Origin of the sequence: Gulosibacter chungangensis, assembly GCF_008831155.1 — a bacterium.
GTDB lineage: Bacteria > Actinomycetota > Actinomycetes > Actinomycetales > Microbacteriaceae > Gulosibacter > Gulosibacter chungangensis.
On the sequence record NZ_WBKB01000002.1, the window covers coordinates 229,540 to 344,882 of the forward strand.

At 59.6% G+C, this 115,343-nt stretch carries 105 protein-coding genes and 1 tRNA gene (2 of these 106 only partly in view); 81 read left to right on the forward strand and 25 right to left on the reverse strand.

The genetic code is table 11. The annotated features are described in order from the left end of the window. The 11 genes from thrS to F8O05_RS04510 all read left to right on the forward strand — a co-directional run. Positions 1-1,725 carry the 3' portion of a threonine--tRNA ligase gene (gene thrS, locus F8O05_RS04460; RefSeq protein ID WP_225735756.1) on the forward strand. 195 nt of this gene lie to the left of the window's left edge, so 1,725 of the gene's 1,920 nt are visible here — the last part of the coding sequence; the start codon falls outside the window, past its left edge; it ends in the stop codon at positions 1,723-1,725. Further along, complete coding sequence (locus F8O05_RS04465; RefSeq protein ID WP_158051551.1) at positions 1,725-2,354, forward strand: HIT family protein; 630 nt, start codon at positions 1,725-1,727, stop codon at positions 2,352-2,354. Before thrS ends, F8O05_RS04465 begins: the two co-directional genes overlap by 1 nt. A gap of 8 nt (positions 2,355-2,362) precedes the next feature. After that, complete coding sequence (locus tag F8O05_RS04470) at positions 2,363-3,631, forward strand: M18 family aminopeptidase (protein ID WP_158051552.1); 1,269 nt, start codon at positions 2,363-2,365, stop codon at positions 3,629-3,631. Positions 3,632-3,692: 61 nt separating this feature from the next. After that, the gene (locus tag F8O05_RS04475) at positions 3,693-4,448 is read left to right on the forward strand and encodes a YebC/PmpR family DNA-binding transcriptional regulator (protein ID WP_158051553.1); all 756 of its coding nucleotides are present in this window, start codon (positions 3,693-3,695) and stop codon (positions 4,446-4,448) included. 9 nt (positions 4,449-4,457) lie between these two features. Next, entirely contained in the window at positions 4,458-5,072 is a 615-nt protein-coding gene (ruvC, locus tag F8O05_RS04480; protein ID WP_158051554.1) for a crossover junction endodeoxyribonuclease RuvC, read from the forward strand. Between the two features lie 4 nt (positions 5,073-5,076). Then, positions 5,077-5,700 (forward strand): Holliday junction branch migration protein RuvA, encoded by a 624-nt coding sequence (gene ruvA / locus F8O05_RS04485; protein WP_158051555.1) that lies wholly within the window; start codon positions 5,077-5,079, stop codon positions 5,698-5,700. Then, positions 5,697-6,701 (forward strand): Holliday junction branch migration DNA helicase RuvB, encoded by a 1,005-nt coding sequence (gene ruvB, locus F8O05_RS04490; protein WP_158051556.1) that lies wholly within the window; start codon positions 5,697-5,699, stop codon positions 6,699-6,701. The genes ruvA and ruvB overlap by 4 nt, the downstream gene beginning before the upstream one ends. Before the next feature lie 51 nt (positions 6,702-6,752). Then, positions 6,753-7,166 (forward strand): preprotein translocase subunit YajC, encoded by a 414-nt coding sequence (yajC, locus tag F8O05_RS04495; RefSeq protein WP_158051557.1) that lies wholly within the window; start codon positions 6,753-6,755, stop codon positions 7,164-7,166. 53 nt (positions 7,167-7,219) lie between these two features. Continuing rightward, the gene (gene secD, locus F8O05_RS04500) at positions 7,220-8,962 is read left to right on the forward strand and encodes a protein translocase subunit SecD (RefSeq protein ID WP_158051558.1); all 1,743 of its coding nucleotides are present in this window, start codon (positions 7,220-7,222) and stop codon (positions 8,960-8,962) included. Then, positions 8,959-9,972, forward strand: coding sequence for a protein translocase subunit SecF (gene secF, locus F8O05_RS04505; protein ID WP_158051559.1), 1,014 nt, complete (start codon positions 8,959-8,961; stop codon positions 9,970-9,972). The genes secD and secF overlap by 4 nt, the downstream gene beginning before the upstream one ends. An 81-nt stretch (positions 9,973-10,053) precedes the next feature. Beyond that, positions 10,054-12,303 (forward strand): RelA/SpoT family protein, encoded by a 2,250-nt coding sequence (locus F8O05_RS04510; RefSeq protein ID WP_158051560.1) that lies wholly within the window; start codon positions 10,054-10,056, stop codon positions 12,301-12,303. Positions 12,304-12,328: 25 nt separating this feature from the next. Here the strand turns inward: F8O05_RS04510 and F8O05_RS04515 are convergent, their stop codons facing one another. From F8O05_RS04515 to F8O05_RS04525, 3 genes are all read right to left on the reverse strand, one after another. Further along, positions 12,329-12,775: a hypothetical protein gene (locus tag F8O05_RS04515; RefSeq protein WP_158051561.1), complete on the reverse strand. Its 447-nt coding sequence runs from the start codon at positions 12,773-12,775 to the stop codon at positions 12,329-12,331. A gap of 109 nt (positions 12,776-12,884) precedes the next feature. Beyond that, positions 12,885-14,117, reverse strand: coding sequence for a DUF349 domain-containing protein (locus tag F8O05_RS04520; RefSeq protein WP_158051562.1), 1,233 nt, complete (start codon positions 14,115-14,117; stop codon positions 12,885-12,887). 147 nt (positions 14,118-14,264) lie between these two features. After that, the gene (locus F8O05_RS04525; RefSeq protein WP_225735729.1) at positions 14,265-15,056 is read right to left on the reverse strand and encodes a peptidylprolyl isomerase; all 792 of its coding nucleotides are present in this window, start codon (positions 15,054-15,056) and stop codon (positions 14,265-14,267) included. A gap of 78 nt (positions 15,057-15,134) precedes the next feature. Here F8O05_RS04525 and F8O05_RS04530 point away from each other — a divergent pair, with 78 nt between their 5' ends. From F8O05_RS04530 to pyk, 39 genes are all read left to right on the forward strand, one after another. Beyond that, the gene (locus F8O05_RS04530; RefSeq protein ID WP_158051563.1) at positions 15,135-16,457 is read left to right on the forward strand and encodes a replication-associated recombination protein A; all 1,323 of its coding nucleotides are present in this window, start codon (positions 15,135-15,137) and stop codon (positions 16,455-16,457) included. 202 nt (positions 16,458-16,659) lie between these two features. Next, the gene (gene rpsD / locus F8O05_RS04535; protein WP_158051564.1) at positions 16,660-17,289 is read left to right on the forward strand and encodes a 30S ribosomal protein S4; all 630 of its coding nucleotides are present in this window, start codon (positions 16,660-16,662) and stop codon (positions 17,287-17,289) included. A gap of 110 nt (positions 17,290-17,399) precedes the next feature. Further along, positions 17,400-17,768, forward strand: a complete 369-nt coding sequence (locus tag F8O05_RS04540; RefSeq protein ID WP_158051565.1) for a DUF948 domain-containing protein — start codon at positions 17,400-17,402, stop codon at positions 17,766-17,768. Positions 17,769-17,821: 53 nt separating this feature from the next. Beyond that, positions 17,822-18,031, forward strand: a complete 210-nt coding sequence (locus F8O05_RS04545) for a Na+ dependent nucleoside transporter N-terminal domain-containing protein (RefSeq protein ID WP_158051566.1) — start codon at positions 17,822-17,824, stop codon at positions 18,029-18,031. Positions 18,032-18,100: 69 nt separating this feature from the next. Continuing rightward, positions 18,101-20,770 (forward strand): alanine--tRNA ligase, encoded by a 2,670-nt coding sequence (alaS, locus tag F8O05_RS04550; protein WP_158051567.1) that lies wholly within the window; start codon positions 18,101-18,103, stop codon positions 20,768-20,770. After that, positions 20,770-21,231, forward strand: coding sequence for a Holliday junction resolvase RuvX (gene ruvX / locus F8O05_RS04555; RefSeq protein ID WP_158051568.1), 462 nt, complete (start codon positions 20,770-20,772; stop codon positions 21,229-21,231). Before alaS ends, ruvX begins: the two co-directional genes overlap by 1 nt. 15 nt (positions 21,232-21,246) lie before the next feature. Continuing rightward, positions 21,247-22,590, forward strand: a complete 1,344-nt coding sequence (mltG, locus tag F8O05_RS04560) for an endolytic transglycosylase MltG (RefSeq protein WP_225735730.1) — start codon at positions 21,247-21,249, stop codon at positions 22,588-22,590. Beyond that, on the forward strand, positions 22,583-23,500 hold the full coding sequence (locus F8O05_RS04565; protein ID WP_158051569.1) for a shikimate dehydrogenase family protein: 918 nt from the start codon (positions 22,583-22,585) through the stop codon (positions 23,498-23,500). Before mltG ends, F8O05_RS04565 begins: the two co-directional genes overlap by 8 nt. A 12-nt stretch (positions 23,501-23,512) precedes the next feature. Continuing rightward, positions 23,513-24,784 carry a chorismate synthase gene (gene aroC, locus F8O05_RS04570; protein WP_158051570.1) on the forward strand — a complete coding sequence of 424 codons (1,272 nt, stop codon included), beginning with the start codon at positions 23,513-23,515 and terminating at the stop codon, positions 24,782-24,784. Beyond that, on the forward strand, positions 24,781-25,350 hold the full coding sequence (locus F8O05_RS04575; protein ID WP_158051571.1) for a shikimate kinase: 570 nt from the start codon (positions 24,781-24,783) through the stop codon (positions 25,348-25,350). Before aroC ends, F8O05_RS04575 begins: the two co-directional genes overlap by 4 nt. Next, a complete protein-coding gene (gene aroB / locus F8O05_RS04580; protein WP_158051572.1) occupies positions 25,343-26,431 on the forward strand; it encodes a 3-dehydroquinate synthase in 1,089 nt (362 codons plus the stop codon). The genes F8O05_RS04575 and aroB overlap by 8 nt, the downstream gene beginning before the upstream one ends. Before the next feature lie 58 nt (positions 26,432-26,489). Continuing rightward, the gene (efp, locus tag F8O05_RS04585; RefSeq protein WP_158051573.1) at positions 26,490-27,053 is read left to right on the forward strand and encodes an elongation factor P; all 564 of its coding nucleotides are present in this window, start codon (positions 26,490-26,492) and stop codon (positions 27,051-27,053) included. Then, positions 27,053-27,469: a transcription antitermination factor NusB gene (gene nusB, locus F8O05_RS04590; RefSeq protein WP_158051574.1), complete on the forward strand. Its 417-nt coding sequence runs from the start codon at positions 27,053-27,055 to the stop codon at positions 27,467-27,469. Before efp ends, nusB begins: the two co-directional genes overlap by 1 nt. Positions 27,470-27,556: 87 nt before the next feature. Further along, complete coding sequence (gene pyrR / locus F8O05_RS04595; RefSeq protein ID WP_225735731.1) at positions 27,557-28,153, forward strand: bifunctional pyr operon transcriptional regulator/uracil phosphoribosyltransferase PyrR; 597 nt, start codon at positions 27,557-27,559, stop codon at positions 28,151-28,153. Next, complete coding sequence (locus F8O05_RS04600) at positions 28,150-29,103, forward strand: aspartate carbamoyltransferase catalytic subunit (RefSeq protein ID WP_158051576.1); 954 nt, start codon at positions 28,150-28,152, stop codon at positions 29,101-29,103. Before pyrR ends, F8O05_RS04600 begins: the two co-directional genes overlap by 4 nt. Next, entirely contained in the window at positions 29,100-30,449 is a 1,350-nt protein-coding gene (locus tag F8O05_RS04605; protein WP_158051577.1) for a dihydroorotase, read from the forward strand. The genes F8O05_RS04600 and F8O05_RS04605 overlap by 4 nt, the downstream gene beginning before the upstream one ends. 3 nt (positions 30,450-30,452) lie before the next feature. After that, the gene (locus F8O05_RS04610) at positions 30,453-30,974 is read left to right on the forward strand and encodes a PH-like domain-containing protein (RefSeq protein ID WP_158051578.1); all 522 of its coding nucleotides are present in this window, start codon (positions 30,453-30,455) and stop codon (positions 30,972-30,974) included. Continuing rightward, entirely contained in the window at positions 30,971-32,125 is a 1,155-nt protein-coding gene (gene carA, locus F8O05_RS04615) for a glutamine-hydrolyzing carbamoyl-phosphate synthase small subunit (RefSeq protein ID WP_158051579.1), read from the forward strand. The genes F8O05_RS04610 and carA overlap by 4 nt, the downstream gene beginning before the upstream one ends. Before the next feature lie 17 nt (positions 32,126-32,142). Continuing rightward, a complete protein-coding gene (gene carB, locus F8O05_RS04620; RefSeq protein WP_158051580.1) occupies positions 32,143-35,451 on the forward strand; it encodes a carbamoyl-phosphate synthase large subunit in 3,309 nt (1,102 codons plus the stop codon). Next, positions 35,448-36,338, forward strand: a complete 891-nt coding sequence (gene pyrF, locus F8O05_RS04625; RefSeq protein ID WP_225735732.1) for an orotidine-5'-phosphate decarboxylase — start codon at positions 35,448-35,450, stop codon at positions 36,336-36,338. The genes carB and pyrF overlap by 4 nt, the downstream gene beginning before the upstream one ends. Next, a complete protein-coding gene (gene gmk / locus F8O05_RS04630; protein WP_158051581.1) occupies positions 36,335-37,231 on the forward strand; it encodes a guanylate kinase in 897 nt (298 codons plus the stop codon). Before pyrF ends, gmk begins: the two co-directional genes overlap by 4 nt. Positions 37,232-37,245: 14 nt before the next feature. After that, positions 37,246-37,584: a DNA-directed RNA polymerase subunit omega gene (rpoZ, locus tag F8O05_RS04635; RefSeq protein ID WP_158051582.1), complete on the forward strand. Its 339-nt coding sequence runs from the start codon at positions 37,246-37,248 to the stop codon at positions 37,582-37,584. A gap of 6 nt (positions 37,585-37,590) precedes the next feature. Further along, on the forward strand, positions 37,591-38,838 hold the full coding sequence (coaBC, locus tag F8O05_RS04640; RefSeq protein ID WP_158051583.1) for a bifunctional phosphopantothenoylcysteine decarboxylase/phosphopantothenate--cysteine ligase CoaBC: 1,248 nt from the start codon (positions 37,591-37,593) through the stop codon (positions 38,836-38,838). Positions 38,839-38,950: 112 nt separating this feature from the next. Then, entirely contained in the window at positions 38,951-40,141 is a 1,191-nt protein-coding gene (gene metK, locus F8O05_RS04645; RefSeq protein WP_158051584.1) for a methionine adenosyltransferase, read from the forward strand. Continuing rightward, positions 40,142-42,163, forward strand: a complete 2,022-nt coding sequence (locus F8O05_RS04650; RefSeq protein ID WP_158051585.1) for a primosomal protein N' family DNA-binding protein — start codon at positions 40,142-40,144, stop codon at positions 42,161-42,163. Between the two features lie 35 nt (positions 42,164-42,198). Further along, positions 42,199-43,113 (forward strand): methionyl-tRNA formyltransferase, encoded by a 915-nt coding sequence (fmt, locus tag F8O05_RS04655; RefSeq protein ID WP_158051586.1) that lies wholly within the window; start codon positions 42,199-42,201, stop codon positions 43,111-43,113. Then, on the forward strand, positions 43,110-44,669 hold the full coding sequence (locus tag F8O05_RS04660; RefSeq protein ID WP_158051587.1) for an RsmB/NOP family class I SAM-dependent RNA methyltransferase: 1,560 nt from the start codon (positions 43,110-43,112) through the stop codon (positions 44,667-44,669). The genes fmt and F8O05_RS04660 overlap by 4 nt, the downstream gene beginning before the upstream one ends. Beyond that, positions 44,666-45,328, forward strand: a complete 663-nt coding sequence (gene rpe, locus F8O05_RS04665; RefSeq protein ID WP_158051588.1) for a ribulose-phosphate 3-epimerase — start codon at positions 44,666-44,668, stop codon at positions 45,326-45,328. The genes F8O05_RS04660 and rpe overlap by 4 nt, the downstream gene beginning before the upstream one ends. Positions 45,329-45,348: 20 nt before the next feature. After that, entirely contained in the window at positions 45,349-45,612 is a 264-nt protein-coding gene (locus F8O05_RS04670) for a phosphoribosyl-ATP diphosphatase (RefSeq protein WP_158051589.1), read from the forward strand. Between the two features lie 36 nt (positions 45,613-45,648). Then, complete coding sequence (gene hisG, locus F8O05_RS04675) at positions 45,649-46,488, forward strand: ATP phosphoribosyltransferase (RefSeq protein WP_158051590.1); 840 nt, start codon at positions 45,649-45,651, stop codon at positions 46,486-46,488. A gap of 5 nt (positions 46,489-46,493) precedes the next feature. Continuing rightward, on the forward strand, positions 46,494-47,285 hold the full coding sequence (gene hisF, locus F8O05_RS04680; protein WP_225735733.1) for an imidazole glycerol phosphate synthase subunit HisF: 792 nt from the start codon (positions 46,494-46,496) through the stop codon (positions 47,283-47,285). Next, positions 47,278-47,706, forward strand: a complete 429-nt coding sequence (hisI, locus tag F8O05_RS04685) for a phosphoribosyl-AMP cyclohydrolase (RefSeq protein WP_158051592.1) — start codon at positions 47,278-47,280, stop codon at positions 47,704-47,706. The genes hisF and hisI overlap by 8 nt, the downstream gene beginning before the upstream one ends. A gap of 2 nt (positions 47,707-47,708) precedes the next feature. Continuing rightward, positions 47,709-48,341: a Trp biosynthesis-associated membrane protein gene (locus F8O05_RS04690; RefSeq protein WP_158051593.1), complete on the forward strand. Its 633-nt coding sequence runs from the start codon at positions 47,709-47,711 to the stop codon at positions 48,339-48,341. Between the two features lie 37 nt (positions 48,342-48,378). Continuing rightward, positions 48,379-48,612: an HGxxPAAW family protein gene (locus tag F8O05_RS04695; RefSeq protein ID WP_158051594.1), complete on the forward strand. Its 234-nt coding sequence runs from the start codon at positions 48,379-48,381 to the stop codon at positions 48,610-48,612. A gap of 2 nt (positions 48,613-48,614) precedes the next feature. Beyond that, positions 48,615-49,388, forward strand: coding sequence for an indole-3-glycerol phosphate synthase TrpC (gene trpC / locus F8O05_RS04700; protein ID WP_158051595.1), 774 nt, complete (start codon positions 48,615-48,617; stop codon positions 49,386-49,388). Between the two features lies 1 nt (position 49,389). Continuing rightward, positions 49,390-50,613, forward strand: coding sequence for a tryptophan synthase subunit beta (gene trpB / locus F8O05_RS04705; RefSeq protein WP_158051596.1), 1,224 nt, complete (start codon positions 49,390-49,392; stop codon positions 50,611-50,613). Continuing rightward, positions 50,610-51,404, forward strand: a complete 795-nt coding sequence (gene trpA, locus F8O05_RS04710; protein WP_158051597.1) for a tryptophan synthase subunit alpha — start codon at positions 50,610-50,612, stop codon at positions 51,402-51,404. Before trpB ends, trpA begins: the two co-directional genes overlap by 4 nt. 3 nt (positions 51,405-51,407) lie before the next feature. Beyond that, positions 51,408-52,496: a prolipoprotein diacylglyceryl transferase gene (gene lgt / locus F8O05_RS04715; RefSeq protein ID WP_158051598.1), complete on the forward strand. Its 1,089-nt coding sequence runs from the start codon at positions 51,408-51,410 to the stop codon at positions 52,494-52,496. Positions 52,497-52,610: 114 nt separating this feature from the next. Next, entirely contained in the window at positions 52,611-54,071 is a 1,461-nt protein-coding gene (gene pyk / locus F8O05_RS04720; protein WP_225735734.1) for a pyruvate kinase, read from the forward strand. A gap of 82 nt (positions 54,072-54,153) precedes the next feature. Here the strand turns inward: pyk and F8O05_RS04725 are convergent, their stop codons facing one another. From F8O05_RS04725 to F8O05_RS04735, 3 genes are all read right to left on the reverse strand, one after another. Next, positions 54,154-55,200, reverse strand: a complete 1,047-nt coding sequence (locus F8O05_RS04725) for an iron chelate uptake ABC transporter family permease subunit (RefSeq protein ID WP_158051600.1) — start codon at positions 55,198-55,200, stop codon at positions 54,154-54,156. Then, complete coding sequence (locus tag F8O05_RS04730) at positions 55,193-56,185, reverse strand: ABC transporter permease (protein WP_158051601.1); 993 nt, start codon at positions 56,183-56,185, stop codon at positions 55,193-55,195. Before F8O05_RS04730 ends, F8O05_RS04725 begins: the two co-directional genes overlap by 8 nt. A gap of 92 nt (positions 56,186-56,277) precedes the next feature. After that, the gene (locus F8O05_RS04735; RefSeq protein ID WP_158051602.1) at positions 56,278-57,282 is read right to left on the reverse strand and encodes a siderophore ABC transporter substrate-binding protein; all 1,005 of its coding nucleotides are present in this window, start codon (positions 57,280-57,282) and stop codon (positions 56,278-56,280) included. Positions 57,283-57,517: 235 nt separating this feature from the next. Between F8O05_RS04735 and F8O05_RS04740 the strand changes: the two genes are divergently transcribed. Next, on the forward strand, positions 57,518-58,414 hold the full coding sequence (locus F8O05_RS04740; RefSeq protein ID WP_318655808.1) for an iron ABC transporter ATP-binding protein: 897 nt from the start codon (positions 57,518-57,520) through the stop codon (positions 58,412-58,414). Between the two features lie 45 nt (positions 58,415-58,459). On the opposite strand, the gene F8O05_RS04745 is transcribed toward F8O05_RS04740, so the two are convergent. Further along, a tRNA-Leu gene (locus F8O05_RS04745) sits at positions 58,460-58,545 on the reverse strand. Between the two features lie 36 nt (positions 58,546-58,581). Here F8O05_RS04745 and F8O05_RS04750 point away from each other — a divergent pair. Next, a complete protein-coding gene (locus F8O05_RS04750; RefSeq protein WP_158051604.1) occupies positions 58,582-59,208 on the forward strand; it encodes an ANTAR domain-containing response regulator in 627 nt (208 codons plus the stop codon). A 12-nt stretch (positions 59,209-59,220) separates the two neighbouring features. Here F8O05_RS04750 and F8O05_RS04755 read toward each other — a convergent pair whose 3' ends face one another. Continuing rightward, positions 59,221-59,568: a PaaI family thioesterase gene (locus tag F8O05_RS04755; RefSeq protein ID WP_225735757.1), complete on the reverse strand. Its 348-nt coding sequence runs from the start codon at positions 59,566-59,568 to the stop codon at positions 59,221-59,223. A gap of 206 nt (positions 59,569-59,774) precedes the next feature. On the opposite strand from F8O05_RS04755, the gene polA reads away from it, so the two are divergent. The 5 genes from polA (at position 59,775) to coaE (ending at position 67,260) form a co-directional block, all read left to right on the forward strand. Beyond that, positions 59,775-62,411, forward strand: coding sequence for a DNA polymerase I (polA, locus tag F8O05_RS04760; protein ID WP_158051756.1), 2,637 nt, complete (start codon positions 59,775-59,777; stop codon positions 62,409-62,411). 243 nt (positions 62,412-62,654) lie between these two features. Continuing rightward, a complete protein-coding gene (exaC, locus tag F8O05_RS04765; RefSeq protein WP_158051606.1) occupies positions 62,655-64,181 on the forward strand; it encodes an acetaldehyde dehydrogenase ExaC in 1,527 nt (508 codons plus the stop codon). Positions 64,182-64,270: 89 nt separating this feature from the next. After that, positions 64,271-64,711, forward strand: coding sequence for a DUF779 domain-containing protein (locus F8O05_RS04770; protein WP_158051607.1), 441 nt, complete (start codon positions 64,271-64,273; stop codon positions 64,709-64,711). 195 nt (positions 64,712-64,906) lie between these two features. Continuing rightward, positions 64,907-66,373: a 30S ribosomal protein S1 gene (rpsA, locus tag F8O05_RS04775; RefSeq protein WP_158051608.1), complete on the forward strand. Its 1,467-nt coding sequence runs from the start codon at positions 64,907-64,909 to the stop codon at positions 66,371-66,373. 209 nt (positions 66,374-66,582) lie between these two features. Then, complete coding sequence (gene coaE, locus F8O05_RS04780) at positions 66,583-67,260, forward strand: dephospho-CoA kinase (protein WP_158051609.1); 678 nt, start codon at positions 66,583-66,585, stop codon at positions 67,258-67,260. Here coaE and F8O05_RS04785 read toward each other — a convergent pair. Continuing rightward, positions 67,257-67,937, reverse strand: coding sequence for a YigZ family protein (locus tag F8O05_RS04785; RefSeq protein ID WP_158051610.1), 681 nt, complete (start codon positions 67,935-67,937; stop codon positions 67,257-67,259). The two genes, coaE and F8O05_RS04785, sit on opposite strands and share 4 nt — an antisense overlap. Before the next feature lie 174 nt (positions 67,938-68,111). Between F8O05_RS04785 and F8O05_RS04790 the strand changes: the two genes are divergently transcribed. The 10 genes from F8O05_RS04790 to secG all read left to right on the forward strand — a co-directional run bounded on the left by F8O05_RS04790 (position 68,112) and on the right by secG (position 81,346). Continuing rightward, complete coding sequence (locus tag F8O05_RS04790; protein ID WP_158051611.1) at positions 68,112-68,627, forward strand: Dps family protein; 516 nt, start codon at positions 68,112-68,114, stop codon at positions 68,625-68,627. A gap of 109 nt (positions 68,628-68,736) precedes the next feature. Beyond that, on the forward strand, positions 68,737-70,809 hold the full coding sequence (gene uvrB, locus F8O05_RS04795) for an excinuclease ABC subunit UvrB (protein ID WP_158051612.1): 2,073 nt from the start codon (positions 68,737-68,739) through the stop codon (positions 70,807-70,809). 89 nt (positions 70,810-70,898) lie between these two features. After that, positions 70,899-73,898 (forward strand): excinuclease ABC subunit UvrA, encoded by a 3,000-nt coding sequence (gene uvrA, locus F8O05_RS04800; RefSeq protein WP_158051613.1) that lies wholly within the window; start codon positions 70,899-70,901, stop codon positions 73,896-73,898. Further along, a complete protein-coding gene (uvrC, locus tag F8O05_RS04805) occupies positions 73,895-75,826 on the forward strand; it encodes an excinuclease ABC subunit UvrC (protein ID WP_158051614.1) in 1,932 nt (643 codons plus the stop codon). Before uvrA ends, uvrC begins: the two co-directional genes overlap by 4 nt. 50 nt (positions 75,827-75,876) lie before the next feature. Then, positions 75,877-76,761, forward strand: a complete 885-nt coding sequence (gene rapZ / locus F8O05_RS04810; RefSeq protein ID WP_158051615.1) for an RNase adapter RapZ — start codon at positions 75,877-75,879, stop codon at positions 76,759-76,761. 77 nt (positions 76,762-76,838) lie between these two features. Beyond that, on the forward strand, positions 76,839-77,816 hold the full coding sequence (gene whiA, locus F8O05_RS04815) for a DNA-binding protein WhiA (protein WP_158051616.1): 978 nt from the start codon (positions 76,839-76,841) through the stop codon (positions 77,814-77,816). A gap of 128 nt (positions 77,817-77,944) precedes the next feature. Further along, entirely contained in the window at positions 77,945-78,949 is a 1,005-nt protein-coding gene (gap, locus tag F8O05_RS04820) for a type I glyceraldehyde-3-phosphate dehydrogenase (RefSeq protein ID WP_158051617.1), read from the forward strand. 69 nt (positions 78,950-79,018) lie between these two features. Continuing rightward, entirely contained in the window at positions 79,019-80,230 is a 1,212-nt protein-coding gene (locus F8O05_RS04825) for a phosphoglycerate kinase (RefSeq protein WP_158051618.1), read from the forward strand. Further along, entirely contained in the window at positions 80,224-81,015 is a 792-nt protein-coding gene (tpiA, locus tag F8O05_RS04830) for a triose-phosphate isomerase (RefSeq protein ID WP_158051619.1), read from the forward strand. Before F8O05_RS04825 ends, tpiA begins: the two co-directional genes overlap by 7 nt. Positions 81,016-81,088: 73 nt before the next feature. Then, complete coding sequence (gene secG / locus F8O05_RS04835) at positions 81,089-81,346, forward strand: preprotein translocase subunit SecG (protein WP_158051620.1); 258 nt, start codon at positions 81,089-81,091, stop codon at positions 81,344-81,346. Between the two features lie 65 nt (positions 81,347-81,411). Here secG and pgl read toward each other — a convergent pair whose 3' ends face one another. From pgl to tkt, 6 genes are all read right to left on the reverse strand, one after another. Continuing rightward, positions 81,412-82,164 carry a 6-phosphogluconolactonase gene (gene pgl / locus F8O05_RS04840; RefSeq protein ID WP_158051621.1) on the reverse strand — a complete coding sequence of 251 codons (753 nt, stop codon included), beginning with the start codon at positions 82,162-82,164 and terminating at the stop codon, positions 81,412-81,414. Positions 82,165-82,178: 14 nt separating this feature from the next. Continuing rightward, a complete protein-coding gene (locus F8O05_RS04845) occupies positions 82,179-83,114 on the reverse strand; it encodes a glucose-6-phosphate dehydrogenase assembly protein OpcA (RefSeq protein ID WP_158051622.1) in 936 nt (311 codons plus the stop codon). After that, entirely contained in the window at positions 83,111-84,625 is a 1,515-nt protein-coding gene (gene zwf, locus F8O05_RS04850; protein ID WP_158051757.1) for a glucose-6-phosphate dehydrogenase, read from the reverse strand. Before zwf ends, F8O05_RS04845 begins: the two co-directional genes overlap by 4 nt. Before the next feature lie 93 nt (positions 84,626-84,718). After that, on the reverse strand, positions 84,719-86,320 hold the full coding sequence (locus F8O05_RS04855) for a glucose-6-phosphate isomerase (RefSeq protein ID WP_158051623.1): 1,602 nt from the start codon (positions 86,318-86,320) through the stop codon (positions 84,719-84,721). 44 nt (positions 86,321-86,364) lie between these two features. Beyond that, positions 86,365-87,474 (reverse strand): transaldolase, encoded by a 1,110-nt coding sequence (tal, locus tag F8O05_RS04860; protein WP_158051624.1) that lies wholly within the window; start codon positions 87,472-87,474, stop codon positions 86,365-86,367. A 61-nt stretch (positions 87,475-87,535) separates the two neighbouring features. Continuing rightward, a complete protein-coding gene (tkt, locus tag F8O05_RS04865) occupies positions 87,536-89,629 on the reverse strand; it encodes a transketolase (RefSeq protein WP_158051625.1) in 2,094 nt (697 codons plus the stop codon). Positions 89,630-89,792: 163 nt separating this feature from the next. On the opposite strand from tkt, the gene F8O05_RS04870 reads away from it, so the two are divergent. Beyond that, a complete protein-coding gene (locus F8O05_RS04870) occupies positions 89,793-90,749 on the forward strand; it encodes a heme o synthase (protein ID WP_158051758.1) in 957 nt (318 codons plus the stop codon). A gap of 79 nt (positions 90,750-90,828) precedes the next feature. Here the strand turns inward: F8O05_RS04870 and F8O05_RS04875 are convergent, their stop codons facing one another. Both F8O05_RS04875 and F8O05_RS04880 read right to left on the reverse strand, forming a co-directional pair. Next, the gene (locus F8O05_RS04875; protein ID WP_225735735.1) at positions 90,829-92,661 is read right to left on the reverse strand and encodes a pyruvate kinase; all 1,833 of its coding nucleotides are present in this window, start codon (positions 92,659-92,661) and stop codon (positions 90,829-90,831) included. A gap of 14 nt (positions 92,662-92,675) precedes the next feature. Next, a complete protein-coding gene (locus F8O05_RS04880) occupies positions 92,676-93,647 on the reverse strand; it encodes a COX15/CtaA family protein (RefSeq protein WP_225735736.1) in 972 nt (323 codons plus the stop codon). A 204-nt stretch (positions 93,648-93,851) separates the two neighbouring features. Here F8O05_RS04880 and sufB point away from each other — a divergent pair, with 204 nt between their 5' ends. Genes sufB through F8O05_RS04905 form a run of 5 tightly spaced genes read left to right on the forward strand, consistent with a single transcriptional unit; the run spans position 93,852 to position 97,908 of the window. Further along, positions 93,852-95,270: a Fe-S cluster assembly protein SufB gene (gene sufB, locus F8O05_RS04885; protein WP_158051626.1), complete on the forward strand. Its 1,419-nt coding sequence runs from the start codon at positions 93,852-93,854 to the stop codon at positions 95,268-95,270. A gap of 4 nt (positions 95,271-95,274) precedes the next feature. Continuing rightward, complete coding sequence (gene sufD, locus F8O05_RS04890) at positions 95,275-96,462, forward strand: Fe-S cluster assembly protein SufD (RefSeq protein ID WP_158051627.1); 1,188 nt, start codon at positions 95,275-95,277, stop codon at positions 96,460-96,462. Continuing rightward, positions 96,462-96,794 (forward strand): non-heme iron oxygenase ferredoxin subunit, encoded by a 333-nt coding sequence (locus tag F8O05_RS04895; protein ID WP_158051628.1) that lies wholly within the window; start codon positions 96,462-96,464, stop codon positions 96,792-96,794. Before sufD ends, F8O05_RS04895 begins: the two co-directional genes overlap by 1 nt. Positions 96,795-96,796: 2 nt before the next feature. Beyond that, positions 96,797-97,558: a Fe-S cluster assembly ATPase SufC gene (sufC, locus tag F8O05_RS04900; protein WP_158051629.1), complete on the forward strand. Its 762-nt coding sequence runs from the start codon at positions 96,797-96,799 to the stop codon at positions 97,556-97,558. Positions 97,559-97,575: 17 nt separating this feature from the next. Continuing rightward, positions 97,576-97,908, forward strand: coding sequence for a metal-sulfur cluster assembly factor (locus tag F8O05_RS04905; RefSeq protein WP_158051630.1), 333 nt, complete (start codon positions 97,576-97,578; stop codon positions 97,906-97,908). A 151-nt stretch (positions 97,909-98,059) separates the two neighbouring features. On the opposite strand, the gene F8O05_RS04910 is transcribed toward F8O05_RS04905, so the two are convergent. The 3 genes from F8O05_RS04910 to F8O05_RS04920 all read right to left on the reverse strand — a co-directional run bounded on the left by F8O05_RS04910 (position 98,060) and on the right by F8O05_RS04920 (position 100,092). After that, on the reverse strand, positions 98,060-98,656 hold the full coding sequence (locus F8O05_RS04910; RefSeq protein WP_158051631.1) for an energy-coupling factor transporter transmembrane component T family protein: 597 nt from the start codon (positions 98,654-98,656) through the stop codon (positions 98,060-98,062). 50 nt (positions 98,657-98,706) lie between these two features. Beyond that, entirely contained in the window at positions 98,707-99,399 is a 693-nt protein-coding gene (locus tag F8O05_RS04915) for an energy-coupling factor ABC transporter ATP-binding protein (protein WP_158051632.1), read from the reverse strand. Between the two features lie 84 nt (positions 99,400-99,483). After that, positions 99,484-100,092 (reverse strand): biotin transporter BioY, encoded by a 609-nt coding sequence (locus tag F8O05_RS04920; RefSeq protein WP_158051633.1) that lies wholly within the window; start codon positions 100,090-100,092, stop codon positions 99,484-99,486. A gap of 99 nt (positions 100,093-100,191) precedes the next feature. Here F8O05_RS04920 and F8O05_RS04925 point away from each other — a divergent pair, with 99 nt between their 5' ends. Beyond that, on the forward strand, positions 100,192-100,749 hold the full coding sequence (locus F8O05_RS04925) for a TetR family transcriptional regulator (protein WP_158051634.1): 558 nt from the start codon (positions 100,192-100,194) through the stop codon (positions 100,747-100,749). On the opposite strand, the gene F8O05_RS04930 is transcribed toward F8O05_RS04925, so the two are convergent. Then, positions 100,746-101,909 carry a PucR family transcriptional regulator gene (locus F8O05_RS04930; protein WP_192497035.1) on the reverse strand — a complete coding sequence of 388 codons (1,164 nt, stop codon included), beginning with the start codon at positions 101,907-101,909 and terminating at the stop codon, positions 100,746-100,748. The genes F8O05_RS04925 and F8O05_RS04930 overlap by 4 nt on opposite strands. Before the next feature lie 251 nt (positions 101,910-102,160). Here F8O05_RS04930 and F8O05_RS04935 point away from each other — a divergent pair, with 251 nt between their 5' ends. The 4 genes from F8O05_RS04935 to abc-f all read left to right on the forward strand — a co-directional run bounded on the left by F8O05_RS04935 (position 102,161) and on the right by abc-f (position 109,435). Then, positions 102,161-104,200 carry a hydantoinase/oxoprolinase family protein gene (locus tag F8O05_RS04935; protein WP_158051636.1) on the forward strand — a complete coding sequence of 680 codons (2,040 nt, stop codon included), beginning with the start codon at positions 102,161-102,163 and terminating at the stop codon, positions 104,198-104,200. Continuing rightward, entirely contained in the window at positions 104,197-106,179 is a 1,983-nt protein-coding gene (locus F8O05_RS04940) for a hydantoinase B/oxoprolinase family protein (protein WP_158051637.1), read from the forward strand. The genes F8O05_RS04935 and F8O05_RS04940 overlap by 4 nt, the downstream gene beginning before the upstream one ends. A 95-nt stretch (positions 106,180-106,274) precedes the next feature. Further along, on the forward strand, positions 106,275-107,681 hold the full coding sequence (locus F8O05_RS04945) for a purine-cytosine permease family protein (RefSeq protein WP_225735737.1): 1,407 nt from the start codon (positions 106,275-106,277) through the stop codon (positions 107,679-107,681). Between the two features lie 152 nt (positions 107,682-107,833). Then, positions 107,834-109,435 carry a ribosomal protection-like ABC-F family protein gene (abc-f, locus tag F8O05_RS04950; protein ID WP_158051638.1) on the forward strand — a complete coding sequence of 534 codons (1,602 nt, stop codon included), beginning with the start codon at positions 107,834-107,836 and terminating at the stop codon, positions 109,433-109,435. A 46-nt stretch (positions 109,436-109,481) separates the two neighbouring features. On the opposite strand, the gene F8O05_RS04955 is transcribed toward abc-f, so the two are convergent. Both F8O05_RS04955 and F8O05_RS04965 read right to left on the reverse strand, forming a co-directional pair. Continuing rightward, positions 109,482-110,357, reverse strand: a complete 876-nt coding sequence (locus F8O05_RS04955) for an SURF1 family cytochrome oxidase biogenesis protein (protein ID WP_225735738.1) — start codon at positions 110,355-110,357, stop codon at positions 109,482-109,484. Positions 110,358-110,622: 265 nt separating this feature from the next. Continuing rightward, positions 110,623-110,982, reverse strand: a complete 360-nt coding sequence (locus F8O05_RS04965; protein ID WP_192497036.1) for a DUF3099 domain-containing protein — start codon at positions 110,980-110,982, stop codon at positions 110,623-110,625. A gap of 113 nt (positions 110,983-111,095) precedes the next feature. On the opposite strand from F8O05_RS04965, the gene F8O05_RS04970 reads away from it, so the two are divergent. Further along, on the forward strand, positions 111,096-111,809 hold the full coding sequence (locus F8O05_RS04970; protein ID WP_158051640.1) for a beta-ketoacyl-ACP reductase: 714 nt from the start codon (positions 111,096-111,098) through the stop codon (positions 111,807-111,809). An 86-nt stretch (positions 111,810-111,895) separates the two neighbouring features. On the opposite strand, the gene serB is transcribed toward F8O05_RS04970, so the two are convergent. Continuing rightward, complete coding sequence (gene serB, locus F8O05_RS04975) at positions 111,896-112,594, reverse strand: phosphoserine phosphatase SerB (protein WP_404811357.1); 699 nt, start codon at positions 112,592-112,594, stop codon at positions 111,896-111,898. Continuing rightward, entirely contained in the window at positions 112,591-113,838 is a 1,248-nt protein-coding gene (gene glgC / locus F8O05_RS04980; protein WP_158051641.1) for a glucose-1-phosphate adenylyltransferase, read from the reverse strand. The genes serB and glgC overlap by 4 nt, the downstream gene beginning before the upstream one ends. A 61-nt stretch (positions 113,839-113,899) precedes the next feature. Here glgC and glgA point away from each other — a divergent pair, with 61 nt between their 5' ends. Then, positions 113,900-115,087 (forward strand): glycogen synthase, encoded by a 1,188-nt coding sequence (gene glgA, locus F8O05_RS04985; protein WP_158051642.1) that lies wholly within the window; start codon positions 113,900-113,902, stop codon positions 115,085-115,087. 103 nt (positions 115,088-115,190) lie between these two features. Continuing rightward, a protein-coding gene (locus F8O05_RS04990) for an ABC transporter ATP-binding protein (RefSeq protein WP_158051643.1) crosses the window boundary here: on the forward strand, positions 115,191-115,343 show its 5' end (the start). The gene runs 633 nt beyond the window's last position; 153 of the gene's 786 nt are visible here — the first part of the coding sequence; its start codon is at positions 115,191-115,193; its stop codon lies beyond the right edge, outside the window.

Below are 115,343 nucleotides of genomic sequence, written 5' to 3' on the forward strand. Positions count from 1 at the left end.
TACTACGACTTCGACGTCGACAACCCCTTCACTCCGGAAGATCTCAAGGCGATCGAAAAGGAAATGAAGAACATCGTCAAGCAGGGCCAGCGGTTCTCGCGTCGGTCGGTGAGTGACGATGACGCGCGAGAAGAACTCGCAAACGAGCCGTACAAACTCGAGCTCGTGTCGCTCAAGGGCGGTGCCGGTTCTGCGGACAACGAAAACGTCGAAGTTGGCGAAGGCGAATTGACGATCTACGACAATGTCGACGCTAAATCGGGCGAGACTTGCTGGTCAGACCTCTGCCGCGGCCCGCACCTGCCATCTACTCGACTGCTTGGCAACGGTTGGTCGTTGCTGCGCAGCTCCGGTGCCTACTGGCGCGGTAGCGAAAAGAACCCAATGCTGCAGCGCATCTACGGCACCGCGTGGCCCACGAAGGATGAACTCGTGGCCTACAAGACTCGCCTCGAGGAAGCCGCGAAGCGCGACCACCGCAAGCTCGGTGTGGAACTCGACCTGTTCTCCTTCCCCGACGAAATTGGCTCGGGCCTCGCGGTATTCCACCCCAAGGGCGGGATCATCCGGCATGAGATCGAGTCGTACATGCGCGAGCAGCTGCTCGCACACGACTACGAACTCGTGAACACCCCGCACATCACCAAGGGCACTCTCTTCGAGACCAGTCAGCACCTCAATTGGTACAAGGACGGCATGTTCCCGGCCATGCACCTTGACGAGGTCACCGACGACGAGGGCAATGTCACTAAGCCCGGCCAGGACTACTACCTGAAGCCGATGAACTGCCCGTTCCACAACCTCATCTTCCGCGCCCGCGCCCGCAGCTACCGCGAGCTGCCACTGCGCCTGGCGGAGTTCGGAACGGTCTACCGCTATGAAAAGAGCGGTACGCTCTCAGGCCTGACCCGAGTGCGCGGCCTGACGCAGGATGACGCCCACATCTACGTGACGGACGAGCAGGTCAAAGACGAGATCAAGCGACAACTCGACTTCGTCTTCGACACCCTGCGCGCCTACGGCCTGAATGACTTCTATCTCGAGCTGTCAACCCGCGACCCGGAAAAGTCGGTGGGTACGGATGCGCAGTGGCAGGTCGCCGAGGACACCCTCCGTGAGGTTGGCGAAGAGTCAGGGCTCGAACTCGTTGATGACCCGGCCGGTGCCGCCTTCTATGGACCGAAGATCTCGGTACAGGCACGCGACGCGATCGGCCGCACCTGGCAGCTTTCCACCGTGCAGCTCGACTTCAACCAGCCTGAACTCTTCGAACTCGAATACGCCGCGGCTGACGGCACTCGCAAGCAGCCGATCATGATTCACCGAGCACTGCTCGGTTCGATCGAACGCTTCTTCGCGATTCTGCTCGAGCACTACGCTGGCGCCTTCCCGGTGTGGCTCTCGCCAGAGCAGGTTGTCGGCATCCCCGTGGCCGAGGAATACGCTGAGTACCTCGGCGGCGTGATCAAGCAGTTGAAGAGCAAGGGCGTGCGCGCGAAGCTCGACGACTCCGACGATCGGATGCCGAAGAAGATCCGCACTCACACCAAGGCGAAGATCCCATTCCAGCTCATTGCCGGGGAAGAGGACCGTTCGCAGAACGCCGTCTCCTTCCGCTTCCGGGACGGCTCGCAGCGAAACGGCGTTCCGGTGGATGAGGCGCTCACCCTGATCATGAACGCCATCGCTGAGCGCAAGAACATTAACACCGCTGAGGACCTGTAATGACAGGCTTCCTCGGGTTTCCAGAGGGAGAACTTGACGGCGTTGAGGTGACCCCCGCGGAGGAATTCGCGGGGGTCCCCGACGAGATCCAACGCACCTGGGTCCCGCATCGGATGACTTACATCAATGACGGTGGGGAACGGGCCAAGCCTGAAGCCGCCTGCGCCTTCTGCGAGGTCCCGAAGAAGACGGATGAAGATGGGCTCGTGGTCTACCGGGGCGAACTCGCCTACGTGGTGATGAACCTGTACCCCTATAACTCCGGACATCTGCTGGTCTGCCCTTATCGTCACGTTGCGATGTACGACGAGCTCACTGATGAGGAGCTCTTCGAGATTGGGAAGCTCACGCAGCACGCAATGGGTGTGCTGCGCCGCTCGACCAACGCCGGTGGCTTCAATATCGGGATGAACCAGGGCTCGGTCGCAGGTGCGGGCATTGCCGAACACTTCCACCAGCACATCGTGCCGCGATGGTTCGGAGACGCGAACTTCATGCCGATTATCGGGAAGACGAAACCTGTGCCGCAGCTCCTCGGTGATTTGCGGGCGCTGCTCGCCAAGAACTGGGATGCACCGGTGGCGACAGAGGTTTCGGGAACCAACACGGAAAACACGACGCAGGAGTAGTGACCTCAATGAGTTCGATCGACACCACGTTCGCGCAGATCTCGGCGCTGGTAACCGCCTCGCCGACCTCGTACCACGCGGTACGAGAGGTCGCGTATCAGCTCACTGAAGCGGGTTTCGTAGAACTTGATGAGGCACAGGCCTGGCCGAGCGGACCGGGTTCCTATGTCGTGGTGCGTGACGGCGCAGTAATCGCCTGGCGTGTCCCCGAGCAGGTGGATGCACTGACGCCCTTTGGGGTGGTTGCTGGCCACACCGACTCACCGGGGTTCCGGCTCAAGCCGATGCCGAGTACCGCTCGTTCTGGCTGGCAAAGCCTGAACGCTGAAGTGTACGGCGGGCCGCTCCTCAACTCTTGGCTTGACCGAGACCTCCGTATCGGGGCCCGACTCCTGCTCAAGGACGGCAGCGAAGCGCTCGCTGTCACCGGGGGAGTCGCGCGGATTCCGCAGCTGGCGGTGCACCTGGACCGCAAGGTCAACGCCGAAGGCCTCAAGCTGGATGCCCAGCAGCACACCCACGCCGTGCTTGGCCTCGCCGACGGGCCAAGCATCATCGACCTGCTCGCACAGGACGCGGCAGTGGCTGCCGAAGAGGTGCTCGCCTTTGACGCGTTCTTCACCGACGCCCAAGCGCCGAGCCGACTCGGTGCGAATAACGAACTCATCGCCTCGGGGCGCCTCGACAACCTGGTGAGCATCCACGCGGGTCTTCGTGCGCTCATCGCGGCGGAACCCCTCGGCGTGATTCCGGTCCTCGCGGGCTTTGATCACGAGGAGGTCGGCTCGAATACCCGTACAGGGGCGGGTGGGCCGTTCCTCGAGGACGTGCTTGCACGCATCCGAGAATCACTTACGGCCAGCGGCAGTGAAGCCCGACGAGCCGCGAGCCAGAGCTGGGTGATTTCCAGCGATGTTGGCCACGCCGTGCATCCGAACTATCCGGAGCGACACGATGATGACGTGCGGCCGATCGCAGGGCAAGGGCCGATCATTAAAATTAACGCGGACCAGCGGTACGTCACCGACGGTGCGGGCGAAGCGCTTTGGCGGGGGCTCTCGGAAGACGCCGAGGTGCCGGCACAGGTTTTCGTGTCGAAGAACACGATGCCCTGTGGCTCGACGGTGGGGCCGATTATGGCGACCCGACTGGGGATGCGCACTGTGGATGTGGGCATCCCGATGCTCTCCATGCACTCGGCCCGCGAGCTTGCGGCGCTCAGCGATATCAGCGGTCTGCAGCAGGTCCTTACCGAGTTCTACAGTCGCGCGCACTAAGATGGAACGCCGCGGTATCTTCGCGAATCAATAGTTCGACACGAAAGGGTGAAAGGGACTCATGGCCGGACACTCCAAATGGGCGACTACCAAGCACAAGAAGGCTGTCATCGACGCCAAGCGTGCTAAGTCGTTCGCCAAGCTCATCAAGGTCATCGAGGTGGCAGCGCGTGCAGGAGGCCCTGACCCAGACGGCAACCCGGCTCTCGCGGACGCGATTCAGAAGGCGAAGAAGACCTCCGTACCGAACGACAATATTGATCGCGCCGTAAAGCGCGGTGCCGGTATTGGCGGCGACGCAGTCAGCTACGACCAGATTATGTACGAGGCATACGCACCGGGTGGGGTCGCAATGCTCATCGAGTGCCTTACCGACAACAAGAACCGCGCTGCTGCCGAAACCCGTCTGGCAATCAGCCGCTCGGGTGGCAACATGGCCGACCCCGGTTCGGTGGCGTTCAACTTCGAGCGCAAGGGTGTCATTGCGGTACCCAAGGCGAACACCTCCGAGGACGACGTCCTCCTCGCGGGTCTTGACGCGGGTCTGCAGGAAGTACTCGAGCACGACGAAGTCTTTGAGTTGCGCACTGAGGCGAGCGACATGGTCGCGGTTCGCACCGCGCTGCAGGAAGCCGAAATCGACTACGACTCGGCCGAAGCAGAATTCGTCGCCAACGTGCTTGTCCCGGTTGATCTGGAGACCGCAAAGAAGGTTCTCTCGATGATCGACAATCTCGAAGATCTCGACGACGTGCAGGAGATCTACACCAACATGGAGATTCCCGACGACGTGCAAGCCAAGCTCGACGCCGAATAGGTCGACTGCTTGTCCCGCCGAATCATCGGAATTGATCCCGGCCTCACTCGATGTGGGGTCGGGATCATTGACGTGGCTCCCGGCCGCAAACTCTCTTTTGTGCACGTGTCAGTGATTCAAACCCATGCCGACCAGGAACTCGACCAACGTCTTCGCGTTATCGGTGACGGCATCGAAGCACTCCTGAACACCTACCAGCCAGATGCACTCTCGCTCGAGCGAGTCTTCGCCGAGCAGCGCAACCTCAACACGGTGATGGGTGTCGCACAGATCTCTGGGATCGCACTGCGCGAGGCGGCACTGCGCGATATCCCGACGCAGCTGCACACACCTTCCGAGGTAAAAGCGGCAGTCACCGGTTACGGTCGTGCCGAAAAGGCGCAAGTGGGGGAGATGGTTCGCAAGCTGCTCGGACTCAAGGCGGCACCCAAACCTGCCGACGCCGCCGACGCCCTCGCGCTTGCGATCTGTGCCGCCTGGCACAACACAGTTCCGAGCGTCAAAGTGACCAATCGGATGCACGGCTCAGCTCGGGCCGAAAAGGTCGCGGCCCCCACCCGGGCCCAGGAAGCATGGCTCGCCGCCGAGCGTGCGGCCAAGACCCGCGGCCGGCGCCTAGGCTAGTCGAGTGATTGCCTCGTTAACTGGAAAACTGACGCACCTCGGCGCGAACTACGCCATTGTCGATGTTGGTGGCGTTGGCTATCGGGTGCAGCTCACCCCCACGCACGCTCTGGAACTTCGACAGGGTAGCGAGATCACCCTGGTCACCGCATTGATTGTTCGTGAGGATGCGCTGACGCTATTCGGCTTCCGTTCCTTTGACGAGCGAGAGATTTTCGATCAGCTCACCAGCGTGAGTGGTGTCGGGCCCAAATCAGCGCTTGCCGTGATCACGCACCTTTCACCGAGTGAACTTGCCCGAGCGGTGGAGAGCGAAGACGTAAACGCTTTCAAACCGGTCTCTGGCGTCGGACCAAAAACTGCGAAACTCATCATTCTGCAGCTCAAGGGCAAATTGCTTGCGGCAGTAGACGTTACTGCCGCGGAAGCCTCGTCGCCGCAGCTCCCCGCATCCGTGGTCAAGACCGTCGACCAGGTTGTGGAAGCGCTCGTCGAACTCGGCACAAAACAGGTCCAGGCGCAGGCAGCGGTGGAGGCAGCCGCGGCCGAACTAGGCGAGGATGCAGATGTGCCGACGCTACTGCGCACCGCACTGCGTGAGCTCGGCCGTGGAGGCGTTCGTCGATGACCGATCAGCCACGCCTGCCGGAGATGGCCGAGAGCGAGTCGGAGCTCGAATTCGAATCAACACTGCGACCGAATCGGCTCGATGACTTCATCGGCCAAGAAAAGGTTCGCAAGCAGCTCGATCTGCTCCTTCGCGCGGCCGAGATTCAGAACCGCACACCGGATCACATCCTGCTTGCCGGGCCCCCAGGCCTTGGCAAGACGACGCTGGCGATGATTGTCGCCGAAGAGACCGGTCAGGCGCTGCGTCTGACCTCCGGCCCCGCCTTGCAAAATGCGGCTGACTTAGCTGCCGTGCTTTCCAGCATGGTGCCGGGCGAAGTGCTGTTCATCGATGAGATCCACCGGATGGCGCGCACCGCGGAAGAAATGCTCTATCTTGCGATGGAGGATTTTCGGATCGACATCATGGTCGGAAAAGGTGCCGGTGCTCAATCGGTGCCGCTGGAACTTTCCCCCTTCACCGTCGTGGGTGCAACGACCCGGTCGGGCCTGTTACCGGCGCCGCTGCGCGACCGCTTCGGGTTCACCGCGCACCTGGAGTTCTATCAGGATGAAGAACTCGAACGCGTCCTCACGCGCACGGCGACGCTGCTGGAATTGGTTTCCGAACCCGGCTCGCTTGCCGAGATTGCCAGTCGCTCACGCGGTACTCCGCGAATTGCCAACCGTTTGCTTCGACGGGTTCGTGACTACGCGTTAGTTCACGGCACTGACATTAGCCACGAGGCGGTTGCGGCGGCACTGCAGCTCTACGACGTGGACGAACGGGGACTCGATCGCCTCGACCGCGCCGTTTTGGACACGTTGATTCGCCGCTTCCGCGGCGGGCCGGTGGGTGTTCGGACACTCGCAGTGACCGTGGGGGAGGAACCCGATACTGTAGAGGCTGTTGTGGAACCATTCCTCGTGCGCATCGGCATGATGGCTCGTACCCAGCAGGGTCGCATCGCGACCCCAGAGGCTTATGAGCACCTTTCCATTCCACTTCCTCCCCTATAATCAAGCCTTTGTTACCGTTTGGTGACCCTCACCTAAGTTTTGGAGCCACTTTTGGACCTCACTCTTCTCCTTCCTCTCGCTCTGCTTGTGCTCATGATGGTGTTCATGTGGCGCAGCAATAAGAAGCGCACCGCACAGCAGCAGGAGCTGCGTGCCAAGATTCAGCCGGGAGTGGAAGTGATGACTCAGTCCGGCATCTTTGGCACGCTCATTTCGGTCGATGAGGACTCGAACGTCGCCACGGTCGAGACTTCGCCCGGCGTGGTGCTGCGCGTGCACAAGGCCACCATCGCGAACGTGGTCGAGCCCGCAGTCGAGGTTCCGAATGACGCATCGGCGCTCACGGGTGACGCTGTCGAGGACAGCACAATTGCTGATTCGAAGGACGTTGACACGAACGCGACTGACGCACATGAGTCCAACGCCGACGACGACAACTCGAACGAAGACCGTCCCAAGGCCTAATTGCCCGTAGGGGTGTACTTAAGCTCCCGTCGGGGCGAAAGGCAGTACAAGTTTTGGCGAAATCATCTCGCGTCTCCGCGGCCGTGAAATCGGCGCGCAATACCCTCATTTGGTTGGTCATCATCGTGGCCGCGCTGGCTGGGCTGAACTGGGTAGCAGTGGCCTTCCAAGGCGGGGTCTGGACCCCGAAGCTTGCCCTCGACCTTGAGGGTGGCACGCAGGTCGTGCTTGAAGCACAGCTGGAAGAAGGCGCCACACCAAGCGGTGACCAGATGAGCCAGGCAGTGCAGATCATTCGCCAACGCGTGGATGCTTCGGGTGTTTCTGAGGCCGAAATTACCACCCAGGGCGGCAAGAACGTTGTCGTTTCAGTCCCGGGCGAGATGGACGAAGAGACGCGCGCACGCATCGAATCGAGCGCCATGCTCGAATTCCGTCCGGTGCTGTTCGCGGAGGGATCTGAGGTCATCCAGGAGATCACTCCCGAGATGATGGGCATGGAGCCGACCGAGACATTTAGTTCGGAACCGTCCGGTGAGGCCGCGGATGCCTCGGATACCGTGCAGGTGTCGGAGCAGATGATGGCCGATTTCTATGCGTTCAATTGCGCGGATCTCGGTAACCGCACCGAGCCGTCCGCTTCTGACCAGCCGATGATTACCTGCGACTCGACGGGGACCGAGAAGTTCATCCTCGGCCCGGTGGAAATCACCGGAAGCAACATTAAGGACGCCACCAACGGTGTGGTCACCACCTCGCAAGGTGCCACGACCGGCCAGTGGGCTGTTAACCTCGAATTCGACGCAACCGGCACCGAGCAGTTCCGTGCCGTCACCGAACGTCTCTATGCCATTGGCAACACTGTCGACCAGAACACCGGAACAGTGGATACCAACCGCTCACGCTTTGCGGTGACCATGGACGACATCGTGATCGTGGCGCCGACTGCGAATGCGGTGATCACGGACGGTAAGGCACAAATCACCAACTCTTCCGGGACCTTCACCGAGGCATCCACGAAGGCCCTTGCCGACCAGCTGAAGTTCGGTGCGCTGCCGTTCAGCTTCGAAACGCAGTCCACTCAGACCATCTCCGCCACTCTCGGTACCTGGCAGCTGCAGGCCGGTCTCATCGCCGGAGCCATCGGTATGGGGCTCGTGCTCATCTATTCGCTCTTCCAGTACCGAACTCTGGGCTTGGTCACCATGACATCCCTCGGCATTCTGGGAGGTGTGACGTACCTCGTCGTGACCTTCCTCTCAAACCAAGAGGGTTACCGGCTTTCGCTCGCCGGTGTAGCGGGTCTGATTGTGGCGATTGGTATTACCGCCGACTCCTTCATCGTGTACTTCGAACGCATTAAGGATGAACTTCGCGAAGGTAAGAGCCTGGCCACCGCCGTCGAGCACGGCTGGTCCCGAGCTATTCGCACAATCCTCGCTTCGGACACGGTCAACCTGCTGGTCGCGATCGTACTCGCGATGGTTGCTGTGGGTAACGTCCGCGGTTTCGCGATTACGCTCGGAATTACCACCCTGATCGACCTCTTCGTGGTCGTGATGTTTACGCATCCGCTCATGCGGCTGCTTGCCACGACCAAATTCTTCGGCGGCGGTCACCCCGCATCCGGGCTCAACCCCGAATCGCTCGGTGCGGTCTATCGAGGCCGTGGCGAATTCCGGACTTCGACAACGAAACGCAAGTCGGGAGCCTCGCATGAGGCGCAGCGACGACAGACGATTGCCGAACGCAAGGCTGCCGAACTGTCGGCCGCCGGAAAGAATGACGAATCGTGAAAAGCTTTACTCAACTCGGCAATGACCTCTACACCGGTGAACGCTCCATTGGGTTCGTCAAGAAGCGGAAAGTCTGGTTCTCGATCGCGATTGTATTGATCATCGCGTCCGTCCTGGTGCCGGTGATTCGTGGCGGCTTCAACCTCGGTATCGAATTTACCGGTGGCTCAGAGTTCCAAATCTCCGACCCGCAGAGCACTGAACAGCCCCTGGCTACCGAGGCAGTCGCGGCCTACACCGATGCGGCTCCGCGCGTGCAACAGCTCGGCGACGGCTCGATTCGGGTGCAGACTGATGCGCTGTCTTCGGAAGACAATGTTGCATTGCGTGCTGATCTGGCCGAGGCCTATGGCACGAGCCTCGAAGACGTCACGGTCTCGACGATTGGTCCTTCCTGGGGCGCGGATATCACCCGGCAGATGCTGATTGGTCTGGGCGTGTTCTTGGTCCTTGCGTCGGCATTTATGGCGTTCTATTTCCGTACTTGGAAGATGGCGCTGGCAGCAATCTTGACGCTCTTCCACGACCTCATCGTCACCGCAGGCATCTATGCGCTCACCGGGGTGGAGGTTACCCCCGCTGCGGTGATCGGCTTCCTGACGATCCTCGGCTACTCGCTCTATGACACGGTGGTGGTCTTCGACAAGATTCGCGAGAACACTGCGGAATACTCGCCCACTTCAAGCCGCACTTTTGGTGAGCAGGTCAACCTCGCGATCAACCAGACGCTGGTGCGTTCGATCAACACATCCGTGGTGGCATTGCTGCCGGTGGCTGCGATCTTGTTCATCGGTGCCTTTGTAATGGGCGCTGGAACCCTGCGTGATATCTCCCTTGCACTGTTCATCGGTATCATCGTCGGTGCCTTGTCTACGGTGTTTATTGCGGGGCCGCTGTACGCGCAATTGCGGGTCACGGAGATCGGCATTAAGGACATCGACGAAGAAATTATCGAGGCACGAGAAAGTGCCGAGCAGCAGGATTCCGCGACCGCGGCATCCGCGGTATAGACTCCTTTTTCTAGGCCGCAACCTGAGGCCTAGAAGGGTATTTCTGAGGCCGTTGTCGGCTTGCGAGGAGGTGATGCCGGAATGAGCGATCAGAGTTTCATCTCCATGCGCAGCCTGGTGCCGCGTATTTTCACGAAGTCGCCCGCAAACCCCGAGATTTCGCCACTGATTCGAATCATTCGGCGGCAGGATCCAAAGGCCGATACGGATCTGGTTCAGCGTGCCTACGCGACGGCGAGAAAATGGCACAAGGGCCAATATCGCAAGTCCGGTGAGGAATACATCACCCACCCGGTTGCGGTGGCGACGATCCTCGCGGAGCTTGGCATCGGTCCGATTACAATCGCGGCTGCGCTCCTGCACGACACCGTTGAAGACACGGATTATTCGCTCGCTGATTTACGCAGCGATTTTGGCGATGAAATCGCCATGCTGGTTGACGGGGTCACGAAGCTCGACAAAGTTACCTACGGGGATGCGGCCCAGGCAGAAACCGTTCGCAAGATGATCGTCGCGATGTCGAAAGACATCCGGGTGCTTGTGATCAAGCTTGCCGACCGTCTCCACAATGCCCGTACCTGGGGCTTCATGCCGCCGGCGAAAGCCAAGAAGAAGGCGCGCGAGACGCTCGAGATCTACGCCCCCTTGGCACACCGCATGGGTATCCAGGCGATGAAGAATGAGCTCGAAGAGTTATCCTTCGCCGTGCTGCAGCCAAAGATCTACTCGGAAATTGAGCACCTCGTGAGCGAGCGCCAGCCGCAGCGCGAACGCTACCTCAACCGGGTAATGGGGGAGATCCGCGAGGACCTGCGCGATATGCGGGTCAAGGGCGAGGTGGTGGGACGCCCCAAGGAGCTCTATTCGATCTATCAGAAGATGGTCGTCCGCGGTCGCGAATTTGACGAGATCTATGACCTGATTGCGATCCGGGTAATCGTCGACACGGTTCGCGATTGCTATGCGGTGCTCGGTGCAATTCACGCTCGATGGACGCCTATGCCGGGACGCTTCAAGGACTACATCGCGACCCCGAAGTTCAACCTCTACCAATCCCTGCACACCACGGTGATTGGACCGGACGGTAAAGCGGTCGAAATTCAGATTCGTACCTATGACATGCATCAGCGGGCCGAATACGGTGTGGCGGCGCACTGGATGTACAAGCAGAACATGAGTTCTGGCCGACAGGATGTGGCTCGCAACGGTACGAGCGAGATGGCCTGGCTCAAACGTATCAATGACTGGCAGCAGGAAACGAGTGACTCGGACGAGTTCCTCGACTCGCTGCGCTTTGAAATCGGTGCCAAAGAGGTCTACGTATTCACGCCTCAAGGCAAGGTGATTGGTCTCCCGCAGTCGGCTACGCCGGTCGACTTCGCGTACGCCATCCACACGGATGTGGGCCACCGAACGATGGGCGCGAAGGTGAATCAGCGCCTGGTCTCCCTTGACACGAAGCTCAATACCGGCGACACCGTAGAAATCTTTACCTCGAAGAACCCGGATGCCGGTCCCAAGCAAGACTGGCTCTCCTTTGTCTCCTCGCCGCGCGCGCGAAATAAGATTCGTCAGTGGTTCACCAAGGAACGTCGCGATGAAGCGATCGAGATCGGCAAGGATCAGATCGCGAAGGCCATGCGGAAGCAGCAGTGGCGATATTCAGCGGATGCGATCCAGGAGGCATTCTCGACGGTCGCCTCACGCTTGCGTTACGTGGATGTCTCCGGATTGTACGCAGCGGTTGGCGATGGCAATGTGTCGGTGCAATCGGTTATGGAGAAGCTCAGCGATGAGCTCACCGTGGACATCGACAGCGTTGAAGAATTTACCGACTCGCAGCACTTCACTGGTACCGAGGTAGAACAACCAGCGGTCAGCGATTCGGGTGTCCTGGTGCGTGGCGCGCCCGACATCCTCGTGAAGATTGCCAAGTGCTGTACACCGGTGCCCGGCGACGAGATTGTGGGATTTATCACTCGTGGTCAGGGCGTCTCGGTACACCGCAGTGACTGCCGAAATGTCACCGAGCTCGAGCGACAGCCCGAACGCATGATTGACGTGGAGTGGGCGGAACGTTCCAAAGCTCTTTTCCTCGTGAATATTCAGGTCGAAGCGCTCGACCGTGCCGGGCTGCTGAGCGATATCACTCGGGTGCTCTCCGAGTACCACGTCAACATTCTGTCGGCCTCCGTACACACCTCGAAGGCAAGAGTCGCGATTTCGAAGTTCTCATTCCAAATGGGCGACACTGTGCACCTGGACCGATTGCTCGCTGCGGTTCGGCACATCGACGGAATTTACGATGTCTACCGGGTGCACAACACCTAGCATCGGGCAGCTCGTGATCTCGGGCCTAGATCGGTGCCTCGACGAGCGCCCGTAGTGCCTCAGCCTCCGTGTCATGCCCTTCGCGTCGCAGGTCACGCAGCGTACGCTCGGGCGTGGTGAGCACGAGTCCCGCGATCTCCGTGAGGTCAAGGGATTTCAGGCGCCGAAAACGGCAATCTACGAGATCATCGATCAATAGCGGCCTACCGCTGCGACGGGAGAGTTCTGCTCGCTTCGGTGCTGCGCCACCGACGTGTACCCAGCGGGCAGTTCGGCCAGTGATGGTTCTTCCCGGCCGCATCAACGGAAGCAGGCTCTGGGCCCGCTGGTTCCGGGTGGGCACACACCCCAGTGGCAGATAGAACTCAAAGCCGGGAATTCCGAACCGAGACACCTCACCGGCAAGATGCATCGCGTGGAGTTCGGGCTCACGGAACGGTTCGAGCTCGAAGGCAAGAGAGTGCAGAGTCATATCCGCATCCTCACCCATCGACTCCTCGCGCGGACGGAAAAAGCGTGGGGGTTGGGGATAACTCAGTTATCCCCAACCCCCACGCTTGCAGTCGGCGTGAAGCGGCCTGTTAGCCGCCGATCACCTTGAGCCACGCACGGCGCGCGTCGAGCGCCTCCTGTGCGTCCTTAATTTGCTTCTCATTGCCGCCGGCCTTGGCGGCGTTCAGTTCTTCCTCAAGCTTCGAAATGGCATCCTCGAGCTGCGAAGCCATGCCGTCCTGCCGCGCCTGCTTCTCCGGGTCCGTCTTTTGCCAGTGGTCCTCGTCGAGCTGGCGAACGTGTTGCTCGACCTTGCGGAGACGATCCTCGATCTGACGGAAGTTATCGCGGGGAACCTTGCCGATTTCATCCCAGCGTTCCTGGATGCTCCGAAGCTTTTCACGCGCCGACTGACGATCGGTTACCTTGAGCAGTGGCTCAGCTTCCTCGAGAAGAGCCTGCTTTGCCACGAGGTTCTCGGCGAACTCCTCGTTATCCTTCGCATCAATCTCGGCCTTTGCCTGGAAGAGCACGTCTCCGGCTGCCTTGAACTTCTCCCAGAGAGCGTCATCGTGTTTGCGACCGGCGCGACCTACCGACTTCCACTCGTCAAGGAGGGCGCGGTATTCCGGCACGCCGTCAGCCCCCTGCGAGGAGAGTGCCTCGGCGCGCTCGATGATGCGCTGCTTCGCGTCCCGGGCAACCTTGTGCCTCGAGTCGAGATCAGCAAAGAACTTGCGGCGCTCGGTGTCGAGGTGCGTGCGCGCGGTGCGGAATCGCTTCCACAGGGCATTGGCGTCGTTCTTCGGCAACCGCGGGCCATCTTTCTGGTGCTGCTGCCACTTGCTAAAGAGCTCTTCCACCTGGGCGGAGGTTTTCTTCCACTGGATGGAGGCGGAGTTCTGGGCGGCCAGCTTCTCCGCCTCGATCACAATCGATTCGCGGTAGGCCATGGCGTCAGCCAGAGCTGCCTGTTGGGCTTCTTTCTGCTGATCGCTGAGCTCCTCAACCTCCGTGTCAAGGGCCGACAGTCTCGTGCGCAGAGCTTCGAGGTCACCGACAGCGTTCGCATCCGAAAGCTGCTCGCGCAGATGACGAACCGACTTCGCAACGTCCGCGGCATTCGCGCCAGCGCGGGCGCGCTGCTCCAGCAGGGTTACCTGACCGGCGAGATCATCGAATTTGCGAACGAAGTAGGCAAGCGCCTCTTCCGGAGTGCCGTCGGGGTACTGACCAACGGATCGTTCCTTATCGCCCTCCGTGACGTAGACGGTCCCGTCTTCGTCGACGCGGCCAAAAGGATGTACGGGGAGACCAGACATGCGTGTTCCTCAGTGCTCATCAAGGGGTGAAGCGTGGGCGAGCCCACACTGGCAGACGTACCATCATGCTATTGCATTGCGAAGACGCTGCCCGCCAGAAACCAATCCCGCGCGTCAAATCATGACGCGCGGGATTGGTTGGGGCGGCTATTCCAACGTAATTCCGGTGATGTTTACGGGCACGAGCGGTTCCCCATCACTCGAGCCATCGGCGACACCACCATCAATAATTGCCGCCTGCAATTGGTCGAGGCCGCTGGTGACTTGGCCAAAGACGGTATACCCGGGGGCGGGGAGCTCGGTGTCCTCATAGACGATGAAGAACTGTGAGCCCTGCGAGTCTTCCGCACTGGCGCGAGCCATGGCGATGGTGCCGGCTGGGTAGACACCGTCTTCCGGAGTGTTTTCCAACGGACCGAACTGGTAACCGGGACCGCCGGTGCCGGTGGCGGTGGGGTCGCCGCACTGCAGCACGTAGAGTCCCTCGGTGGTCAGGCGGTGGCAGGGCACATCCGAGTAGAAGCCCTCTTGCGCGAGGCTGATGAAGTTCGCGGCGGCCTGCGGGGCGTTCACCCCGTCGATGGTGATGCCGAGGTTGACCTCATTGAGGGTCATGAGTCCCGTCCATTCGCGATCCTCAGCGATGGCAGCGTCGGGCACGGTGCCAGTTTCTTCCATTGCCGCCGGGTCGTCAGTCGCCCCACCGTCAGTGGTCGCTTCGGTGCCGGTGGGCGTGGGGTCTGCAATTGTGGTCTGACCGCCGGTGAAGTAGAACGTCAATTGGGCGCCGAGCGCCAGGACCGCGACCAACACGATGACGATGATGGCCGTGCGATTGTCGCTGCGGCGGCGATCCTGCTGGACGTCGTGCACCACCATGCGCGCCTCGTACTGGCGCGCGCGACGGCGCTCTTCTCGCGTCTTGGCTGAATCGGCCACATCGTTCCTCTCGGAGATTCCCCTTTGCCCCAAACGATGCGGGGCGATCAACCAGGGCAGTTTACTAACATCTGTCTGATGACTGATCAGGCGACACTCGGCGGGGGAGGCACGGCCCCACTTGCCGCGCGAATGCGACCGCGGAATCTTGACGAGGTCGTGGGGCAGCAGCATCTGCTGCGGCCGGGTTCACCCCTAAGACGGCTAGCGGATGCGAATGCAAAGAACACCGCGGGCACCTCGGTGATCCTCTGGGGGCCACCCGGATGCGGAAAGACTACGATCGCTCAGGCGCTGGCGGGCTCTGGAAAGCGTCGCTTTGTGCAGCTCTCGGCAATCTCCGCTGGGGTGAAGGACGTTCGCAAGGTCATGGATGATGCCTTGCGGGAGCGCGACTTTTACGAAGAGCAAACGGTGCTCTTTCTTGATGAAATTCACCGCTTCACGAAGGCCCAGCAGGATGCGCTGCTGCCGGGGGTCGAGCAAGGCTGGGTGACGCTGGTGGCTGCGACCACCGAGAATCCATCATTTTCGGTGATCTCGCCGTTGCTGAGCCGTTCCCTGCTGCTGACGCTCAGGCCACTCGAGGATCAGGATCTTGGCGAGCTCATCGACCGCTCCATCACCGCGTCGCAGGGGCTCGACGGTGCCGTGCGGATCGAACCGGAAGCGCGCGCGGCGATTATTCGCCTGGCAAGCGGTGACGCGCGCCGCGCACTCACGACGCTCGAAGCATCCGCTTCGGGAGCGCAAGCGGATAGTCGCGAGGTCATCACGGCAGAGGACGTCGAAGGCGCAAGTGACCAGGCATTGCTTCGCTACGACCAAAACGGTGACGAACACTACGATGTTGTCTCGGCGTTTATTAAGTCAATTCGCGGTTCTGACCCGGATGCGGCGATTCACTATCTGGCGCGGATGATTGTGGCGGGGGAGGACCCGAGGTTCATCGCCCGGCGATTGGTGGTGCACGCTGCAGAAGATATCGGCATGGCCGATCCGCAGGCACTGCTAATTGCGGAAGCGGCGGCCAGCGCTGTGCAATTTATTGGGATGCCGGAGGGGCGAATCCCTTTGGCCGAAGCCACTATCTATCTCGCGACGGCACCGAAGTCGAACTCGACGATTGCCGCCATCGATACGGCGATTGCCGAGGTGAAGGCAGGCGGGATCGGTCGGGTGCCACCGCCGCTTCGGGATGCGCACTACGCCGGCGCCAAGCAGCTGGGTCACGGCAAGGGATACCGATATCCACACGACTACCCCAGTGGAGTCGTCGGGCAACAGTATCTTCCTGACCCGCTCATTGGGCGGGAGTACTACCAGCCGACCGAGCTCGGTTGGGAACGGGAAATCAGCCCGCGGCTTGAGAAGCTCCGTCGGATCACCCGCGACCGGTAATGAGATACGTGCTAAACTGACCCGGTCCTGTGACCAGTCGTGTGCGGCTGCCGCCTGGAAGCAGAAGATGCCACTCCTTTAGCCGGACGCATCGGACGTACATCGCGTTTGACGCCCTGAATCCAAGACAGGGGCGGAGAGCACAACTCATCTGCGCGCTCACGCGCGCCAATTGCGAATACTACTGAAAGGATGTCTTCTCTTGTCTAAGAAGACTCGTACCCGCTCGAAGGTGCGCCTGTCGCGTGCCCTCGGCGTTGCACTGACCCCGAAGGCGGCTCGCGCCCTCGAAAAGCGCCCCTACGCACCCGGTCAGCACGGCCGTACCCGTCGTCGCACTGAGAGTGACTACGCCGTTCGTCTGCGGGAGAAGCAGCGTCTGCGGGCACAGTACGGTCTGCGCGAGAAGCAGCTCCGTATTGCGTTCGAAGAGGCTCGCAAGACCCCGGGTCTGACCGGTGAGAACCTCGTTGAGCTGCTCGAGATGCGCCTCGACTCGCTCGTGCTGCGTGCCGGTTTCGCCCGCACCACCGCACAGGCTCGTCAGCTCGTCGTGCACCGTCACATCCTCGTTGACGGCAAGATCGTTGACCGCCCGTCCTTCCGCGTAAAGCCGGGTCAGCTCATCCACGTGAAGCCGCGCTCGGAAGAGCTCGAGATCTTCCAGGTTGCTGCTGCTGGTGGCCACGCCGAGGTTCTGCCGACGGTTCCCGGCTACCTCAACGTTGAACTCGACAAGCTGCAGGCGACGCTTGACCGTCGTCCGAAGCGCGAAGAGGTACCCATCCAGTGTGAGGTACAGCTCGTGGTCGAGTACTACGCTGCACGCTAGGTCGACAGACCGCTAGCATTGGGGGCGGGTTGCCAGCAGGCGATCCGCCCCCAAACGCATTAATGCCCCAAACCTATTCGGGGTCACCGACGCAATTCCAGGAGTCTTATATGTCAGGTGGTGACATCGCCGGCCTCATCGCGGCGGGTGTGTTCCTCGTTCTCGTTGCCCTGCTTGCGGTACCGATCATCAAACTCGGCGGAGTCTTCGATGAATTGCGTCGCGGTATTCGCGAGTCCGTCGACGAAATTACCCCGACCCTCGCGGAGACCCAGGTCACCCTGCAAGAAACCAACAGGCAACTCGCCAAGGTTGACTCCATCACCACAAACGTGCATGAAGTAACTGAGAACGTGAATTCCCTCGTCGCACTCACCGCTGCGACAGTGGGCGGGCCTCTCATCAAACTGGCGGGTTTTTCGGCTGCGGCGGTGGCCGGTTTTCGAGCGCTACGCCCCACTCGGGGCAAGCGTCGCTAAGCGCAGGCCTTGCTCCGCGTTTGTTTTTGACCTCATCTTTCTTGAAGGAATCTATGCGTACTTTCATCCGTTCGGCCGCGCTCATTGGCGGCGGAATCGTTGCGGGCTTCGTGCTCGCTCACTTCATCAACTCCACGCAGAAGGGCCAAGCGTTCTTCGCTCAGGTCAACGACCGCATTGATGAGGTCAAGGGCGCTGTGCAGCAGGGTTACCGCGCACGCACCGACGCGATCTACGCGGCACTCGAGGCCGAGCGCAACTAGTCGCGATTCACCTCTGGCATCACCAGACACTTCCACCTTCCAGTACAACGAAACCGGTATCACCTCGCCATGCAGACCGCAGAAATCAAGCGTCGTTTCCTGAAGTTCTTTGAAGAGCGCAATCACACGGTTGTGCCCTCCGCTTCACTCGTGTCGGATGACCCAACCGTGATGTTTACGATCGCGGGGATGGTGCCATTCATCCCATATATGACCGGCGTTGTGCCCGCTCCGTACCCGCGTGCCACGAGCGTGCAAAAGTGCATCCGGACCAATGACATCGAAGAGGTTGGTCGCACGCCGCGACACGGCACCTTCTTCCAAATGTGCGGCAACTTCTCCTTCGGGGACTACTTCAAGCGGGAAGCTATCGAGTTTGCGTGGACCTTCCTCACCAGCGCTCAAGATGAAGGTGGCCTCGGGTTCAACCCGAAGGACCTTTGGGTTACCGTGTACCGCCACGATGACGAGGCCTACCGCTTCTGGCGTGAGATTGCGAACATTCCCGAGGAACGCATCCAGCGGCTGGGCGAAGACACAAACTACTGGTCGGCAGGGAAACCCGGAGGCCCCGCCGGTCCCGACTCGGAGATCTTCTTTGACCGGGGTCCCGAGTACGGCATTGACGGGGGACCGGCCACCGATGACGACCGCTATGTCGAAATCTGGAACCTCGTGTTCATGCAGTACGAACGCGGCGTCGATAACGGCGATGGCACCTTCGAGATCCTTGGCGAACTGCCGAAGAAGAACATCGATACCGGCATGGGACTCGAGCGCATCGCATTCTTGCTGCAGGGCGTCGAAAACATGTATGAGACCGACCAGGTCCGCCCCGTGCTTGATCTGGCAGCCAGCCTCTCCGGGAAGAAATACGGTGACAAGGACGACGATGACGTGCGGATGCGCGTGATCGCCGACCACGTTCGTTCGGCGCTGATGCTCATTTCCGACGGAGTGCAGCCCGGCAACGAAGGCCGCGGCTATATCCTCCGCCGTCTATTGCGTCGCGTGGTGCGCAATATGCGCCTCCTCGGGGTCGAGACTGCCACTTTCCCGCAGCTTTTCCCCGCCTCGATGCGGGCAATGAAGGATGCGTACCCCGAAGTGGAGCGCGACTTTGATCGCATCGCACGCACCGCCTACGCGGAAGAAGAGGCGTTCCTGCGCACGCTCGCGCAGGGTACGACCATCTTTGAAGAGGCGGTCTCAGGCGCAAAGGGCTCGGGGCTCGCACAGCTGTCGGGTGATATCGCGTTCAAGCTTCACGACACCTATGGCTTCCCGATCGATCTCACCATGGAAATGGCCGAGGAGGCGGGGCTCAGAGTCAACCGGGATAAGTTCAATGAGCTCATGACCGAGCAGCGCGAGCGTGCCAAGGCAGATGCCAAGTCGCGCCGTTCAGCCCTGGCAGACCTCTCGATCTACAGTGATTTTCGTGCCAAGGGCGAGACGCAGTTCATCGGCTACGAGGACCTGCGCGCCGAGTCGGAAGTGCTCGGCATCATTGTTGAAGGCTCGAGCGTGCCGGTGGCTCGCAGCGGCCAGGTTGCCGAGATTATCCTCGCTGAGACGACGCTCTACGCCGAGTCCGGTGGTCAGGATGCCGACCAGGGTTGGTTGATTGCGCCTTCCGGTGGTTTTGAGGCCCGCGTTGATGACGTCCAGAAGCCCGTGGCGGGTTTGATCGCGCACACGGTCACCGTGACTGAAGGCGAAATCGCTGTCGGTGAGCGCGTGGAGTCGGTGGTTGATGAGGTCTACCGTCGACAGGCGAGCGAGGCACACACCGCAACCCACCTCATCCACGCTGCGCTGCGGGATGCCCTCGGCCCGGATGCCCACCAGTCGGGTTCGTACAATAAGGCTGGCTACATGCGCCTGGACTTCTCTTGGAACCAGCCGTTGAGCAAGGAAACGCGTATCGAACTCGAGGAAATCTCGAACGCCGCGGTCCGCGCCGACTACGAGGTCATCACCAAGGAGATGTCGCTCGACGATGCCAAGGCGCTGGGAGCGCGGGCACTCTTTGGGGAGAAGTACGGTTCCGTCGTTCGGATGGTCGAAATCGGAGGCCCCTGGTCTCGTGAACTGTGCGGTGGCACGCATGTTTCGGGTACCTCGGAAGTTGGGCTCGTGAACCTCATTGGCGAGTCGAGCGTTGGTTCGCAAAACCGTCGTGTGGAGGCACTCGTGGGCCGCAACGCCTTTGCTGACTTCGCGACCGAGCGCGCCATCGTTCGTGAACTCTCGAGCGGGCTCAAGGTTCCGCGCGAGCAGGTTACCGAGCGGGTCGAGGATCTCCTCGCGAGCCTCAAGCGCGCCGAAAAGAAGATTGCCGATCTCGAAGCAGCAGCTCTGCTCGGACGGGTCCCCGAACTGCTCGCCGGCGCAGAACAGGTTGGCTCAATCAACTTTGTCGGCGGCTCGCTCGGCACAGTTGGTTCGGCTGACGATATTCGTCACGTCGTGTTGGACATTCGTGAGCGACTCGGCAGTGAAGCATCCGTTGTTGCCATCGGTGGCGAGTCGAACGGTAAGCCAATCATCGTGATTGCTACGAACGAAGCTTCGCGTGATCTCGGCGTTAAGGCAGGGGCCCTTGTCAAGCTCGCCGCGGGTGTCCTCGGCGGTGGCGGTGGCGGGAAGCCTGATGTTGCCCAGGGTGGCGGCCAGGATGCAGCCAAGCTGCCCGAGGCGGTTACCGCAGTTCGTCGCGAACTTCAGAGCGTCTAATGCGTCGCGGGGTTCGATTTGGCGTGGATGTCGGCAAAGCTCGAATTGGAATCGCGCGCTCGGATCCGGACGGCATGCTTGCGGTTCCCCTCGAGACCGTCAAACGCGATCTCGAGGGAGATAGCCATCTCAAACGCATCGCGGAACTCGTTGCTGAATATGAAGTTATCGAGTTGGTTGTGGGCCATCCATTGAATATGCGCGGTGAATCCACGCCATCAACTGAGGATGCGGTGGGAGTTGCCCAAGCTTTGGCGGCTATTGTCGAGGCGCCCGTGCGGCTCTTGGACGAGCGACTTACGACGGTGAGCGCCGCCAAGCAATTTCGCGCTGCGGGCAAACAGGCATCTCGCTCGCGTCAGGTGATTGATCAGGCGGCAGCGGTGGTGCTCTTGCAGGATGCACTGGACCGTGAGCGACAGCATGATCAGCCTCCCGGCATCGAACTTCCGAAACTCTAGGAGCCCCCTTAGCCAATGGATTCCACATCCAACGGAAATAGTCCCGAACGTCCGCTGACGCGTCGAGAGCGCCGCGAACTCGAACGTCAGCGTGAACGCGAACAAGCGCAGGCGCAGCGCCTCGAGGCAGAGCGTGAAACGGCTGCGCGTGAAGATAACGCGCGCCGCGAAGCCCCGCGCCAAGAGCAGTCTGACCATGCGACGGTCGAAGACACATTTGCGGCCATTTTGGGAGATGCCGCGCCCGCAAATGAACCGGTGACGAACGGCACCCTCCTTCCCGAGCCCGAGAAACCCCGGCGGAAGCGAAAATGGGGCTGCCTCATCCTGGTCTTTGTACTGGTCGCGGCCATGGTCGCCGGTGGCGTTGTGCTGTGGAACCAATACGGCGACCGAATCAGCGATTTCTTTAGCGTTGAAGAAACTGATTATGAGGGCACGGGGAACGGGGTGGAAGTGAACTTCACGATCCTGCCCGGTGACACCGGTACCACGATTGGTCAACGTCTCGCGGACGAAGGCGTCGTGCTCACGAGTGAGGCCTTCGTGAAGTCGATTTTGGCGATGCCTGAGGAACCGGTGTTCATGCCCGGAACCTACAAACTCCAGGAAGAAATGAGTGCGGCTGCAGCGCTTGTGGCACTGACGGATGAAGAGAACCGCGTGGAAAACGCGGTGACCATTCCGGAAGGCACGATCATGCGAGATGTGTTTACGCTCGTGGAAGGTGCCACCGGGATTACCGTTGCGGAGCTGGAATCGGCGGCCGCCGATCCGCAGAGCTTTGGTCTCCCTGAAGAAGCGCAGACACTCGAGGGCTTCCTCTTCCCCGCAACCTACGCCTTCTCGCCGGATGACACCGCGGAATCGATCCTCACCACGATGGTGGATCGGACCTACGAGTCACTCAACGCACACGGCGTACCGGAAGATCAAGTGTGGGACGTCATCCGCCTCGCCTCCTTGATCGAAAAGGAAGCCCGCTTTGAAGAGGACTTCTATAAGGTCTCGCGCGTATTTCTCAACCGTATCGACGAGAACATGCCGCTGCAGTCGGATGCGACCGTCACCTATGGCACGGGGGCATACGATCGGGCGTCAACCACCGACACCGAACGCGGCGATGCCTCGAATGAGTACAACACCTATGCACACTCGGGGATGGTGATTCGCCCGATCTCAAACCCGGGTGACCTGGCGATTGACGCGGCCATGCATCCCGCGGATGGGCCCTGGTTGTACTTCGTCACGGTAAACCTCGAGACCGGTGAAACGGTCTTCTCAGAAACCTACGATCAGCACCTTGCCGCGGTGGACGAGTGGCTCAAGTGGCTGGAGGAGAACCCCGACTATGAGTAGTCCGCACCGCAATAGTCCATACGAGGTCCCGACCGGTTTTCACACCGCCCAGCCGCCTCAAGGTGCCGCCGAGCGAAGGCTGGCTGTCCTCGGCAGCCCGATTGAGCACTCCCGGTCACCGCAACTGCACCTTGCGGCCTATCAACAGTTGGGGCTGGACTGGGAGTATTCGCGCTGGGAGATTCCTAAGGGCGGGCTGCGGGATGCTCTTCGCTCGCGCGGGCAGGGCTGGGGCGGGTTCTCGGTCACCGCACCGCACAAGGCCGAAGCACTCGAATTTGTTCGCGAAGCAAGTCCGGATGCGATCAAGTCCGGTGCTGTCAACACCATCGTGTTCGATTCCCTCGACGCGCAAAGCGGTGCAATTGGTGAGAACACCGATATTCCCGGCGCCCTCGATGCCTTTGCGGAGCGTGGCATCACATCGCTACGCGGTCGGGTGGATGTCCTCGGGAGCGGTGGGACCGCATCTTCACTCGGGATAGCCGCACAGCGGCTCGGGGCCGAGGAAGTGCGTATCTGGGGTCGGCGTCCCGAGGCGGCCGCGGCGCTTGCCGGGCAACTGGGGGATGGGGCCACTTCTGGCGATCTGGCGCAATGGGAATTGACTGCCGGAGTGAGCGCCGTGATCGACACCGTACCGGGCGGCTTTGCTGCCGAAGGTATTGAAATCGAACCCGGTCGCATCCCAGGCGTGGCACTCTTTTCCGCAGCGTATTCACCGTGGCCGACACCGCTCGCGAGTCACTGGCTGGCGGTAGAAGGTCGGATTGTCACGGGGCTGGACCTCTTACTCCATCAGGCTGTCCGGCAGGTGCGATTGTTTACCGGTCTTGGGGTGGATCAGCCCTTGCCAGATGAAGCCGCGGTGATCGCCGCGATGCGGGCCTCCCTGTCGCAGGGTTCATGAGAGAATGAGCGAATGCTTCGTTGGCTTACTGCGGGGGAATCACATGGCCCCGAACTACTCGCGCTCCTAGAAGGCGTTCCCGCCGGTGTTCCGATCTCAATTTCGGATATCCAGGCAGACCTCGCTCGACGCAAGCTCGGCTATGGCCGAGGCGGTCGAATGAAGTTTGAACAGGACGAAATCACGCTCTCGAGCGGTATCCGGCACGGGTATACGATCGGTTCGCCCGTCGGTATCCGCATCCAGAACACCGAGTGGCCCAAGTGGACCGAAGTGATGAGCCCCGAACCGGTTGGCGAGGAGGTCTTCGAAACCGGCCGCGGTCGTCGACTCACGCGTCCTCGTCCCGGTCACGCCGACCTTGTCGGCATGCAGAAGTACGGCTTTGATGAGGCTCGTCCAGCTCTCGAACGGGCCAGCGCCCGCGAGACCGCAGCCCGCGTCGCACTCGGTGCGGTGGCGAAGAAATTCTTGGCTGAACTCGGCATCCGCACCGTGAGCCACACTCTGGCAATTGGTGACGTGCGCGCACCCGAAGACGCCGCCTGGCCGGTGCCTGATGACGTGGACTACTTGGACAAAGATCCGGTTCGCTGCCTCGATGCGGAAACCTCGGCTGCCATGGTGACCAAAATCGACGAAACCCGCCACAGCGGCGACACCATCGGCGGTGTCACGGAAGTACTCGTCTACGGACTTCCTCCCGGAATCGGCTCCTATGTGCACTGGGACCGCCGACTCGACTCCCGGTTGGCCGGCGCGCTCATGAGCATCCAGGCGATCAAGTCCGTTGAGATCGGCGACGGTCTCGAGACCACCCGCCGACCCGGTTCGCAGGCACACGACCCGCTCTACGCCGTGGACGGCAAAATTCACCGCTCCGCCGACCGCGCTGGCGGAATCGAAGGCGGCATGACCACCGGCACCGTGCTGCGCGCGCGAGTGGGAATGAAGCCCATCGCGACCGTTCCGCATGCCCTACACACCGTGGACGTCGCCACCGGGGAGAATGCTACCGCTTTCCACCAGCGCTCCGACGTCTGCGCCGTACCGGCATCCGGGGTGGTGGCAGAGGCCATGGTCGCACTCGTGCTCGCCAACTCACTCCTGGAAAAATTCGGCGGTGACTCACTCGCTGAAGTGCAGCGCAATATCGACAGCTTCCTCGCAGCCATCCCCTCGACGCTGCAAACGAGCGAAGAGCTCGTCGACCCGAGCAGCCTCGAGTTGGACACGATCGAGGACACCAGCATGGGTGACTCGCGAAGTGAGTGGAAGGTATGAGTCTCGTCTTCATCGGGCCGCCCGCGGCCGGGAAATCCCGCGCCGGGAAACGGATTGCCCGTCGGCTTGACGCAACCTTCGCTGACACCGACAAACTGTTTTCACGCGAGCACGGTGCCATTCACGAATTCATGCCGCGTGAAGGGGAAGCGGAATTCCGACGCCTGGAACGGGAAGTTGTCGCGTCCGCACTGCGCGAGTTTGAAGTGGTCTCACTCGGCGGTGGGGCGATCCTGAACGAGGACACGCAGGCTGAACTGTCTTCCTCCGAGCACGACGTAGTTCTGCTGGTGGCCAATCCGAAAGCCATTGAGGAACGCATCAGCGGAAAGACCAATCGTCCGTTGTTGAACGGGATCGATTCCTGGGTTGCGACCTATAACTCGCGCAAGGAAATCTACGAGCGACTTGCAGACATCACGATCGACACAAGTTTCCGCCCGATGTGGCAAGTGGTCAACGATGTCCGTCGCTTCCTCAAAGAGATCGACTCGCCATTGATTGCCAAGGCCACTGACGAAGAAATGACCGCAGAAGATACGGAACCGGGAGAGTTTGTTGACTGACTACCTAACGCTGGAAACCGAAGGAGACCACGGGCCGGTGCTCGTCGGTCGCGGGCTCATCACCAAGCTCGACGAAATCCTTCCGGAACTGCTCGGGGACAAGGTTGAACAGCTCCTGATCGTCCACCAACCGACGCTCGGCGCCATTTCTGAGGACGTTCGGGCGTTGCTCGCCCCGAAGTACCGTCGCGTGCTGATGGCCGAGGTTCCGGATGCCGAAAGCGCGAAGCGGGTGCAGGTCGCCGAATTCCTCTGGCAGATCATGGGCCAGTCGGATTTCACGCGGTCGGATGCCATTCTCGCGATTGGCGGGGGAGCGGTCACCGACCTTGCGGGCTGGACTGCCGCATCCTGGCTGCGCGGCGTGAAAGTCGTCCACGTGCCCACCACGGTGCTCGCCATGGTGGACGCCTCGATTGGTGGCAAGACCGGGGTAAACACCAACGAGGGTAAGAACCTCGTCGGCGCCTTCTACCCGCCTGCCGGTGTGGTGGTGGACCTCGACTCGCTCGCGGCATTGCCACGCAATGAGCTCGTCACCGGCTTCACCGAGGCGCTCAAGGTTGGCTTCATTCACGATCACGAGATTCTCGACCTCATTGAAGCCGACCCGCAGAAGGCCACCGACCCGAACTCGGAAGAGTTTCGCCGCATCCTCGAGATTGCCATTCGCTACAAACTGCAGGTGACCAGCGACGACCTTACCGAGCAGGGCGGGCGTGAAATGCTCAACTATGGGCACACGCTGGGCCATGCCATCGAACATTCCGAGCGATACCAGTGGCGCCACGGGGCGGCCGTCGCGGTCGGGATGCGGTTCGTCGCCGAACTCGCGCGGCTGTCGGGCAGGCTGACGGATGAGGAAGCGGACCGACACACTCGCATCCTTGAGCTCCTCGGATTGCCGACGCAGTACCCCGCCGGACGCTGGCCGACGCTCCTGTCGACCATGAAGCGTGACAAGAAGGCCCGCGGAGCCATGCTGCGATTTGTGGTGCTCGATGCTATCGGTAAGCCCGCCATCATGCAGGCCCCCGACGAGTCGCTACTGTTTGCTGCCTACCAAGAAATCGCTTCCTAAGCGACGGCCGACCGCGCCGCGCTAAGCTAAAACGTCTTAAATCGAAAGGACATATCACATGGCAACCACCGCCGACATCAAAAACGGCATCGTCATGATCATCGACGGCCAGCTCTGGCAGGTAGTTGAGTTCCAGCACGTCAAGCCCGGCAAGGGTGGCGCATTCGTCCGCACGAAGCTGAAGAACGTCGTGCAGGGCAAGACCGTGGACCGTACCTTCAACGCGGGCGCGAAGATTGAGACGGCCACCGTTGATCGCCGCGACTTCCAGTACCTGTACCAGGACGGCGAAGACTTCGTGTTCATGGACGTGAAGGACTATGACCAGCTCACGGTCCCCGCTGCCACGGTCGGTGACGCCGCGAACTACATGCTCGAGCAGCAGCAAGTGCAGATTGCAATGTACGAGGGCAACCCCCTCTATGTAGAAATGCCGCCCTCGGTCGTACTCGAAATCACCTACACGGAGCCGGGCCTGCAGGGCGACCGTTCGAACGCCGGCACGAAGCCCGCGACCCTCGAGACCGGTGCTGAGATTCAGGTGCCGTTGTTCGTGAACCAGGGCACCCGAGTGAAGGTCGACACTCGTACCGGTGACTACCTCGGTCGTGTGAACGACTAGTGAGCGCACGTACTAAGGCGCGCAAGCGCGCGCTGGATATGCTGTTTCAGGCGGACCTCGTCGAGCGAGAACTCGCCGAGGTGCTTGCGGACGAACAGGTTCGCGCAGCCAATGAACCCGAACGAGAAGCGTCCTGGCGCTACGCCCGGCAAATCGTTGCCGGGGTGGCAGAGCACCTCGATGACATTGACGCCGAGCTCGAATCCACTTCCCGCGACTGGCGCCTCGAACGCATGCCGCGAGTCGATCGTGCAATTCTGCGCATCGGCGTGTGGGAGATCCGATATAACGCGGATGTTCCGAATGCCGTTGCCATCGCGGAGGCGGTCTCCAGCGCCACGGAATATTCCACGGAGGATTCCAGTCGATTCATTAACGGCGTGCTCGGCCGCATTGCGGACCGACACGTTGGCTGAGCCGGAGATCTCCGGCGCAGTGCTAGGCTAAAACCCGTACAGACTCATCCTTTAATGCCGTCCAGAGAGGCGGGGAAGGGGGTCACTGTGGTTGAGCGTATCGTGCTCCAACCCGGCGACATTTCGCGCGCACTCATGCGCATTGCCCACCAAATCATCGAAGCGAACCAGGGTACCGAGAACGTCGTATTGCTCGGAATCCCGACTCGCGGTGTGCCACTCGCGAAGCGACTCGGCGAAAACCTTCGCGCCATTGGCTCGCTTGAAGGCAGCGGCTTCGACACGCAGGGCTCGGTCGGGATGCTTGACATCACGATGTACCGGGACGACCTGCGTCGTCGACCGCTCACCGAATCTCACCCCACGTCGATCCCCACGGATGGTATTGACGACAAGACGGTGGTGCTCGTCGACGACGTGCTCTACTCGGGGCGAACCATTCGTGCGGCGCTCGACGCGATCAGCGACATTGGCCGACCCCGGAAGGTTCAGCTCGCGGTTCTCGTCGACCGTGGTCACCGAGAGCTCCCAATCCGAGCTGATTTCGTGGGGAAGAATCTGCCTTCGGCACGCAGCGAACGCATCGCCGTGGAACTTGTCGAAGTTGATGGCGGAGAGGACCGCGTCATCATCCGTGACCAGCAGGGTGAGAGTGACGATTCGACACCGCGAGGGGCACAATGAAACACCTGATTTCGACCGCTGAACTCACTCGCGAAGAGGCACTCCTGCTGTTGGACACGGCCGAGGATATGGCCGCCACCCAGGAACGTGCGGTCAAGAAGCTTCCCGCGCTGCGCGGCATCACCGTGGTCAACCTCTTCTATGAGGATTCAACTCGCACGCGGATCTCGTTCGAAGCCGCCGAAAAGCGGCTGAGCGCGGACGTGATTAACTTCGCCGCGAAGGGTTCCTCGGTCTCCAAGGGTGAATCCCTGAAAGACACGGCTCAGACACTGCACGCAATTGGTGCCGATGCCGTCGTGATTCGGCATCCTTCTTCGGGTGCACCGCAAATGCTCGCGGAGCGCGGCTGGATTAACACGCCGATTCTCAATGCCGGTGACGGCCAGCACGAGCATCCCACCCAGGCGCTCCTCGATGCCTTCACCCTGCGTCGACGACTGCACGGCAACGCATCCCGTGGGAAAGACCTGAACGGCGCGCACGTGGTGATTGTCGGCGACATCCTTCACTCGCGGGTCGCGCGATCGAACGTCTGGCTGCTCAATACCCTCGGTGCGAAAGTGACCCTGGTCGGCCCACCGACGCTCATCCCTTCGACGACCGCACACTGGCCCGCCGAAACGAGCTATGACCTCGATGCGGTGCTGCGCGAGCAGCCCGACGCGGTCATGCTATTGCGCATCCAGGCCGAAAGAATGCAAGACGCCTTCTTCCCTCACACCCGGGAGTATGCCCGCCGTTGGGGCCTGAGCGAAGCGCGACTGCGTCGACTCCCGGAGAACTCGGTGGTAATGCACCCAGGACCCATGAACCGAGGCCTCGAGATTTCGAGTGCGGCGGCTGATTCCCCCCAATCCACTGTGTTAGAACAGGTCGCAAACGGTGTGAGTGTGCGTATGGCAGCGCTCTACCTGCTCTGTTCGAACGAGAACGAAGGACGAGCATGAGCACGATTCTGATTCGTGGTGCCCAGCCCTATGGCGAAGAACCGCGCGACATTCTGATCGAGGGCGAGCGCATCGCGAAGATCGCTGCGACTGGCACGATCGAGGCGCCGGAGGGTGCCGAGGTGATCGAAGGGCAGGGGCTTATCGCACTGCCCGGTCTCGTCGACCTGCACGTGCACCTGCGCGAACCCGGCTTTGAGTCCTCCGAGACCGTCCTCAGCGGTAGCCGTGCCGCCGCCAAGGGTGGCTTCACGACCATCTTCGCGATGCCGAACACGAGCCCGGTACAGGACACCGCTGGGGTTGTAGAAACGGTGTGGGCCCTCGGCCGGGAAGCCGGTTATGCGGATGTCCAGCCGATCGGTGCGGTCACCGTCGGACAAGCGGGGGAGCACCTTGCCGAACTCGGCTCGATGGCAGACTCGCGCGCACAGGTGCGCGTGTTCTCCGATGACGGCCACTGCGTATTCGACCCGCTCATCATGCGCCGGGCACTCGAATACGTCAAAGCCTTCGGCGGCGTCGTAGCCCAACACGCACAGGACCCAAAGCTCACCGTCGGTGCGCAAATGAACGAGGGTTCGTTGTCTGCCGAACTTGGCCTGGGCGGCTGGCCCGAGGTTGCCGAGACTTCAATCATCGCGCGGGATGCGCTGCTCGCGGAGCAGGTCGATTCGCGGGTGCACGTGTGCCACCTCTCGACCGCAACGGCAGTGGACATCGTGCGCTTCGCCAAGGCTCGCGGGATCAAAATCACCGCCGAGGTCACGCCGCACCACCTGCTGCTCACCGAAGAAAAGGTGCGCGGCTTCGACGCGCGCTTCAAGGTAAACCCACCCCTGCGGACCGAAGCCGACGTCATCTCGCTGCGAGAAGCACTCGCCGACGGCACGATTGACGTGGTGGGCACCGACCACGCACCCCACCCAATTGACAGCAAACAAAAAGAGTGGGACCACGCCGCGATGGGCATGGTTGGCCTCGAATCAGCGCTGCGCATCGTGCACGCGACGATGGTGAACACGGGTCTGTTGGATTGGCGCGGTGTTGCGCGGGTGATGAGCGAAACACCTGCGAGAATTGGTGTTGCCCCGGAAGCCGGTCGTCCGCTTGCCGAAGGGGAACTCGCCAATATCGTGCTCTACGACGCCGAAACCTCGAGTGTGTTTACCGAACAGGATCTTGCCGGGAAATCGATTAATTCGCCCTACCTTGGCCTGGAACTTCCCGGATCGGTGGAATACACCGTGTACCGGGGAACCCCAACCCTTCGAGCCGGCACCCCGGTATCCGAAGAAGAAGTGGCGCGCGCGAACCGCAACCGCCTCGCTGAAAGAGAGCTCTAATACATGGGACCCATTGTGTGGACCGTTGGCATCATCCTTGGCATCGCCATCATCGTTGGCGCAATGTGGCTGGGATGGAACCGACGACGCCGCCGTCAGGTGAGCATCCCACCAGCCCCCGAGCTTCCAGAGCACCTTAGCGAGCCGAGCTTCGCCGTGGACGACGCACACTACGTCGCCACTTCCGTAACGGGCAATGCACTCAACCGCATCGCCGTGCGACCACTGGCATACCGAGGCCGTGCCGTGATCGAAGTTCACCCCAGTGGTGTTGCGATTGGGGTGACCGGCGAGCGCCCATTCTTCATCCCCAGCGATGCCATCACACTCGTTGCGCGCACCCAGGCAACAATCGACCGTGCTGTTGAGCCGAATGGACTCATCGCAGTGCAATGGAATATCGGCCCGGAACACTCAGTCGAGACCTTCATCCGAGTCGTGAACCCCAGTGCTCGAGCAGAACTCCTCGAAGCCATCACCAATATTTCTGATCTTTCCAACGCAACCCGTGAGGAGCACAAATGATCCGCACCGAACCCGCCGTACTCGTTCTTGAAGACGGTACCCGTTACGAAGGCTTCGCCTACGGTGCCACCGGTGAGCGTCTTGGCGAAGTCGTGTTCACCACCGGCATGACCGGCTACCAAGAGACACTTTCTGACCCCAGCTACGCGGGCCAGATCGTCGTCCAGACTGCGCCGCACATCGGCAACACCGGTGTAAACCAGCAAGACATGGAATCCGACAAGTTCTGGGTTGCCGGTTATGTCGTCCGTGACGCCAGCCGAGTGGTGTCGAACTTCCGCGCCGAGGGAGACCTCGAAAGCGCCCTACAGGCCGAAGGTATCGTCGGTATCTGCGATGTGGACACGCGTGCGCTGACCCGTCGAATTCGTAACGCTGGTGCGATGCGCGGTGGCGTTTTCTCGGGCGAGGCATACGGGCAGGACGCGGATGCGCAACTCGAGAAGGTCAAGGCACAGCCCTCGATGGCGGGCCAATACCTCTCGGATGTCGTGACCACGAAAGAGGCGTACCTCCTCGAACACACCACCGAGGGCGAGGCGATCGGTTCGGTCGCGTTGATCGACCTCGGCGTGAAGCGTGCCACCCCGTGGAACCTCACCACCCGCGGCTTTGATGTTCACGTACTGCCGGCTGATGTCACCGCAGAGCAAGTGCGCGCACTCGACGTCGACGCCGTCTTCTACTCGAATGGTCCGGGCGACCCTCAGGCGAATGACGCCCAGGTGACGCTATTGCAGGAGCTGCTGCGCGAGGGCTACCCGTTCATGGGCATCTGCTTCGGCAATCAGCTGCTTGGTCGTGCCCTTGGTTTCGGAACCTACAAGCTGCCCTTCGGCCACCGCGGGGTCAACCAGCCGGTACGTGACACCGCCACGAACCGCGTAGAGATCACCTCGCAGAACCACGGTTTCGCGGTGGATGTACCACTTGACGAAACCGTGGACTCACCCACGGGCTTCGGCCGCGTAGAGGTCAGCCACATCGGTCTGAACGACCAGGTTGTTGAAGGCATCCGCTGCCTCGACATCCCCGCATTCTCCGTGCAGTTCCACCCCGAGGCCGCATCCGGCCCGCACGACGCCGCACCGCTATTCGATCGCTTCCGCGACATGGTGCTCGAAGCGTCCGCAAAGAAGTCCGAGAAGTAGTAGGAGCCCACACACTTATGCCTAAGCGCTCAGATATCAACAGTGTTCTCGTGATCGGCTCCGGTCCGATCGTGATCGGCCAGGCCGCCGAGTTTGACTACTCCGGAACCCAAGCCTGCCGCGTGCTCCGCGAAGACGGCGTCCGGGTCATCCTGGTGAACTCCAACCCGGCCACCATCATGACCGACCCAGACTTCGCGGATGCCACCTACGTGGAACCGATCACTCCCGAAGCGATCGAAGCGATCATCATCAAGGAAAAGCCGGATGCAATTCTGCCTACCCTTGGTGGCCAGACCGCGCTCAACGCGGCGATGAAACTCGATGAACTCGGCATCCTCGCGAAATACGATGTCGAGCTCATCGGTGCGAAGGTGGATGCGATTCGCCGAGGCGAAGACCGTCAGGAATTCAAGGAAGTTGTCGAAAAGTGCGGTGCCGAATCGGCTCGCTCTTTCATCGCGAAGACTCCGGAAGAGGCCAAGCAGTACGCCGCCGAACTCGGCTATCCCTTGGTTGTGCGCCCCTCGTTCACTATGGGTGGGCTCGGCTCGGGCTTCGCCTACACCGAGGCAGAACTCATGCGCATCGTCGAGGATGGTCTGCTGTCTTCGCCGACCTCCGAGGTGCTGCTGGAAGAATCCATCCTGGGTTGGAAAGAGTATGAGCTCGAGCTCATGCGCGATAACTCGGACAACACGGTCGTAATCTGCTCGATTGAGAATGTCGACCCCGTGGGCGTTCACACCGGTGACTCGATCACGGTTGCCCCGGCACTGACGCTCACCGATGTTGAATACCAGCACCTGCGTGACGTGGGAATCGCGATCATTCGCGAAGTGGGTGTAGACACCGGTGGCTGCAATATTCAGTTTGCTGTGAACCCGGTCGACGGTCGTGTGATCGTGATCGAAATGAACCCGCGTGTATCCCGCTCCTCTGCGCTTGCTTCGAAGGCCACCGGCTTCCCGATTGCCAAGATGGCGGCCAAGCTCGCACTGGGCTACCGCCTCGATGAAATCGCGAACGACATCACCAAGGTCACCCCGGCAAGCTTTGAACCCTCGATCGACTACACCGTCGTGAAGGTGCCGCGCTTCAACTTCGAGAAGTTCCCGGCTGCAGACCCCGTCCTCACCACCACCATGAAGTCGGTGGGTGAGGCAATGTCGCTGGGTCGTAACTTCACCACGGCGCTGCAGAAGGCGCTGCGTTCGCTCGAAAAGCGTGGCTCCTCCTTCACCTGGGTGGAAGACTCGCGCTCCGTGGAGGAGCTCCTCGAGTCGATGAAGATCCCGACCGATGGTCGCATCGTGGATGTCCAGAAGGCACTCGCCAAGGGCGCCACGGTTGAGCAGGTCTTCGAATCGACGAAGATCGATCCCTGGTTCCTTGACCAGATCGTGCTGATCAACGAGGTCGCCGAGTTGATCAAGGCCGCCGAGGGGCTGGATGCGCCGACCCTGCGGATCGCGAAGGGCCACGGTTTCTCGGATGCGCAGATCGCGGAACTGCGTGGGCTCGAGGAAGGCGAAGTGCGTGCGATTCGTCGCAACGCCGGCGTGCGTCCCGTCTACAAGACGGTGGACACCTGCGCGGGCGAATTCCCGGCCTTTACGCCGTACCACTACTCGAGCTATGACCAGGAGACCGAGGTGGAAGCCTCGGACCGTCAGAAGATCATCATCCTCGGTGCCGGCCCCAACCGCATCGGACAGGGTATTGAATTCGACTACTCGTGTGTGCACGCATCCTTTGCCCTTTCGGAAGCAGGCTTCGAGACCATCATGGTCAACTGCAACCCCGAGACGGTCTCGACCGACTATGACACCTCGGATCGTCTCTACTTCGAACCGCTGACGCTCGAAGACGTGCTGGAAATCGTGGATGTCGAGCGCGCGAACGGTGAGCTGCTCGGTGTAATCGTGCAGCTCGGTGGCCAGACCGCACTCGGTCTCGCGAAGGGGCTAGAGGCTGCGGGCGTGCCGATTCTCGGCACCAGCCCCAGCGCCATCGATCTTGCCGAAGAGCGTGGCCTGTTCTCAAAGATTCTTGATGACGCTGGACTCGCCGCGCCTGCCAATGGCACCGCCACCGATCGTGCGAGTGCACACGAGGTAGCCGAGCGTATCGGCTTCCCAGTACTCGTGCGCCCCAGTTTCGTGCTCGGGGGACGCGGCATGGAGATTGTCTATGACTCGGCGCAGCTCGACGATTACTTCGTTCGCAGTGAGGGCGAAGTGATCATTAGCGCCTCGCACCCGCTGCTGGTGGACCGTTTCCTCGACGACGCGACCGAAATCGACGTGGACGCGCTCTACGACGGCACCGATCTCTACATCGGCGGCATCATGGAGCACATCGAGGAAGCCGGTATTCACTCCGGTGACTCGGCATGTACGCTTCCCGCCATCACCCTGTCGAATAAGGTGCTCGGTGAGGTCCGCGAGGCTACCCGCAAGATTGCGCAGGGAATCGGCGTCAAGGGGCTGCTCAACGTACAGTTCGCGATTGGTGCTGGTCGACTCTACGTGCTCGAGGCGAACCCCCGAGCCTCGCGTACCGTCCCGTTCGTCTCGAAGGCCCTTGGTGTGCAACTCGCGAAGGCTGCCAGCCGGGTCATGGCCGGTGCGAGCATTGCCGATCTGCGGAGCGAGGGGATCCTGCCAACCACCGGTGACGGCACCTTCCAGCCGCTGGACACCCCCGTCGCGGTGAAGGAAGCAGTGCTTCCCTTCAAGCGCTTCCGCACCCTCGAAGGTTCGATTGTGGACACGCTGCTCTCCCCGGAGATGCGTTCCACCGGTGAAGTTATGGGTATCGACAGTGACTTCCCGCGGGCGTTCGCGAAGAGCCAGCTTGCCGCATACGGGGGCTTGCCGACGTCCGGCAACGTGTTCGTCTCGGTCAACGACCGCGACAAGCGCGTCATTGTGGCGCCGGTGATGCGCTTGGTGGAGCTGGGCTTCAAGATTTTCGCAACCGAAGGCACCGCGCTGGTGCTTGGCCGCCACGGCGTGCAGGCTGAACTCGTGGGTAAGTTCACCCAGGAGGGGGAGCCTGCTACCGACGCGGCTGGTCAGCGCAATATCGTTGACATGATCCACACTGGCGAGATCGACATGGTGATTAACACCCCGTCGTCCGGCGGCTCCTCACGCGGTGACGGTTACGAGATTCGTACCGCGGCAGTGTCTGCCGACCTGCCGATCTTTACGACGATGTCGGAACTGCAGGCAGCGGTGGCCTCCTTCGAGGTAATGCAGAATGGCTTCACAGTTACTTCGCTCCAGGACTACCACGCCCAACGAAAGGCAAGCGCGTGACTACTGCAGAAGCTCCCATCGGCGAGCGCTCATTCGGTGAGCGACTCTCGGACACCATGGATCGATACGGTCACCTCTGCGTAGGGATTGACCCGCACACCTACTTGCTCGAAAAATGGAATCTGCCGGTATCGGCCGTCGGCGCCCACGAATTCGGGCTGCGGATCATCGAAAAGCTCGAGAACCGTGTCGGCATCGTGAAGCCTCAGGTGGCGTTCTATGAGCGCTTTGGGGCCTCGGGGTTCAAGGTATTGGAAGACGTCTTTGAAGCCGCTCGTGCGGCGGGCCTGATCGTCATCGCAGATGTTAAGCGCGGAGACGTCGGGTCCACGCTGGAAGCGTATTCAGAGGCTTGGTTGACCCCGGGCATGCCGCTAGAAGCTGATGCGATGACGATCAACCCGTACCAGGGTTTCGATACCTTCCGGCCGCCGTTGGAAATGACCGAAAAGTACCACAAGGGCCTTTTCGTGCTGGCTGCCACCTCGAACCCTGAATCGGCGTCGGTGCAAACCGCACGCCGGGTTCGCGGTTCGCAGGAAGGTCGTACGGTGGCGGGCGGAATTGCCGCCCGCGCCGCGCGCTGGAACCGGGAACACTCGGACGGGCGCACGAAGGGCTCCGTCGGTGTCGTGATCGGTGCCACGGTCGACCTGGAAATGCTCGATATCGATGTGGATGACCTCGCGACCGAGCCGGATACGCCAATTTTGGCTCCGGGCTTTGGTCACCAGGGAGCAAATTTTGCTGATGTTAGGCGTATTTTCGGCAAGTCAGCAGACAATGTCATTGTGACTTCTTCACGTGCCATGGTCGAAGATGGACACGATGGTCTTGATCGAGCAATCGATACCCAATTAGCCACCCTAGAGACAGCATTTGCATGAACCAGAAACCGCCTCCCGTCGACCGCGTCGCCGCATCCCGTGCGGCGGTCGCGGCTCGGCGAGCGCGGGCCGCAGTGAAAGCGAGAATCGCGAGCGGCGCCGCTAGGCCTCTCGATGTTCTCGCCGCCTCAGAGGACCGTGATAGCGCGGCGTCCTCATTGCGCGTAACTCAGTTTTTGCGATCGATTCCGCATATCGGGGTTACCAAAACCGATCGCATCCTGAACGATCTGGGCATCGCACCGGTCAAACGCCTCGGCGGACTGGGCCGAAATCAGCGCACCAAACTTGCGGAGTTTCTCGACCAGTGGGAGAAATCCTCACCCGATTCGCCACGAGTGGTGGTGCTCGCCGGGCCTACTGCCGTGGGTAAAGGTACCGTCTCGCAGTACATTCGCGATAACTACCCGCAGGTTCATATTTCGGTTTCCGCAACCACCCGCAAGCCCCGCCCCGGCGAGGTGGAAGGCAAGGATTACTACTTCGTCGATGACAGCGAGTTTGATCGCCTGATTGCCGAAGACGAGTTGCTCGAACACGCCACCGTTCACAACTCCTATCGCTACGGCACGCCCCGCGGGCCAATCTTGGAAAGGCTTTCTGAGCAGCAACCTGTGCTGCTGGAAATCGATCTCCAGGGTGCGCGACAGGTGAAGGAACAAATGCCAGAGGCTAGAATGGTGTTTCTATTGCCTCCGAGCTGGGAAGAGCTAGTAAATAGACTCGTCGGCCGGGGTACCGAATCTCCCGAAGAACAGGAACGACGGCTCCAAACCGCCAAGGTGGAACTTGCCGCACAGGATGAGTTTGACGCTCGTGTTGTGAACGATTCCGTTCCGCAGGCCGCGCAACAGATTGTGCGCCTGATGGGCTTTAGAGAAGACTTGAGATAGTGAGAGGAATCCACATGATTGACAAGCCCAAGGGCATTATTGACCCACCTTTGGACGACCTTCTCGAGCGGGTTGACAATAAATACCAGCTCGTCATTTTTGCGTCCAAGCGGGCACGTCAGATCAATGACTACTACACCGACCTCCAGGACGGTGCGATTTACAATAACGTCGGTCCGCTCGTGGATTCGAACGTTGACGACAAGCCGCTTTCCATCGCGCTGCGTGAGATCAACGAAGGCAAGCTCTCGATGCACGAACCGCGCGAAGAGGCGATCATCCTTGAAGACGATGACGCTGAAGACTTGCTCGACTTTGGTGAGGACACCGTCAGCCCTGCAGAAGCTGAATAGCAGGAAATGACGGAAACAGCGCAGGCGCCCGCATGGCGCATTGTTGTTGGTGTCACCGGAGGAATCGCGGCCTACAAGGCTGTCTCGGTTATCCGTTCCTTGGTGCTACTCGGTCACCACGTGGACGTGATCGCCACGCAAGAGGCCCTGCGCTTTGTCGGTGCGCCCACATTTGAGGCGATTAGCCGCAATCCGATTCGTACCGATCTCTTCGAGAACGTTTCGAAGGTGCAGCATGTCGCTTTCGGCCAGGCCGCGGACGTGATCGCCGTGGTGCCGGCCACCGCGAACACCCTCGCGAAGCTTTCCATCGGTATGGCCGATGACCTGCTGACGAACACGATTCTTGCGTCGCTCGCGCCAGTGGTCGTGGCGCCCGCCATGCACACAGAAATGTGGCAGCACCCCGCCACACAGACCAATGTCCGTCGGCTCGATGAGCGCGGCGTGACAGTGGTGGGGCCCGATTCGGGTCGGTTGACCGGCACCGATGAGGGGCCCGGACGATTGGCGGAGACCGATGAAATCGTGAACGCCATTCTTGCTGCGGCCCGCCGCGGCGCGCGAGAGCGACAGGATGCGGAACTCGAGCGTGACTTGGTGGGGCGCGACATTCTCGTGACGGCCGGTGGCACCCGCGAACCCATTGACCCGGTTCGCTTCCTTGGAAATCGTTCTTCTGGGCGTCAGGGTGTCGCGCTGGCGGCGCGTGCGGCCGAGCGCGGTGCGGATGTCACCTTGCTTGCCGCGAATATTGAGGTGCCCGCCCCCGCGAACGTCAACGTGGTGCGTGTGTCGAGCGCGGAACAGCTGGCTGCTGCCTGTGCCGAGCTGGCACCGCGGCACGACACCATTATCATGGCGGCGGCTGTCGCAGACTTTCGGCCCGAGCATGTGCAGACCGGCAAAATCAAGAAGGAAGCCACGGGGGAAGAGCTCACCCTGACCTTCAAGAAGAATCCGGACATCCTCCGCAATATGGTTGCGGCGAGGGTTGACGGGCAAACCATTATTGGGTTTGCGGCCGAGACCGAAGAAGACGATCAGGCTCGCTTGGAGCTCGCCCGCGCGAAGGTCAAGCGCAAGGGATGCGATTTTCTTGTGCTCAACCGGGTCGGGTGGAACCACGGATTTGGCCGGGAAGAGACCGAAGTACAGGTCCTCAAACTTTCCGGTGAAGTTGTCAAGGAAGCGGTCGGCGACAAAATGTCGGTGGCCGATGCAATCCTTGATGTCGCGCGCGAACGCGCGTAGTTCGACCCGGTGGAAGCAAATCCGCCGAACCGGACACCGATTATCACAACAGTCCTCCCACGCCTCGTCGGCTTCGGCCGATGCGGCGCACTCCTAGGGAAAGTGAAACGCAATGACCGAACTACGACTCTTTACTTCCGAGTCAGTGACCGAAGGCCACCCGGATAAGATCTGCGATCAGATTTCCGATGGCATTCTCGATAATCTCCTCGAGCAGGACCCCAATGCCCGCGTCGCAGTTGAAACGCTCGTGACGACCGGACAGGTTCACGTGGCGGGTGAAATCCGCACCGAAGGCTACGCCGACATTCCGGGCATTGTCCGCAAGGTGATTACCGATATTGGGTACATCTCCAGCGACTTTGGGTTTGACGGTAACCTTTGCGGGGTTTCTGTCTCGGTTGGGGAACAGTCGGCCGAAATCGCTTCGGGTGTCGAAACTTCGCTGCAGCACCGTGACGAACTCGACTCCGACGAAATTGCCAAGCTCGGCGCCGGCGACCAGGGCATCATGTTCGGGTACGCGAGCGACGAAACCGCAGAGCTTATGCCGCTGCCAATTTGGCTGGCCCACCGCCTTTCGGAACGACTCACAGAGGTCCGCAAGCAGGGCATCCTTGGCTACCTTCGCCCCGACGGGAAGACCCAGGTCACGATCGGGTACGAAGGTGATGTGCCGCGCACGGTGGAGACCATTGTGGTGTCCACACAGCACGGTCCCGAAGTGTCCCGGGAACAGCTTGAAACCGAGATCAAGCGTGAGGTAATTGACGTGGTTCTCGAACGAATTTCGCTGGATGCGAGCGGGCTCAAGATCTTCATTAATCCTGCCGGCCCCTTTGTCCTCGGTGGCCCCGCGGCAGACGCCGGCCTGACGGGCCGGAAAATCATTGTGGACACTTACGGCGGTATGGCACGCCACGGTGGCGGTGCATTCTCCGGTAAGGACCCGTCCAAGGTTGACCGCTCGGCTGCCTATGCAATGCGCTGGGTAGCGAAAAATGTCGTGGCTGCCGGGTTTGCCAAGCGTGTCGAGTTCCAAGTTGCGTATGCAATTGGGTCTGCGGAGCCCGTCGGCCTGTACTGCGAAACCTTTGGTACGCACAGCATTGAGCCCGAGAAGATTGTGGCGGCCGTGAAGGAGGTCTTTGACCTGCGTCCTGGCGCGATTATCCGCGATTTGGACCTCAACCGACCGATCTATTCCTTGACCTCCGCATACGGTCATTTCGGCCGGGAACTGCCCGAGTTCACCTGGGAGCGCACTGACCGGGTCTCTGCACTGCGCGCGGCCGTGAGCTAAATGTCGAGCGAGTCGGCAGCGGCTGAGCGCGAGCACGGAGACGAGCCGCGCATCGCTAAGGTGGTGCTGGACTCACCGCTGCCGCAGCTCGACCGGATTTTTGAGTACGAGATCCCACCCGCACTCCGCAGCGAGATCGCTCCGGGGATGCGTGTCAAAGCGCCGCTTCGAAGCGGTGGCCGCATAGTGCGGGGTTTCGTGCTTGGAACCAGTCATACGCCGGAATATTCCGGTCGCCTCGCGGTGCTCGATTCGCTGGAATCCACGGCGCGGGTACTCACCCCGGCAATCGCACAGCTGGCGCGCGCGGTGGCAGACCGACAAGCGGGAACGGTGTCCGATGTGTTGCGGCTCGCGATCCCCGCTCGCTCGGTAAAGCTCGAGGGTGAGTGGCTGCTTGACGAAGATGGTGTCCGCGCCGAGCGCATTGCGAATCCCGAGCCCGTCGCACCAAATCTCGAAACCTTGACCGCCGCCTACGGGGACGCCGCCGAGCAGCTGTGCGCAGGAACACCCGAAAACCGGGTCGCCATTCGCGTCGCAACTGGGATGACCCACGGCGTACCGCGTCAGTTGGTGACGATCGCCGACATTGCGGCCGGTTGCCTCGCATCCGGAAAATCAGTCTTGGTGCTGCTACCAGACTTTCGAGATCTTGACCTCGCGCTTCGACCCCTGCGCGAACGGGTGCCGGAGTCACGCATCCGACTCTTCGACGGGCGCCTGAAACCAAAACCTCGTTATGAAGAGTTCTTGCGGGCACTCGAACCCATTCCGCAGATCATCATCGGCAACCGAGCGGCGGTTTATGCACCGGCGTATGATCTCGGCCTGATTGTCATGTGGGACGACGGGGATGAGTCGTACCGGGAACCACACGCGCCGTACGCGCATGCGCGTGAGGTTGCGTTGATGCGCAGCCAACTTGAAGGCACCGGAGTGATTCTCGCGAGTCATTCGCCGTCGCTCGAGGCCAGACGACTGGTGAGAACCGGCTGGCTGCGAGAAGTTCAACTGCGTATTCCGCATCGGCCAAAGATCATCCCCGCGGTCGCGACAATGACTGACGACCCGCACGCTCAGGCTGCGCGTATCCCGGAGGCAGCCTGGCGAGCCGCACGTGCAGGGACTGAAACCGGCCCCGTGCTGATTCAAGTCGGGCGGGCCGGGTATCGACCGGGTCTTGCTTGCGCGCGCTGTCGCACTTTGGCTCGTTGTGCCAACTGCCAAGGGCCACTCGGTCAACGCAGCGCCAATGCGGTGCCGAACTGTACCGTGTGCGGGCAACTGCACGCGGCTTGGCACTGCCCGGAATGCGGCTCCGAACAACTGCGGGGTGCAAGCGTCGGGCACGAGCGCACAGCGGAAGAACTCGGCCGAGCGTTTCCGGGAATTAAGGTGCTCACCGCCGACGGGGAAAAGCGACTGGTCGAAGTACCCGATGAACCGGCGCTCGTGATTTCGACCAGGGGAGCGGAGCCCGTGACAGAACACGGCTACCGTGCGGTGCTGCTACTGGACACCGAAGGCGCCCTTGCGCGCGAATCTCTTGATGCCGTGCTGGCTGCCTTACAATCGTGGTCGAATGCGGCGGCGCTGGCGGCGGACGGAGCACCGGTAATTGTCACCGGCGCGGCCTCGGCACCCTTGGAAGCCCTGCGGGACTGGCAGCAACAGCGATTTGTAGATTATGAGCTCGACGAACGGCTCGCGCTGGAGTTCCCACCGGCCGTGCGTATCGGCACGATACGTGGCACCGAGGAGGAAGTGGACAGTGCCCTGCGGCGGCTGCGGGATCTCGCAGTGAACGGACTGCACGTGCTCGGGCCGGTGCCGGACGAAGAAGACGCCAACCTGCAGCGCGCGGTGATCCGATTCCCTTATAAGGCCGGTGCTGACATCGCCGCTAGCCTCAAGAGTGAACTTGTGGCTCGAGCCGCGGCGTCGAGACGGAAGAGTGCGGGGCGGCCCAGTCCCGCATCCACCTTGCGCGTCAAACTCGACGCGACCGATGTCTTCTAGACGCCGCGTACGATCAAATCAACCCAGGAGGTTTCATGCGAATTGCCTTTGCCGGTACTCCGGACGCGGCAGTGCCCACGCTCGATGGGCTGGTGGCAGCGGGCCACGAGATTGTGGCGGTGATTACCCGGGAGGATGCGCCCACGGGCCGCAAGCGTCGTCTCACCCCGTCACCCGTTGCGGCACGAGCGGCGGCTCTCGAACTGCCGATTATCAAGGCAAACCGAATCGATGCCGAGGCGAGCGCGCAAATCCTCGCACTCGAGCCGGAACTGGGCGTCGTCGTGGCCTATGGCGGACTGATTCGCGAGCCGCTACTGACCGGCCCGACGCACGGCTGGATTAATCTGCACTTTTCTCAACTGCCCAAGTGGCGTGGGGCTGCGCCCGTGCAGCGAGCAATCATGTCGGGCGAACCGGACAGTGGCATTGCGGTATTTCAGCTCGAAGCTGGGCTCGACACCGGCCCCACCTTCGTCAACCGCGCGGTAGCGATCGAAGCGGACGAAACGGCCGGCGAATTGCTCGCGCGGCTTGCCGAAGCGGGGGTCAAGGATGTCCTCAATACCGTGACAGCGATTGCCGATGGGAGCGCCACAGCGACCCCGCAGACTGGCGAACCGACGCACGCGGCAAAGCTCGAAACTGCTGACGGGAAAATTAGCTGGCAGGATACGGCCGCAGCATTGCACGCACAAATCCGCGGGGTCACGCCCGATCCCGGAGCCGCCACCACTTGGAACGGAGAACGGTTTAAGATTCACCGCGTCACCCTCGCCGAAGCGAACGACCTGGCACCCGGTGAAGTGGCACTGCGTGAGCGCGCCGTGCTCGTCGGATGCGGCAGCGGTTCTTTGCAACTCATCGAGGTACAACCCGCCGGAAAGCGGGCCATGGCGGCAGTCGACTGGCTGCGCGGGGTGCAGGACGAGAAAGTGACCCTGGGATGAGCGATCGGGAACAGCGGCATGGAAGCGCTGGGAATGGCCAACGAGGTCGCCGACGGCCTGCGCAAGTCAAATCCGGCAGCAATCGTTCCGGAGCTAATCGGTCGGGAGCTAATCGCTCCGGTGGCAACAAAACTGGCGGCGCAAAGGGTCGGAACGCACAGCCCGGAGCCCGCGATGTTGCGCTCGATGTGCTCATAGCAGTCGCCGTCGATGATGCCTATGCGAACCTGCTACTGCCGCATCGCCTCCGCGAGGCCAATCTCAGTCGGGAAGACGCGGGACTTGCCACCGAACTGACATACGGCACCCTGCGCAGCTCGGGCTATTACGACGCGATTGTTGAATTAGTCGCAAAGCGCCCCATCGCAGAAGTGGATGCATTGGCACGGACAGCGCTGCAGCTTGGCGCACACCAGTTGCTCGCGACCCGGGTGGCCAGCCACGCGGCGGTCAACGAAACGGTCAACGCGGTTCGGCGACGCGGCGGGGTTGGTCCCAGCGGTTTTGTGAATGCGAACCTCCGACGGATCTCCGAAGCCGATGCCGGCACTTGGCAGGCACGGGTGGCCGAAAGCATTCCAGACGAGCTGGCGCGACTTGCGGTGCTGGAATCGCATCCATTGTGGATTGCCCGAGCGCTTCGCGAGGCACTCAGCTTGGAACACCGCGAAGACGAACTGACGGCAGCGCTCGCCGCAAATAATGCCTCGCCGCAAATCCAGTTGGCCGCGTTGCCTGGGAAAACCGCGCGCGAAGCGGTCCTGGCCGCGCATCCGTCACTGTTGACAGACGATCCGGCGTCACCGGTTGCGATGAAACTCGCTGGCGGTGACCCGAGCGACCTCGAAGAAGTGCGCGAGGGTGTCGTGCGCGTGCAAGACGCCGGTTCGCAATTAGTGGCGCTCGCGCTTACTCGCGCGGAGCCGCTCAAAGCCGGTGAACGAGTGCTGGACTTGTGTGCCGGTCCAGGTGGTAAATCTGCCCTGTTGGCGGCGGAAGTGCTCGCCGCGGGCGGAGACTTCAGCGCGAATGAAGTTGTACCGGCAAGGGCAAAGCTGGTGCGCCAAGCCCTCGCGGTGCTGGGGGACGAGCAGTCGCTGCCGGTGACCGAGCTGGATGGCCGTGAATACGGCAAGGGCAGAGAGCAGTTTGACCGGATTTTGGTGGATGCACCCTGCACCGGGCTTGGCGCCCTTCGCCGTCGACCGGAAGCGCGCTGGCGTAAACAACCGAGCGATGTCGCCGAACTCAGCGCGCTGCAGGAAGAACTCCTCGCGGCAGCCGTCAACGCTGTCGTCCCGGGCGGCCTGGTGGCCTATGTGACCTGTTCCCCGCATCCCGCCGAAACAGTTGGCATTGTGCGTCGCGCATATCGTCACGGTGGCCTTGAGGTGGTTGACGCGCCCGCCATCTGCCGCCAGCTCGCACCCGAACTCGAATTGAGCGGGATTGCCGTTGGGGATGGCCACGCACTGCAGCTCTGGCCCCACCGTCACGGGACTGACGCCATGTTCCTCGCCCTGCTACGAAAGACCGATAAGAAGGAACCCGAATGACCGCCGCCCGCATTAATCCCTCGATTCTCGCCGCCGACTTCGCAAACTTTGAACGCGAACTCGATCGCATCAAGACGGCGGATGCCGCCCACGTGGACATCATGGACAACCATTTTGTGCCGAACCTCACGTTCGGCCAGCCCATGGTTGAGCGGCTGCAGGAAGTCTCACCAATTCCGCTAGACCTGCACCTGATGATTCAAGACCCTGACCGGTGGGCACCGGAATTCGCCGAACTGGGCGTTTTTTCGGTCACCTTCCACCTCGAGGCGGCGACGGCACCCGCCACACTCGCGCGCAGCATCCGCGCGCGAGGCGCGCGAGCCGGTGTGGCACTGCGCCCGGGCACGCCGTTCAACCAGATCGAGGAACTGCTCGAACACTTTGATCAATTGCTGATCATGACCGTTGAGCCGGGCTTTGGCGGGCAAAAATTCATGCCCGAGACGATGCCAAAACTGCGACAAGCGCGCGAGTGGGCTCGCAAGCACGACTCCGAAATCTGGCTTCAGGTGGATGGCGGGGTCTCCGAAGACACAATTGGCATGGCTCTCGAGGCCGGAGCAGACACGTTCGTGGCGGGTTCCGCGGTATTCAAGGGTGAGCCAGCCGAGGAAATTGCGAAGCTGCGTGCAATTGCCGCGCAACACGCACACTGAACACGCACTAGGCTGGCAGGGTGAAGACCTTCGAATCACTTTTTGCAGAACTCTCCGAAAAGGCAGCCACCCGTCCCGCTGGCTCCGGCACCGTCGAGGAACTCGATCGCGGCGTCCATTTCATCGGCAAAAAGCTCGTCGAAGAGGCCGCTGAAACCTGGATGGCCGCCGAATATGAGTCGGATGCCGAGTGCCAGGAAGAGATGGCACAGCTGCTCTACCATCTGCAGGTCATGATGATCGCCAAGGGCTATCAGCTCGAAGACGTCTACAAGTTTCTCTAATCAATCTTCCATCCCAGTACATCACTAAGGGGATCAATGCTTCGCATCGCAGTGCCGAATAAAGGCATGCTTTCTTCGACGGCCAATGAAATGTTGGTCGAGGCGGGCTACCGTGGCCGCCGCAATGACCGAGAACTCGTTGCTCTCGACCCCGAGAACGGCGTCGAGTTCTTCTACATCCGTCCACGCGATATCGCCACCTACGTTGGTGAGGGTGTGCTGGATATTGGTATCACCGGCCGCGACATGCTGCTCGACTCTGAGTCGAAGGCGCAGGAAATCCGCGCGCTTGAGTTCGGCGACTCAACCTTCCGCTTTGCGGGCCCTCCGGGCGACTTCAACACCGTCGAGGACCTCGCGGGGAAGCGGGTAGCAACAAGCTACACGGGGCTGCTCGAGCAGTACTTCCGCGAACGCGGCATCGATGCTGAACTGGTCAAGCTCGATGGGGCAGTTGAGTCCTCCATCCAGCTCGGTGTGGCGGATGCGGTGGCCGATGTGGTGTCCACCGGGAATACGCTGCGACAAGCCGGCCTAGAGATTTTCGGCCCGGTGATTCTTGATTCCACTGCGATCCTGATTTCCACACCGGAAAAGGTCGGTGCAGCCGAGACCCTGATTAAGCGTCTCGAGGGTGTCTTGGTGGCTCGTCGCTACAGCATCATGGACTACGACATTCCATCTTCCCGACTCGAAGACGCCATGGCCATCACGCCCGGTTTCCAGTCGCCCACGGTGTCGCCGCTGCACGACGAGGAATGGGTAGCGGTGCGTTCACTTGTCCCACAGAGCGACCTCAACGGCACGATGGACAAGCTCTCAGCAATCGGTGCCCGGGCGATCCTCGTGACCGCGCTACAGGCAGCTCGGATGTGATTGACGTGAACGATACGACTTCTCTTGCAGTTCGCGTTATTCCCTGCCTCGACGTGGCCGATGGCCGCGTTGTCAAGGGCGTGAACTTCCTCAACCTTCGCGACGCCGGTGACCCGGTCGAGCTCGCTGCGAAATACGCGGCCGACGGTGCCGATGAAATTACCTTTCTTGACGTAACGGCGACCAGCGACAACCGTGCAACGACCTACGACCTCGTTACCCGAACCGCCGAACAGGTCTTCGTGCCGCTCACGGTCGGCGGGGGAGTGCGTTCCGTAGAGAACGTCACCAAACTCCTCGCCTCGGGGGCCGACAAGGTCGGGGTGAACTCGGCGGCGATTGCCAGACCCGAGCTAATCGATGAAATTGCCCAGAAGTTCGGTGCCCAGGTACTTGTCTTGTCGCTCGACGTTAAGCGTTCGGAGCGGATGCCCTCCGGGTTTGTGGTGACCACCCACGGTGGCCGCAAGGAATCTGATCTTGATGCGATTGTTTGGGCTCGTGAAGTGGGCGAACGGGGTGCCGGTGAGCTACTCGTGAACTCGATGGACGCCGATGGCACTAAGGACGGTTACGACCTCGAATTGATCTCGCTCGTACGTGAGGTGGCGAGCGTTCCGGTGATTGCATCCGGTGGTGCCGGGAAGGTTGCCGACTTTGCGCCCGCGATTCGAGCCGGAGCGGATGCCGTGCTCGCGGCGAGTGTTTTCCACTACGGCGAAATGACGGTTTCGGATGTGAAGCAGGCGCTTCACGAGGCTGGCCTACCAGTTCGATTGGGCGCCAAGAATGCGTAATGCGACCGCACTGACGGGAAGCGAAATCGAAGCCATTGTCGCGGCCCTCACGTTTGATGAGCAGGGACTGATTCCAGCGATTGCAAAACAGTGGGACACCGGCGAGGTGCTCATGATGGCGTGGATGAATGCGGAATCGATCCGACAGACTCTGGAGTCACGCCGTGCCGTGTACTGGTCGCGTTCCCGCGGTGAGCTGTGGCGCAAGGGGGACACTTCGGGACACTCCCAGCGGGTGATGAGCTTCCAAGTGGACTGCGATGCCGATACGATCCTCTTGGGCGTCGACCAGGTCGGTGCCGCATGCCATCTCAATACGCGCACCTGCTGGGATGCTGATCCGCTCGGTGTCACATTTGCCATCGGCGAAAACTCAGATACCGAATCGCCCAGCGACGAGTTGAACCAAGACGAAAGCTAGCCGTGAGTCCAAAGCGTCTCAAACAGCTTGCCATTCTTGCGATTCTGCTTGCCGCTGGGCTCGCGATGCTGACGCTCACGCAACCCTGGGCCGCACTCGGGCTTCACACCCAAGAGTTTGAACGCGACTTCACCCACTCGGGTGGGGATGCCGGTACCGCGATCATGGGGTTCGGTATAGCGGCCCTCGCGGCGGCGGGTGCACTGGCGATTGCAGGGAGGTTCTTCCGCTATGTGATCGGCACCCTGACGTTCGTGCTCGGTGTGGGGATAACGGTTGCGGCAAGCATTGGTATCGGCGATCCGGCAGCTGGATTCGGTGCTGAAGTGCGTCAGTTCAGCGGGATTACGGATGATGCCGGAGTCCGGGAGATTATCGCGCAGGGTGCGATTAGCACGAGCGCTTGGCCGCTGGTCGCACTGATCGCAGGAATTCTGCTCTCACTTGCTGCGGTCTGGACAATTATCACCGCGCATCGATGGCCGCAAGGCAGCCGGAAGTTCAACCGGACTCGCTTCGAGTCCGTGTCCGAACATCCCGAAATCGAAGAAAACGATCGCATCTCTCAGTGGGACGCGCTCTCCGCGGGCGACGACCCGACTGATAGCGACAACGAGAACACAATCCGCCGGTAGACTAGAGCGGTACATTCGTCGAATAAGGAGTCATGACATGTCAGACAAGCAGGTTGCTCTGTCGCGTTACCACGTCGAGGATGAGGGCAACTCCGTTGCCGGTTGGATCGGTGTGACGATCATGATCCTCGGTACCATCGTCGGCACCGTTGGTATGTTCATCGAAATGGACGTCGTGACCTACGTGGGTGTCGGGCTTGTCGCACTCGGAGCCATCGCCTGGCCAATTCTTAAGGCGGCCGGTCTCGGTCCGAAGGGTCACGGTCACTAGGGATGCTCGACGACCTTCTTAAGGGGTCGCTGGAGGATGCTGCGCGTCGTCGCGCTGAGGTGCCGACCGCTGAGGTTGAGCGGCAGGCACTGTCACAAGCGCCAGCGTTGGACGCTGTTGCAGCATTGTCTCGCGGCGAGCAAATTCACATCATCGCGGAGGTGAAGCGCGCGAGCCCTTCGCGCGGTCGCCTTGCGAACATCCCCGATCCCGCTGCCCTCGCGAAGCTCTATGAGCGCGGTGGAGCCGCGGCGATCAGCGTGCTTACGGAAGAGCGAAAGTTCCTCGGCTCCCTGGATGACTTGCGTGCAGTGCGCAATAGCGTCTCGATTCCGGTGCTCCGCAAGGAATTTATCGGTGAGGAATACCAGATCCTCGAGGCACGTGCTGCCGGTGCAGACATGATCCTGCTCATCGTGGCGAGCCTGGAGCAACCGCTCCTGGAGCGATTGAAGGGCTTCGCGGAAGAGCTCGGGATGACGGCCCTCATCGAGGCGCACACTCGCGAGGAATTCCAGCGGGGGCTTGACGCCGGTGCAAAGGTCCTCGGTGTGAATGCCCGGGATCTGAAGACCTTTGAAATGCATCCTGAACTGTTTAGTGAACTTGCGCCGGAATACCCAGCGGGTGTGGTAAAGGTTGCTGAATCTGCCGTCCTCAAGCCCGAACACGTGCGTCGCTACCGGGATGCCGGGGCGGACGCGGTTCTGGTTGGCGAGGCATTGGTAACTGGTAACGACCCCGAAGCAACGATCAAAGAATTTTTACAGGCATAACGTGACCCATTTACGCAACGCACAGGGCCCTTACTTTGGGGAATTCGGGGGACGATTCGTTCCCGAGAGCCTCATTGCCGCACTCGATGAACTCGACACCGAGTGGGAAGCCGCGAAAAAGGACCCTGCATTCATCGCGGAACTTGATGACCTGCTCAAGAACTACGCCGGTCGTCCTTCGCTACTGACCGAAGCACCGAGGTTCTCGCAATACGCGGGTGGCGCGAAGATCTATCTGAAGCGCGAGGACTTGAACCACACCGGTTCGCACAAGATCAATAATGTGCTTGGTCAGGCGCTGCTCACTAAGCGGCTGGGCAAAAGCCGCGTGATCGCCGAAACGGGTGCGGGGCAGCACGGTGTCGCCACCGCGACGGCTGCCGCCATGTTCGGTCTTGAGTGCACCATCTATATGGGTGCGGTTGACATCGAGCGGCAGGCATTGAACGTGGCCCGGATGCGACTGCTCGGTGCCGAGGTGATTTCGGTTGCCGCGGGCTCCCGCACGCTCAAGGACGCCATTAACGAAGCATTCCGTGACTGGGTCGCCAACGTGAGCGAAACGAACTACATCTTCGGGACCGCCGCGGGCCCGCATCCGTTCCCTGGGATGGTGCGCGACTTGCAGCAGGTGATCGGTGAGGAATCCCGGGAACAAATCTTCGAGCAGACCGGCAAACTGCCGGATGCGGTGGTTGCCTGTGTCGGCGGTGGGTCGAACGCGATCGGTATGTTCGAAGCCTTTCTCGACGACGAGTCCGTTGCGCTCTACGGAATTGAAGCCTATGGCGAAGGCCTACAGACCGATAAGCACGCGGCGACAATGAACCGCGGGCGTCTCGGTGTACTCCACGGTGCCAAGACGAAACTGCTTCAGGATGCCGATGGCCAGACCATCGAATCGCACTCGATTTCGGCCGGACTGGACTACTCGGGCATCGGCCCGGCGCATTCATGGCTGCAGTCGATTGGTCGAGTCGAATACCGCGGTGCGACGGACGCTGAAACGATGACAGCGATGCGACTTCTTTCGCAGTCGGAAGGCATTATCCCGGCGATCGAATCCGCTCATGCGCTTGCCGGAGCAATTGAACTCGGCCGCGAGCTCGGCCCCGATGCGACGATCATCGTGTCGCTTTCTGGTCGCGGTGACAAGGACATGGAGACTGCGATGAACTATTTCAAGCTCGGAGACGCCTCGCGCGTCGTAGGCGGTGAACTGTGACGAACTCCGCTTCGCAGGTCGAGAGCACACTCGACCGAATTCGTAGCGAGCGCCGCGGCGCGTTGATCGGCTACTTGCCGGTTGGCTTCCCGGATCTCGACACTTCTGTTGAAGCTGCCATCACGCTGGCTCGCAATGGGGTCGACATCATCGAGTTCGGTGTGCCGTATTCCGACCCGGTTATGGATGGGCCAGTTATTCAGGCTGCCTGTCAGCAGGCCCTATCGGCAGGTTTCCACACCGCACAGATCTTCGACGCAGTTCGCCGGGTTCGCGCGGAAGTCGATGTTCCGATCTTGATTATGGGGTACTACAACCTCATTCTGCAGCACGGTGTCGAGCAGTTTGCCGCTGATCTCGCGGCCGCTGGGGGAGCAGGGTGTATTACTCCCGATCTCATCCCCGATGAAGCTGGGGAATGGATCGCGGCTGCCGAAAAGCACAATCTCGACCGGGTGTTCCTCGCTGCGCCAACTTCCAGTGATGAACGACTCGAGTCGATTATCAAGTCGTCACGCGGTTTTGTGTACACGGTATCGACCATGGGTGTTACCGGTGCCCGGCGAGACCTCGACCGTGCAGCGCGCGTACTTACCGACCGACTCCACAATCTGGGGTGCGAGCACGCCTGCGTGGGGATTGGCATTTCCACAGGCGAGCAGGTCGCCGCGGTGTTGGAATACGCAGAAGGTGCGATCGTGGGTTCGGCGCTGGTTCGAGCACTTGCCGAAGGTGGCCTCGAATCACTCGCAGAAGTAACCCGTTCACTCGCAGAAGGAACCAGGAACTAAGTCGTGACTCTCGCCCCCGCGTCCATCCCGTCGCCACCGATCGAATGGTCTTCATTTACCGTCGGACCGTTTACGTTCCACGTATACGCGCTCATCATCGTGGTGGGCATGATCGTCGCGATGTTCTGGACCAATCGACGGATGGTGGCGCGGGGTGCCGAGCCCTGGGTGTTGATTGACATTGCAATCCCCGCAGTAATTCTCGGACTCTTGGGTGCCCGGCTCTACCACGTCGCCACGCACCCGGCGGATTACTTCTACGAGGGCGCCGAATGGTGGCGAGTATTCGCGATCTGGGAGGGCGGGAACGCCATCATCGGTGCCCTGATCGGCGGTGCCATCGGCGCGTATATTGCGTGTCGGATCAAAGGTATTCGATTCCTGAGTTTCGCTGATGCTTTGGTTCCCGGACTCCTGCTCGCCCAGGCCATTGGTCGGTTGGGCAACTGGTTCAATCAAGAACTCTTTGGCTGGCCCACCGATCTGCCATGGGGTCTCGAGGTTCTGTCGACTAATAGCGCAATTCCAGAAGGCCTTCCGGCAGGTACGCTGTTCCACCCAACCTTCCTCTACGAACTGCTCTGGAACCTCATTGGCGTTGCAGTCATCCTGCTACTGGAACGGGTGTTCCGACTTCGTTGGGGCAAGGCCCTGGCTGTCTACCTGATCTGGTACGGCCTTGGTCGAATGGTCATCGAGTCGATTCGCCTCGACTATTCCGAAGTCATTTTCGGGATGCGTTCGAATGTGTTTGGCGCGCTGCTGATGGTGATCCTCGGCGTCGTTGTGTTTGCAGTGCAAACTCGGAAACACAAGGATCCAGAGACTTCCGTATACGTAGACGGGCATATTTGGACGGAAGAGGAGCCTGACGTGGCATCCAAGGAAGCTGCCGCGGATGAAGCTTCCAATGCTGCAGAGTCGGACTCTGAAAAGGATGCTGCAGAGCCGGATTCCGAAGAATCTGAAGCCGACGAGTCTGATGCCGAGAAGGCTGACACTGATGACTCGGACGCCGACGACCCTGATGTCGAAGATTCGGATGCTGAAGACTCTGATGCGGAAGAGTCATCCGCTCAATCAAAAAACTAGTCTCGTCTAGCTTCCGGTAACCCGCAATCGGCAGAATACCGTTGTGGGTCAGGAATGGACCCGAGGACCGCAGGTCTCGTCGAACGAGGACTTGCAGAGAACGGAGAACTGAACTTGTCGCGACGCGCAAAAATTGTGGCCACACTTGGCCCAGCAGTCTCGAGCCTCGAAGGCATTCGCGGAATTATTCAAGCGGGGGTAAACGTCACCCGCTTCAATATGAGCCACGGTGACCACGAGGTGCACTCGTCTAACTACCAACTCGTTCGCCAGGTCTCCGAAGATCTCGGCCTGCCAGTTGCGGTGCTCTGCGATCTGCAGGGACCAAAAATCCGGCTGGGCCGATTTGAAGACGGCCCGTATGAACTTGCCGAGGGTGATATTTTCAAGATCACCACCGAGGACATCATTGGTAACCGGGAGATCGTCGGTACCACGTTCAAAGGCCTGCCTGCGGATGTCCGCCCGGGCGACCCGTTGCTGGTGGACGACGGGCGCGTCGCGCTTCGTGCCATTGAGGTGACCGATAACACGGTCACGACGCGCGTTGAAGTCGGCGGCCCGGTGTCGAATAATAAGGGCATCAACCTTCCCGGAGTGGCAGTGAACGTGCCGGCGCTCAGTGAGAAGGACGAAGAGGATTTGCGCTGGGCGATTCGCATTGGCGCCGACAGCATCGCGCTGTCCTTTGTGCGGAATGCGGAAGACATCCACCGGGTCCACCAGATCATGGACGAAGAGGGTGTGCGCCTACCGGTAATCGCAAAGATTGAGAAGCCGCAGGCGGTGGACAATCTGGCGGAAATCGTTGATGCTTTTGATGGCATTATGGTGGCTCGTGGCGACCTTGGCGTGGAGCTGCCGCTTGAGGCGGTGCCGATCGTGCAGAAGCGTGCCATTGAGCTCGCGCGTCGACGGGCAAAGCCGGTGATCGTGGCGACCCAGATGTTGGAATCGATGATCTCGAACCCGCGACCCACTCGAGCGGAAGCGTCTGACTGCGCTAACGCGGTTCTTGACGGCGCGGACGCAGTGATGCTGTCCGGCGAGACGAGCGTTGGTCAGTACCCGATCGTGACCGTGGAAACCATGGCGCGCATCGTTGAAGCGACCGAAGAACACGGACTGGAGCGGATTCCACCGCTCGGTACGAAGCCTTTCACTCAGGGCGGCGTGATTACGCTGGCTGCCACCGAGGTCGGAGACTTTCTCGGTGCGAAGTACTTCTGCGTCTTCACCGAGTCCGGTGACTCAGTGCGGCGAATGTCACGCCTGCGCCCGAAGATTCCGATGCTCGGTTTTACCCCGCGCGAGTCAATCCGTCGTCGGATGAACCTGTATTGGGGAGTCCGGTCTATTCTCGTGGAGCGAGTAACGCACACCGATGAAATGTTCTTGCAGGTCGATGAGTATCTGCTTTCCACCGGTCGCGCCAAGCGCGGCGACAAGGTCGTGATTGTGGCCGGGACGCCACCAGGGGTTCCGGGCTCCACGAACGACCTTCGTGTGCACCGTGTGGGCGATGCTGTGGATGCGCTGGCACCGGCCTACGAGGGACGACACATGCGCAAGTAACCATCACCGTCGCAATACAATTCTGGCCCGAACAGCATTCGCTGTTCGGGCCAGAATTGTATTGCAGGGCGCGAGCCGGGTACTAGAGACGACCTCGTTTGAGGATCACCGCGAGGAATACCGAACCGCCAACCAACTCGATAATGATCGATACCACGCCCTGGGCGTAGAAGATGTGGTTCATGATGAAGTAGGCGCCAGTAAGTACGAGCAAACCGATGCCGACTGCCATTGGGAGCACATACCGGTGGTCGTAGGTGTTCGAGAACTGATAAGCGAGTGTCGCAGTCAGGAAGCCAAGGAAGGTAATCGGGCCGACGAGTGCTGTCGAAGTAGCCATGAGTATGGTGATCAGTACCAGGTTCGCCATCACCTGACGCTTGTGATTCAAGCCCAACCCAACGGAAATGTCATGCCCGAGCGCGAGGATATTGAGGCGTCGCGAGTTCAGGTAGAGGAGGCCTCCCGCGACCACTACGAGCGGGATTGCGATTGGGAAATAGTCCGGATCGGCATTGTTTACCGAACCGAATAGGCGTGCGGTGAGCAGATCAAATTCACTCGGCGTGAGTAGGCGCTGCATGAAGGTTGAGAGTGAACCGAGCCCACCACCAATAATGATGCCGACAAGCAGCATGATCTGCATATTCCCGAACCGCCCCGAAAGCAGCCATCCGTAGAGGATGCTCGCCAGCAAGATCATGAGCACCATCAGCAGCAGGAAGCGGGGGATGCCATCAAACGCGAGGAGACCCGCGGCACCGAAAAGGTAGATGACTCCGGTATTGATCGCGGTGTAGAGCGACTCAAACCCGAGGAGCGAGGGCGTGATGATGCGGTTATTGGTGATTGTCTGGAACGCGACCGTCGCGAGGGCGTGGCAGCAGGCCACGATGATCATGGTGATGACGCTGTTGAACCGGCGTTCGGCGATGAGCCAAAATTCACGTGTACCCACTGGCATTGGGTTGTTCCACGCAAGCAGCAAGAACGCGAAGGCGAGTGCCACTCCGTAGATGATGAGCAGCGTGATCCAATAGCGGCGCTTTGCTTTGGCGTCCTTGAACGGCCCCAGTACTGGGGATTCTCGGATGGGATCGGTTGTGGTGAGTGTTGTAGTGCTAGCCATAACGGCGCTGCCTAAGGAGCAAGAAGACGAATACCGCGGCTCCGACGACGCCAAGAATCAGCGACACCGGAATCTCAAACGGCATGATGATGACGCGGCCGATGATGTCGCAGATCGTTACGATGGCGATGCCGAGGAGGCAAACCCAGGGCAAGTTGCTGCGCAGGTTGTCGCCGCGGAACATGGACACGATATTCGGCACGATGAGGCCAAGGAAAGGAAGGTTTCCGACGATCACGGTGACGACGCCGGTTGCGATGGCAACGAGGCCGGTGCCGATAAGGATAATGCGGTTGTAGTTGATTCCCACGTTGGTGGCAACGTCCTCGCCGAGTCCGGCCACGGTGAGGCGGTCGGCCAGGATGAAGACCGCGAGCACGACGAGGGCCACGATCCAGAGCGCCTCGTACTGGCCTCGGAGTACCGAGGTGAAGCTGCCCGCGAACCAGATGCCCAAGTTTTGTAGGAGCTCAGTTTGCAGCGCGATGAAGGTCGATACGGAACTCACGACAGCACCGAGCATGATGCCGACGATTGGCACAATGAGCGAGGAACGAAGGGAAACCCGTCGAAGGAACGCGAAGAAGATCATCGTGCCGACGAACGCGAAGATGATTGCGCCGAGCGTGCGTGCCAGCAATGTAGGTTGCGGCATCACGATCATTACCAAGAGCAATCCCAATCCGGCCCATTCGGTGGTGCCGGTGGTGGTGGGTTCGACAAACTTATTTTGCGTGAGTAGCTGCATTACTAGGCCACACATCGCCATTGCGGCGCCCGATAGGACGAGCCCAAGGGTACGGGGGATGCGCGTGATCGCAAACATTTCAGCACCGTCGTCTTTGCCCACAACGTCATAGACGCCGACAAAGAGTGACAGCACTAGCAATCCGAAGACCGCGAGCACAGCGAGCGGGAGCTTCCAGTCGAGTAACTGCAGCGAACGAGCTTCTCGACTGGGTTGTTTTGTTTTGACTGAGGTCATAACACCGTTGCAATAGTGGGTGGGACACACTGAGTGGTGGGTGCCAAAATAAAGTTTGGCACCCACCACTCAGTGATTTTGTGTCGGAGCGATTAGTTTGCGCCCTCGAATGCGTCGGCCATGCCGTTGTAGATCTCGGTGTACGTCTGGATCGACTCGTTGGTGTACGTGTCGGCGGGAACGTAGTAGATGTTGCCTTCCTGAACGGCGGTCACGTTCTGGAGGGCCTCAGCGCCCGCGATGATCTCTTCGGCGGGCTGGTAGCCCTCTTCCTCTGAGGAGCTGGTACCGGCGTCACGGTCCATGACGAGGATCCAGTCGGGGTTGGAGTCGGCGATCGCCTCTACCGAGATGTCATCACCCTGGTGGTCGGTCGATGCGTCATCAACTTCGAGTGAGGGAGTGAAGTTAAAGATGTTGTAGAGAGGCCCGAAGGTGCGTCCTTCACCCGGTGCCGAGTATCCGATTTCGCCACCCGAAACGATGACGGACATTACGGTCTGCTCAGGGTTGTACGCGGCGGTGACGCGGTCACGTGCGGTCTGGAAATCGGTAACCAGCTGCTCAGCTTCGGTCTGCTTGCCGAAGAGCTCGCCGAGGGCGAGCGTCTGGCGCTCAAGCTCAGCGCCGAAGTCTTCGCCGTCGCGCGGGTCAAGGTTGATGATGACTGCGTCCGGCACGAGCTTTGCGATCTCCTCGTCGTACTGCGAGAAGCGCTGTCCGCTGATGATTACGTCTGGCTGTGCGGCAACGATGAGCTCGAGGTTCGGCTCGCGGTGGTTACCGATGTTGACGATGCTTTCGTCCGACGCGTAGGGGATGGTTTCCGGCATGAGGTCGACCGGAGCGGCCGCGAGCTCAATGCCCCAGTCGCTGAGGGTTTCAAAGGTGCGGTTGTCCAAGGCGACAACGGTCTCAACTGGAGTCTGGATTTCGTGTGTGCCGGTGTTGTCCTCAATAGTGACGGTGCCAGCAGCGGCAGCAGCTTCGGTCGAGGCTGCATCGGTTGGGGCCGTGTCACCGGAGGTCGCGCATCCTGCGAGGGCGAATGCGGAAATTGCGGCAATTGCGAGAAGCCGGAACTTGGGAGACTTCATGACGCCTTTCTTGGTTGGTGGAGGGGACACAGTTGTGGCCCCCGGATTCGTTAAGGGTATCCTTACCTTAGAGCATTCTTGGAATTCTTTATACTTTCGAGTGTCAGACTCGACGGATTTGACTGGACTTCGGGGTTTCCGTCGCGGACTCGCAAGTGGTCGTTGCTCGATTAGGTGTTTTGCTGGCAAAAGTAGCCAGGTTTTGGAGGCAAATTTCGTGATCACAGTTCAATCAGTGGCGAAACGCTACGGCGACACGGTCGTGGTGGATGACGTGTCACTGACTATCCCCGCTGGCGGTATCACGTCAATTATTGGGCCGAACGGTGCGGGTAAATCAACCTTGCTCTCGCTCGTGAGTCGTCTGGAACCGATGAGCGCTGGCGTCGTGACGGTGGACGGTCTGGACGTTTCGACGACAAAATCGCCTGTGCTTGCGAAGCGAATGGCGATCTTGCGCCAGGAAAACCACCTCACGGTGCGATTGTCGGTCAGAGATCTCGTGGCGTTCGGCCGTTTCCCGCACAGTCAGGGCAGGCTAACCAAAACGGACGTGGAGCATGTAGACAAGGCTCTCGACTACATGGGGCTTACGGACCTGCAAGATCGCTATATCGATCAACTCTCGGGTGGCCAGCGGCAGCGCGCCTATGTTGCGATGGTGATCTGTCAGGACACCGACTACGTGTTGCTTGACGAGCCACTGAACAACCTTGATATGAAGCATTCGGTGCACATGATGCAGCACCTGCGTCGAATTGCGAACGAACTCGGGAAGACCATTGTCTTCGTCGTGCACGACATCAACTTCGCATCCGTCTACTCGGATCACATGATCGCCATGCGTGACGGGCGTGTCATCGTGCAGGGGAGCCCCCGAGACGTGATGGATCCGCGCAAGCTCGCGGAGATCTATGACCTCTACATTCCGATTCAAGAAGTTGAGGGTGAGCGGGTGGGAATTTACTACTGGTCGCCAGCGCTCCCCACGGCTGTGCCGCTCCCCGACACCTATTCAACCGAGGTGCAGGTGCACCAAGAACCGCAGCCCAAAGCTCCAGCTGCCCCCGAAGCCGCGGCCGAACCGGTGAAAGTTATCGAGCCAGCAACTTCGGACGCCTCCGAGAACTAGAGAAAAGTGAGCGCCCCGCTGAGAGTTCAGCGGGGCGCTTTGCAATGGTGCCGGCTGTGGGACTCGAACCCACACGCCCTCACGGACAACGCATTTTGAGTGCGTCGCGTCTACCATTCCGCCAAGCCGGCCAACATATGAAGATTACAGTACAGTAATCTTCTATCGTGACTGAAAACGAATCATCTACTGCACCCCGTAGGGTCGTCGTTGCTGAAGACGAATCCCTCATCCGCATCGACATTGTCGAGACACTCCGTGACAACGGATTCGAAGTTGTCGGCGAGGCCGGCGACGGCGAGACTGCTGTCGCCTTGGCTCGAGAACTGCGGCCGGACCTCGTGGTGATGGACGTCAAGATGCCGAAGCTTGACGGCATCTCCGCTGCCGCGCAGCTCACCGAGGAGAACATTGCTCCGGTCGTGCTGCTTACTGCCTTTAGTCAGAAGGAGCTCGTGGAGCGAGCGACGGAGGCCGGTGCGCTTGCCTACGTCGTGAAGCCGTTCACGCAGAATGATCTCCTGCCGGCGATCGAGATCGCGCTCGCTCGTCACCAGCAGATCATCGCCCTCGAAAATGAAGTTGCCGACCTGAGCCAGCGGTTCGAGACGCGGAAGTTGGTGGACCGGGCCAAGGGTCTTTTGACTGACAAGATGGGGCTGAGCGAGCCGGAGGCTTTCCGGTGGATTCAGAAAGCATCGATGAACCGTCGTCTTACCATGCACGAGGTGGCCCAGGCAGTTATTGACCAGCTGGCTCCTCCCAAGAAGAAGCCAGCCAAGTCGGAAGACTAAGTTGATTCGTTGCTAACGACGGGTGCGGATCATATTGGTGATCCGCACCGTCGAGCATCGACGTCCGGCCTCATTGGTGATCACGATTTCGTGTACTGTGAGGCTCCCGCCGAGGTGAATTGCTCGGCATTCGGCCGTTACCCAGCCGCTTGTGGCTGACGCCGTGTGGGTCGCGTTGATATCGATCCCCACGGCATAGTTGTTTTCCCCCGCGTGAATTGCGGCTGATACGGAGCCGAGGCTTTCGCCAAGTACGCAATAGGCACCGCCGTGGAGCAGCCCGTACGGCTGTTCATTGTCGGCGACCGGCATCACGGCGACGGACCGTTCAGCCGACACCTCAACAAAGAGAATGCCCATCTTCGCACCGAGATTTCCGGGACCGATGCCGTGGGTGATGGTTTCTTGGTCTGGAATGCTCAGGCCGTTGACCTCAGTTGGGATGGACGTCTTCGTCAATTTCTTCCTCCGAGTTGAATCGCGGGCGTGTTGAGTGGCTTCACGCATCGATGAGTCACCCGGCGTAGGCTGTCGGGGTGACTGAGAATCAGCCAAAGCCTACCCTCATGGTCATTGATGGCCACTCGCTTGCGTTTCGAGCTTTTTTCGCACTGCCCACGGACAGTTTCGTGAACTCAGAAGGTCAGCACACGAATGCGATCCACGGATTCATTTCCATGCTGCTGAGCCTGCTGCGTGACCACAATCCCAGCCACATCGCGGTGGCGTTTGATGCGGGATCGAAGTCCTTCCGAAATCGGGAGTTCGAAGACTACAAGGGTGGGCGTGACGAGACGCCTCCCGAATTTAAGGGTCAGATCGAACTCCTGCAGGAATCCCTCTCGGCGATGGGCATTACCTGGATGCAGAAGGACGACTTCGAGGCCGACGACATTCTTGCCACCCTCGCTTCGCAGGGCGAACACGCTGGTTACGATGTGCTGGTGGTTTCGGGGGACCGGGATGCGATTCAGCTCGTGAACGAAGAGACCACGCTCCTCTATCCTTCGGTGCAAGGCGTATCAAAGCTCACTCGCTACACGCCCGAAGCGGTCTTTGAGAAATACGGTGTTTACCCACAGCAGTATCCAGAACTTGCGGCAATGGTGGGAGAAAAAGCCGATAACCTGCCCGGCATCCCGAAAGTCGGTCCGAAGACCGCCGCGAAGTGGATCGCCCAGTTCGGTTCCCTCGATGAGATCTTGGCGCGGCAAGACGAGCTCACCGGCAAGGTGGGAGAGTCCTTCCGTGAACACCGCGAGAATGCGGTCCGCAATCGCAAGCTCAACCGGTTGCTCACGGATGTGGAACTCCCACACGGCCCGAACGACCTCACGATTCGACCGATCGACGTGGATGCCGTTCGGGATATCTTCACCCGCCTGCAGTTCCGCACGCTGCAAGATCGTGTGCTGAAGCTCGCCACCGAGCGCGATGGTGCGGTTGTCACTGCGGATACCTCGAGCGTGCTCGATGAAGTGACGTTGCTGGATGCGCTCGAGGGGGATGCACTGGCGGCCTGGCTCGAACAGGCTGAAAAGTCTGCACCAGAGGGTCTCGGCATCACGATTGATTTCGTGGACGGCCAGTTCACGGAAGCCGGTATCGCGAGTGCCACGGAAGCGGCGCGCATCGTTGCCGGGGCGGACAATACTGCGTTCTTCGATTGGCTAAAGTCGGATGCGCCGAAGCTCACGTTCGAGGGGAAGGACCTTTATAAGCAGGCGCTGACCGCGGGGATCGACATCGGTGGCGCCATCATCGATGGCAAGGTTGCTGCGTTCTTGGTGAATCCCACCGGGGTCCCCAAGCGGCTTGCGGAACTCGTGCAGCAGTACCTGGGGGAGACGCTGCCAGAAACCGACCCGAACCAGCTCATTTCGCTCGAGGAAGAAGCAACTAACTTCACCGCATCCGATGCCTGGTTCACCAAGCGAGCAACCCAAGCCGCGATCGACCGACTCCCCGAGGTTACCAAGCCCGTATTCTTCGATATTGAGTCGCCACTGGTGACGATTCTCGGTGACATGGAACACACGGGAATTGCGATCGATAGCGAACTGCTGAGCGAACTCTCCGCCGCACAGGGAGAGCAAATCGCGAAATACGAGGCAGAAGCGTTTTCGGCTGTTGGCGGGGAACGGTTCAACCTTGGTTCGCCGAAGCAACTCCAAACGGTGCTGTTTGAGCAGTTGAACATGCCGAAGACTCGTCGCACGAAGACTGGCTACTCCACTGATGCACAGGCCTTGGAAGAACTCGAGCAGAAAAACCCACACCCCTTCCTCGGTGCTCTGCGGCATCACCGTGATGCCACGAAGCTCAAGCAGATTATGGACTCGCTGATCAAAGCGGTGGCCGATGACGGGCGCATCCACACCACATATCAGCAGACCGCAGCAGCCACCGGACGACTGGCCTCCACCGATCCGAACCTGCAGAACATTCCGATTCGTTCGCTCGAAGGGCAGCGTATCCGCGAGGCCTTCGTTACGAGTGGTGACTACGTCGAGCTGCTGACCGCTGACTATTCGCAGATTGAAATGCGCATCATGGCGCATCTCTCCGGCGATGAGTCGCTTATCGACGCGTTTAATCGACATGAGGACACGCACCGCTACGTCGGTTCGCAGGTGTTCGGGGTCGCTCCGGACGCGGTCACTCCGGAAATGCGCACCAAGGTGAAGGCAATGTCGTATGGATTGGTATACGGCCTGTCTGCCTTTGGCCTCTCGAAACAGCTGGGCATCTCGCAGGGCGAGGCCAAAGATTTGATGACCGAGTACTTCGGTCGATTTGGCAAGGTGCGTGACTACCTGCGCGATTCCGTTGCCAAGGCTAAGGAAGACGGCTACACGGAAACAATTTTCGGTCGTCGCCGCCCCTTCCCGGACCTCAACTCGAATAACCGAGTGGCGAGGCAGAACGCCGAACGTGCCGCGCTCAACGCGCCCATCCAAGGGTCAGCTGCCGACATCATCAAGCTTGCGATGATCAAAGTCGACGAACGGATGCGTGCGGAGGGCTTGCGCTCTCGGATGCTCCTGCAGGTCCACGACGAACTCGTGTTTGAAGTTGTCGACGGTGAATTCGATGCGCTCGAGCAGCTTGTGCGAGACGCCATGGCGAATGCTGCAGAACTCTCGGTACCGCTTGATGTCTCAGTGGGCCGAGGTAAGAACTGGCAGACTGCCGGACATTAGTAGGGCCGGGTAGTAGGCGAACTACGGCCTGTTGGATACGGAAGGGCACTGCCAGGTTGATGGCAGTGCCCTTCCGTATGCGCGCTGCAGGGAACAGTGATGGCCGAGGCGGGACTGAGATCGCAGGAAATTTGCAAGCTCGATGACGTTGAATGTGGCTACGCGATTGTTCGCGTGACCGCTTCGCTGGCTCAGAACTACGAGCCCAGGCGGTAGCCAAGACAACGAAGTCAAGGGAGCACAATGACTGTGTACGCCAACCCCGGTACCGAAGGTGCCGTCATGAACTATCGCAGCCGCTACGACCACTACATTGGTGGCGAGTGGGTTGCGCCGGTTAAGGGCCAGTATTTCGAAAATGTGACGCCGATCACCGGCCAGGTCTTTTGTGAGGTGGGCCGCGGTACGGCCGAGGATATTGAGGTCGCACTCGACGCGGCCCACGCTGCGAAGGATGCGTGGGGGAAGACTTCGGTCGCTGAGCGCTCCGTGATTCTCAATCGGATCGCTGACCGGATCGAGGAAAATCTCGAAAAAATTGCGGTCGCTGAGACTTGGGATAACGGAAAGGCTGTCCGCGAAACACTTGCAGCTGACATTCCGCTCGCGGTCGACCATTTTCGCTACTTTGCCGGTGTGATTCGTGCCCAAGAGGGCACGCTCTCACAACTGGACGACAATACGACCGCATATCACTTCCACGAGCCCCTGGGTGTGGTTGGGCAGATCATTCCCTGGAACTTTCCGATATTGATGGCGACCTGGAAGCTGGCGCCGGCGCTGGCTGCAGGAAACTGCGTTGTGCTCAAGCCTGCCGAGCAGACGCCCGCGTCGATTCTGTACCTCTTTGAACTGATCGGCGATTTGCTGCCACCGGGGGTGGTCAATATCGTGAACGGCTTCGGCGTCGAATGCGGCAAACCGTTGGCATCGAACCCTCGTATCGCGAAAGTCGCGTTTACAGGTGAGACCACTACCGGCAGACTCATCATGCAGTATGCCTCGCAGAACATCATTCCGGTCACCCTTGAACTCGGCGGCAAATCACCGAATCTCTTCTTTGAGGACGTCATGCAGCACGATGACGCCTATTGGAATAAGACCCAAGAGGGCTTCGCGATGTTTGCGCTCAACCAGGGTGAGGTCTGCACCTGTCCTTCTCGCGCGCTCATTCAGGAATCGATTTATGACGACTTCCTTGATGCGGTCACCGAGCGCACCAAGCGAGTGACGCAGGGCAATCCGCTAGACACCGACACCATGATTGGTGCGCAAGCTTCGAACGATCAGCTCGAGAAAATTCTCAGCTATATCGATATCGGTAAGCAGGAGGGCGCGAAGGTGCGCCTGGGTGGCAGTCGAGCGGAGCTCGGTGGCGAACTGGAAGGTGGCTACTACGTTAACCCCACGATTTTTGAGGGGCAGAATAAGATGCGCATCTTCCAGGAGGAGATTTTCGGACCGGTGGTCTCGGTTGCCAAGTTCACCGACTTTGATGACGCCATCAGCCAGGCCAACGACACACTCTATGGTCTCGGTGCCGGTGTCTGGTCGCGACTACAGAATACCGCCTACCGTGCGGGTCGAGCCATTCAAGCGGGCCGTGTGTGGGTAAACCAATACCACGTATATCCGGCCCACTCCGCGTTTGGCGGGTACAAATCATCGGGTATCGGACGTGAAAACCACCTCATGATGCTCGAGCACTATCAGCAGACCAAGAACCTGCTGGTGAGCTACGACGAGAACCCTGCCGGGTTCTATCTGTAGCAAACGCTGCAGCTGGGGGTGCGCTGGGTCGTGCGAAAACTTCGCTCGGCCCAGCGCACCCACTACCGCAATTACGAAGGATATGGATCATGACCGATGTAGATGAGGCGCTTCCGGGCGCTGCTCTTGAGTCCCGTCCAGCAATCGAAGGCGAAACAAAATCTCGGGTGTCATTGACAGCCGCGGCAATTGAACTTCTGCAGGAACTTGCCGAACGCAATGGTCCACTAATGTTTCACCAGTCGGGTGGATGCTGCGATGGCTCTTCACCGATGTGCTATCCGGCGGGGGAGTTCCTGACCGGTGGTGCGGATGTGCTGCTGGGCACATTTGACTTGCCAGGAAGCGGTGAGACTCCCGCGAGTGAACTTGAATTTTGGATGTCGAAGGAACAATTCGAATACTGGCGGCACACGCGACTGCTCGTGGATGTCGTAAAGGGAAGGGGTTCTGGGTTTTCCTTGGAAGGTCCCACCGGGAAGAGATTCCTCATCCGTTCCACGCTCATGACCGATAGTGAGAGCCTTTAGCGTTGAGTGCGCCTGATCACAATTAAAGAGCTCATAAATGACCAGGCCCGGTGGCGTTTTGATAACAGCTCGGGTACGCTGGGACAGCACTTTTGTGCGTTTTACCTATCCGTATTCCCGGAATGTGTGCTCCGTCGTTAATCGCTTCGAGCCATTGCCCGGGCCGATTATCCATCCAGCTGGAGCACTACCTACATGACGAACATCACGACCGATTCGGCAGCAAAGCAGATCGCCGTCAACGACATCGGCACTGCAGAGGACTTCCTCGCCGCGGTCGAAGAGACGATGAAGTATTTCAACGACGGTGACCTCATCACCGGTACCGTCGTTCGCATTGACCGCGACGAGGTGCTCCTCGACGTCGGTTACAAGACTGAGGGTGTTGTTCCCTCACGCGAACTTTCCATCAAGCACGACGTTGACCCCAACGAAGTTGTTGAGCTCGGCGACGAGGTTGAAGCACTTGTCATCCAGAAGGAAGACAAGGAAGGCCGCCTGCTTCTTTCGAAGAAGCGTGCGCAGTACGAGCGCGCCTGGGGCGATGTCGAGAAGATCAAGGAAGAGGACGGCGTCGTTACCGGTACCGTCATCGAGGTCGTCAAGGGTGGTCTCATCGTTGACATCGGTCTTCGTGGCTTCCTCCCCGCATCGCTCATCGAGCTGCGTCGCGTTCGCGACCTGACCCCGTACCTGGGCCAGGAAATCGAGGCGAAGATCCTCGAGCTCGACAAGAACCGCAACAACGTAGTTCTCTCGCGCCGTGCACTCCTCGAGCAGACGCAGTCTGAGACTCGCGCCAACTTCCTCGCTGATCTGCAGAAGGGTCAGGTCCGCAAGGGTGTCGTTTCCTCGATCGTTAACTTCGGTGCGTTCGTTGATCTCGGCGGTGTTGACGGTCTCGTTCACGTTTCTGAGCTCAGCTGGAAGCACATTGACCACGCCTCTGAGGTTGTCGAGGTTGGTCAGGAAGTTACCGTTGAGGTACTCGAGGTAGACCTCGACCGTGAGCGCGTTTCGCTCTCGCTCAAGGCAACCCAGGAAGACCCCTGGCAGGTACTGGCACGTACCCACGCGATCGGTCAGATCGTCCTGGGCAAGGTCACCAAGCTCGTTCCGTTCGGTGCGTTCGTTCGCGTCGTCGACGGCATCGAGGGCCTCGTGCACATTTCGGAGCTTTCGCACCAGCACATCGAGACCGCAGACCAGGTTGTCTCGGTTGGTCAGGAACTCTTCGTCAAGATCATCGACATCGACCTCGAACGTCGTCGCATCTCTCTCTCGCTCAAGCAGGGCAACGAGGGTGTCGACCCCGACGGTACCGACTTCGACCCGGCTACCTACGGCATGCTCGCCGAGTACGACGAGCAGGGCAACTACAAGTACCCCGAAGGCTTCAACCCGGACACCAACGAGTGGATGGAAGGCTTCGAAGCACAGCGCGAAGCTTGGGAGCAGGAATACGCTCAGGCTCAGACTCGTTGGGAAGCCCACAAGGAGCAGGTCCGCACCATCCTTGAAGCGGAAGCAAACGCTCCCGTCGAAGAGGCTTCGGCCGCATCGGGCTCCTCGAGCTTCTCGAGCGACTCGCGTGACTCCAGCGGTACCCTTGCCGACGACGAGGCACTCGCTGCACTGCGCGAGAAGCTGTCGGGCAACTAAGGTCCGGCTGCTTCGACTAGTTCGCTAGTCAACGCAAGCAAATAGGTGGTTGTGGCACCGAGCAAATTCGGTGTCACAACCACCTTTCGCATTTTCCATGACGATGCTGCACGTCTTCCAGGCAACCGTGCGTGCAAACTGAGTACTCTGACAGAAGATGCAAATGTACTTTCGCGCAGACGCGGGAGTCTCGGATTGGAGGTACCGAAGTGATTACCATTGCACTGACCGGAGGTATCGCCTCGGGCAAGACGACCATTTCGAATCGCCTTCGCGAACTTGGTGCGGTGATTATCGATGCGGATGACATTGCTCGCCAGGTCGTAAAACCAGACCAACCGGCCCTCGCGAAAATTGCCAAGCATTTCGGCCAGCAGGTGATTGCCGCAGACGGCACTCTCGACCGCAAGGCCCTCGCGGACATCGTGTTCAATGATGACGAAGCGCTGAAGGCACTCAACGACATTACGCATCCGGAAATTCGCAAAGTTACCGAGCGCATCATCACAGAGGTGAGCGCGGAAGAGCCGAACACGATCTTCGTGCATGACATTCCACTGCTTGCCGAAAATCGTTCCAACTACGACTACGACTTCATTTGGGTGGCAGATTCACCGGCAGACGTTCGTAAGGAACGACTGATAGAAGACCGGGGCATGACAGAAGAAGAAGCACAGGCCAGAATTGATGCGCAGGTCAGCGATGAAGAACGACGAATGATTGCTGACATCGTCATTGATACGACCCGCACCATTCCCGAAACGCTCGATCAGGTCGATGAGTTGTTTGCGCGGCTCGACCTAACTCACAGCAGCAACGAAGATGAGATCCGTTACGACACGGCACCGATCACGGTACCGGTCGAAGAGAGAAGCACCGATAGCTAACGCGAGACATCAACCCAGGACACTCCGGAATCCGTCAAAGCCGCGGTGCCCTGGGTCAGGGAAGCGATCCGCTGCTCGAGCAGCGAAATGGTTTCTTCGGCATCGGTCACCGCGAGCCGGATGCTCGCATTATGGGTCTCGTAGTCGGTGCCAAGCACCTCAATGCCACTCGATCGAAGTTCATTTTCCCAGCGACCAGCCTCGGCATGCGGTGCTGCGAGGGAGAACAAACGCATGCGCTGCCGTGTGTAGAATTTCGCGAGCGCGAGAGCCTGGGAGACTGAATCAGAATAGGCGCGCACGAGTCCACCCGCGCCCAAGAGCACTCCGCCGAAATAGCGGACGACCACCGCAATGGTGTCGGAGAGATCAGGTGTCGGTTCTTGGGGTCGGGTAAACAACGTGAGCGCCTCGAGCATTGGCAAGCCCGCGGTGCCGGAAGGCTCACCGTCGTCATTTGAGCGCTGAATCATGCGATCGGCGCCGATCACAAAAGCGGTGCAGTGATGACGCGCCAGGCGGTGCTCGGCGCGAATTAGTTCGACAAACTCGCGGGCCTCGGTCTGCGACTCCACGCGACTCAAGTAGCAAATGAACCGGGATCGCTTAATTTCAATTTCATGTTCGATATCTCCGCGGAGAACCCCATAGCGGGTGGCACGGGTGAGATCAGACATGCAGAAGAGTCTAAGCAATTTCACCGACTTTTCAGTTTCGGGCATAAATCGGCCGTCAGAGGCGTTATCCCTGGTGACGAAGCAGGTAGACGGTTTTCCTCTCAGTCAGGGGACCCACATCGACCGCCGTCACAGTGAGAGATGAGAGAGAACACCGACGAAAGGACTATCGCAATGAGCGTTACTCATAACGTGAACTTCCGAGCTGGTCAGGATGCGAAGGACTACACCGTTCCTGGCATTGATGTTGCAACTGGACACAAGCTTGCGAAGCAGATCCAGCAGCAGCTTTTCGACCTCAATGAATTGCACCTCACCCTGAAGCACGCTCACTGGAATGTAGAGGGCCCAAACTTCATCGGTGTGCACGAAATGCTCGACCCTCAAATTGAGCTTGTTCGTGCCTATGCGGACGAGGTCGCCGAACGAATCGTGGCACTGGGTGTTGCTGCGAACGGTGTACCGGGTGCGCTCGTGAAGAACCGTGACCACGAGGACTACTCGCTAGGATTCGCGTCCACGATTGACCACCTTGCCGCTTTGGACGAGGTCTACACTCGCGTGATCGAAAACTACCGAGCGTCGATCGCGGTTGCTGGTGAAGAGCCACTGACCGAGGACCTCCTCATCGGTCAGGCACGCGAACTCGAAAAGTTCCAGTGGTTCATGCGCGCTCACCTGCAGCGCTAATGTTCGACTGAACAATCTCACGGCGGCGAATGTCAGTGCATTCGCCGCCGTTTGGTTTTCCTGAAGCCTTCGAAAGCCAGTCGTCAGCATCCCTGCATAGGGTAGAGGGATGGAACCCACCAGAATCGTCCGTCCCTTCGAAGTGATCAGCGAGTACCAGCCAGCCGGCGATCAGCCTCAGGCCATTGCCGAACTTGCGAAGCGTATTAATGCGGGCGAAACCGATGTCGTGCTGCTCGGGGCAACCGGTACCGGTAAATCGGCGACGACGGCGTGGTTGATTGAACAGGTGCAGCGGCCGACACTGATCATGGCGCACAACAAGACGCTCGCAGCGCAGTTGGCGAATGAGTTCCGGCAACTGATGCCGAACAACGCAGTTGAGTATTTCGTTTCGTACTATGACTATTACCAACCCGAGGCATATGTGCCGCAGACGGACACCTTCATTGAGAAGGACTCTTCGATTAACGATGAAGTTGAACGATTGCGGTATTCAACGACCAACTCCTTGCTCTCACGCCGGGATGTGGTCGTGGTCTCCACGGTCTCCTGCATTTACGGTTTGGGTAAGCCCGAGGAATACTACGATTCAATGCTCGCGCTGCACGTGGGCGACATCATTTCGCGGCAGGACATGATCCGCAAATTTGTTGCCATGCAATACAGCCGCAATGACGTTGCATTTGAGCGCGGCACCTTTCGAGTCAAGGGCGACACGATTGAGATCATTCCGGTGTACGAGGAACTTGCGGTTCGCATTGAACTCTTTGGTGACGAAGTAGATGCAATCTCGATGCTGAACCCGCTCACGGGCGAAGTGGTGCGCGAAGCCGATTCGGTGAGTGTGTTCCCGGCCTCGCACTACGTCACCAGTCAAGACGTGATGCAACGGGCGATGGATGAGATACGCGAAGAGCTTCGCTGGCGACTCGAACAATTGCGCGACGAAAATAAGCTGTTGGAAGCCCAACGCCTGGAGATGCGCACCACCTTTGACCTCGAAATGATGGAGCAGCTCGGTTTCTGTTCGGGAATCGAGAACTATTCGCGTCACCTTGACGGTCGCTCGCAGGGCGAGCCACCGCACTGCCTCCTGGATTATTTCCCGGATGATTTCCTCCTGGTGATCGACGAGTCGCACGTGACGGTGCCACAGATCGGCGCCATGTACGAGGGCGACGCCTCCCGTAAACGCACGCTCGTGGATTACGGATTTCGGTTGCCCTCGGCGCTCGACAACCGACCACTGACCTGGGATGAGTTCAAAGAGCGCATTGGCCAAGCGGTATACCTCTCGGCGACGCCCGGCAAGTACGAACTTTCGCAGGCGGACGGTGTGGTGGAGCAGATCATCCGCCCCACAGGCTTGGTTGACCCGAAGATCGTGGTTAAGCCTTCCAAGGGGCAGATCGACGATCTTCTTGAAGAAGTACAGACGCGAGTGGAGAAGAACGAGCGCATCCTGGTTACCACCTTGACGAAGCGCATGGCTGAGGACCTCACGGACTTCCTTGGGGAGCACGGTGTGAAGGTGCGTTATCTGCACTCGGACGTGGACACGCTCAAGCGCGTGGAACTGCTCAGCGAACTCCGGGCCGGTGTTTTCGATGTTCTCGTCGGCATCAACCTGCTGCGAGAGGGGCTCGACCTGCCCGAGGTTTCGTTGGTGGCAATTCTGGATGCGGACAAGGAAGGCTTCTTGCGCTCGGCAACCTCGCTGATCCAGACCATCGGTCGTGCCGCCCGAAATGTTTCGGGCGAGGTGCACATGTACGCGGACAAGATCACCGCGGCCATGAGGCAAGCAATTGATGAGACTGAACGTCGTCGCGAGAAGCAAATCGCCTACAACGAGGAACACGGAATTGATCCGCAGCCGCTGCGGAAGAAAATCAATGACATCACGGAGGTGCTTATTCGTGAGGGCCGAGACACCGAAGAGCTACTCAAGGGTTCGGACACCGATAAGCGACGCCAACCCACGCCGAAGCTCAAACGCGAGGGGATTGGTGCCGAAGGCGCCGAGACACTGGAAGCAATGATTGCCGATCTCAACGAGCAAATGCTTGCGGCAGCCTCGGAACTCAAGTTTGAGTTGGCGGCTCGCCTGCGAGATGAACTGGCCGACCTCAAACGCGACCTGCGCCAGTTCAAGACCGCGGGCCACGTCAAGGGATAAGCTCCCGTGTTTGAACCCGTGGACGTTTCACCGCTGCACAACGTCATGATCATCAACGTTCGGGGTCTGCAGAGCCGGTGGGGAAAGCGATGGAGCGCTGTTCGCTGCTTGAGAGATTGGGCGCGCGTGTCGGGTGCCCGGAGTACGCTAGCGAGGTGAGTTCCCAAGCCTTGAGCCATTCTGACGCGTTCGCGCAACCGCAAGATACATTTGGGTCGGTTTCCGGCCAATCAACGCTGCGCGTGCAGCACGCGCGCGTGCACAATCTCAAGAATGTCGACCTGGAGATTCCGCGTGACAAGATGGTGGTGTTTACCGGTCTCTCGGGTTCGGGTAAGTCGTCACTCGCCTTCGACACTATCTTTGCCGAAGGGCAACGCCGCTACGTCGAGTCGCTCTCTGCCTATGCTCGCCAGTTCCTCGGACAGGTAGACCGACCTGACGTAGATTTCATCGAAGGCCTCAGCCCGGCCGTCTCGATCGATCAGAAATCGACGAACCGTAACCCTCGCTCGACCGTGGGCACGATCACCGAAATCTACGACTACATGCGGTTGTTGTGGGCACGCGTCGGGATCGCGCATTGCCCCACGTGCGGTGAGCGGATCACCTCCTCCACGGTGCAACAGATCGCTGACGAGCTCATGGAGCTACCGGCGGGGACCCGGTATCAACTGCTCGCGCCAGTGGTGCAACAGAAAAAGGGCGAGTTCGTCGACCTCTTTTCCTCACTCTCCCAGCAGGGCTTTGCCCGGGCCATGGTCGATGGGGAGCGCATCCAGCTCAGCAATCCACCAAAGCTGAAGAAGTCCTATAAGCACGATATTTCGGTCATCGTCGACCGCTTGGTTGCGAGCGAGGATCTGCTTGACCGGTTGACTGACTCGCTGGAGACTGCACTTGGTCTCGCGAACGGTCGAGTGATCGCGCAATTCGTCGACCGCGACGGTGTGGATGAATTCCAGTCCTTCTCGGAGCAGCTTTCTTGCCCGAATGGTCACCAGTTGGAACTGAACGAGATCGAACCGCGCACGTTCTCCTTCAACGCACCGTTCGGTGCCTGTCCGACCTGCGACGGTCTTGGCATCCGAATGGCCGTCGACGAAGATCTGATGATTGGCGACCCCGAGGCCTCCATCAATGAGGGCGCCATCTTGCCGTGGTCTACGCAGGGGAAGTCGCTCTATCAGTATTACGAGCGGCTTCTCGTGGCGCTGTCTGAGGAACTCGGCTTTGATCTCAACACGCCGTGGCGCAAGCTTCCGAAAGCTGTCCAGCAGGCACTGCTGCACGGTAAGGACTATCAGGTGAAGGTGCGCTACCGGAACCGGTTCGGTCGCCAGGTGACCTACGCATCCGGCTTTGAAGGTGTGGTGCCGTACATCGAACGCCAGCACGCCGAGGCCGAAAGTGATGCCAAGCGGGAGCGCTGGGTGCAGTACCTACGCGAGGTGCCATGCAAGAGTTGCGCCGGGGCACGACTTCGCCCCGAAGTGCTGGCGGTGACGGTGAACGACAAGTCGATTGCCGACGTCACCTTAATGTCCCTGGACGACAGCAAGGCCTTCTTTGAGGGCCTCGAACTCACTCCGCGCGAAGCGAAGGTGGGAGCGCAGGTGCTGCGCGAATTGCGGGCTCGACTGAACTTTCTCACGCAGGTTGGTTTGAACTACCTCACGCTTGCTCGTTCAGCCGGGAGTCTCTCGGGTGGGGAAGCACAGCGCATCCGCCTGGCTACCCAAATTGGTGCCGGCCTGACCGGCGTGCTCTACGTACTCGACGAGCCATCGATCGGCCTTCACCAACGTGACAACCGCCGACTAATCGCCACGCTCGAGAACCTGCGTGATCTTGGCAATACACTCATCGTGGTCGAACACGATGAAGACACCATTCGCACCGCTGACTGGCTCGTCGACATTGGCCCCGGCGCGGGTGAGCACGGCGGGGAGGTGGTGCACTCCGGCAGCTACGAAGAGTTGCTCAACAACGAACGATCGATCACGGGGGACTACCTCGCAGGTCGACGCAGCATCCCGGTGCCGAGCAAACGCCGCAAGTTTGATAAGCAACGCAAGCTCACGGTGGTCGGTGCGCGTGAAAACAACCTCAAGAACGTCACGGTGGATTTCCCGCTCGGCATTATGACCGCGGTTACCGGTATTTCGGGTTCCGGGAAATCTTCGCTGGTCAATGACGTGTTGGAGCGGACTCTGGCCAATAAGCTCAACGGAGCCCGTGGGGTGGCGGGTAAGCACACGCGAATCACCGGTATTGAACACCTCGACAAGGTCGTGCACGTTGATCAAGCGCCGATTGGTCGCACCCCGCGCTCTAATCCGGCTACCTACACGGGCGTGTTTGATCGCATCCGCAATCTCTTTGCCGAAACTCCGGAGGCGAAAGTCCGCGGCTATCAGGCTGGCCGCTTCTCCTTCAACGTCAAGGGCGGGCGCTGCGAGGAATGCCGCGGTGACGGCACGATCAAGATCGAGATGAACTTCCTGCCGGATGTCTACGTGAAGTGCGAGACCTGTGACGGCAAGCGCTATAACCGCGAAACTTTGCAGGTGCATTACAAGGGCAAGACGATTGCGGATGTCCTGGAAATGCCGATCTCTGAGGCAGCCGAGTTCTTTGAGCCGATCACGTCGATCCATCGCTTCCTCGCAACCCTTGTGGATGTTGGGCTCGGCTATGTGCGTCTGGGGCAGTCCGCAACCACGCTCTCGGGTGGTGAAGCGCAGCGCGTGAAGCTTGCCACCGAGTTGCAGCGCCGTTCGAATGGTCGGACGATCTACGTGCTCGACGAACCGACTACCGGGCTGCACTTTGAAGACGTTCGCAAGCTTCTGCTCGTTTTGGACGGCCTGGTAGAAAAAGGCAACACCGTGATCGTGATCGAGCACAACTTGGACGTGATTAAGTCCGCCGATTGGGTGATCGATATGGGACCCGAAGGCGGTTCGGGTGGCGGCACGGTGGTGGCAACTGGCACGCCGGAAAGCGTTGCCAAGGTTCCGGAAAGCGCCACGGGTGAATTCCTGGCCGAGATTTTTGGCGCGCGGGAGCTTGCGGGAGCGAAGTGACTAGCTATCTGGAATGGCGACCAAAATCGAGCGACATTCCAACCGGCCCCGGCGTCTATCGGTGGCTGGACTCGGATGGGCGACTGCTCTACGTTGGCAAGGCCAAGAACCTACGTGCTCGGTTAGCGAACTATTTCGCGCCGCTTGAGACACTGCACGAGCGAACCCGCCGCATGGTGACAAGCGCGGCGGAGGTTACCTGGACCGTGGTGAACACGGAGCGGGAGGCACTGCAGCTGGAATACACCTGGATTCAGGAGTATTCGCCGCCCTATAACGTGCGGTTGAAGGACGATAAGTCCTATCCGTACATGGTGGTGACACTGGCTGATGAGTCACCTCGCGTCATGATGACCCGGAATCACAAGATTCGCGGTGCGCGCTATTTCGGGCCGTTCCCGAAGGTGTTTGCGGTCACCGAAGCAATGAGCCTGATGCTGCAGGTGTTTCCGATTCGTACCTGCAATGACACGAACTACCGTCGTGCGATGCAAACCGGTAAGCCCTGCTTTGCCGGGCAAATCGGCAAATGCGGTGGGCCATGTTCACAGAAGGTGACGATTGCCGAGCATCGGGCAGTGGTCGACAAGTTTGTGCATTTCATGGAGACTTATGACCGCTCCGTGGCCGATGAGCTGAAGCGCGAAATGAATGAAGCCGCGCAAGAATTCCGCTACGAGGATGCGGCAAAGTTGCGTGACCGCATCCAGGCGCTGGAGACGCTGCTAGAAAAATCTGCGGTAGTGCTGCCCGACTCGGCAGACGCTGATGTGTACGGAATTATCGAGGACGAACTCTCTGCCGCGGTGCAGCTCTTTGCCGTTCGCAACGGTCGAGTGCGCGGGGTTCGTGGTTGGGTGCTCGATAAGGAACTCGATGTGGCACGCGGCACACTCGTGCAGCAGATTCTGCAAGACGTGTATGGCGAGCAGGCACAGCGACCGGCACGGGAAGTGATTGTGCCCACCCTTCCTGATGACGCGGAGGCCCTTGCCGAGGTGCTCACCGAAATTCGCGGCAGTCGGGTGCAACTGAAGACCGCGCAGCGCGGGGCGAAAGTGGACGTCTTGCGAACCGCGGGCATTAACGCGATGGAAGCACTCAAGCAGTACAAGCTCAAGCGTACGGCCGACTTCGTTGCCCGAACGGATGCGCTCAATGACCTTCGGGATGCGCTTGGCATGAGCGAGGCGCCGCTCCGGATCGAAGCCTATGATGTATCGCACCTCCAGGGCACCGGTATCGTCGCATCCATGGTCGTCTTTGAAGACGGCCTTCCGAAGAAGCGCGATTATCGACGGTTCAATATCGCTGATTCCACCGACGACACTGATTCCATTTACCAAACTCTGATGCGTCGACTGGCTCGGCTCGATGAGGATGAAGCTGCGGAACCGGTCGACCCCACCGCCGAAGTCACCGTCAGTGACGATCCCGAGGCGGAAGGTACGGTGGTTGCGCCAGTCGTACAGCAGCAGAAATTTGCCTATCGACCGCAACTGCTCCTCATTGACGGTGGCCAGCCACAGGTGGCGGCCGCGGCAAGAGCACTTCGTGATAGCGGCAAGGAAGGCGAAATCGCTATTGCTGGAATTGCTAAACGGCTAGAGGAACTTTGGCTCCCGGATGACCCCTTCCCAGTGATTTTGCCTCGTTCATCCGAAGCACTATTCCTGGTGCAGCGTTTGCGTGATGAAGCCCACCGGTTTGCGATTACTGCGCAGCGTCGATCTCGGAAAACTGATATCCACACGCAACTCTCCGAGGTGCCCGGAATCGGTCCCGCAAGGACGAAGGCGCTCATCCGGCATTTTGGGTCGGTCAAACGACTCCGAGAAGCCAGCGCCCAGGAACTCACCGCGGTTCCTGGAATTGGCCTGGAAACCGCGAAACTCATTGTGCGTACCATCGGCAAGAAGAGTGACTAGTCTTGTCAGGGTGAGCGAAACAGGGGGCGAGCATGTACACACCAGATGAAATGACTCCGAAGATGGAGGAAGGTGAGCGTCAACAACTCGTCATTGTGACGGGGATGTCTGGAGCTGGCCGCTCAACCGCGTGTAAGGCTTTTGAGGACCTCGACTGGTTCGTGGTCGACAACCTGCCCCCGCAAATGATTCGTCCGCTTATCGAGGTGGCCAGCAAGGCCCGCGACTCACTACCGAAGCTCGCGGTGGCTATCGATATTCGCGGTGGTCGATTGCTTGAGCATTTCCACGATCTCAGCGAAGAACTGCGCCAAACCTACGACGTGCAGGTGCTCTTCCTGGACGCGAGTGATGAGGCGCTGGTGCGCCGTTACGAACAGTCGCGTCGCCCTCACCCGCTGCAGCAGGACGGCACGATTGTGGATGCGATCGCCACCGAACGTAACCGGGTTCGGGAACTGCGCAGTCAGGCGGACGTCGTGTTCGATACCTCCGAGTTGAACGTGCATCAGCTCAATCAGCGGGTGACCGACAGATTCGGGGAACCCGATCACCACCGTGTGCAGTTGACGGTCATGAGCTTTGGGTTCAAGTACGGCACGCCGACGGACGCCGATATTGTGCTCGACATGCGCTTCCTGCCCAACCCTTTTTGGGTTCCAGAGCTGCGCCCCTTCAACGGGCGCGATAAGCGGGTGAGTGACTATGTTCTTGAACAGCCGGGCGTGGACCAATTTCTTGAGCACTTCGACGGAATGATTGCCCCGATCATCGAGGGTTACCTGCGTGAAAATAAGCGCCACGCGTTGATCGCGATCGGCTGCACGGGAGGTAAGCATCGCTCCGTGGCGATGACCGAGCGGCTCGCGGGTGAACTTCGGCAGCGTGACGACGTAACGGTCTCCGTGCGCCACCGAGACCTCGGTCGGGAGTAAGATTCTAGTTTCGCCCACGCAACGTGGGCGCAGACGTTTTGGCGTCCTGGTGAGGATGCCGCCGAGATGGAGGAAAATTGTCGCTTACGGCGCAGGTAAAGCAGGAAATCGCTGGCGTAAGCCCGGGCACGAATCAGGCTCGTGCAGCGCAAGTCACGAGCATCCTGCGATTTACCGGTGCTCTGCAGATGATTTCGCACCGCTACATCATCGAGGCTGAACTGGATGCCGAAGAACTTGCCCTGCGGCTTGGCCGAGAGATTGGCGCCCTCTACGGGATTCGCGCACGTCTGGGGCGATCATCGGCAGGGAAGCAGGGGCAGACGAGCTACTTCGTGCGCATCATTGACCAGGGCGACACTCTGGCACGACAGACGGGGCTCATGGACGGGCGGAACCGCATCGTTCGGGGCCTGCCGAACCGACTCACACTCGGTACCGCAGACCTCCTCGCGGCGATCTGGCGGGGTGCGTTCATCGCCGCTGGAACCCTCTCGGACCCGGGTCGCTCCGCATCCCTCGAAATATCGTGCCCCAACCGCGAGACTGCCATGGCACTCGTGGGTTCGGCGGGCCGATTAGGCATTAGCGCAAAAGCACGTGAGGTGCGAGGCGTCAATCGGGTGGTCCTGCGTGAAGTCGAAGCGATCAATGCAATGCTCGCCACCATCGGTGCCAAGCAGGTTCTTGCCGAGTGGGAAAAGCTTCGCCAGCGTCGCGAAACTCGAGCCACCGCCAACCGACTCGTGAACTTTGATGACGCCAATCTGCGCCGCTCCGCCCGCGCCGCTGTGACCGCCTGCGCCCGTGTCGAGCGTGCCTTTGAAATCCTCGGTGAGGACATCCCTGAGCACCTGAAGTACGCGGGGGAGTTGCGCCTCAAGTTCCGCGAAGCATCCTTGGATGAGCTCGGGCAGCGGGCTGAACCGCCGATGACGAAGGATGCGGTGGCTGGTCGGGTGCGTCGACTGCTGTCCCTAGCGGACCGAAGCGCAAGCGATCGCGGCATTCCTGGGACGATGGAATCTGTTCCTGAGGGTGAGGATCTCGAATAATCCTGCACGGAGACCAAATCTGCAGGATTCCCTTAACCGAATGTGGGTAGCGTAAGTCTCGGAGCTATCTCCCGTGATTGGTCCATCCCGAACCATGTCACCGTCGCACTTCACAAAAGGAGCACACCTTGACGAAGATCGCTATTAACGGCTTTGGTCGTATCGGGCGCAGCTACGCTCGGGCACTGCTTGATGGCAGCCACCCGAACTTGGAGCTCGTCGCGATTAACGACCTCACTGACAATCTCACGCTGGCCCACCTGCTGAAGTACGACTCGACCTCCGGTGTGCTGCAGAATCGCGTTTCACACGACGATGAAAATATCTATGTCGACGAGCACCAAGTGCACGCTCTCGCCGAACCTGACCCCGCGAAACTGCCCTGGGCGGAGCTGGGCGTCGAATTGGTACTCGAATGCACCGGGCGCTTCAACGACCCTGCCAAGGCGCAGGCTCATCTGCATGCCGGCGCAAAGAAGGTCCTTCTTTCGGCACCCGCAAAGGGCCCGGCGCCGACATTCGTGTACGGCGTGAACCACACTGACTACAATCCGGAAACCGACCACATACTTTCGAATGCCTCGTGCACCACAAACTGCCTCGCGCCATTGGCAAAGGTGTTCAATGATCGATTCGGCATCGTGTCAGGGCTCATGACCACGGTGCACGCATACACCGCGGACCAGCGACTCCAAGACTCACCGCACAAGGACTTGCGTCGTGCCCGAGCCGCTGCGCTCAGCATTGTGCCGACCACTACTGGCGCCGCCAAGGCAGTCTCACTTGTACTGCCAGAACTTGCTGGCAAGCTGGATGGATTCGCCCTACGCGTGCCGGTAGAGACCGGGTCGATTACTGACCTGACGGTACAGACCGAGCGCGAACTGACCGTGGAAGAAATCAACGAGGCATATCGGGAAGCGGCTGAGGGCGAGTTCCAGGGGATTCTGAAGTACAACGAGGATCCGATTGTCTCGCGCGACATCATCGGTGAACACCACTCGTCAATCTTCGACGCACCATTGACCCGAGTGCAAGGAAACCTGGTGAAGCTCTCCTCTTGGTACGACAACGAGTGGGGTTACACCGAACGACTCATGGACTTCTCGGCCTACGTCGCCGACCGTCTCTGAGTTCGGTACCGGCTTTTCGACGCTAGTTCTCATCCGCAAGTGGCAACAACACAAGGTAGGTAATCACGTATGGCATTGCGTACGCTCGAATCACTCGGCGATCTTTCTGGTAAGCGGGTGATTGTCCGCTGCGATCTCAATATGCCGCTGCAAGGCGGCGAAATCACCGACGACGGGCGTGCGCGTGCTTCGTTGCCGACCCTTCAGGCCCTCCTCGAGCAGAACGCGAAGGTCATTGTGATCTCGCACCTGGGTCGACCCAAGGGTGAGCCAAACCCGGAGTTCTCACTGGCACCCGCCGCGGAACGCCTGGCGCAGCTGCTCGATAAGGACGTCAAACTCGCTGTCGACACGGTGGGGGAAAGCGCGCGTTCACTCGTATCCGAACTCGCCGACGGCGAGGTAGTGGTGCTCGAGAACCTTCGGTTCAACTCCGGGGAGACGAGCAAGGATGAAGCCGAGCGCGAGGCCTTCGCACAGGAGCTCGCGCAGCTGGGTGACGCGTATGTATCCGACGGCTTTGGTGTCGTTCACCGCAAGCAGGCTTCGGTATACGAACTGGCTAAGCTCTTGCCTTCGGCAGCGGGCCTGCTGGTAGCGAATGAAGTCGAGAAACTCGGCCGCGTGGTCAACGATCCGGAGCAGCCATTCACCGTGGTACTCGGCGGTTCGAAAGTATCGGACAAGCTCGGGGTAATTCAGAACCTGCTGCCTCGGGTTGACCGCTTGGTCATTGGCGGCGGGATGCTTTTCACATTCTTGGCTGCGCAGGGTCACGCGATCGGTACATCGCTATTGGAAGCTGACCAGCTCGAAACGGTAAAGGGATACCTTGCCGAGGCGGCTGAGCGCGGCGTCGAGTTGCTGCTGCCCACGGACATTAACGTCGCGGAGAAATTCGCTGCGGATGCGGCACACGAGATCGTGCCCGCGGATGCGATTGAGTCATCTTCGTTTGGCGCCGAGGGCATCGGTCTCGACATCGGTCCGGAATCCGAGAAGGCATACGCTGAGGCGATTCGCGATTCGAAGACGGTGTTCTGGAATGGCCCGATGGGCGTGTTTGAGTTCCCCGAGTTTGCCTCGGGAACTTCGGCGGTAGCCCAGGCGCTGACTGCGGTGGACGGTCTCTCAGTCGTAGGCGGTGGCGATTCGGCCGCAGCCATTCGTACGCTCGGTTTTGCGGACGATGAATTTGGACATGTTTCTACTGGTGGTGGTGCGAGCCTCGAACTCATCGAGGGTAAGCGCCTACCGGGTTTGGAGGTACTTGGATGGTAACCGCTCGTACGCCGCTGATGGCGGGCAACTGGAAGATGAATTTTAATCATCTCCAGTCCATAGCTTTTGTGCAGAAGCTCGCTTGGACGCTCAAGGATGTTCAACACGACTTTGAACAGGTCGAGGTTGCAGTGTTCCCGCCGTTTACCGATATCCGCAGCGTGCAGACGATTATTCAGGCGGACAAGCTTGAACTCGAATACGGCGCGCAGGATCTTTCTCAGCACGATTCGGGTGCCTATACCGGAGATATTTCGGGAGAGTTTATTCGGACGCTGGGTGCCCGGTACGCACTCGTCGGCCACTCTGAACGACGCACGATTCACGGTGAGGATGATGAGATCTGTCGGGCAAAAGTGAACGCCGCACTTCGACACGAACTCGTGCCCGTGCTGTGCGTAGGGGAAAGCCTCGAGGAGCGCGAGGCATCCGCTAACCCAGCTGATGTCTCGATCAAGCAGCTCAAAGCGGGGCTGGCAGACGTAACGCCGGGAACCGAAATCGTGATCGCCTATGAACCCGTTTGGGCGATCGGTACCGGTCAAGTCGCCACTGCCGAACAAGCGCAGGAAGTCTGCGCCGCCCTGCGTGGCGCGCTCGCCGAGCAACTCGGCGAAGAGACCGCAGCGGCCACGCGCATCCTCTATGGCGGTTCGGTCAAGCCGGGGAATGTGGCGAGCATCATGCGTGAACCTGATATTGATGGTGCACTCATTGGCGGCGCGAGCTTGAGCATCGAAGATTTCTCCTCGATCATTCGATACCGTTCGCACGTCGGCGCGTAGATTCAGATCTATCGCCTATACTCGGACGGGGCCAATTGGCCCCGTCCGTTTGATTTCCCGCTGAAAGGCCCTCGTGGATATTCTCCTCGTCATCCTGCAGGTGATTCTCGCAATTACCAGCGTGCTGCTCATTCTGTTTATCTTGCTGCACCGCGGTAAGGGCGGGGGCCTCAGCGACATGTTTGGCGGTGGCATCACCTCGAGTGCTTCCTCTTCGGGCGTGGCCGAAAAGAATTTGAACCGGATGACCACCTGGACCCTAGTGATCTGGATCGTGGCGATCGTCCTCATGGGTGTACTTTCTAAGTTCACGACCCCGGGCCTGTACTAGGTCTCGCACAAAACGACTTCGGGCTCCGAACCAGCATGGTTCGGAGCCCGAAGTCGACTTAGGAGTTATTCACCGAGTGCCGCGGCGTCGGCAAACACCACAACTTCTTCTGCCGCACTCACGTGTCCGACCGGAGATTCGCTCCGACTTGCTTGACCGGAAAGCGCCAATTTGAGCGCCTCTTGTTTGCTCGCGCCGGTGGCATACACCCAACAGCACATCGCTTCCGAGAGCACCGGGAAGGTCAGTGAAATACGCTCTGCTGGTGGCTTGGGTGAATTCCTCACCGGCACAACGAGACGGTCCTCCACCTCGGTTTCGGCCGCACCTGGAAAGAGGGATGCGGTGTGACCGTCAGGTCCCATACCAAGCAGCACGAGATCGAGCGAAGGGAATCGGTTCCGATTCGAAATACCGATGATGCGATTCAACCGGTCCGCATAGTCATTCGCCGCCTCATCGAGCGATAGACCTGAGTCACTGCCGGCAGGGATGTGCAGGTTCTCGGCTTGAAAACCAGTTGCAGCCCGCATCGCGGTGACAATCTGGCCGGCGTTTCGTTCCGGAGTACCGCGAGGGACGAAGCGCTCGTCGGCAAACCAAACATGCACCTTGGACCAGTCAAGACCGTAGTCATTGGCAACGTCAATAATCCGGGGGAGCGCGCGGTCTGCGAACGATCCGCCAGACAGTGCAACGTGTACCACTTTCGCTTCGTGTACACGATCGAGTAGATAGGCGGCCGTTTCTTCGGCCAGTGCCTGGTCAACTGCCACAATGTCTTCGCCGCGAACAATTCGGGCGGTGCTGAGATCCATATTCCCTCCTGGAACTACTTCAACTCATCAAGTTGCAGTTCGTCCGTGCCCTGGAGGAGTGCTGCTTCATAGACCGGATCCTGCGCCAGTGAGCGCAACTCTTCCGAAAGGACATCAAACCGATCACGCAACATGAGCGGGACGATTTGATCAGGATATCCGGTCTGCCGCAGGCGTGCAGTGTCGTGAGCGAGCCGTTCAAGTTCAATGGCGCCGGAATCACGAAACAGGCGAATCGAGCGCAGGTTGCCGGGCAAATTATCTTCCTGCACCAAGATCTCGACCGGTACCTTCAAGTAGTGCCGGAACCATCCTGCCAAGAGAAGAATTCCCGAGGACACTCGCCCACCGACAATCTCCACCGACTGCACTTGTTCATAGGGCGGTTGGTCGAGCACTGCCGCGATTTGGGCGCGCCAGCGCGTAAGTCGAGTCCACGCGAGGTTCGCGTCCCCTGGGACATAGCCATCGCGGAGCTGGCGAATCGACTCGAACCCATCCGGGTGGTCGTGGGTGTCGACGATCCGGAGTTGCGCGAGCATACCGATGGGGGACTCTGACGGCGCATCGCAGTCGGAGCCGGGCCACCAAGCAACCACGGGTGCGTCCGGGAGCAAGAGCGCCTGGATGAGGGTCTCCGGGTCGTCTGCGGTCTCACCGGTGGCATGAAGCACGATGACTTCACTGGCGCCTGCGTCTGAGCCAATGCGAATTTCTGCGTCGAGGCGAGCGCCACCACCATTCGGGTAGGCGTGGATCACGATGACGCGCATGGGGTGTTCACCGGACGCGTGGTTGGCCGCCAGGATGGCTTCTTCATTCAGTTGGTCATCTGAGATGACGACCAGGGTCAATACGCGACCGAGAGCCACAGCACCGCCGTCTTCGCGGAGCCGAAGAAGTTCGCGAGCGACCTCGTTCGTGGTGGTGTTATACAGTTTTGTGATCACGGGCGCCTCCAAGTCCGGCCGTCACGGCGGAGCAACTGATCTGCGGAAGCCGGCCCCCAAGAGCCAGGCTTGTATGCCTCGGGCACACCGTTGGCGGCCCAGAATTCCTCTACGGGGTCAAGGATGCGCCAGGACTGTTCTACTTCTTCATGGCGGGGGAAGAGCGGCGGGTCACCGAGCAGCACGTCGAGGATCAGCCGCTCATAGGCCTCTGGGCTGGATTCAGTAAAGGCGTGCCCGTAACCCATGTCCATCGTGACATCGCGAACTTGCATTCCGGCTCCGGGTACCTTTGAGCCGAAGCGCAGGGTAACTCCCTCATCAGGCTGCACACGAATAACCAATGCATTGGGGCCTAGCGAAGCACGCTCGGAAGGCGCGAAGAGATACTCCGGAGCGCCCTTGAACGTCACCGCAATTTCGGTCACCCGTCGGCCCAGGCGCTTACCGGCGCGCAGGTAGAAGGGCACACCCATCCAGCGGCGATTGTCGATTTCTAGGCGCAGTGCCGCGTAGGTTTCAGTTTTGGATTGCGGATTCATGCCGTCTTCATCGAGGAAGCCGCGAACCTGCTGACCGCCTTGCCAACCCGAACTGTACTGACCGCGGGCTGTCGTGGCTGCGAGGTCATCACCAAGCCGGACTGCAGCGAGAACCTTTTCCTTCTCAGCGCGCAGGTCCCGTGCGCCAAAGGTCAGCGGTTCTTCCATTGCGGTGAGCGCGAGCAGCTGGAGGAGGTGGTTTTGAATCACATCACGAGCGGCACCGACGCCGTCATAGTATCCGGCACGACCGGATACCCCGATATCCTCGGCCATGGTGATCTGGACGTGGTCTACCCAATTCGCGTTCCAGAGCGGTTCAAACATCGTGTTTGCAAAGCGCAGGGCGAGGATGTTCTGGACGGTCTCTTTACCGAGGTAGTGATCGATGCGGAAAATAGCATCGCTCGGGAATACAGACTCAACGATGTCGTTGAGTTCGCGGGCGGATTGCAAATCATGCCCGAAAGGCTTCTCGATAATCACCCGTCGCCAAGATGCCTCGTTGTCGTTTGCGAGGCCGGAGCGTCGTAACTGGGCGGTAACGATGGGGAAGTCCCGAGGCGGTATCGACAGGTAGAACGCGTGATTACCGCGGGTACCGTGAGTCTCTTTAAGTTCGTCAAGCGTTTCGCGGAGCGTGTCGAACGCGGCGTCATCATCGAACTCACCGCTGACAAAACGCATACCCGCCGAAAGTTGTCGCCAGACCTCTTCATTCCAGGGTGTACGAGCGTGTTTGCGAGCATTCTCACGGACAAACGCGCGGAACTGGTCGTCGGTCCAGGCGCGTCGACCGAAGCCAACGAGACCGAATGACGGCGAGAGCAGTCCACGGTTTCCTAAGTCGTAAATCGCGGGAAGAAGCTTCTTCCGGCTAAGGTCGCCGGTGACGCCAAAGAGGACGACGCTTGAAGGCCCGGCAATGCGGTCCAGTCGGCGCTCGCCCTCCGGGCGAAGGGGGTTCATTCCCGGTGCAATTGTCTGTGGCAAGGGTTCACTTTCATTGCAGGCGGGGCGGTAGCTCGCTACCGCCCCGCCATGGGTCAATTGAATGTCGTGCTAGACGTTGCGCAGCGCTTCCAATAGCTGCTGCGCACCCGCTTCAGGGTCCGTGAGCTCGAGTCGAAGCACGGGCATCCCGTGGCCTTCCAGCACGGTAGCGTCTCCGGCAGCCTGAGCCTGAATGAGCTGGCCGAAGGTGAAGGGACGCTCGGAAATCGCCAAATCCGAGGACTCGTTCGTGGTGATCTGCAGGAAGGCTCCTACACGCGGACCACCCTTGTGGAATTGGCCGGTCGAGTGCAGGAAACGTGGCGCCCAACCGAAGGTGACTGGCCGGCGCGCGCGGTGTGCGATGGCTTCGCGGACCTCGGCGAGTTCAGGCTGACCGATGCGGTCGGCATAGGCCTGCACCGCCACGTAGCCGTGCTCAGGGAGTTGCGCGAGTAGCGCTTCGATTGCTCCAAGCACATCAGACTGCCCGCTGACCACGCTGCTTGTGCCCCGAACCGCGATGTTTCCCTCTTCGAAAACCGGTGCTTCTGGTTCCGGCGTGGCGTCGAGAAGCTCGCGCGCCGCAGCCTTTGCCGATTCCACATCAGGTTGGTCGAAGGGGTTGATGCCGATCACTTCACCGGCAACCGAGACGGCGACTTCCCACAGAAGCATCTGTTCGGCGAGTCCACCCGATACGTTGATCTCGTCGCCGACGGCGGGAGTATCCGCCGCGTTGGCAACAAGGCGCACGATCTGCAGGTCGGGGATCGGTAAACCGATCTCCGGTGCATCGGTGTCGAGCACGACGGGGAGCAGTCCCTTGCCTTCCTTACCTGTCGACTCCGCGATGAGCTGTTCCGCCCAGTCACCAAAACCGACGATATCGGTACCGTCCGCGACGACACCGAGGAAGGTCTTAATTGGTTCGCCACCAGCAATGGCCGCACCCAAGAGCAGTCCCGGGTTCTGAGTCGAATCCTGCGCGAGTTCTTCGGATACGGACTGTGCTTCGGCAAGGAACGCGGCAATGTCGAGACCAGCGAGCCCGGCGGGCACCAAGCCAAATGCGGTCAGCGCCGAAAAACGCCCACCGACACTCGGGTCAGCGAGGAAGACTGAGTAGCCAGCCTCCCGCGATGCCTGCTCAAGGGGTGAGCCGGGGTCTGTAACAACCACGATGCGTTCGGCAGGGTTAATGCCGGCGGCCTCGAACGCAGTTACGAATGCCCGACGCTGCGAGTCCGTCTCAACGGTTGAACCCGACTTTGAGGAAACCACGATTGCGGTGCGCTCAATGTCCTGAGCGAGCGCACGGCGCACCTGTGCGGGGTTGGTGGAATCAAGCACGTCGAGGTCAATACCCGCGGTGCGAGTCATGACCTCGGGCGCGAGCGAAGAACCGCCCATGCCGCACAGCACAATGCGGTCAACACCCTTTTCGGCAAGGGATTCCTTGAGAGCGAGGATCTCGGCCACCAAAGGCTCCGAGACCGCCGCGGCCTTGGTCCAGCCCAGGCGCTTCGAGGATTCTTCCTCAGCCGCGGGACCCCAGAGGGTCGCGTCCTCAGCGAACAGTCGGCTCGCAAACTTATCGTCGACGAGTCGATCAAGATGCCGCTTGGCGGCTGCGGAAGCAGAACCGGATGTGGAGACTTTGATGGCCATACACTCTTCTTTCTTAGAAGGGCTTACGTGGAAATCGGGACTACCTAGCGCGCCTGTTCGAGCTGGCTCGAAACCGCTTGCTTGAGTTCATCCCAAGCGGTAACGAACTTTTCAACTCCCTCATCTTCGAGCTGCTGAGTAACTTCAGTGTAGGAAATACCCAGCTTGTCAATCGCGTCGAGGAGCTTATTGGCGTCGTGGTACGAGTCGCGCACGACGTCGCCGCGGATCTCACCGTGGTCGGCAACCGCTTCAAGGGTCTTCTCAGGCACGGTGTTGACGGTGTTGTCGACGACGAGTTCGACCACGTAGAGCGTGTCGGGGAGCGAAGGGTCCTTGACACCGGTGGATGCCCACAGTGGGCGCTGCAGACGGGCACCAGCGGTCCTCAGCGTCTTTGCGCGTTCCGAGGCGTTTGCCTCTTCGAATACCTGATACGCCAGACGTGCATTCGCAACGCCGGCCTGACCCTTGAGTGCGACGGCTTCCTCGCTGCCGATGGCGTCGAGACGCTTGTCGATTTCAACGTCCACTCGGGACACGAAGAAGGAGGCGACCGAGTGCACCTTCGAGATATCAACGCCGCGCTCGACGGCCTGCTCGAGGCCGGTGAAGTAGGCGTTGATGACCTCGCGGTAGCGGGGCAGCGAGAAGATGAGCGTCACGTTGACGGAGATACCGGATGCCGTTACCTCGGTGATTGCCGGCAGCCCAGCTTCGGTTGCAGGAATCTTAATCATGACGTTCTCGCGGCCGACCTTCTCGTAGAGAAGTTTGGCTTCGGCGATCGTTGCCTCAGTGTCGTTCGCAAGCAGCGGCGATACCTCGATCGAAACCCGGCCATCGACGCCATCCGTGGCGTCGTACTGCGGGCGCAGCACGTCGCAAGCACGACGTACGTCTTCGGTGGTGATCTCGATGATCGCCTCGTCGACATTCGTACCGGCTGCCGCGAGGTCCTTGACCTGAGCGGCGTACGCCTCGCCCTTGGAGAGGGCGTTCGAGAAGATCGAGGGGTTGGTGGTGACACCAACCACATTGCGTTCTGCGATCAGGTTGGTGAGCGAGTCACCGTCAAGGCGTTCGCGGGAAAGGTCGTCGAGCCAGATGCTTACGCCAGCCTTGGCGAGTGCTTCGGTGTTCTGATTGGTCATTATTTCTCCTCAGAAGTTATTGGTTGCTCGGCTTGGTCGAGCAGTGATTGCGCGAGGCCGCCTAGTTTGCGGCGAGTGATTCGCGAGCAGCCGCTACGACGGCGTCGGTGGTGATGCCGTAGCGCTCAAGCAGTTCATCGCCGTCAGCGGAGGCACCGAACTCTTCTACCGATACCGAACGACCGCGGGTGCCGAGGTACGGTGCCCAGGTGAGCGCCAGGCCGGCCTCAACGGATACTCGAGCGGTTACTGCAGCAGGGAGGACTTCTTCCTGGTACTCCGCAGACTGCTCCGCGAACCATTCCTGGCTGGGCATCGAAACGACGCGAGTGGCCACACCTTCGGCCTCAAGAATTTCGCGCGCGGCGACTGCAAGTTGCACTTCAGACCCGGTTGCGATCAGAACGACCTCGGGAGCACCGTTACGAGCCTCGGCAAGGATGTAACCGCCACGCGAGGTGAACGATGCGCTGGCGAGCTCGTCACCCGCTGCGGCGCCCGTACCGCGCTCGAAGACCGGGAGATCCTGGCGCGAGAGAACGAGACCGATCGGGCCACCGTTGCGACGAAGCGTTTCGAGCCAGGCCTGCGCGGTTTCGGCTCCATCGGCCGGCCGAACAATGGTGAAGTTGGGAATTGCACGCAGCGTGGTGAGGGTCTCGACAGGCTGGTGGGTCGGGCCGTCACCACCGAGGGCGATCGAGTCGTGCGTCCACACGAAGGTGGTGGGGATATTCATCAGCGCAGCCAGACGCAGTGCTGGGCGCATGTAGTCGCTGAAGATAAGGAAGGTGCCGCCGAAAGCACGCGTGCGGCCGCCGAGGGTAATGCCGTTGAGGATCGCTGCCATTGCGTGTTCGCGAATACCGAAGTGGAGCACACGGCCGTACTTGTCACCCTGGTAGCTTGAAGTCGAGTGCTCAGCCGGAATGAAGGACTTCGCGCCTTCGATCGTGGTGTTGTTTGAGCCCGCGAGGTCTGCCGAGCCACCCCAAAGTTCGGGGAGCTTCTCGGCGAGAGCGTTGATGGTCTTTCCCGAAGCCTTACGGGTCGAGACCTTAGCTACCCCCTCAAAGCTGGGCAGCGCAGCTTCAATGTTTTCGGGCAGTTCGCCGGCTTCGAGGCGGTCAAACAGTGCCTTGCGCTCGGGCTCTCGGGCTGCCCAGTCGTCGAAGGATGCCTGCCACTGTTCACGCTTGGGGCGAACTCGGTCGGCGAGCCCGCGCGTGTACTCGAACACGTCGGCGGGAACCGCGAAGTCTTCGTCGGGATTGAACCCGAGGATTTCTTTGGTCGCGCGAATTTCTTCGGCGCCGAGAGCAGCACCGTGCGAAGCACCGGTGTTTTGTGCATTCGGAGCGGGGTAACCGATGAAGTTCTTCAGCACGATGATCGAAGGCTTGTCCTTCACTGCCTTCGCGCCTGCAATCGCCTCGGCAAGTGCGGGCACATCTTCGTTGACAACGTTGTCGGCGATCCAGTCCACGGTGCGGACATCCCAGCCATATGCTTCGTAACGCTTGGCAACGTCCTCGGTAAAGGAGATGTCCGTGTCATCTTCGATCGAAATCTGGTTGGCGTCGTAGATGACGATCAGGTTCCCGAGCTGCTGGTGGCCCGCAAGGGAAGAAGCCTCGGAGGTGACACCTTCCTGGATGCAACCGTCACCAGCGAGCACGTAAACGTAGTGGTCAAAGGGGCTGGTGCCTTCGGGAGCTTCCGGGTCAAAGAGACCGCGCTCGAAGCGCTGTGAATATGCGAAGCCTACGGCGGTGGCAAGTCCCTGTCCGAGGGGGCCCGTCGTCATTTCGACGTGGTCGACGTGACCGTACTCCGGGTGGCCCGCAGTCGGCGAACCCCAAGAGCGAATGTTCTTGATGTCGTCTAGCTCGAGACCGAAGCCGCCAAGGAACAGCTGCGTGTATTGCGTCAGTGAAGTGTGGCCGTTCGAGAGAATGAAACGGTCACGGCCGATCCAATCCTTGTCCGTCGGGTCGACATTCATAACGTGCTGGTACAGCAGCGTAGCGACAGGAGCCAAACTCATTGCGGTACCAGGGTGACCACCCTTGGCCTTTTCAACGGCATCAGCAGCAAGCAAGCGAGCCGTGTCGGCTGCGCGCTTGTCGAGTTCGGTCCATTCAATGTTGGTCACTATCGAGACTCCTTTATGCGTGGTCATTGCCAATTGGCACCATCGGCCAGCCTACAACGGTGAAACGACGCCAGGCCATACAAGTTACTTATTACTTCCCGTGCATCACGGTAGAGTGGGAGGGATTCGGTCTTAAGGAATGGTGACATTGTCAATCCACGAAATGACGGGTACCTCACAGCAAGCGGGAGTCGAAGTGAGCAGTGATTCGGTTGCACCCGAACGCTCGATCCTCAAACGCAAGCTCGCAGCGTATGTTTCGCTGACCAAGCCGCGCATCATTGAGCTGCTTTTGGTGACGACTCTACCCACGATGTTTCTTGCGGCGAAGGGGTTGTTTTCCCCTTGGCTTGCACTCGGGGTATTAGTGGGTGGTTCGCTCTCGGCCGCAAGCGCGAACGTGTTCAACTGCTATATCGACCGCGATATTGACAAGGTAATGCGCCGGACGAAGAACCGGCCGCTCGTCACCGGGGAAGTGACCCCGCGCGAGTCACTCATTCTCGCCTGGGTGCTTGGTATCGCATCCACTGCGCTGTTGTGGGCCGTTGCCAATCCACTGACCGCAGCGCTCAGCGTCGGCGCGATCCTGCTGTATGTGGTTCTCTACACACTGATCCTTAAGCGTCGTACCGACCAGAACATTGTCTGGGGCGGTGTCGCCGGTTGTATGCCGGTACTGATCGGTTGGGCGTCGGTCACGAACAGCCTGTCCTGGGAACCGCTCATTCTGTTCCTGGTGATCTTCCTCTGGACCCCAGCCCACTACTGGCCGCTGTCGGTCAAATACGTCGAAGACTATGAAAAAGCCGATGTGCCGATGCTTTCGGTGACGATGGGCGAGGGCGCCGTCGCCCTGCAGTCCGTGATCTACGCCTGGGCAACGGTTATCGCGAGCCTGCTGCTCATCCCGATCGCTCCGATGGGGTGGATCTACACCATTGCCGCAGTCGGATCCGGACTTTGGTTTATCGGCGAAGCACACCGTCTCTACTACGACGTGGTCAAAGACAACGGCGAGGCGAAGCCTATGCGAGTATTCCACCTCTCGATCACTTACCTCACACTCGTATTTTTGGGTGTGGGGCTCGACCCGATTTTCTTCTTCCCGCTGTACTAGCGCGGGCTCCCGAAGCCTCACGGGACAACGGAAAAGGACCTGTCAATCGGCAGGTCCTTCTTCGTTGAGCCGGGGGAAGCTATTCCACGCGCGCAATGAGATCGTCGAGGTCGAACGATTCGAGTGGCCGCAGCAGGGAACGCTTCTTCGATAGGTGCCCACCCATTCGCTCGAGGATGGAGGTGAGTGATTCGATAGCTTCGACAATGAAGGGGCCCTTATTGAGCATCACCGCTTCGGCTCGCCTCCCCATCGCGGCATCGGTAACTTCGGCGCGTGAGGGCAGTCCGGTGCGGGCGAGTGTGTCAAGCACCTGGGTTGCCCAAATCACCGGCACGTGAGCAGCTTCGCAGAGCCAAAGGATCTCTTCTTGGACTTCGGCAAGGCGATCAAAACCGAGCTCGACCGCGAGGTCACCGCGAGCGATCATCACGCCGACGCCGCCCCACCGCATGGCTTCCAAGAGCATTCGCGGGAGCGATTGGAACGCTTGCTTCGTCTCGATCTTGAGAGTGATACCGATTCTCTGGGCATCCAGTCGCTCGAGTTCATTGATCAAATCGGACACATCCTGATAGGAGCGTACGAAGGAAAGGTTCACGGTATCGGCATGCCTGGCTACGAAGGGCAGGTGAAAGCGATCCTCTTCGGTAATCGCGGGAATCCGGAGGGTGGTATCGGGCAGATTGATACCCTTCTCGGCACGCAGCTTCACGCCATCGATACCAGCACGAACAACCTCAACGATGATTTCTTCGGTGGTTACGGTCTCAATGACGCCAGCAATCTTTCCGTCATCGAAAAGGATGCGCTGCCCCGCCTCAGCGTCGCTAAACGCGGCTTCTAGCGAGCATCCGATGCGGTGCGGGCCAGCGTGTGTCGCTGGCTGGGGTGACATATCGCGTAGCAGGTGGATACGGTCGCCGGCGCGGACATAGAGATGCTGCGGTACCTCGGGCAGTTCGGCGACAGTGATCACGGCGCCGGATTTGGTGTCCAATTCCATGTCGGTCAGGAAATACGTTGTTCGGGTAAAACTCACCTCAATAAAACCTGGCCCGAGATCAGTGACACGGAGAGTTCGGGACCTGCCCCGGGCATCCTCTGTCTTGAGCTTGTCCCCAATCTTGAACGTGAGTTTCTGCAACCCCTTGACGGGGATCGCAAGCGGTGGGGAAGCGAAGTCTGCTTGCCCGGGAAGCTTGCTGGATTCCACGAGGAGCACCCGAGCGGCCTCACTGACCCGACCGTAGTCATCGCGCAAGGGCTTCACCTTGAGCACCTGCGGGCCGGGCATGAGTGGTCCAGTCCGAAGTTTTGGACCACCGAGGTCCATCGCCACTCGGACACTATCGGGTAGCGCGCGGACTGAGTTGATCATTGATGACCATTCGGATTCCGAATCATGCGCGCAATTAATGCGGGCGATATCCATCCCAGCACGTCCCATGCGCTGCACCAGCGTCGTGGAGTGCGCGGCCTCAGTCGGCAGTGTCACCATGACCCGGGTGGTTCGTTGATCACCATGGACGAAGCCGAGCAGGTCATCCCGATTGCGGAGCAGCACATTCCGGCCATCCTCCAATGGCCCCCAAATCTCCTGGCGGTGGCGGCCTTCGGCCAGGGCCGCGACGGTTTCGAGAACGGTGAGTAGCCAGGAACGAACGATGGCCTCCATCCGCCCCAGGCTCGAGAGCCCGTAGGTGGACAGCGATCGTTGCAAGGGCCGCAAGTCCCGCTGTCTGACCGCAACGTAGTGCACGAGATTCCGGGCGGATTCGCGATGTTCCGGAAGTACCGCCTCGATGAGCTCGGCAGCTTCATGTTCTGCCCGCTCAATATCGTGCAGCAGTACCCGCAGGGCATCTGCGAGCTCGGGCAAATTCATGATGGGGTCTGCGCCGGGAGTCATAATGGCGGAGGTTCTCAGGCAGAAGCGACGGGAAGGTGAACGTCGCCTTTAGATCCTTGGTCTCCGTCCGCGGCCAACGCGGCGGCAGCATCGCGGCGGGCATTCACGAGCACCACTGCGAGCACCGCAATCGTGACGACAGCGAGCACCATGTGGAGTGCGACCGACCAAATCGGCAGTCCGGTACGAGCCTGGAAGACGCCGACGCCGATCTGCACGACCACAATGGCGCTAAGGGCGATCGAACTGCGACGGGTGCGTGGGTATTGTCCGCGGAAAACGACGACCAGGAAGATCGCCAACGCGACGACGAGTGCGTAACCGGGCCAGGCGTGTACGTGCTGCATGATGGCTGCATCCAGGCCGTTACGAGCCGCAATCGAATCACCAGCGTGTGGGCCAGCACCGGTGGTGAGCACACCGACCACCTCGGTGATCCAGGTGAGTACGGCGACCACAATTGCCATTGCCCACATGCCAGGTGCACCCTTGGTGGCGCCACGGCGAGGGAGCTGTTCGGCTAGCCGTACGCGTTGCAGCAATAGCGCGGCGATCCCCACGATGAGGGCCGAGAACAGGAAGTGAACACCCACGATGCGAGGATCAAGGTGGAACAACACCGTGATCCCACCCACGATTGCCTGCACGATGATCAAGCTGCCGACCCAAAGTGAGGGAATGACAAGACCCAAGCCGGTTCGCGCGGTGTTGAACACAGCCAAGAAGGTCAATAGCGCAGCGACCACCACGACACCCGTGAGGGTTCGGTTGCCGAATTCAATAATCCCGTGAATTCCCATCTCCGCGGTGGGCACGAGAGAATCATCAGTGCACATGGGCCATGTTGGGCAACCGAGTCCGGAACCGGTCAAGCGCACCAGTCCGCCGGTGCCCACGATGATGATGTTCACCGCGAGGTTCACCCATGCGATCACCCGCGTCCAGGGGGTGACATGGTCGGGCATCAAGGCTTTGACGAAGGACACGGGTACCTCTTTACAGACTTTAATTTGAGCGCGGCCAGATTCTTCTTCAGTGGCTTAGACTAGAAGGTGCTGTTCATTGCCAGCGGGCCATCGACGTGACCGAGAGCGGTTCGGGAACAAACTCTGGCTCGCGGTCGTTCCATTCTATGTGCGCTTTCCGCCGGATGGTGGCGACGAACAAACATGACGAGAGAAGAGGTAGCGATGTCAGACGTGCTCATCGACCGCCCAGAACTCAATGACATTGGTCATTACGAGTTTGGTTGGTCAGATCCTGATGCAGCAGGAGCCGCTGCGAAACGCGGCCTAAGTGAAGCAGTGGTTCGTGATATTTCGCGAATCAAGGGCGAGCCCGAGTGGATGCTCGAGCGCCGTCTCAAAGGCCTGCAAATGTTCGACCGCAAGCCGATGCCGACCTGGGGAGCAGACCTTTCTGGCATCGACTTCGACAACATCAAATACTTCGTGCGTGCTTCTGAAAAGCAGGCGCAAACTTGGGAAGACCTTCCCGAAGACATCCGCAACACCTACGAAAAGCTCGGTATCCCCGAAGCTGAGCGTCAGCGCCTCGTGGCCGGTGTGGCGGCACAGTACGAGTCCGAAGTGGTCTACCACCAGATCAACGAAGAACTCGAAAAGCAGGGTGTCATCTTCTTGGACACTGACACTGCCCTGCGCGAGCACCCGGAGTTCTTCGAAGAGTACTTCGGCACGGTGATCCCTGCCGGAGACAACAAATTTGGCGCCCTGAACACCGCTGTCTGGTCGGGCGGCTCTTTCGTGTATGTCCCCAAGGGCGTGCACGTAGAGATTCCGCTGCAGGCCTACTTCCGTATCAACACGGAAAACATGGGTCAGTTCGAGCGCACGCTGATCATCGCTGATGAGGGTAGCTACGTGCACTACATCGAGGGTTGCACGGCCCCCATCTATAAGACTGACTCGCTGCACTCCGCTGTGGTGGAGATCATCGCGAAGAAGGACGCTCGGGTGCGTTATACGACCATTCAGAACTGGTCGAACAACGTCTACAACCTCGTCACCAAGCGTGCGGTTGCCGAAGAGGGCGCGACCATGGAATGGGTCGATGGCAACATCGGTTCGAAGGTGACCATGAAGTACCCGGCGATCTTCTTGACGGGTGAGCACGCCAAGGGTGAGACTCTTTCGGTCGCGTTCGCTGGTCCCGGTCAGCACCAGGATGCTGGCGCCAAGATGATTCACCTGGCCCCGCACACGCAGTCCTCGATCACTTCGAAGTCCATTGCCCGTGGCGGCGGTCGTGCCGGCTATCGAGGTGAGGTGCGTATCGACGAGAAGGCGCACAACTCTAAGAACTCGGTGATCTGTGATGCGCTGTTGATCGACACCGAATCACGTTCCGACACGTATCCGGCGATTGACATTCGCGTTGATGACGTCGAACTCGCACACGAAGCAACCGTGTCCAAGGTTTCGGCTGACCAGCTGTTCTACTTGATGAGCCGCGGTCTGGAAGAAACCGAAGCAATGGCGATGATTGTGCGCGGCTTCATCGAGCCCATCGCTCGTGAGCTGCCCATGGAATATGCGCTCGAACTCAACAAGCTCATTGACCTGAGCATGGAAGGATCGGTGGGCTAACCACATGACCGCGACTCAAACTCCGGCGGCACCGGCAGGCAAGACTGTTCCGGTACAGACTCGCTCCGAACGACTCACGTCGTTCAAGCACGCGGACTTCCAGCCCGTTACGGGCCGGGAAGCCGAATGGAAATACACTCCGGTCCGTGACATCAAGGACCTTCTCGACGACAAGCTCGCAGCGGACCTGCCAAACGTTGTTGACCCACAGGTTGACGGCATCTCGACCTCGTTCATCGGACGCGATGACGAACGTCTCGGCTCTGTTCACGCCCCGGAAGACCGGGTTGCCGCGAACGCCTGGGAAGCCTTCGACAAGGCGCTGCTGATCTCAATCACCGGTGAAGAAGACAAGCAGGCCGTTGTTCGCCTGAACGGATACACCGGTCAAGCGCAGGCCGCACACACCTTCATCGACATTGCTCCCCACGCACGTGGCTTGGTAGTGCTCGTTCAAGAGGGTGCCGGTCGCGTTGCTGAGACGGTAGAGATTCGTGTCGGGGACGGCGCAAATGTCACGCTGGTGACCGTGGGCGAGTGGGACGACGAAGCAGTGAATGTTTCGGCTCACCACGCGTACGTCGGTCGCGATGCATTCCTGAAGCACATCGTGGTTTCGCTCAACGGCAAGCTCGTTCGTCTGAACCCCTCGATCGCCCTGGCAGAAAATGGTGCGGACGCGGAACTGTACGGTCTGTACTTCGCTGATGCCGGCCAGCACCTCGAACACCAGGTCTGGGTGCACCACATCGCTGAGAAGACCCGTTCGCGCGTCACCTATAAGGGTGCACTGCAGGGGAAGACCGCACACTCGGTTTGGATCGGTGACGTGCTCATCGATGCGAATGCCGTGGGAACTGACACCTACGAAGAGAACCGCAACCTGTTGCTCTCGCGCGGCCCGAAGGCCGACTCGGTGCCGAACCTGGAAATCAAGTGCGGCAACATCGAGGGCGCCGGGCACGCATCCGCCACCGGGCGCTTCGAAGAAGACCAGCTGTTCTACCTCATGGCTCGTGGAATCGATGAGCGGGCAGCCCGGCACCTGGTCGTGCACGGCTTCCTCAACGAAATCATTCAGCAGATCGACAACGAAGAAATCACCACCGAACTCAACGAACGTCTGGAGCAAGAACTGGAGATCGCCGATAAGGCGTTCGCCGCTGCAGCCGCCGCCGAGGTGAATGCGTAGTGGCTTTTGAACGCGCCTGCGCGGTTTCAGACGTGCAGGTAGACACTCCTGTGCGCATCGAACTCGGTGATCAAGCGATTGCCGTGGTTCGTGATTCCGCGGGGGAGGTGTTCGCAATCGGTGACCGTTGCACACACGGCGACATCTCGCTTTCCGAGGGGTTCGTGGAAGACGGCACCCTCGAATGCTGGGCGCACGGTTCGCAATTCTCATTGCGCAACGGTTGGCCGCAGTCCCTCCCGGCATTTGAGCCGGTACCAGTCTTCGACGTCAAGGTCGAGGGCGACGACATTCTTATTGATCCGACTCCGATCTACAAGGAGAACAACTAACTATGAGCACGCTTGAAATTAAGAACCTCCACGTTGAGGTTGAGACCGAGCAGGGCGCCAAGGAGATTCTTCGTGGCGTTGACCTGACCATCAACTCCGGTGAAATTCACGCCATCATGGGCCCGAACGGCTCAGGAAAGTCAACGCTCGCGTCGACGATCGCCGGCCACCCCGCATACGAGGTCACCGAAGGCTCGGTTACCCTCGACGGCGAAGATGTCCTTGAGATGTCGGTCGACGAACGCGCGAAGGCAGGCCTCTTCCTCGCCATGCAATACCCGGTAGAGATCCCGGGTGTGAGCATGTCGAACTTCCTACGCACGGCCAAGACCGCAATTGACGGCGAGGCCCCGGCGCTTCGTCCCTGGCTGAAGGAAGTCAAGGGCGCCCTCGAGCACCTTCGCATCGGCGAAGAGTTCCTGCAGCGCAACGTGAACGAGGGCTTCTCCGGTGGTGAGAAGAAGCGCGCAGAGATCATGCAGCTTGAGCTGCTGAAGCCGAAGTTTGCGCTCCTCGACGAGACCGACTCGGGCCTCGACGTTGACGCACTGCGCATCGTCTCAGAGGGCGTGAACAACGCACATCAGGAAAACGGTCTGGGCATCATGCTCATCACCCACTACACGCGTATCCTGCGCTACATTAAGCCTGACTTCGTTCACGTATTCGTGAACGGGAAGATGGCCGACCAGGGCGGCCCCGAGCTCGCGGACAAGCTGGAAAACGAAGGTTACGACAGCTACCTCGCGGCTGCGGCTGCATAAGTATAGGGAGATCCCAAATGGCACTCGTCTCACTCGCTCCAGAGCGATATGACGCAGTCGAAGAGGCGCTCAAAGACGTCGTTGACCCGGAACTCGGCGTCAATATCGTTGACCTTGGGCTCATTTACGACCTCAATTGGGAGGATGAACTCGATGCCCTCGTGGTGTCGATGACATTGACCTCGGCCGGCTGTCCGCTGACCGATGTCATCGAAGATGAAATGGCAAAGGCTCTCGACGGCGAAGTTGAACGCTTCAAGATCAACTGGGTTTGGATGCCGCCTTGGGGTCCGGAGAAGATCACCGATGACGGCCGCGAAATGATGCGTGCCCTCGGGTTCAACATCTAACCCCGGTTACTGCCGCTCGGGCCCTTATCGGCTCGAGCCCGGCTCGCAAGACAGCAAAGAGTATTGCCCGGTTCCAATTGGAACCGGGCAATACTCTTTGCGAGCGTGAAAAGCACTCGCATGCGGGCCACTACGCCGCGGTGTGGGACGGTCAATCTACGCCGCGGGCACGCAGCGCATCCGCGAGCTGATCTCCGTGTTGCAGTGCTGACACCAGCAGCGGCAACACCATCCGATAGCTCATGCGCGGGCCACCGCGTGCAACCGAAGCCTCGCGAATCTGCCCGAAAATACTCGCGATGACGGGAATGGTCGTAATCGTCAGCGAGAGCAGCAGACTCACCTTCGTGGGAGAGCCCCCGAATCGCTGCAGGGGAGTGAGCAGGGTCTCGATCACATCCAGCAGCTGCGCCATCGGGGTCGTGAGCGTAATCAGCGCAGCAAGGAGCACCACAATGCACACGCGCAGTGTGTTGATGAGTGCCGGTTCCACGCCGAGAAATATTAGCTGCGGCAGAATCATGATCACGACCAGCCAGCGGAGCAGTACGATTTGTCGCCAGAACTCGCCGAGTCCAAAGCCGGTTGCCAGGTATCCCAATGTGGTGACGACGGCAGCTGCGGCCAGTAGCCACCAGTGGTATCCCAACAGTGATATGACGAGCGCGAGAATGGCCAGGAGTGCAAGCTTCAGCCCGGCCGGGCAACGGTGGAGGATGCTGTGACCGGGACGGAACAGGGTGATCAAGGTCGCGGTCCGATCAGTAACGGCTGGGTTGGTTCGGCATAGCTGGGCCTTTAGTCATAGCTGCGTCGATACTGTTCGATGACCTCGGCTGGCTCGCCCTGGCTCACGAGTCGGCCATTGTCGAAGCAGAGCGCGTACTCGCATCTTGCGGCAAGATCAAGGTCGTGAGTGACGAGCAGCACTTGGGAGTCGGTCTCTTCGAGCAGGATGCGTGATATCGCGTTCGCATTGCCGAGGTCGAGGAGGGCGGTCGGTTCATCGGCAATAATGAGCGACGGATTTGCGATGAGTACTGAGGCAAGCGCAATCAGCTGCTGTTGGCCTCCCGAGAGCAGGTATACAGATGCATCGGCAAACTCGGTCATACCCACCCGAGCGAGCACCGCATCCACCCGGGTCGCAATCTCGTCGCGATCGAGCTTGCGACCGCGCAGCGTGAATGCGAGGTCTTCCCGCACTGTGGGCATTACAACCTGCGTGGCGGGATTGCTAAATACCATTCCCACTTGTTGGCGGACGCGTTTGCCTTCTCGATTCGGGTCCATGCCGTGGACCCGCAGCTTGCCCGCAGCGATCGGCACGAGCCCGTTTAAAGTGCGTGCGAAGGAAGACTTCCCGGAACCGTTCGCGCCGATTACAGCAATCTTTGTTGCCGTCAGCGAGAAGGTGAGGTCACGCAACACGGTGCGTCCCTCTCTCACAACGGAGACGTTATCGAGGGTGATCAGTTGCTGTTCCGGCATCCCATTCAGCCTAGTCGGGCGCTGAGCGCTGAGGTCTTGCGGAGCGGGGTTCACTGAGGAAGTCATCACGCGCGAGGAGCCGACCTATTTCGCGGCTTCGGTGGTGGAAATGCTTGCGGATGACCACGCAAAGGCCCGCGGGTATGCCCGCCACAGCGCCATCGTGATGATGACGGTAAGAGCCGCCTTGATGAGGTCACCGGGAAGGAAAATCATGCTGGCGATGATGGTTTCACCGAGGGGAAGTCCCGTGACGATCGATTGCACCGGGATTCCAAAGAGATAGATCACGATAATCCCGCCGACTACGGAGCCGAATGCCACTCGCCACCAGGCGGGGCGGGTAGCGCCCAGGCGCACGATGAGACCGACAACAAAAGCGCCCACTAACCAACCAACGAGGTAACCCGCAGACGGTGCCACGAATACACCAAGACCACCGCGGCCACCCGAAAGAAGAGGCAGTCCGATCGCTACGAGTGCGAGGACCACCAGCACCGAAATCGCACCACGGCGAGCACCGAGCACTGCGCCGGCGAGCATGACACCGAGTGTTTGCGCGGTAATTGGGACGGCACCCACGTTGATGGCGCCGGGCAATCCGAGCACCGCGATGATGGCGGCAAAGACCGCAATGCGGGCAATGTCGGCGGCTTCAAACCCTCGCACTTTTTCGGGGGCGGCTGCGTACATGTGGACTCCTCGTCAAGACGATGTGGTTGGAAACAATCTCCTGAACGGTGTTCAGGTTGTATGCTGGGACAGTAATACAGGTTCAGTGGAAAGGGCAACATGGCGTCGACACGTGATGTTCGAGCTCGACACACTCGTGCGGATGTGCTTGCCACTGCGCTTCGACTGCTCGATGAGCGAGGGCTGCCAGACCTGTCCATGCGTGCATTGGCACGGGAACTCGACGTGCAGCCGAGCGCGCTCTACTGGCATTTCAAAAACAAGCAGGAACTTCTCGCCGGTGTTGCCGACGAGATTCTTGCGCCTGTGAACGAACTCCCCGATGAGGCGGATGCAGCAAAGGTGGCTGCCGAGTTTCGGGATTCCATGCTGTCGGTAACCGACGGGGCGGAAGTGGTGGTGAGTACCGTGGCGCTCGGGTTAGGCGCTGACCGTGCTTACGAGCGGCTGCGATTATCGCTTGAGGGCATGGGGTACGAACGCAATGCGGCAGTGGACCTCGCTACTACACTCTTGCATTATTGCTTGGGGCACGCCTCCCACGAGCAACAACGGGCGCAGGCATTGCGACTGGGCATCGACCTTGAAGACAGTCCGATCGCAGCAAATACGAGATCGTTCACTGCTGGTGTGCGTCGCATCCTGAGGGCGGGCTAATGGTTTTCCTCGAGTAAGTCCTTGCGCGCGGCGATTTCGGGGGATAACGCGAGTACAAGATCTGCGAGGGTGAACGGCGAGCTTAGGCTTTCACCCAGCAACTCTTCGGCTCTGCTCAACCGGTAACGCACGGTATTGGTGTGCAAGAAGAGTATCTCTGCAGTCTTTGGTGCGCTTAGGTTTGTGGCCAGATAGGTGACCACTGTTTCCAAGATGGTTTCATGTTCGTCGAAAGGTGTGAGGAGAGCGCGGCGGCGGGCGCGAAATTCTCTGCCCGGTGCTTCGACTTTCGTCCAATTGGTGAGCCGTAGCGTCCGGTAATCAACTGCCTCGGACGCAGTGGCATCCAGTGCCAGACGCAATCTTGCTTGATTTCGCTCGTGCGCGACCTGCTGTGCGTGCTCGGCTTCGCGAACAGCGGTTGGTATTTCGGGAAGGCCCGAGTGGGGTGATGACACTCCAATTGAGAACTGTGAGGCAAGGGCACTAAGCCAAGATCGCGCAAGTGCATCATCAGGGAGAATCCCATGGACGCTTGAATCGCTAGTAGCTGCGACGAGCCGAGCTGCGACAAGGAATGGCACTCCGGCCGCGGCCGCGTCATCAAGGAGACCCGCAATGAATTCCTGCGGTGGCGAAAGGCCGGTGAGGGGCTCACAAACTGCAACGAGAAGTGGGCTGTGAGCCGAAAACCCAAATTCCACCAAACGCGGCCAATAACGATGCTCGCGCGCCGCTTGAATGCCTGATTCCAGGGTTTCGAGTAACTGCGCGATATCGCGAATTCGGCGCACGTCGGTTCCCCGCATGGCACCGAGAACCGCGGTAATCGCGACGTCCGTGGCGTCGACAACCTCATCCAGGAGATTGGTGTCTCTGGACTCTCGCGATGCGAAAACGAGTGTGAAGATTCCGCCGCTTGGGCCGGAGCGACGAATTCGGAGACTCCATCGGCCGACTCGGCCTTGAGCGTCAGGCGTGGCGTCCGCGGCGAATTCCCAGATCAGCTTGGCTGGCACATCGCCAATGGCGGCAATGACATCACCCTGGGAGTCGTATACGAGGAGTGCACAGTTCGTAATTCGAGAGACCCGTGCAAGCACGTATTCGAGCTGATCAGACTCCGGAAGGTTCCGCATCGTGACTTGGAGAAAACTCAATGCGTGAAATTGTTCAGCCACGATCGAACCCCCTGGAACTAAAAAAATCACCGCTGAATCGAAATAGCAAAGCGCATTTAGGTAGTAAATCATGTCGCTCTGTGGAGTTGCAGCTGAGTACTGAAGCAGCGGTTGGAGTTTCCACAAAACTCCAGATTTAGGTTTTCGCTCCTGACAGTGGTGTTGACGGCGAGGATACGGCCAGGATGGAGTTCACGTTCAACGATGAACACCACGATGGAGGTAAGGCAATGACGCAACTCCGAGTTGCAGTAGATGTCGGTGGCACATTCACGGATGTCTGTATTTTCGATGACGATGCAAAGACAATGAGGGTCACGAAAGTCCCGTCCACACCGGACGACCCCATGATCGCCGTCATGAACGGTGTTGAGCGAGGGGAGATCAATCTCGCTGATGTTACCCAGTTTTCACATGGCACGACTGTTGCCACCAATGCGCTGATTACCCGAAACTACCCAAAAGCAGCGCTGGTCACGACAACCGGATTCCGTGACGTCATCGAAATTCGAGACGGTACTAAAGATGACCTCTGGGATGCATACAACGACGTCCCAGGGCCGCACATTCGGCGCCGCGATCGCTTTGAAGTTACGGAGCGCATCGATCATCAAGGCCGCGTGGTTACGCCTCTAGATGAAGATGAAGCACGGCGTGTTGCGGCACTTCTGCGTAAGCGCGGTGTGAAAACCATCGCGGTGTGTTTCATCAATTCATTCGCGAACGCCGATCACGAGCTGCGGATGCGAGAAATCCTAGAAGAGGAAATTCCGGAAGCGACGGTTACGAGCTCCGCCGAAATTCTTCCCGAGATCTTCGAGTACGGACGCTTCAACACCGCGGTGTCCAATGCCGTCCTTGCGCCGCTTGTGTCTGGTTACGTGAATCGGTTGGACGCGGCGCTCAAAGATGGCGGCTATGAGGGAGACCTGTTACTGCTGCACTCTGGCGGTGGATCAATGACGCCAAGGATGGTGGACAAGTATCCGGTCCGGCTGGCGGCATCGGGCATTGCCGCGGGAGCGATTTCAGCGCAACATATCGCTGGACAATGCGGTTACCCGAACGCGGTGAGCCTTGATATGGGAGGCACATCGACCGATATCGCGTTGGTCGCAGACGGTGAACTCCGTGTGACTAAGGAATGGTCGGTTGAGTACGGCCATCCAATTATCTTTCCTTCGATTGAGGTTTTGACTATTGGTGCCGGTGGCGGCTCCTTGGCACATATTGACATTGCGGGCTCGCTTCGAAACGGACCACAGTCGGCCGGGGCAGTTCCCGGACCAGCTTGCTACGGTGCCGGCGGCGACCAACCGACGAACACGGATGCAAATCTCGTCCTCGGTCGGTTGGGAACGTCCTTGGCGGGTGGGGCTAAGACGCTCGATAAGGCTCGCTCAAAGGAAGCCATCCAACGTGTGATCGCGGAACCTTTGGGCTTGACACTGGAAGAGGCCGCCGAATCTATCATCAAGGTCGCGAATGCGAATATGGCGGACGCTGTTCGAATCATTTCAATCCGTCGAGGTCACGATCCGCGTGATTTCGCGCTGCTCGCGTTCGGTGGGGCGGGCGCGCTTCACGGTGTCGATGTTGCTCGGGAGCTGAGTATTCCTACCGTCGTTGTGCCACCGAATCCTGGCGTGACGTCGGCACTCGGATGCCTGCTCGTTGATATTCAGCACGATCTATCGCAGATGTACACGGGCCTGGCTTCCGATGTACAAGCCATGGAGATCGAGGATGCGTTTCAACGACTCGAGAGCGAAGCGACCGCGCGACTTCGGCACGAGGGCGTAACTGACGAGCAAGCGATTCTTCAGCGACTTGTCTCGATGCGTTACGCCGGTCAATGGCGTTCTCTGGTGGTGCCCATTGGTTCTGGTGATGATGCGCTCGATCGTGCAATTAATTCGTTCCATGAGCAACACGAACGCGAATTTGCGTTCCGAAACGATGAGACCCCCGTTGAGTTGTATCAACTGCAGCTCAAGGCCATCGGCAAAACCCCCAAACCAAACTTCCTGCCACTCGATCTTGCTGAGGGCGGGCCTGGAGAACCTGTCGCCACTCGTCCCGTCTATTTCGACAGGGCATGGCATGAGACTCCGGTCTATAACCGCGAAGACATAGCCCCAGGAGCATCCTTCGAAGGCCCCGCCATTATCGACCAACTTGATTCAACCACCGTTGTCCCGCCGAACACTCGGGCAGAGATTGACGAATGGCTGAATATTCGCATCCACCTTGATGGGAGTAAGTCATGACCACTCTAGAAACTCGTCAGCAACAAAAAATCAGTTCACTGGATCCGGTCACGTTCGAAGTACTGAAGAACGCGTTCGCAACCTCTGTTGATCTCATGAGTGAGCAGATTCTTCGCACCTGCTATTCATTTGTGATCTACTCGCGTGACTTTTCCTCAGCGCTATGTGATGCCCATGGGAATACCGTGATGCAGGGCTCTGCAGATATCGCTGTGCACGTCGGTACGCTGCATTTCCAAGCCAAGGCCGTCATGGAGGAATTTGGAGACGACATCAATCCTGGTGACGTGTTCATGATCAATGACCCCTACCGAGGTGGCACCCACTTCAATGATGTTTCGTTTGTCCGACCAATATTCTCGGAGGGTGAGATCATCGCCTTCTCGCAGAATAAGGGGCACTGGGCAGATATCGGTGGAGTTGTTCCGGGTTCGTTCTACGTCAACGCCAAGGACCACTTTGGTGAGGGCGTGCGCATCCCCCCGGTGCGAGTTTGGCGGCAGGGAGAGTTCCTGCACGATGTTGCCCAATTGATCGTGTCGAATACCCGCGCGCCCGAAGTCGCCATGGGAGACCTCCACGCACAATCTGAGGCCACAGCAGTTTGCGAGCGTGAAATTCTTCGACTCGTCGATAGGTATGGAAAAGAAACAGTCCTCGATGCGATGCAGGAGACGCAGGATTATGTCGAGCGGACCGTGCTCGCAAAGATCCAGGATCTTCCCTTCGGGACATGGGAAACCGTGGACTACTTGGATTCCGATCCGGGGATGCCGGAAGGTCTTGTACCGATTCGCATCCGTTTGACCCTGGACCAAGACGGTATTCACTACGATTTGAACGGTTCTGCGCCAGCGGTCGCGAGCTTCTTAAATTCCGGATATGGGACTACGCACTCCTCCCTCTATTCGGGTACCAAGACGTTCTTCCCGGAAGTCCCGCTCAACTCCGGCTTCTACAAGGCAGTGACTGCGGACATCGGACCTGAAGGAACGGTAGTCAACGCTGGTTGGCCCAACGCAGTCACCGGATTCTGCTCTGGACCGCACGAAAAAATTATGAACGCGGTGTTTGAGCTGTGGTCAAGAATCATGCCCGAACGCGCCATGGCGTGTGCTTTCAACCTCGAGTACCTGCTTGTGGGTGGTCGTGACGCGCGAGACGACTCCAAACCATATTTCATGTGGTACGACTGGATGGCCGGTGGTTGGGGCGGGCGATCGAACAAGGACGGTTCGAATGCGACAGCTCCTGTTTTCGGGGCAGGTCTCGCAGTTCAACCGCTCGAGGGTCAAGAGCGACTATCGCCAGTAATCACGACGGAACACTCGATCGCCATCGATTCCGGTGGACCGGGAAAGTTCCGTGGTGGATGCGGTATCCAGAAGGGTGGCATCCTCACTGACGCCGAGTCAACAGTGATGAGTTACTGCTGTGACCGTGCACGTTCGATTACTTGGGGAATTGAGGGCGGTCTGCCGTCAATTCCACACGGTGTCTGGCTCAACAAGGGAACTCCAGATGAGCGCTATCTCGGCTCAGTGTTTTCTTCGGTGCCGATTGAGCCAGGGGATGAGTTCACCCGTCCATCGGCAGGTGGTGGGGGACTCGGGGATGCACTCGAGCGCAATCCAGAGGATGTCCTCGAGGATGTCATCGACGGCTACGTGTCCGTTCGTAGGGCTGAACGCGATTACGGCGTCGTAATCGACGTCGGTGACCCGGAACTCGACGAATACACGGTTAACGAGGCAGCCACCGTACAGGCGCGTGCAGAAATTGCCGCTAACCGAAACGCTTGGCTCAAGGAAGACCCACACGTCGTCGCAAGCCAATTCAAACGGGGCGAACTCGACCAGCTTGATGTCATCCGTCGCTATGGAGTCATTCTCGACTGGGGAACTGGTGAACTGTTCGAAGAAACCACCCGACAGCATCGCGAATCCATGATTCGGCGCTCGGCGCAATACTGGAGTTAATAACGGGTCTCCTGACGAAGGGCACGTCAAACAAGGATTTGGCGTGCCCTTTGCGTCTCTAATCTTCAAATCAATTGACTCAATGGGGAGCAATTATGGGTATCAATTTAACCGGTTCGAATGACTCGGTAGAGGCAACAGACGTTCTTGCACGAGAGGTCGACGATAGTGAGCAAATGAAACGTGGGCCGTTAACGATGGCCTATTACGGCGTGATTAGTGCGATGTTCTTCGTGTATATCGGTGCCGCCATGGCTATGGCTTACGGAACTTTGGATGCATTTATTGGAATAGCACTCACGATTCTTACCTACGGCATCATTAATATGCTGCTGTCGAAGTACAGCATCAACAACCGGACGACTGTCGCGGAGTTTTCTCGCGCAATTTTGGGGAAATCGGGTGCAGCAATTGCTGCGCTAATATTCGCGCTTGTTGCGATTTACTATGCCGTATTTGAAGGGTCAATCGTTGCCTATGCGTTCCAAACAGCGTTTGGTGGCCCAACATGGATGTGGTACGTCATCGTGGTTGCCTATTCCACGCCGCTTATTATTGGGGGAGCGAGGCGCTTTCTCGATAAGATTAACGGGATTCTCATGCCGCTGTATTGGGGTGGCTTTGTTGTCGCAATCGTATGGGCAGTGCTGAAATACGGGTATAACGATTCCTGGCGCACACACGAAGGGGCAGAGGTCGCTTTCGCGCTCGGTGGGCCCGGTTGGTTGGCCACGTATGCCGGATATATGGGTGTCTGGATTCTCATGATGTTCACTATGGACTTTGCTTCGCTTGGGCGTCGCAAAGATCTGAAGCACCACCAGCGGATCACCTTCGGGCCCGTGTTCTACGTGCTGGCATTCGGTGTCAATGGGTTCTTCGGCGTGTTTCTCACCTTCGCTATCCCAGGAATGGAAGCGTCGGAGACTGGTATAGCCGCGGGACTAGTAGAGCTGATGGGACTATTCGGTCTTCTCGTCGTCTTTGCGTCACAGACTCGGATTAACACCGCAAACTACTTCTTGGGCGCGGCAAATTTGCGCACATTTGGTGAAAAGGTATTTAGGGTTAATCTTCCCAATGTGATCTGGGTAATCCTGTCGTCAATCATCATCTTCTTGATGATGTTGCTCCCCATTGTGGAGTACATATTGCTGGCACTGGCGTGGCAAGGCGTTCTGGTGACAGCATGGGTTGCCATCGCAGTGACGCATATCCTCATCAATAAAGGTACCGGGCAGGAAGCGGGCTCCATTTCAGACTCTCGCTACCGACGATTCAATATTCCCGGATTGATCGCGTGGTTTGTCCCGACCATTATTGGAATTCTCATGATTCAGTTCCTCGGTGGCTTCGGCGCTACTTGGGGCCCAATCGTGACCGCAATACTCGCCGCAACGCTCTACGCCCTCCTGCGACGGATAACCAAGATCGACACCGCACTCATCAAAACGATCTCAGAGAATGAGATCCAATGTGATCTCGCTGACAAGCAAGGATGAGAGCTAGGGCTCACAAGCGAGCGAGGAGGGCCGTGGGATAGACCCTAGGGGCCGGAGTTGGTAGCATCGATCAGTTGACCAAGTGGTAGCTCGGTAGCTGCCAGCTCCGGCCACCAATCGCATCCATTCCCCTAACCCTAGGAGTCACTCACGTGCTAGCTGTCCACGATCTCGAGATCACGGTGGGAGCTCGCACCCTCATGAGTGATGTGAACTTCCGGGTGCAGGACGGTGACAAGATCGGGTTGGTGGGCCGAAACGGTGCCGGCAAGACCACGCTCACGAAAGTCCTCGCGGGGTGGACGCTGCCCAGTGACGGCAAGATCGAACGGGTTGGCGAGATTGGCTACCTCCCGCAGGATCCCCGCAGCGGTGATCCGACGCAGACCGCACGCAATCGTATTTTGGATGCGCGCGGTCTCGGTTCAGTGCGCCAGCGGCTCTTCAAGGCCTCGAGCGACATGGCGGACGCAGCAACTGATGCAGAACGTGACAAGGCGATGCGTCGGTATTCTCGACTTGATGACGAGTTCCTCATGCTCGGCGGGTATGCGGCCGAATCCGAAGCGGCGGCGATCGCATCCAACCTGAATCTTCCGGACCGCATCCTGGACCAAAAGCTCGAGACCCTCTCAGGCGGCCAGCGTCGTCGAATCGAACTGGCACGCATCCTCTTCTCGGATGCGTCGACGATGATTCTCGATGAGCCGACCAACCACCTCGACCTTGACTCCATCGTGTGGTTGCGCGACTTCCTCAAGGGCTACAAGGGTGGCCTGATTGTGATCTCCCACGATGTCGAGTTGGTGGGCGAGACCGTGAACCGAGTCTTCTACCTCGATGCGAATCGACAGGTGATCGACATCTACAACATGGGCTGGAAGCAGTATTTGCGCCAGCGCGAGGCGGACGAGGAGCGGCGCAAGAAAGAGCGCGCGAACGTCGAGAAGAAGGCCTCGGTGTTGCAACAGCAAGCGGCGAAGTTTGGTGCGAAGGCGACGAAGGCCGCGGCCGCTCATCAGATGCAGCGGCGAGCGGAACGGATGCTCGGCTCGCTCGAAGAGGTTCGGCAGCAAGATCGCGTGGCCAAGCTTCGTTTTCCCACGCCTGCGCCAGTGGGTAAAACTCCGATCCAAGCGGAAGGGCTCTCGAAGTCCTACGGTTCGCTCGAGATCTTCACCGGGGTAGACCTCGCCATCGATCGGGCTTCTCGCGTCGTGATCCTCGGGCTGAACGGTGCCGGGAAGACCACGCTCTTGCGCATCCTCGCCGGGCAGTCTGAGCCGGACACCGGGGTGATCAATGCTGGACACGGCCTCCGCGTCGGCTATTACGCGCAGGAGCACGAAACCCTCGACGTGGATGCCTCGGTGAAAGACAACATGATGCGGGTGTCGCATCATCTCAATGAGACGGAGGCCCGAAAGATTTTGGGCTCCTTCCTCTTCACCGGTGATGACGTGAATAAGCCCGCGGGCGTCCTTTCGGGCGGCGAAAAGACACGGCTGGCGCTCGCCATGCTGGTGGTTTCCAGCGCGAATGTGTTGCTGCTTGACGAACCCACGAACAACCTCGATCCGGTCTCTCGAGAACAAATCCTGGATGCCTTGGCGCACTATGAGGGCGCGGTCATCCTGGTTTCACACGACGAAGGCGCGGTGGCGGCGCTGAACCCCGAACGTGTGCTGATCATGCCCGAGGCGATCGAGGACCACTGGAACCCGGAGTATTTCGAGCTCATCGAAATGAACTAGTGGCGCAGCGGCCTTTGGCGGTTGAGGCTGTTACCTCCACTCGACCTTATAGCTGTGAGTCGAGGAGTTCGTCTTCGTAGTCCGCGTCGCTCTTCTTCGCCAGAGCCTTGCGCTCGGCCTCGCGTCGTTTGGCGGCAATGACTCGCGGGTCGTCGGCATTTCGTTCGCGGAACTCTTCACGGACACCGTAGATCAGGCCTACCGCGGCAATGATTGCGAAGATAATCCACTGGAATGCGTAGCTGAGGTGGTTGCCCTCGGTGAGCTCGGGCTTTGGCGTAAGTTTGCCGGTCTCGGCACTCGGAGTTTCAGTGCGGAGCAGTCCGTAAGCGGCGCTGTACGTACGTTCTTCCCCGAGGGATGCGGCCAGGGCATCCAACTGAATTGTCGCAATCTGACCCTCCGGTGCACCGCGTCCGGGAATCTCCGGCTCGCCCGGTTTGAGACGCGCGGTGACGGAGACGTTGCCTTCCGGAGGCGCGGGGACAGCGTCGGGATAGTCCTGATCGTGTCCGGTCGGAATCCAACCCCGGTCGACAATAAATACGTTGCCATCGGTGGTCAGAAACGGTGTCAGAATCTCGAATCCGGGCAAGCCATCCCGCGGCCGACCGCGAACCAGCAGCTGCTCGTCGACGAGGTATTCGCCCTCAAATGCCACCGGCAGCCATTCCTGGTCGGTCGCAAAAGAATCCAGTTCGGGCAGCGCCTCGTCAATGGGCACCGGTGTAGCGTCAAAGTTCGTTTCAACCAGGATATTGGCGTCCACTCGCTGATCCCGTCGATCGAATTGCCAGTGCGATAAGAAACCGCAGGCGATCGCGAACACAACCAGCAGAGCAAAGTAGCCAATCCACCGACGGCTGAGCAGAAACCGCCAGCCCTTTTTCGATCTGGAAGTCTGCGAACTGGAACTAGTCACTGAATCGGGGCCTCATTTACTGGATCACGCACATCGTGCACTCGAACCGGAAATTCGCGGCTTTGCAGAAAGCCAAGCAGATAGTCCCGGTGCTCAGAACACGCTAACCAAATCTTAATACGTTCCGGTCCATGGATCCGCGGGTTGCGCCATTCGATGCGGTACAAGGCATCATGGTCACACGCAGCGCGGGAACACTGCGGCACTTCTGTCTCGCGGGGAAAAGCGCCCGCAAGGCGACTCCGAAGGTCGAACTCACCAGAGCTCATCGCGGATTCTCCTTATTGTTCTGCGAGGAGTCGGAATCTTGCGCCGAGTCATGACTGTCGGTGTCATTCGGCATGTACCACTGATCGGAAGAAATGGTGTCGCGGTATTGCTCGACCGCACTCGACTCGGGACGAAGCACCGGTTGGATTCTGCGTTGTCGCACGTGGTTCGCGATAACCACGGCAATCCACGGCAAAAAGATCGCACCAGCGGCAACCACAAAGAGCCAGGGTCCGCGAACGAACACCATGCTCAGCACGCACGCACTGCGGATCGCCATGGTGATGAGATATTGGCGAGTCCGGTGGCGACGCTCTTCCTCCGCGGACTCCGCCATGGAGGTGATATTTGGCACCTGCCTGCTCATAAGTGGTAACTCGCTCCGTTCTACACCTCAAGGGTACTCCTCGTGCAAGTACGATGGGCCAGATATCTCGCGTCGAAACCTGCATTGAACCAAGGAGCCTTATGACCACGCAGCGCACCGTGCTGATCACCGGAGGAAATCGCGGCATTGGCCGTGCCATTGCCGAAGAATTCTTGGCCGCCGGCCACCGCGTTGCGGTGACATCCCGATCGGGTGACGGCGGCCCTGAAGGTGCCCTCACCGTTGCGGCCGATGTCAACGACGCAGGATCAATTGATGCCGCGTTTAAGACCGTGGAGGAAAAGTACGGACCGGTCGAAGTAGTGGTGGCGAATGCCGGGATCACCAAGGACGGCCTGTTATTGCGCATGAGCGAGGACGATTTCACGAGCGTGGTCGACACCAACCTCACGGGTGCATTCCGCATCATTAAGCGCGCCTCAAAGGGGATGCTGCGGGCGAAGTTCGGGCGCGTCGTGCTGATTTCTTCGGTGGTTGGGCTGTTCGGATCGCCGGGGCAGATTAACTATGCGGCGTCAAAGGCTGGTCTCGTGGGCATTGCCCGTTCGCTGACTCGTGAACTGGGTAGCCGCGGCATTACCGCGAATGTCGTTGCGCCCGGGTTCATTGAGACCGAAATGACCGCAGTCCTGCCGGAAGAAACCCAGCAGGAATACCTCTCGCAGATTCCGGCTGGCCGCTTTGGTCAGGTGGACGAGATCGCCAAGACCGTGCGCTGGCTCGCTTCCGAGGACGCCGGCTACATCTCAGGCGCGGTTATCCCAGTTGACGGCGGTCTGGGGATGGGACACTAATAGTCTGCAGTCGGAAAGAACTCGCGGCCCTGTCGGAAGTACGTAACTTCCGACAGGGCCGCTGTCGAGTGTGGGCTAGAGTCGCGTTAGCCGCGCAACCCCAAAAGCGGCAATAGCTGCGTCATATCCCGATCACGCAGGACCACCGAGGCCTGTTCGCGGACCACTGGTTTGGCATCAAAGGCGACCGACAACCCGGCGATTTCCATCATCCCGAGGTCATTGGCGCCATCGCCCACCGCCACAGTGCGATCCATGGGCACCCCAAGGGACTGTGCCCAGCTGCGCAGAGTGTGTGCCTTCGCCTGGCGGCCAATGATTGGCCCACTGACTTCGCCGGTCAGGAGACCAGCCTCATCAACCGCAAAGCGGTTTGCTCGCCACAGATCAAGACGCAGGTCTTCGGCTAGGGAGTCCAGGATCTCGTGAAAACCGCCAGAGACTGCTCCGACCCTGCCACCAGCTTCGTGTACCGCGGCAATCATCTCGGGTACGCCGTGCGTGACGGTAATTTGCTGGCGAACCTCTGCAACCTGCTTGAGGGATACGCCCTGGAGCAGCGCCACGCGTTCTCGAAGGCTTCCCTCGAAATCGAGTTCCCCGCGCATCGCGCGTTCAGTGACCTCGGCAACCTTGTCGCGCACACCCGCATAGTCAGCGACGAGCTCGATGACCTCATCCTCGATCAGGGTCGAGTCGACATCGAGCACGACTAGGAAGCGGGCACCGCTTGTGACCGTGCCTTCACCGTATTTTGGTTTCAACGTGATGTTTGCTGCGCTCACCGTTCGACCACCGCGTTCTTGGGAACGACGGTAAGGCCGGACTCGGTGACGGTGTAGCCGCGGGCGCGGTCGAGATCGGGGTTTTCACCAACGGAGGCACCCTCGCGGACGACGACGTTCTTATCCAGAATGGCCCTGCGGACGATGGCACCCGGTTCAACTTGCACGCGATCAAAGGTGATCGAGTCCACCACGATGGCACCCGACATCACCCGGGTCCAAGGGCCGAGCACGGAGCGTTCAATATGCGAACCGCTAATGACCGAACCGAGGGAGATAATCGAGTCGATCATCGTGCCCGTAGTGCCGCGGCCATCACGGACGAACTTGGCCGGTGGTGAGTTGAGCTGCTGCGACATGATCGGCCACTGCTCGTTGTAGAGATTGAATACCGGCAGTGTGGCGATGAGGTCCATGTGCGCCTCATAGAAGGAATCAATCGTACCCACGTCACGCCAATAGTCGCGGTCTCGGGGGGTTGAGCCGGGGACATCATTGTGGATGAAGTCGTACACTCCAGCATCACCATTTGCGACAAAAGCAGGAATGATATCGCCGCCCATGTCGTGCTTGGAATCCTCATTCTCGGCGTCGCGGGTGACGTATTCGATGAGCTTGTCCGCGTCAAACACGTAGTTGCCCATCGAGGCCAAAATCTCCTTGGGGCTGTCAGGGAGGCCTTCAACCTGCTCAGGCTTTTCAAGGAATTCACGAATGCGGCCGGGATTGTTGGGGTCGGTGTCGATCACACCGAACGCGGTCGACATCTCAATCGGCTGGCGAATGGCTGCCACGGTGGCTCCGAGACCCGAATCGATGTGCTGCTGCACCATCTGCGCGAAGTCCATCCGGTAGACGTGGTCTGCGCCAACCACGACGACAATGTCGGGCTTCTCATCGTGAATGAGGTTCAGGGACTGGAAGATCGCATCCGCAGAACCCGAGAACCAGTGCTTGCCGCGACGCTGCTGCGCTGGCACGCTCGAAACATAGGCGCCGAGAATGGCTGGCATACGCCAGGTTTGCGAAATATGGCGATCCAATGAATGGGACTTGTATTGCGTGAGCACAACGATTTGATTGAGCCCCGAGTTCATCAGATTCGCGAGCGCGAAGTCGATGAGTCGGTACTGCCCTGCGAAAGGGACAGCAGGTTTAGCTCGGTCCGTTGTGAGCGGCATGAGGCGTTTTCCCTCGCCGCCAGCCAATACAATTCCGAAGACTTTTTTCTGCGCCTGTGCCATACGGCCATCGTAGACGTGAAAGTGAACGCTGCTGGTAGGAATGCTGTCGTACTCTGTGGGCATGAAAATCGACGTGATTACGCGAGAGTATCCGCCGCATATTTATGGAGGAGCGGGGGTGCACGTCACCGAACTCGTGAGGGCAATGCGCGAGGACATCGACGTCCGTGTTCGTTGCTTTGGCGAGCCTCGCGACGAGAAAGATACCTATGCATACGAGGTTCCAGAAGCACTCGAGGACGCCAATGCAGCGCTTGGATTCCTCGGTGCAGACGTACAGATTGCAGGTGATGTTGAAGGCGCCGATCTCGTGCATTCCCACACCTGGTACGCAAATCAAGCGGGAAACATTGCTAAATTTCTGCACGGAATCCCACACGTAATTTCCGCTCACTCGCTTGAGCCACTTCGCCCGTGGAAGGCGGAACAGCTTGGAGGTGGCTACCGACTGTCAAGCTGGATGGAACGTGACGCTTATGCCAACGCGGATCGCATCATTGCCGTATCGAACGGGATGCGCGACGATATCCTGCGCAGCTATCCGGACCTTGACCCGGATAAAGTCGTCACGATCTACAACGGCATCGATATTGACCAGTGGCAGCCCACGCATGACCCCGAGTCGGTGCGTGCGCTCGGGATCGATCCGGATGCGCCGACGGTAATTTTTGTCGGCCGAATTACCCGCCAAAAGGGCCTGCCGTATTTGCTTCGGGCGCTTCGTGGGTTACCGACTGACGTACAGATTGTGCTGTGTGCGGGGGCACCCGACACGGAAGAGATCGCGGAGGAGGTCCGCGGACTCGTTGCCGAGCTGCAAAAGGAACGCGCCGGCGTCCATTGGATCTCCGAGCACTTGCCGCGACCAAAAATCATGGCGCTGTTGACGGCAGCAGACGTCTTCGTGTGTCCGTCGATCTACGAACCGCTCGGCATCGTGAACCTGGAAGCTATGAGCTGCGGGACCGCCGTGGTGGGTTCGGGTACCGGGGGTATTCCAGAGGTCGTGCAGGACGGTGTGACGGGGCGGATTGTCCCCATCGAGCAGGTCCAAGACGGCACCGGTACCCCGATCGATCCGGACAAGTATGTCCGCGACCTCGCTGCCACGCTCAATGAGGTGCTCTCAGACCCGGCCAAGGCTGCCGAATACGGTCGGGCCGGACGCGAGCGGGTGGAGCGCGAATTCACGTGGAAACAGATTTCCAAACAAACGCAGGAACTTTACCGCTCGCTCATCCAGCGATAGCCGCTCCTGCAACACGTAGATTTTGATCGCGGTGGGGAACTCGACACTCCAAACGCCTGCGCGTTCGCGGAGAAAAGTTGCTCCTCGCCGCTAACCTTGCGATATGGCTGAAGTCGTGAAATTCGAGGACGTCCGAGTAGTTCGCTCCGGACGTCCGATTCTTGATGGCATTAACTGGAGCGTGGAAGAGACCGATCGGTGGGTGATCCTGGGGCCCAACGGCGCAGGCAAGTCCACGCTACTGTCGATTGCATCC

Coding starts and splice junctions, on each gene's coding strand:
- F8O05_RS04465 (WP_158051551.1), top strand. CDS start 1,725: ATGACAGGCTTCCTCGGGTTTCCAGAGGGAGAACTTGACGGCGTTGAG.
- F8O05_RS04470 (WP_158051552.1), top strand. CDS start 2,363: ATGAGTTCGATCGACACCACGTTCGCGCAGATCTCGGCGCTGGTAACC.
- F8O05_RS04475 (WP_158051553.1), top strand. CDS start 3,693: ATGGCCGGACACTCCAAATGGGCGACTACCAAGCACAAGAAGGCTGTC.
- ruvB (WP_158051556.1), top strand. CDS start 5,697: ATGACCGATCAGCCACGCCTGCCGGAGATGGCCGAGAGCGAGTCGGAG.
- F8O05_RS04510 (WP_158051560.1), top strand. CDS start 10,054: ATGAGCGATCAGAGTTTCATCTCCATGCGCAGCCTGGTGCCGCGTATT.
- F8O05_RS04515 (WP_158051561.1), bottom strand. CDS start 12,775: ATGACTCTGCACTCTCTTGCCTTCGAGCTCGAACCGTTCCGTGAGCCC.
- F8O05_RS04520 (WP_158051562.1), bottom strand. CDS start 14,117: ATGTCTGGTCTCCCCGTACATCCTTTTGGCCGCGTCGACGAAGACGGG.
- F8O05_RS04530 (WP_158051563.1), top strand. CDS start 15,135: ATGACTGATCAGGCGACACTCGGCGGGGGAGGCACGGCCCCACTTGCC.
- F8O05_RS04540 (WP_158051565.1), top strand. CDS start 17,400: ATGTCAGGTGGTGACATCGCCGGCCTCATCGCGGCGGGTGTGTTCCTC.
- F8O05_RS04545 (WP_158051566.1), top strand. CDS start 17,822: ATGCGTACTTTCATCCGTTCGGCCGCGCTCATTGGCGGCGGAATCGTT.
- alaS (WP_158051567.1), top strand. CDS start 18,101: ATGCAGACCGCAGAAATCAAGCGTCGTTTCCTGAAGTTCTTTGAAGAG.
- ruvX (WP_158051568.1), top strand. CDS start 20,770: ATGCGTCGCGGGGTTCGATTTGGCGTGGATGTCGGCAAAGCTCGAATT.
- mltG (WP_225735730.1), top strand. CDS start 21,247: ATGGATTCCACATCCAACGGAAATAGTCCCGAACGTCCGCTGACGCGT.
- F8O05_RS04565 (WP_158051569.1), top strand. CDS start 22,583: ATGAGTAGTCCGCACCGCAATAGTCCATACGAGGTCCCGACCGGTTTT.
- aroC (WP_158051570.1), top strand. CDS start 23,513: ATGCTTCGTTGGCTTACTGCGGGGGAATCACATGGCCCCGAACTACTC.
- F8O05_RS04575 (WP_158051571.1), top strand. CDS start 24,781: ATGAGTCTCGTCTTCATCGGGCCGCCCGCGGCCGGGAAATCCCGCGCC.
- efp (WP_158051573.1), top strand. CDS start 26,490: ATGGCAACCACCGCCGACATCAAAAACGGCATCGTCATGATCATCGAC.
- F8O05_RS04600 (WP_158051576.1), top strand. CDS start 28,150: ATGAAACACCTGATTTCGACCGCTGAACTCACTCGCGAAGAGGCACTC.
- F8O05_RS04605 (WP_158051577.1), top strand. CDS start 29,100: ATGAGCACGATTCTGATTCGTGGTGCCCAGCCCTATGGCGAAGAACCG.
- F8O05_RS04610 (WP_158051578.1), top strand. CDS start 30,453: ATGGGACCCATTGTGTGGACCGTTGGCATCATCCTTGGCATCGCCATC.
- carA (WP_158051579.1), top strand. CDS start 30,971: ATGATCCGCACCGAACCCGCCGTACTCGTTCTTGAAGACGGTACCCGT.
- carB (WP_158051580.1), top strand. CDS start 32,143: ATGCCTAAGCGCTCAGATATCAACAGTGTTCTCGTGATCGGCTCCGGT.
- gmk (WP_158051581.1), top strand. CDS start 36,335: ATGAACCAGAAACCGCCTCCCGTCGACCGCGTCGCCGCATCCCGTGCG.
- rpoZ (WP_158051582.1), top strand. CDS start 37,246: ATGATTGACAAGCCCAAGGGCATTATTGACCCACCTTTGGACGACCTT.
- coaBC (WP_158051583.1), top strand. CDS start 37,591: ATGACGGAAACAGCGCAGGCGCCCGCATGGCGCATTGTTGTTGGTGTC.
- metK (WP_158051584.1), top strand. CDS start 38,951: ATGACCGAACTACGACTCTTTACTTCCGAGTCAGTGACCGAAGGCCAC.
- F8O05_RS04650 (WP_158051585.1), top strand. CDS start 40,142: ATGTCGAGCGAGTCGGCAGCGGCTGAGCGCGAGCACGGAGACGAGCCG.
- fmt (WP_158051586.1), top strand. CDS start 42,199: ATGCGAATTGCCTTTGCCGGTACTCCGGACGCGGCAGTGCCCACGCTC.
- F8O05_RS04660 (WP_158051587.1), top strand. CDS start 43,110: ATGAGCGATCGGGAACAGCGGCATGGAAGCGCTGGGAATGGCCAACGA.
- rpe (WP_158051588.1), top strand. CDS start 44,666: ATGACCGCCGCCCGCATTAATCCCTCGATTCTCGCCGCCGACTTCGCA.
- hisG (WP_158051590.1), top strand. CDS start 45,649: ATGCTTCGCATCGCAGTGCCGAATAAAGGCATGCTTTCTTCGACGGCC.
- hisI (WP_158051592.1), top strand. CDS start 47,278: ATGCGTAATGCGACCGCACTGACGGGAAGCGAAATCGAAGCCATTGTC.
- F8O05_RS04695 (WP_158051594.1), top strand. CDS start 48,379: ATGTCAGACAAGCAGGTTGCTCTGTCGCGTTACCACGTCGAGGATGAG.
- trpC (WP_158051595.1), top strand. CDS start 48,615: ATGCTCGACGACCTTCTTAAGGGGTCGCTGGAGGATGCTGCGCGTCGT.
- F8O05_RS04725 (WP_158051600.1), bottom strand. CDS start 55,200: ATGGCTAGCACTACAACACTCACCACAACCGATCCCATCCGAGAATCC.
- F8O05_RS04730 (WP_158051601.1), bottom strand. CDS start 56,185: ATGACCTCAGTCAAAACAAAACAACCCAGTCGAGAAGCTCGTTCGCTG.
- F8O05_RS04735 (WP_158051602.1), bottom strand. CDS start 57,282: ATGAAGTCTCCCAAGTTCCGGCTTCTCGCAATTGCCGCAATTTCCGCA.
- F8O05_RS04755 (WP_225735757.1), bottom strand. CDS start 59,568: ATGGGCATTCTCTTTGTTGAGGTGTCGGCTGAACGGTCCGTCGCCGTG.
- polA (WP_158051756.1), top strand. CDS start 59,775: ATGGTCATTGATGGCCACTCGCTTGCGTTTCGAGCTTTTTTCGCACTG.
- exaC (WP_158051606.1), top strand. CDS start 62,655: ATGACTGTGTACGCCAACCCCGGTACCGAAGGTGCCGTCATGAACTAT.
- F8O05_RS04770 (WP_158051607.1), top strand. CDS start 64,271: ATGACCGATGTAGATGAGGCGCTTCCGGGCGCTGCTCTTGAGTCCCGT.
- rpsA (WP_158051608.1), top strand. CDS start 64,907: ATGACGAACATCACGACCGATTCGGCAGCAAAGCAGATCGCCGTCAAC.
- F8O05_RS04785 (WP_158051610.1), bottom strand. CDS start 67,937: ATGTCTGATCTCACCCGTGCCACCCGCTATGGGGTTCTCCGCGGAGAT.
- F8O05_RS04790 (WP_158051611.1), top strand. CDS start 68,112: ATGAGCGTTACTCATAACGTGAACTTCCGAGCTGGTCAGGATGCGAAG.
- uvrB (WP_158051612.1), top strand. CDS start 68,737: ATGGAACCCACCAGAATCGTCCGTCCCTTCGAAGTGATCAGCGAGTAC.
- uvrA (WP_158051613.1), top strand. CDS start 70,899: ATGGAGCGCTGTTCGCTGCTTGAGAGATTGGGCGCGCGTGTCGGGTGC.
- rapZ (WP_158051615.1), top strand. CDS start 75,877: ATGACTCCGAAGATGGAGGAAGGTGAGCGTCAACAACTCGTCATTGTG.
- F8O05_RS04825 (WP_158051618.1), top strand. CDS start 79,019: ATGGCATTGCGTACGCTCGAATCACTCGGCGATCTTTCTGGTAAGCGG.
- tpiA (WP_158051619.1), top strand. CDS start 80,224: ATGGTAACCGCTCGTACGCCGCTGATGGCGGGCAACTGGAAGATGAAT.
- pgl (WP_158051621.1), bottom strand. CDS start 82,164: ATGGATCTCAGCACCGCCCGAATTGTTCGCGGCGAAGACATTGTGGCA.
- zwf (WP_158051757.1), bottom strand. CDS start 84,625: ATGAACCCCCTTCGCCCGGAGGGCGAGCGCCGACTGGACCGCATTGCC.
- F8O05_RS04855 (WP_158051623.1), bottom strand. CDS start 86,320: ATGGCCATCAAAGTCTCCACATCCGGTTCTGCTTCCGCAGCCGCCAAG.
- tal (WP_158051624.1), bottom strand. CDS start 87,474: ATGACCAATCAGAACACCGAAGCACTCGCCAAGGCTGGCGTAAGCATC.
- F8O05_RS04870 (WP_158051758.1), top strand. CDS start 89,793: ATGACGGGTACCTCACAGCAAGCGGGAGTCGAAGTGAGCAGTGATTCG.
- F8O05_RS04875 (WP_225735735.1), bottom strand. CDS start 92,661: ATGACTCCCGGCGCAGACCCCATCATGAATTTGCCCGAGCTCGCAGAT.
- sufB (WP_158051626.1), top strand. CDS start 93,852: ATGTCAGACGTGCTCATCGACCGCCCAGAACTCAATGACATTGGTCAT.
- sufD (WP_158051627.1), top strand. CDS start 95,275: ATGACCGCGACTCAAACTCCGGCGGCACCGGCAGGCAAGACTGTTCCG.
- sufC (WP_158051629.1), top strand. CDS start 96,797: ATGAGCACGCTTGAAATTAAGAACCTCCACGTTGAGGTTGAGACCGAG.
- F8O05_RS04905 (WP_158051630.1), top strand. CDS start 97,576: ATGGCACTCGTCTCACTCGCTCCAGAGCGATATGACGCAGTCGAAGAG.
- F8O05_RS04915 (WP_158051632.1), bottom strand. CDS start 99,399: ATGCCGGAACAGCAACTGATCACCCTCGATAACGTCTCCGTTGTGAGA.
- F8O05_RS04920 (WP_158051633.1), bottom strand. CDS start 100,092: ATGTACGCAGCCGCCCCCGAAAAAGTGCGAGGGTTTGAAGCCGCCGAC.
- F8O05_RS04925 (WP_158051634.1), top strand. CDS start 100,192: ATGGCGTCGACACGTGATGTTCGAGCTCGACACACTCGTGCGGATGTG.
- F8O05_RS04935 (WP_158051636.1), top strand. CDS start 102,161: ATGACGCAACTCCGAGTTGCAGTAGATGTCGGTGGCACATTCACGGAT.
- F8O05_RS04940 (WP_158051637.1), top strand. CDS start 104,197: ATGACCACTCTAGAAACTCGTCAGCAACAAAAAATCAGTTCACTGGAT.
- F8O05_RS04945 (WP_225735737.1), top strand. CDS start 106,275: ATGGGTATCAATTTAACCGGTTCGAATGACTCGGTAGAGGCAACAGAC.
- F8O05_RS04970 (WP_158051640.1), top strand. CDS start 111,096: ATGACCACGCAGCGCACCGTGCTGATCACCGGAGGAAATCGCGGCATT.
- glgC (WP_158051641.1), bottom strand. CDS start 113,838: ATGGCACAGGCGCAGAAAAAAGTCTTCGGAATTGTATTGGCTGGCGGC.
- glgA (WP_158051642.1), top strand. CDS start 113,900: ATGAAAATCGACGTGATTACGCGAGAGTATCCGCCGCATATTTATGGA.